The 85,866-nt window shown below is 61.3% G+C and carries 78 protein-coding genes and 3 pseudogenes (1 of these 81 only partly in view); 41 read left to right on the forward strand and 40 right to left on the reverse strand.

Annotated features, from left to right (window positions below; all coding sequences use genetic code 11):
* Both JMY24_RS28015 and JMY24_RS28020 read left to right on the forward strand, forming a co-directional pair.
* On the forward strand, positions 1 to 707 hold the 3' portion of the coding sequence (locus tag JMY24_RS28015; RefSeq protein WP_128597098.1) for a flippase. The gene continues 598 nt to the left of window position 1, outside the view; 707 of the gene's 1,305 nt are visible here — the last part of the coding sequence; its start codon lies beyond the left edge, outside the window; it ends in the stop codon at positions 705 to 707.
* 36 nt (positions 708 to 743) lie between these two features.
* Positions 744 to 1,703 (forward strand): glycosyltransferase family 2 protein, encoded by a 960-nt coding sequence (locus JMY24_RS28020; RefSeq protein ID WP_128597099.1) that lies wholly within the window; start codon positions 744 to 746, stop codon positions 1,701 to 1,703.
* A gap of 137 nt (positions 1,704 to 1,840) precedes the next feature.
* Here JMY24_RS28020 and JMY24_RS28025 read toward each other — a convergent pair whose 3' ends face one another.
* Complete coding sequence (locus JMY24_RS28025; RefSeq protein WP_201703308.1) at positions 1,841 to 2,692, reverse strand: LysR family transcriptional regulator; 852 nt, start codon at positions 2,690 to 2,692, stop codon at positions 1,841 to 1,843.
* A gap of 161 nt (positions 2,693 to 2,853) precedes the next feature.
* On the opposite strand from JMY24_RS28025, the gene JMY24_RS28030 reads away from it, so the two are divergent.
* Both JMY24_RS28030 and JMY24_RS28035 read left to right on the forward strand, forming a co-directional pair.
* Entirely contained in the window at positions 2,854 to 3,711 is an 858-nt protein-coding gene (locus JMY24_RS28030; RefSeq protein ID WP_413231276.1) for a DMT family transporter, read from the forward strand.
* A 226-nt stretch (positions 3,712 to 3,937) separates the two neighbouring features.
* Entirely contained in the window at positions 3,938 to 5,269 is a 1,332-nt protein-coding gene (locus tag JMY24_RS28035; protein ID WP_128597100.1) for an aminotransferase-like domain-containing protein, read from the forward strand.
* Positions 5,270 to 5,344: 75 nt separating this feature from the next.
* On the opposite strand, the gene JMY24_RS28040 is transcribed toward JMY24_RS28035, so the two are convergent.
* Positions 5,345 to 6,103, reverse strand: a complete 759-nt coding sequence (locus tag JMY24_RS28040; protein WP_128597101.1) for a sulfite exporter TauE/SafE family protein — start codon at positions 6,101 to 6,103, stop codon at positions 5,345 to 5,347.
* 340 nt (positions 6,104 to 6,443) lie between these two features.
* Here JMY24_RS28040 and JMY24_RS28045 point away from each other — a divergent pair, with 340 nt between their 5' ends.
* The 4 genes and pseudogenes from JMY24_RS28045 (at position 6,444) to JMY24_RS28060 (ending at position 12,921) form a co-directional block, all read left to right on the forward strand.
* Positions 6,444 to 7,586: an acyltransferase family protein gene (locus JMY24_RS28045; protein ID WP_164853746.1), complete on the forward strand. Its 1,143-nt coding sequence runs from the start codon at positions 6,444 to 6,446 to the stop codon at positions 7,584 to 7,586.
* A 9-nt stretch (positions 7,587 to 7,595) separates the two neighbouring features.
* A pseudogene (locus tag JMY24_RS28050) lies at positions 7,596 to 7,988 on the forward strand (nitrilase-related carbon-nitrogen hydrolase); the annotation flags it as partial.
* 383 nt (positions 7,989 to 8,371) lie between these two features.
* Entirely contained in the window at positions 8,372 to 11,569 is a 3,198-nt protein-coding gene (locus JMY24_RS28055; protein WP_201703311.1) for a BTAD domain-containing putative transcriptional regulator, read from the forward strand.
* Positions 11,570 to 12,021: 452 nt separating this feature from the next.
* Complete coding sequence (locus tag JMY24_RS28060; protein WP_128597104.1) at positions 12,022 to 12,921, forward strand: tetratricopeptide repeat protein; 900 nt, start codon at positions 12,022 to 12,024, stop codon at positions 12,919 to 12,921.
* Between the two features lie 246 nt (positions 12,922 to 13,167).
* On the opposite strand, the gene JMY24_RS28065 is transcribed toward JMY24_RS28060, so the two are convergent.
* On the reverse strand, positions 13,168 to 13,524 hold the full coding sequence (locus JMY24_RS28065; protein ID WP_128597105.1) for a hypothetical protein: 357 nt from the start codon (positions 13,522 to 13,524) through the stop codon (positions 13,168 to 13,170).
* A gap of 458 nt (positions 13,525 to 13,982) precedes the next feature.
* On the opposite strand from JMY24_RS28065, the gene JMY24_RS38540 reads away from it, so the two are divergent.
* Positions 13,983 to 14,177 carry a type 2 periplasmic-binding domain-containing protein gene (locus JMY24_RS38540; RefSeq protein ID WP_236597542.1) on the forward strand — a complete coding sequence of 65 codons (195 nt, stop codon included), beginning with the start codon at positions 13,983 to 13,985 and terminating at the stop codon, positions 14,175 to 14,177.
* A gap of 250 nt (positions 14,178 to 14,427) precedes the next feature.
* Here the strand turns inward: JMY24_RS38540 and JMY24_RS28075 are convergent, their stop codons facing one another.
* A complete protein-coding gene (locus tag JMY24_RS28075; RefSeq protein ID WP_128597106.1) occupies positions 14,428 to 15,540 on the reverse strand; it encodes a hypothetical protein in 1,113 nt (370 codons plus the stop codon).
* Between the two features lie 251 nt (positions 15,541 to 15,791).
* Here JMY24_RS28075 and JMY24_RS28080 point away from each other — a divergent pair, with 251 nt between their 5' ends.
* Positions 15,792 to 16,028 carry a hypothetical protein gene (locus tag JMY24_RS28080; protein ID WP_128597107.1) on the forward strand — a complete coding sequence of 79 codons (237 nt, stop codon included), beginning with the start codon at positions 15,792 to 15,794 and terminating at the stop codon, positions 16,026 to 16,028.
* 6 nt (positions 16,029 to 16,034) lie between these two features.
* On the opposite strand, the gene JMY24_RS28085 is transcribed toward JMY24_RS28080, so the two are convergent.
* From JMY24_RS28085 to JMY24_RS28105, 5 genes are all read right to left on the reverse strand, one after another.
* Positions 16,035 to 16,352: a hypothetical protein gene (locus tag JMY24_RS28085; protein ID WP_128585792.1), complete on the reverse strand. Its 318-nt coding sequence runs from the start codon at positions 16,350 to 16,352 to the stop codon at positions 16,035 to 16,037.
* A gap of 722 nt (positions 16,353 to 17,074) precedes the next feature.
* Positions 17,075 to 18,304, reverse strand: coding sequence for a YncE family protein (locus JMY24_RS28090; protein ID WP_128597109.1), 1,230 nt, complete (start codon positions 18,302 to 18,304; stop codon positions 17,075 to 17,077).
* Between the two features lie 638 nt (positions 18,305 to 18,942).
* On the reverse strand, positions 18,943 to 19,464 hold the full coding sequence (locus JMY24_RS28095; RefSeq protein WP_128597111.1) for a hypothetical protein: 522 nt from the start codon (positions 19,462 to 19,464) through the stop codon (positions 18,943 to 18,945).
* 49 nt (positions 19,465 to 19,513) lie between these two features.
* Positions 19,514 to 20,161 (reverse strand): MFS transporter, encoded by a 648-nt coding sequence (locus JMY24_RS28100; protein ID WP_236597543.1) that lies wholly within the window; start codon positions 20,159 to 20,161, stop codon positions 19,514 to 19,516.
* 179 nt (positions 20,162 to 20,340) lie between these two features.
* Complete coding sequence (locus tag JMY24_RS28105; protein ID WP_128597115.1) at positions 20,341 to 21,195, reverse strand: class I SAM-dependent methyltransferase; 855 nt, start codon at positions 21,193 to 21,195, stop codon at positions 20,341 to 20,343.
* A 131-nt stretch (positions 21,196 to 21,326) separates the two neighbouring features.
* Between JMY24_RS28105 and JMY24_RS28110 the strand changes: the two genes are divergently transcribed.
* Positions 21,327 to 22,265, forward strand: a complete 939-nt coding sequence (locus tag JMY24_RS28110; protein WP_128597117.1) for a LysR family transcriptional regulator — start codon at positions 21,327 to 21,329, stop codon at positions 22,263 to 22,265.
* Positions 22,266 to 22,590: 325 nt separating this feature from the next.
* Here the strand turns inward: JMY24_RS28110 and JMY24_RS28115 are convergent.
* Positions 22,591 to 23,040, reverse strand: a pseudogene (locus JMY24_RS28115) (FUSC family protein); the annotation flags it as partial.
* A gap of 153 nt (positions 23,041 to 23,193) precedes the next feature.
* On the opposite strand from JMY24_RS28115, the gene JMY24_RS28120 reads away from it, so the two are divergent.
* The gene (locus tag JMY24_RS28120) at positions 23,194 to 24,153 is read left to right on the forward strand and encodes a LysR family transcriptional regulator (protein WP_201703312.1); all 960 of its coding nucleotides are present in this window, start codon (positions 23,194 to 23,196) and stop codon (positions 24,151 to 24,153) included.
* Between the two features lie 176 nt (positions 24,154 to 24,329).
* The gene (locus JMY24_RS28125; RefSeq protein ID WP_128598689.1) at positions 24,330 to 24,641 is read left to right on the forward strand and encodes a DUF4148 domain-containing protein; all 312 of its coding nucleotides are present in this window, start codon (positions 24,330 to 24,332) and stop codon (positions 24,639 to 24,641) included.
* Between the two features lie 222 nt (positions 24,642 to 24,863).
* On the opposite strand, the gene JMY24_RS28130 is transcribed toward JMY24_RS28125, so the two are convergent.
* From JMY24_RS28130 to JMY24_RS28140, 3 genes are all read right to left on the reverse strand, one after another.
* Positions 24,864 to 26,066 carry an NHL repeat-containing protein gene (locus JMY24_RS28130; protein WP_201703313.1) on the reverse strand — a complete coding sequence of 401 codons (1,203 nt, stop codon included), beginning with the start codon at positions 26,064 to 26,066 and terminating at the stop codon, positions 24,864 to 24,866.
* A 592-nt stretch (positions 26,067 to 26,658) separates the two neighbouring features.
* The gene (locus JMY24_RS28135; RefSeq protein ID WP_201703314.1) at positions 26,659 to 29,076 is read right to left on the reverse strand and encodes a two-partner secretion domain-containing protein; all 2,418 of its coding nucleotides are present in this window, start codon (positions 29,074 to 29,076) and stop codon (positions 26,659 to 26,661) included.
* Positions 29,077 to 29,279: 203 nt separating this feature from the next.
* Positions 29,280 to 30,164 (reverse strand): LysR family transcriptional regulator, encoded by an 885-nt coding sequence (locus JMY24_RS28140; protein WP_128597472.1) that lies wholly within the window; start codon positions 30,162 to 30,164, stop codon positions 29,280 to 29,282.
* 123 nt (positions 30,165 to 30,287) lie between these two features.
* On the opposite strand from JMY24_RS28140, the gene argC reads away from it, so the two are divergent.
* Positions 30,288 to 31,217: an N-acetyl-gamma-glutamyl-phosphate reductase gene (gene argC / locus JMY24_RS28145; RefSeq protein WP_128597473.1), complete on the forward strand. Its 930-nt coding sequence runs from the start codon at positions 30,288 to 30,290 to the stop codon at positions 31,215 to 31,217.
* A 470-nt stretch (positions 31,218 to 31,687) separates the two neighbouring features.
* Here the strand turns inward: argC and JMY24_RS28150 are convergent, their stop codons facing one another.
* Positions 31,688 to 32,599 carry a LysR family transcriptional regulator gene (locus JMY24_RS28150; protein ID WP_128597474.1) on the reverse strand — a complete coding sequence of 304 codons (912 nt, stop codon included), beginning with the start codon at positions 32,597 to 32,599 and terminating at the stop codon, positions 31,688 to 31,690.
* Between the two features lie 98 nt (positions 32,600 to 32,697).
* Between JMY24_RS28150 and JMY24_RS28155 the strand changes: the two genes are divergently transcribed.
* Entirely contained in the window at positions 32,698 to 33,525 is an 828-nt protein-coding gene (locus tag JMY24_RS28155; protein WP_128597475.1) for an SDR family oxidoreductase, read from the forward strand.
* Positions 33,526 to 33,574: 49 nt separating this feature from the next.
* Here JMY24_RS28155 and JMY24_RS28160 read toward each other — a convergent pair whose 3' ends face one another.
* Positions 33,575 to 34,540, reverse strand: a complete 966-nt coding sequence (locus JMY24_RS28160; protein ID WP_128597476.1) for a LysR family transcriptional regulator — start codon at positions 34,538 to 34,540, stop codon at positions 33,575 to 33,577.
* Between the two features lie 108 nt (positions 34,541 to 34,648).
* Between JMY24_RS28160 and JMY24_RS28165 the strand changes: the two genes are divergently transcribed.
* From JMY24_RS28165 to JMY24_RS28175, 3 genes are all read left to right on the forward strand, one after another.
* The gene (locus tag JMY24_RS28165; protein ID WP_128597478.1) at positions 34,649 to 35,416 is read left to right on the forward strand and encodes an SDR family NAD(P)-dependent oxidoreductase; all 768 of its coding nucleotides are present in this window, start codon (positions 34,649 to 34,651) and stop codon (positions 35,414 to 35,416) included.
* Between the two features lie 30 nt (positions 35,417 to 35,446).
* On the forward strand, positions 35,447 to 36,046 hold the full coding sequence (locus JMY24_RS28170) for an NADPH-dependent F420 reductase (protein ID WP_128597477.1): 600 nt from the start codon (positions 35,447 to 35,449) through the stop codon (positions 36,044 to 36,046).
* A gap of 198 nt (positions 36,047 to 36,244) precedes the next feature.
* Entirely contained in the window at positions 36,245 to 36,661 is a 417-nt protein-coding gene (locus tag JMY24_RS28175; protein ID WP_128597819.1) for a nuclear transport factor 2 family protein, read from the forward strand.
* 292 nt (positions 36,662 to 36,953) lie between these two features.
* Here the strand turns inward: JMY24_RS28175 and JMY24_RS28180 are convergent, their stop codons facing one another.
* Together JMY24_RS28180 and JMY24_RS28185 are read right to left on the reverse strand one after the other, a co-directional pair.
* Entirely contained in the window at positions 36,954 to 37,790 is an 837-nt protein-coding gene (locus tag JMY24_RS28180; RefSeq protein ID WP_236597546.1) for a substrate-binding domain-containing protein, read from the reverse strand.
* Positions 37,791 to 38,509: 719 nt separating this feature from the next.
* Entirely contained in the window at positions 38,510 to 39,430 is a 921-nt protein-coding gene (locus JMY24_RS28185) for a LysR family transcriptional regulator (RefSeq protein WP_128597820.1), read from the reverse strand.
* Positions 39,431 to 39,584: 154 nt separating this feature from the next.
* Between JMY24_RS28185 and JMY24_RS28190 the strand changes: the two genes are divergently transcribed.
* Both JMY24_RS28190 and JMY24_RS28195 read left to right on the forward strand, forming a co-directional pair.
* Complete coding sequence (locus JMY24_RS28190; protein WP_128597821.1) at positions 39,585 to 40,256, forward strand: glutathione S-transferase family protein; 672 nt, start codon at positions 39,585 to 39,587, stop codon at positions 40,254 to 40,256.
* Between the two features lie 88 nt (positions 40,257 to 40,344).
* Positions 40,345 to 41,019 carry an NADPH-dependent F420 reductase gene (locus JMY24_RS28195; RefSeq protein WP_128597822.1) on the forward strand — a complete coding sequence of 225 codons (675 nt, stop codon included), beginning with the start codon at positions 40,345 to 40,347 and terminating at the stop codon, positions 41,017 to 41,019.
* A gap of 220 nt (positions 41,020 to 41,239) precedes the next feature.
* On the opposite strand, the gene JMY24_RS28200 is transcribed toward JMY24_RS28195, so the two are convergent.
* The 4 genes from JMY24_RS28200 to JMY24_RS28215 all read right to left on the reverse strand — a co-directional run bounded on the left by JMY24_RS28200 (position 41,240) and on the right by JMY24_RS28215 (position 43,895).
* Positions 41,240 to 42,253, reverse strand: coding sequence for a hypothetical protein (locus tag JMY24_RS28200; protein WP_236597547.1), 1,014 nt, complete (start codon positions 42,251 to 42,253; stop codon positions 41,240 to 41,242).
* A gap of 16 nt (positions 42,254 to 42,269) precedes the next feature.
* Positions 42,270 to 42,497 carry an RNA-binding protein gene (locus tag JMY24_RS28205; protein WP_128597825.1) on the reverse strand — a complete coding sequence of 76 codons (228 nt, stop codon included), beginning with the start codon at positions 42,495 to 42,497 and terminating at the stop codon, positions 42,270 to 42,272.
* A 148-nt stretch (positions 42,498 to 42,645) separates the two neighbouring features.
* Complete coding sequence (locus JMY24_RS28210; RefSeq protein WP_128585540.1) at positions 42,646 to 42,864, reverse strand: DUF2964 family protein; 219 nt, start codon at positions 42,862 to 42,864, stop codon at positions 42,646 to 42,648.
* Between the two features lie 341 nt (positions 42,865 to 43,205).
* A complete protein-coding gene (locus tag JMY24_RS28215) occupies positions 43,206 to 43,895 on the reverse strand; it encodes a CBS domain-containing protein (protein ID WP_128597826.1) in 690 nt (229 codons plus the stop codon).
* 247 nt (positions 43,896 to 44,142) lie between these two features.
* On the opposite strand from JMY24_RS28215, the gene adhP reads away from it, so the two are divergent.
* Both adhP and JMY24_RS28225 read left to right on the forward strand, forming a co-directional pair.
* Positions 44,143 to 45,168, forward strand: coding sequence for an alcohol dehydrogenase AdhP (adhP, locus tag JMY24_RS28220; protein ID WP_128584964.1), 1,026 nt, complete (start codon positions 44,143 to 44,145; stop codon positions 45,166 to 45,168).
* Between the two features lie 386 nt (positions 45,169 to 45,554).
* Entirely contained in the window at positions 45,555 to 46,586 is a 1,032-nt protein-coding gene (locus JMY24_RS28225) for an Acg family FMN-binding oxidoreductase (protein WP_201703315.1), read from the forward strand.
* A gap of 548 nt (positions 46,587 to 47,134) precedes the next feature.
* On the opposite strand, the gene JMY24_RS28230 is transcribed toward JMY24_RS28225, so the two are convergent.
* Positions 47,135 to 47,488, reverse strand: coding sequence for a hypothetical protein (locus JMY24_RS28230; protein ID WP_128597828.1), 354 nt, complete (start codon positions 47,486 to 47,488; stop codon positions 47,135 to 47,137).
* A 231-nt stretch (positions 47,489 to 47,719) separates the two neighbouring features.
* On the opposite strand from JMY24_RS28230, the gene JMY24_RS28235 reads away from it, so the two are divergent.
* Entirely contained in the window at positions 47,720 to 49,351 is a 1,632-nt protein-coding gene (locus JMY24_RS28235) for an oleate hydratase (protein ID WP_128597827.1), read from the forward strand.
* A 154-nt stretch (positions 49,352 to 49,505) separates the two neighbouring features.
* Here JMY24_RS28235 and JMY24_RS28240 read toward each other — a convergent pair whose 3' ends face one another.
* Complete coding sequence (locus JMY24_RS28240) at positions 49,506 to 50,021, reverse strand: flavodoxin family protein (protein WP_128584960.1); 516 nt, start codon at positions 50,019 to 50,021, stop codon at positions 49,506 to 49,508.
* A gap of 212 nt (positions 50,022 to 50,233) precedes the next feature.
* Between JMY24_RS28240 and JMY24_RS28245 the strand changes: the two genes are divergently transcribed.
* The 7 genes and pseudogenes from JMY24_RS28245 to fnr all read left to right on the forward strand — a co-directional run bounded on the left by JMY24_RS28245 (position 50,234) and on the right by fnr (position 55,322).
* Positions 50,234 to 51,070, forward strand: coding sequence for a universal stress protein (locus tag JMY24_RS28245; RefSeq protein WP_128597829.1), 837 nt, complete (start codon positions 50,234 to 50,236; stop codon positions 51,068 to 51,070).
* Between the two features lie 33 nt (positions 51,071 to 51,103).
* Positions 51,104 to 51,607, forward strand: coding sequence for a universal stress protein (locus JMY24_RS28250; RefSeq protein WP_201703316.1), 504 nt, complete (start codon positions 51,104 to 51,106; stop codon positions 51,605 to 51,607).
* 40 nt (positions 51,608 to 51,647) lie between these two features.
* A pseudogene (locus JMY24_RS28255) lies at positions 51,648 to 51,755 on the forward strand (universal stress protein); the annotation flags it as partial.
* A gap of 228 nt (positions 51,756 to 51,983) precedes the next feature.
* Entirely contained in the window at positions 51,984 to 53,330 is a 1,347-nt protein-coding gene (locus tag JMY24_RS28260) for a PAS domain-containing sensor histidine kinase (protein WP_128597831.1), read from the forward strand.
* Positions 53,327 to 53,977, forward strand: coding sequence for a response regulator (locus JMY24_RS28265; protein ID WP_201703317.1), 651 nt, complete (start codon positions 53,327 to 53,329; stop codon positions 53,975 to 53,977). The genes JMY24_RS28260 and JMY24_RS28265 overlap by 4 nt, the downstream gene beginning before the upstream one ends.
* Positions 53,978 to 54,109: 132 nt before the next feature.
* Positions 54,110 to 54,541: a response regulator gene (locus JMY24_RS28270; RefSeq protein ID WP_128597833.1), complete on the forward strand. Its 432-nt coding sequence runs from the start codon at positions 54,110 to 54,112 to the stop codon at positions 54,539 to 54,541.
* Positions 54,534 to 55,322 carry a fumarate/nitrate reduction transcriptional regulator Fnr gene (gene fnr, locus JMY24_RS28275; protein ID WP_128597834.1) on the forward strand — a complete coding sequence of 263 codons (789 nt, stop codon included), beginning with the start codon at positions 54,534 to 54,536 and terminating at the stop codon, positions 55,320 to 55,322. The genes JMY24_RS28270 and fnr overlap by 8 nt, the downstream gene beginning before the upstream one ends.
* Here fnr and JMY24_RS28280 read toward each other — a convergent pair.
* Positions 55,309 to 56,301, reverse strand: coding sequence for a zinc-dependent alcohol dehydrogenase family protein (locus JMY24_RS28280; protein WP_201703318.1), 993 nt, complete (start codon positions 56,299 to 56,301; stop codon positions 55,309 to 55,311). The two genes, fnr and JMY24_RS28280, sit on opposite strands and share 14 nt — an antisense overlap.
* Positions 56,302 to 56,358: 57 nt before the next feature.
* Positions 56,359 to 56,634, reverse strand: a complete 276-nt coding sequence (locus JMY24_RS28285) for a DUF1488 family protein (protein ID WP_128598228.1) — start codon at positions 56,632 to 56,634, stop codon at positions 56,359 to 56,361.
* A 172-nt stretch (positions 56,635 to 56,806) separates the two neighbouring features.
* Here JMY24_RS28285 and JMY24_RS28290 point away from each other — a divergent pair, with 172 nt between their 5' ends.
* Entirely contained in the window at positions 56,807 to 57,142 is a 336-nt protein-coding gene (locus JMY24_RS28290) for a c-type cytochrome (protein WP_193425410.1), read from the forward strand.
* Between the two features lie 68 nt (positions 57,143 to 57,210).
* On the forward strand, positions 57,211 to 57,585 hold the full coding sequence (locus JMY24_RS28295) for a DUF3564 domain-containing protein (RefSeq protein WP_128598229.1): 375 nt from the start codon (positions 57,211 to 57,213) through the stop codon (positions 57,583 to 57,585).
* 290 nt (positions 57,586 to 57,875) lie between these two features.
* Here the strand turns inward: JMY24_RS28295 and JMY24_RS28300 are convergent, their stop codons facing one another.
* Positions 57,876 to 58,889, reverse strand: coding sequence for a substrate-binding domain-containing protein (locus tag JMY24_RS28300; protein WP_128598230.1), 1,014 nt, complete (start codon positions 58,887 to 58,889; stop codon positions 57,876 to 57,878).
* 171 nt (positions 58,890 to 59,060) lie between these two features.
* On the opposite strand from JMY24_RS28300, the gene JMY24_RS28305 reads away from it, so the two are divergent.
* The 3 genes from JMY24_RS28305 to JMY24_RS28315 all read left to right on the forward strand — a co-directional run bounded on the left by JMY24_RS28305 (position 59,061) and on the right by JMY24_RS28315 (position 62,852).
* Complete coding sequence (locus tag JMY24_RS28305; RefSeq protein WP_236597548.1) at positions 59,061 to 60,638, forward strand: glycoside hydrolase family 68 protein; 1,578 nt, start codon at positions 59,061 to 59,063, stop codon at positions 60,636 to 60,638.
* A gap of 150 nt (positions 60,639 to 60,788) precedes the next feature.
* On the forward strand, positions 60,789 to 61,067 hold the full coding sequence (locus JMY24_RS28310) for a GntR family transcriptional regulator (RefSeq protein ID WP_128598231.1): 279 nt from the start codon (positions 60,789 to 60,791) through the stop codon (positions 61,065 to 61,067).
* Between the two features lie 99 nt (positions 61,068 to 61,166).
* Positions 61,167 to 62,852 (forward strand): glycoside hydrolase family 32 protein, encoded by a 1,686-nt coding sequence (locus JMY24_RS28315; RefSeq protein ID WP_128598232.1) that lies wholly within the window; start codon positions 61,167 to 61,169, stop codon positions 62,850 to 62,852.
* 101 nt (positions 62,853 to 62,953) lie between these two features.
* On the opposite strand, the gene JMY24_RS28320 is transcribed toward JMY24_RS28315, so the two are convergent.
* The 5 genes from JMY24_RS28320 to JMY24_RS28340 all read right to left on the reverse strand — a co-directional run bounded on the left by JMY24_RS28320 (position 62,954) and on the right by JMY24_RS28340 (position 69,336).
* Positions 62,954 to 64,540, reverse strand: coding sequence for an aldehyde dehydrogenase (NADP(+)) (locus tag JMY24_RS28320; RefSeq protein WP_128598233.1), 1,587 nt, complete (start codon positions 64,538 to 64,540; stop codon positions 62,954 to 62,956).
* Between the two features lie 37 nt (positions 64,541 to 64,577).
* Entirely contained in the window at positions 64,578 to 65,366 is a 789-nt protein-coding gene (locus tag JMY24_RS28325) for an SDR family oxidoreductase (RefSeq protein WP_128584947.1), read from the reverse strand.
* A gap of 15 nt (positions 65,367 to 65,381) precedes the next feature.
* Complete coding sequence (locus JMY24_RS28330; RefSeq protein WP_128598234.1) at positions 65,382 to 66,584, reverse strand: alpha-hydroxy acid oxidase; 1,203 nt, start codon at positions 66,582 to 66,584, stop codon at positions 65,382 to 65,384.
* A gap of 51 nt (positions 66,585 to 66,635) precedes the next feature.
* Complete coding sequence (locus JMY24_RS28335) at positions 66,636 to 67,958, reverse strand: MFS transporter (RefSeq protein ID WP_128598235.1); 1,323 nt, start codon at positions 67,956 to 67,958, stop codon at positions 66,636 to 66,638.
* Between the two features lie 238 nt (positions 67,959 to 68,196).
* Entirely contained in the window at positions 68,197 to 69,336 is a 1,140-nt protein-coding gene (locus tag JMY24_RS28340; RefSeq protein WP_128598236.1) for an iron-containing alcohol dehydrogenase, read from the reverse strand.
* Positions 69,337 to 69,516: 180 nt separating this feature from the next.
* Here JMY24_RS28340 and JMY24_RS28345 point away from each other — a divergent pair, with 180 nt between their 5' ends.
* Positions 69,517 to 70,452: a LysR family transcriptional regulator gene (locus tag JMY24_RS28345; RefSeq protein ID WP_128598237.1), complete on the forward strand. Its 936-nt coding sequence runs from the start codon at positions 69,517 to 69,519 to the stop codon at positions 70,450 to 70,452.
* Positions 70,453 to 70,713: 261 nt separating this feature from the next.
* Here the strand turns inward: JMY24_RS28345 and JMY24_RS28350 are convergent, their stop codons facing one another.
* The 3 genes from JMY24_RS28350 to JMY24_RS28360 all read right to left on the reverse strand — a co-directional run bounded on the left by JMY24_RS28350 (position 70,714) and on the right by JMY24_RS28360 (position 74,391).
* Positions 70,714 to 71,778, reverse strand: coding sequence for a lipase family protein (locus JMY24_RS28350; RefSeq protein ID WP_236597549.1), 1,065 nt, complete (start codon positions 71,776 to 71,778; stop codon positions 70,714 to 70,716).
* A gap of 76 nt (positions 71,779 to 71,854) precedes the next feature.
* A complete protein-coding gene (locus tag JMY24_RS28355; protein WP_128598238.1) occupies positions 71,855 to 73,105 on the reverse strand; it encodes an LssY C-terminal domain-containing protein in 1,251 nt (416 codons plus the stop codon).
* Positions 73,102 to 74,391, reverse strand: coding sequence for an LssY C-terminal domain-containing protein (locus JMY24_RS28360; RefSeq protein ID WP_128598239.1), 1,290 nt, complete (start codon positions 74,389 to 74,391; stop codon positions 73,102 to 73,104). The genes JMY24_RS28355 and JMY24_RS28360 overlap by 4 nt, the downstream gene beginning before the upstream one ends.
* A gap of 545 nt (positions 74,392 to 74,936) precedes the next feature.
* Here JMY24_RS28360 and JMY24_RS28365 point away from each other — a divergent pair.
* Positions 74,937 to 75,809 carry an endonuclease/exonuclease/phosphatase family protein gene (locus tag JMY24_RS28365; protein WP_201703321.1) on the forward strand — a complete coding sequence of 291 codons (873 nt, stop codon included), beginning with the start codon at positions 74,937 to 74,939 and terminating at the stop codon, positions 75,807 to 75,809.
* Between the two features lie 285 nt (positions 75,810 to 76,094).
* On the opposite strand, the gene JMY24_RS28370 is transcribed toward JMY24_RS28365, so the two are convergent.
* Positions 76,095 to 76,772 (reverse strand): methyltransferase family protein, encoded by a 678-nt coding sequence (locus JMY24_RS28370; RefSeq protein WP_128598129.1) that lies wholly within the window; start codon positions 76,770 to 76,772, stop codon positions 76,095 to 76,097.
* A gap of 180 nt (positions 76,773 to 76,952) precedes the next feature.
* Entirely contained in the window at positions 76,953 to 77,123 is a 171-nt protein-coding gene (locus tag JMY24_RS39660; RefSeq protein WP_164853825.1) for an autotransporter outer membrane beta-barrel domain-containing protein, read from the reverse strand.
* A gap of 500 nt (positions 77,124 to 77,623) precedes the next feature.
* Between JMY24_RS39660 and JMY24_RS28380 the strand changes: the two genes are divergently transcribed.
* From JMY24_RS28380 to JMY24_RS28390, 3 genes are all read left to right on the forward strand, one after another.
* Positions 77,624 to 78,298, forward strand: a complete 675-nt coding sequence (locus JMY24_RS28380) for a CsgG/HfaB family protein (RefSeq protein ID WP_128598130.1) — start codon at positions 77,624 to 77,626, stop codon at positions 78,296 to 78,298.
* A 68-nt stretch (positions 78,299 to 78,366) separates the two neighbouring features.
* Positions 78,367 to 78,735, forward strand: coding sequence for a DUF4810 domain-containing protein (locus JMY24_RS28385; protein ID WP_128598131.1), 369 nt, complete (start codon positions 78,367 to 78,369; stop codon positions 78,733 to 78,735).
* Between the two features lie 14 nt (positions 78,736 to 78,749).
* Entirely contained in the window at positions 78,750 to 79,415 is a 666-nt protein-coding gene (locus tag JMY24_RS28390; RefSeq protein WP_128587958.1) for a DUF799 domain-containing protein, read from the forward strand.
* A gap of 450 nt (positions 79,416 to 79,865) precedes the next feature.
* On the opposite strand, the gene JMY24_RS28395 is transcribed toward JMY24_RS28390, so the two are convergent.
* Together JMY24_RS28395 and JMY24_RS28400 are read right to left on the reverse strand one after the other, a co-directional pair.
* The gene (locus tag JMY24_RS28395) at positions 79,866 to 80,588 is read right to left on the reverse strand and encodes a TMEM175 family protein (protein WP_236597551.1); all 723 of its coding nucleotides are present in this window, start codon (positions 80,586 to 80,588) and stop codon (positions 79,866 to 79,868) included.
* Between the two features lie 268 nt (positions 80,589 to 80,856).
* A complete protein-coding gene (locus JMY24_RS28400; protein WP_201703323.1) occupies positions 80,857 to 81,402 on the reverse strand; it encodes an SRPBCC family protein in 546 nt (181 codons plus the stop codon).
* Between the two features lie 372 nt (positions 81,403 to 81,774).
* Here JMY24_RS28400 and JMY24_RS28405 point away from each other — a divergent pair, with 372 nt between their 5' ends.
* The gene (locus JMY24_RS28405) at positions 81,775 to 82,974 is read left to right on the forward strand and encodes an alpha/beta fold hydrolase (protein ID WP_236597552.1); all 1,200 of its coding nucleotides are present in this window, start codon (positions 81,775 to 81,777) and stop codon (positions 82,972 to 82,974) included.
* 464 nt (positions 82,975 to 83,438) lie between these two features.
* Here JMY24_RS28405 and JMY24_RS28410 read toward each other — a convergent pair whose 3' ends face one another.
* Both JMY24_RS28410 and JMY24_RS28415 read right to left on the reverse strand, forming a co-directional pair.
* Positions 83,439 to 85,118: an ABC-F family ATP-binding cassette domain-containing protein gene (locus JMY24_RS28410; protein ID WP_128598132.1), complete on the reverse strand. Its 1,680-nt coding sequence runs from the start codon at positions 85,116 to 85,118 to the stop codon at positions 83,439 to 83,441.
* Between the two features lie 519 nt (positions 85,119 to 85,637).
* A partial coding sequence (locus JMY24_RS28415; protein WP_201703325.1) for an FCD domain-containing protein occupies positions 85,638 to 85,866 on the reverse strand: 229 nt, incomplete at its 5' end.

The raw sequence follows: 85,866 nt of genomic DNA on the forward strand, positions 1-85,866 counted from the left end.
TCGGTACCTCCACGAGAAAGATTGTCGAGGCGTTGAAGGACGGGTTTCCACTGTTTCTCTCTTTTGTATTGATCAGCTTTTATGTGAACTTCAATTCCATCCTGCTGAATTACTTTCACGGACCGGAAGTAGTAGGCCAGTTCGCAATGGCGGACAAGATCCGCGTGGCGGCGCAAGCCATGTTCATGGTGATCAGCCAGGCGTTCTATCCGCGCATCAGCCAGTACCATGCGTCCGATCCGCAAGCCGCGCAGCGTCTGATGCGTATGGCAATGATTGCCGTGTTCTCGACCTCGATCAGCCTCTTTATCGGTATCGAGTTGCTCGCGGCGTGGGGCATCGAAACGTGGATTGGACCGCAGTTTCACGCGTCGATTCCTCTGCTGAGACTCGAGGCCGTGTTGCCGCCGATCATCAGCGTGGCAGTCGTATTCGGTGATCTGGGACTGCTCGCGCAAGGACGGGCGCGTTCACTTACCAATGTGTTTGTCGGCGCAACGGTTCTGCATCTTCTCTATGTCGTCCCGCTCACCCGCTACGGCGGCGCCAAGGGGACGATCGTGGCCGTGATCCTGACCGAAGTGGTCGGTGCGGTGGCCTTCGTGTGGCTGTACTTTCGCGGCGCCGCTCCCGCTTCGCGGGGTGCGGGTCTCTTACCGGTGGCGTCGCCAGCAGGCCAGGAGCCACGCGGCGCGGATGCAGGTTGAGTGCGGTTCTGGTTCATCAAACAGTCAAGGTGCCCTATGTCAGCTTTTTCCATCATCGTGCCGGCTTACAACGTGCAGAACTATCTCGACGATGCGCTCGCAAGCATCGCCGGCCAGTCCTTCACGGATTTCGAAACGATCATCGTGGATGACGGCTCCACGGATGGCACCGCCGCGATTGCGCAACGCTATTGCGATAGCGACCCGCGTTTCACCTATGTCTATCAGCCCAACCGCGGGCAATCCGCGGCGCGCAATCTGGGCACCTCGCTCGCGACCGGCACCTATGTGTACTACATGGACAGCGACGACATTATCGACACTGACACGTTGAGCGTGTGCTATCGGGAGTTCAGCAAACCCGGGATCGACGCCGTCATGTTCGAGGCTGCTGTGTTCCCGAACGACGCGCCCATGTACAAGCAGGAAGTGAATGGTTACCGGCGGCCGCTGGGAACCGCGACGTTGTGGTCGGAAGAGTTCGTCGTCGAGTCGTTGCGGCAAGGACGGTATTTCGTATCGCCATGCTGCTTCATTGCGCGGCGTTCGGCGATCGGAAATCTGCGCTTCCTGGAAGGCATCGTGTACGAAGACAATCACTTTTTCGCCGCGTTGCTGCTGCAGCAAAGGCTCAAGCTGGCCGTGCTGAACCAGGCGTTATTCAAAAGACGCCTGCGAATGGATTCGACGATGTTCACGACGAAAACGCTGCACCATTACAACAGCATGTACCGGTTGCTTCACGAGATGTCGGAACTGTCGTTCATTGCGCTCGATCCGCCGGCGCGTGCGAGGATCAAGCAGGAGATCATCGGCAAGACGCTGGGCGACCTGCATTTTGCAAGCGCGCTGGTCGGCCCCGATCTCAAGCTGCGAAGCATGAACGTCGCCGCGACGTGGTACGTCGCCACGCATATCTCGCCGCGTCTCTTTTCCGGGAAGCGTCTGTTGCTTGCGCTCGTGCCGGAGCTATATCGGCTGAAGCCGGAACTTTGATCGCTCGTGGATATGCGAGCGCCGCATTGCCATTACGGCGCATAACCAGGTGCGCCGTAAACTTTTTGATGCCTGTTGTTGGCGATGCGCGGACCGAGAAGCCCTGAAAGAAGTCGTGTCAACTCCGTGTGCCATCGTTAAAGTCTGAATCGTTGCCGTAGCGTCGCTGCGAGTAGTTCCATTGCGTCCGTCGTGCGGTCCCTATCGCCGCGCATCAAAACCACATCATGGTCTTCAATGTGCGGCAGGCCGTCGAGCACCCGCATATCGCCGCTGACCCGTGCACGATCGAGAAGCGTCACGGCCAGACCGGATTCGACACACGCCTTGATCACCTGTGTCGATCCGCTGTCCAGGATCACCCGCCATTTCCGTCCCGCTGACTGCAGTGCGCTCGTCATGGCTGCACGGTAAGGACATGGCTCGGCATAAAGCGCCAAAGGGAGCGGACGGGTGTCATCGATCACAAAGCTGGGGCTGCCGACCCAAACCGGCGTTGTCACGGTCAGTACATCCGCAGACCTGCTTTCCTTTGCTGGCTGAACGACTATCGCCAGATCGAGCTTGCCGCGACCGAGCTGGTCGCGAAGTTTGAAGCTTGGCGCCGTCTTTACTTCGAGAACTACGTTGGGCCAACTGGTTGCGAAGCCCGGCAAGATGTCGCGGATCACATGCGCAGCGTATTCATCCGGTATGCCGAATATGACCCGACCGGCCAGTCTCTTTCCCTTGATTTCTTCTACAACGCGATCGTGCGCCGCAAGCACCTCGCCCGTACTGGACAGAAGCCGCTTGCCGAGTGCCGTCAACGTGACCGACTGATTGTCCCGCTCGAGGAGCCTGCCGCCCGCGATAGCCTCGAGGCGCTGGATGTGAATGCTCACCGCCGCGGGGCTCCTGTTGACCAGCTCGGCCGCCGCGCGGAAGCGTCCTAGCCGCGCGACAGCGTGAAAGGTCCGCAGCAGATCAATGTCGAGAACGGTGCTCATGGTTTAATGTCGTTAAATGACTACGTCAGTATATTTCAATTTTCGAATCGACCTCGGCGGACTAATCTGCATGGATGGCAAGAACATCGACACACAATGCAAGCTTGAAGCCCCATTTGCGCGACGCGGATCGCGTGCCGCTGCCCTTGCTCGAGGCGGGGATGGTCCTGACATGGAGTTCCGGCTTTGTTGGAATGCGGTTTTCGGCGGATTACGCGCCAGTACTTCTGGTGTTGCTATGGCGGTTCATAACGATTTCTGTCTGTCTTTTTCCCTTCGTCGCTCGGGAGATTCGGAGTGCGCCTTGGCCCGTTTTGATTCGGCAGTCGACCATCGGCGTATTCGCGACGGCGGGCTATCTCGCCGGCGTCGCGAGAGGAATCGAGCTCGGGGTTCCGACCGGTCTCGCCGCCCTCATTGCAGACTTGCTACCGGTTGGCGTAGTAGTTATTTCGACCTGCGTCTTCCGTGAGCACAGCCCAAGAAGTGTGTGGGCCGGATTAGCGCTTGGCCTTGCAGGGATGCTCATTGTCTGTCGCGACGCAGTCGCGCTCGGAACAGCGCCGGCATGGGCATACGCACTACCGGTTGCCGGTATGATTTCGCTCGCGGCGGCTACGGTTTGGCAGCAACGATCAACGGCTCGCGCAGGAAGTTTGAGCCCACCGGGCATGCTTTGGCTGCAAAGCGTCGTCTCCTGCCCGATCTTTCTATGGCTGCAGGCATCGCACGGCAATGTCATGCCGATCGCAACCGTGGGGTTTGCTGCCAGCGTCGCGTGGACTGCCATTCTGGCGACGCTTGGCGGATGGGGCCTTTACTGGACGTGTCTACGGCGGTCCTCGTCTGCTCGTGTCACGAGCGTTCTCTTTCTGAGTCCTCCGATCACGCTAATCTGGGCATGGGCGATGTTTGGCGAACCACTCTCATGGCCCATGGCGATCGGAACGGGAATTTCCGGCCTTGGGGTCCTGCTCGTTGTGCGACCCGACCGTGCGAGAGGCAGGCAGGCTGTTTGACGACGGACTTCGGTGAACCGAAGGATTGCGTCCCCCAGTCTTAAGGGAGAGCCGGCCCTTCTAGATATGCACAAGAGACCGGCATGAGAAAAACCCCGCGTCAAAGCCGCTGTCTCGCGTTAGACGATGGCGCGATATTCGCCATCGCCCGGATCAAGAGGTTGTACAGGATCATTGTAGGGCCGATAATCACTACAATTAAATCATTGTCATGGATGCATTGACCATGCCTGAGGCCCGTTATAAGCGGGTGGTTGACCGCCTGGCGGCTGACATCCGCGATGGCCGTCTGCTTCCCGGTACGCGTCTGCCGACGCACCGCGAGCTGGCTGCTCAAGAGGGACTGGCGCTGGTCACCGCGACGCGCGTCTACGCGGAGCTTCACACGATGGGTCTGGTGAGCGGCGAAACTGGCCGCGGCACCTTCGTCAGGGAGCCACTCCCTCGCGGTCAAGGCGTCGATTTGCACGCCTGGAGCGCCGTTACGATCGACCTGAGTTTCAACTATCCCTCTGCGCCGGGTCAGACAGAGCTTCTCCGGGCCGCGTTGCGCCAGCTCGCCGCGGCTGGCGACCTGGAGTCGCTGCTTCGATACCAGCCGCACGGCGGTCGCGAACACGAGCGCGCTACGGCGGCACGCCACCTGGCGAATCGTGGTGTCACGGCAACGGCCGGAACCACGTTGCTCGTGAGCGGCGCGCAACACGGATTGACGACGGCCGCCATGGCACTGCTCGAACCCGGCGACGTGGTGGCAGTGGACGCGCTGACCTACCCCGGGTTCAAGCTGGCCGCCGAGGCCGCTCGACTGGAACTCGCGCCGATCCCGGCCGCAGGGCGTGGCCCCGATCTCGACGCACTGACCGCTCTGTGCAAGCGACGACGCGTACGCGCCGTTTATGCAATGCCGACGCTGCACAACCCTCTTGGCTGGGTAACGAGCGCGAGCCGACGCCGCGAGCTTGTCAGTATCGCTCGACGGCATGGACTGATCCTCATCGAGGACGCCGCCTATGCATATCTCGCAGAAAATGCGCCGCCGACGTTGGCATCGCTTGCTCCGGAGCGGACGATCCATGTCACGAGCTTGTCGAAGAGTGTCGCGACAGGTCTGCGCGTCGGCTTCGTCTGCGCACCACGCGAATGGATTCCCAAACTTGAGCGCGTCATCCGCGCGACGACGTGGAATACTCCCGCAACCATGACGGCCCTCGCCTGCAACTGGATAAACGACGGCACGGTGGCCCGGCTCGAAGACGAGAAGCGGCAGGATGCCACGCTGCGCCAAATCCTCGCCGCAGAAGCACTCGGCAAGCTTAAGACGGTGAGCCATCCGGCTTCCTACTTCATCTGGGTTCCTCTGACGCAGGAAGTTCGGGCTGACGCGGTTGCGATGGCGCTGATGCGCGAGCGCATTTCTGTGTCAACTGCCCTACCGTTCGCGACATCGACCCATGTACCTCATGCCATCCGCCTCGCAATCGGGTCCGTCGATCTGCCCACACTGCGACGATCGCTGGAAACAGTGGCCCGGGTTATTACCGAACTGACCTACTGACCTACTGACCTGCAGGCGCAAGAGCGCAGTCTGTCCACCCGGATTGTCTGGGCTATTGACTTGCATACCGTGGACTCATCGAAGGTAGCCTGATACGCCATCCCACAGCAGCTTGGCCGCCGTGAGTATCAGCAGTCCGTAGCAGGCACGATACATCTGCCGCTGGTCCAACTTTGCGTGCAAGCGCCACCCCAGCCAGACGCCAGAAGGAACGGCAAGCAGGCAGATCGCCATTAACGTCCAGACCGCGGCGGTCGGCCTGGCGAGAGCCAACCATGGTGCCGCCTTGATGATGTTTCCTACCGTGAAGAACAGGCTGGTAGTGCCGCCATAAACCTGTTTGCTAAGGCCAAGCGGTAGCAGGTACATCGCCAGCGGCGGGCCGCCGGAGTGCGCCACCATAGTGGTGATGCCCGACGTGAAGCCAGCGGTGACAGCCTTGGATGACGATCGCGGACGAACCGCGGTTTCTCCGCCGCGTAAGACCCACATGCCGACAAAGATCAAGGTGACTGCTGCCATCGCGATCCCAATCGCGCGGTGGTCCAGCACGCTGAATAACCCATAGCCAACCGCAATACCGATTACCAGCCCGGGCAGCAGCACAAGTAGATCGGGCTTCGACCACGTGGATGGCTTCCAGTAACGGAGGCTGAAGAGATCCGTCGCGATAAACAAAGGGGCAAGCAAGCCTCCCGCCGTCACCGGATCCATCACGAGCGAAAGCAGCGGAATACCGACGATGGCAAAGCCACCACCGAAGGAGCCTTTCATGAAGCAGATGAGAAAGACACCTGCGAAAGCGACGAGGATTGTGGTGGTGTTCAGTTCCATGTTGCCCATTTCCTTTCATCGACCAGGAGCAAGGACAAGCGTAGCCCGATGAATCATGACAATCAAATTATTGTCATGGATACAAATGCCATTTAATACATTAGATGACCAGGCAAACTGCCGAATGTTTGCTTGCGGCCGGCGTATGCCAGACGAGGCCAGACGAATGCGAGAGTCGCATCGCCATACCCTGTCGATCACACTGTCAACTAGTCCCTCCGGTGCGGTCAAAAACCTGCTCCCGTTCCGGAAAGCCAACAGGTGCCGGCGCGCGGCATGAATTCATGCGATCGGTAGGCCATCGGAAGGTCATGCCGATCCAAGCTCAGCCCGTAGTTCATTGCTGCTTGCCCTGTACGTCTCGGGGCGCACCATGCTCGACATGGGAGGGGCTGTGTTCATTCTTTCAACTTTCGCGACCATCAGGGCTACGCATCATCTGCCAAATTATTTTTCTTTCAGCGGAAAGCGCTCGCTGCATGTCGACGTCGCCAAAGGCATCGCGATGCTCGGAATTGTTGCAATTCATAACCCAATGCTGCTTAAGCACGGTGGCGGAGTCTTTGATGCACTACTCGCGTTCGCGTTACCGGTTTTCTTCGTAGCCACCGGAATGTTTATTCGTGAGGACGCGCAATGGCGCGACGTCATTGCGACGCGCTCCAGGTCTCTGCTCCTGCCCTATGCAGCAGTGGTTATAGCGCAGGCTTTGTGGCAAATGCCGCTGTCGATGTCCCGCGCTGCGCAGACTGTCTCTGGGGCGCTGTATGCGTCGGGCGCGACGGTTCCCTGGGTAACGCTATGGTTCCTGCCTCATCTCTGGTTGGTGTCGATCTTGGCGTACGTGGTCACGCGGCTGACGCGACGCGTGGCCTATCGACGCGCGATATGTGGCTTGGCTGCAATTGCATTGATTGCAACAGGAAGCTGGGCGTTGCACCAATTCGATCGACCGGACGCGCCCGCTCAACTTCCGTGGAGCATCGATCTACTGCCTCTTTCGCTCGCGTTCGTGCTGGCCGGCCATGTGTGCCGCCGCTTCCTGCTGACTCTGCGTCCGAACAGCTGGCTAATCCTGTGCGTCGCTGCAGCCTTCGTCTTTGTTCAGGCTCTACCTGGGTCGTCGATGGATCTGAACCTTCGGCGCTATGACAACGCAGGACTCACGACTCTATCCGCCTTGCTTGGCTGTTATCTCGTGTACTCGATAGCGTCGTTGATCGGGGACGTTCCCGGTGTCGGGCGAACGATGAGCGCAATTGGCCGCGCAAGCCTCATCGTATGCATCGTTCACTTTCCGGTTCAACAGCTTCTGCTTCAACACGCCGGACATGCGCCAATGCATCCGACGATGCTCCTGGCCGCGTCCCTATCCGTGGTCTCGGTTGGAATATCGATGCTTGTCAATTACGCGATCCAATGTTCTAGCCGACTCAATTGGCGACGGCATAAGGTGTACGAACGTAGTTTCTCCAACTTCTAATTGATAGATATCCAGATCTACTGTGCACCGACAGCGGACAGCCGCCCCACGTGGGTCTCATCCATGCAGCACATTGCGATGGAAGGCCGTTGTTTCGTTCTCTCTGCGTGCCAGCATCTACGGCGCAGCGATGCCCCGGACAGCTATGCGGCGGTCCAGGGCAATGATCAGAACTCCGTTCTGATGCGCGGCGGCAGTTGCATTGTGGCGCCTCTCGGCACGGTGCTGGCCGGCCCCGTATTCGATGAAGATGCGCTACTCGTTCAGGACCTCGACCTTGGTGACCTGGCTAGAGGCAAATTTGACTTCGATGTTGTCGGCCACTATGCACGCCCGGACGTCTTCCGCCTTCACGTGAACGAGGCGGCAACGCCGCCCGTTCGCTTCGAGCAGACCCCGTAACCGCTTCGCTTACGATTGGCGGCATTCAGCCTGTCCTTGTGACGACCGGCGATCGTCGCCATACGGAGAGCGCATCAAATCCACCGTTGCTGAAAGTGTCTTGACATCTCCCCGAAATCGATTAGAAATCGTATCGATAGGGTCCTGCGATTGTTCCCGGCTTGACGCGGAACGATACGCTGGGCGCCTCTGCTTGAGCCGTCCACCGCAATAGGTAGGGTTGCACTAGTTGCCTCGGACGTGCCGGCTGCACGTGTCTGATTTGAGCGGAAGCGTGGCGGAACGCGACCTTCCGGGGACATTCCGGTACGGCGAGTCGGCCAATAGTGCTGAGTTGGCGCACGAGATCCGGGCTGTCTCGTGGCCGACGCAGGTAAGAGCAAATGGCGAACAGCAAACCGCTACTCGCGAAATTGACACGCCCACGATTGCACCGGACCATTGCCCGGCCGCGCCTTTTCGCTCTGCTCGACGCGCAGCAAGACCACGCGATCACCTGGATCACCGGTCCGCCGGGCGCTGGCAAGACTTCGCTCGTTGCGAGCTATCTGGCCACTCGCCGTTTGCCCGGCATATGGTTCCAGGTCGACGCGGCCGACCGGCACCCGGCGACGTTCTTTTTCTACCTGCGTGAGGCCGCGCTTTCCTGCGTGCACGGCAAGGGCGCAGCGCGTCTGCCGCTGTTCACGCCCGAGTTCGAGGCAGACCCGGTTGGGTTCGCGCAGAACTGGTTCCGGGAGCTCTTCGCCCGGCTGCCCGACAAGGCTGTGCTCGTGCTCGATAACTATCAGGAGGCGGGCGCAGGCACGGTGCTGCACCGGATCGTCGAAAGAGCAGCGCAAGAGCGGCCCGAACGCATCCGGTTGATCATCATCAGCCTGACAGAGCCACCGCCTGAGCTCGTCAGGCTCGTCGCAAATGAGAAGCTTGCGGTCATCGGATGGGAGCAGTTGCGGCTGACCCTCGCCGAAACCGCCGAAATTGCGATGACCAGGCACAGCCTGGACAATGAGTCTCTGCAGCTATTGCAGCGGCAGTCGGACGGATGGGTCGCAGGGCTGATGCTCATGCTCGAGCGCATTGGGCACGCCAGCGTCGCATCGGAGTCATTTGCACCTGAGGCGACTGAGGCCGTCTTCAACTACTTCGCCGGTCTTGTGTTCGACCAGGCGCCCGCGCCGATGCGTGACTTCCTGATGCGGTCAGCGTTTCTCCCCAACATGACCGTGGAGACCGCGAGCAGAATTTCGGGCCGCTCAAACGCGGCAAGCATTCTCGACTTGCTCTATCGCCGACACATGTTCACCGAACGGCGCAGCGGTGCGGAGATCACCTATCAGTACCACGCGCTCTTTCGCGAGTTCCTGCTCTATCGTGCACGGCAGGTGTACAGACCGGCAACCTGCAAAAGGCTCGCCGCACAAGCCGGTCGTGTGCTCGAAGAGCGAGGCCAGATTGAACAGGCGGTGGCGCTCTATTCGCTCGCGAATGAGGGCGAGGCTCTGGTCCGTCTGATTTGCGAACATGCGGACAGTCTATTGAGCCAGGGCAGGCACCGGACCCTTGAAGACTGGATCTGCCTCACGGACGAGAGCGTGCGCAAGCGCGCGCCCTGGCTCACGTACTGGCTCGGCGCTGCTCGCATGCCATTCACTTCTGACAACGCCCGTGCCGCGTTCAAAGACGCTTTCCGGTGTTTCAGGCAGGAGCACGACGTGGTCGGTAGTCTGATGTGCGCCGCGGCGGTGATCGAAACGTTCTTCCTCGAACGGGCGGAGGACCTTCACCCGGCGGACGAATGGATCGACGCGTTCGAGGACGCACTCGAAAAAATCCCGCATGCGCTGCCCCCCTCTCTGGAAGCGCGGCTTGTACCTTGTTTGCAAGGAATCATCTTTCGTCGGCCCGATCATCCGAAGCTGCCTCAATGGGTTGAGCGAGCCTGGCATTTGCTCTCGACGATGTCGGGTATCGAGCAGCGTCTGAGGACGGGTGCGGTACTGCTCATGCATCACGTGTGGCAAGGGGATTTCCCGAAGGCCGCGCTTCTCTTGCGCACGGTCGAGCAATCCCCGGTCGAAGCGGACGTCGCACCGCTCCCATTGATCTGCTGGCGGCTGCAACAGGCTCGCTACCACTGGAGCACCGGCTCTCCGGCCGAGGCTCTCTCGCTTCTTGACGCGGCTCTTGTCATTGCACGCGAAAGCGGCGTGCACGCGATGGACCGCTACATCCATGCGCAACGAGCGTATGCCTGCCTGGCGGGGCGCCAGTTCGATGCAGCGGAGCACAGCCTGAACGTCATGGAGAGTCTGCTTCAGACCGGCGCAGGACCGGACACTGCGCTTTTCAATTTTCTGAAGTCTGGCCGCCATCTGCTCGACGGCGATCTGGACGCAGCAGTGCAATATGGCGAACGCAGCCTGACGGCTGCGCTCGCATGTGGCATGCCAGTCGGCGCTGCGCTGTGTCGGAACGCTCTGGCTCAGTCGTTGATCTGTACCGGGCAGTGCGCGGCGGCGCAGACGCATCTGGACGAGATGTTGAAGATCGCAAAGGACATGCGTAGCCCGCTGTTCGAGCACGCCGGTCTGCTCCTCTCCGCATACTGCCGGCTTCAATCCGGAGACACTCAATCCGCGTTGGATCCTCTTAGACGCGGATTGAGCATTGGCTGCACGCATCAGTTCTGCTTCATCCATCCGTGGGCGCGCCCGGAAGCGATGCAGCGCCTGCTCGCGTTGGCGTTGAAAAACGGCATCGAGTGTGAATATGTGCGCGCGTTCATCAGGCGCGAACGGCTGCTTCCCGAGTCGCCCGACGTCGACCCCTGGCCGTGGGCCATTCGCGTCAACACCTTTGGTGGACTGACCGTGTTCGTCGACGATGAGCCACTGCGCTTCAATGGTAAGCCACAGCGCAAGCCGCTTGAATTGCTTGAGGCCATCATCGCTCATCCGGGCCGACATGCCCCGAAAGTCACACTCATCGATCAGTTGTGGCCCGCCCTCGAAGGGGACTCAGGACAAAACGCATTCGAACTCGCGTTGCATCGACTGCGCAAGCTGGTGGGCCGCGACGATGCCGTCGTCATGCAGGACGGTTGCGTTACTCTCGACGCGAAACAGTTCCGCGTGGATACGTGGAACTTCGCGCGCCTTTGTCAGAAGGTCGAACAAGCCACCTCGCCCAATACCGATGCAACCGGATGGGCGCAGTTGGCCGACGAACTCCTGCTTCTCTATTCGGGCGAGTTTCTGCACGGCGAGGACACTCCGTGGGTCATCGCCGCCCGGGCCCGATTTCAAAGCCAATTCACCCGGGCGATAGCGAGCGTCGGGCTCGAGCTACAGCGCCTTCGCAACTGGCCCGCCTTGACGAGCCTTTCGCGACGGGCCGTCGAGAACGATCCTCTCAACGAGGAATTTCATCGTTCGTTGATCTTCTCGCTGAGTGAGCAAGGCCGTATCGCTGAGGCCCTGGATGCATACCGTCATTGCCGGCAGATACTGTCGGTCACACTCGGCATAGAGCCTTCTGCGTCGACCCAAAACCTGTACCAGTCCGTCCGGACGCGATAGACGCACAGGTTTGCCGCTCCGCCTGAGCGATCAGAAGGCTATTCGAAGGCCGCCCTGACCGATCCTATAGCAATGGCGCGCTATGACAGCGGCGCTACGCAAAAGTCGGGAGATCGGTAATGAAGCCAAACACAAACAGGCTGGCCGCGATGTCCGTCGCGCTCGTCGCGGCAAGCGGAGCCGGTATAGTCAATGCAGGTACAGCGGCAATGTCGGTTGAAGACTCCATCGATGTCACCGCGGGTCGACCGACCGTCGTCAGCACATACCGTGCGCCGCCATCCATCAGGTTACCGTCGAGTGGCGCGAGCGCAACGAACAATCCGGCGTTTGCCCAATGCCTGCCCGACCTTTACTGCGCCCTCGTCCCGGCCTTTGCCTCTGCCTCAACGCACGCACACGACAAAGCCGTCGGTCCCTGACGGTCTGTCGCCGTGGCACTGGGAAACAGCATGTCTTACTACTCAAGTCACTGGATCACCGCAATGTTCCTGATCTGGAACGGGGCACGCATACTCGCCTATCTTCCAACCATAAGGAAAGTGATGACGCGCGACGCTGACGTTCGCAGCTACAGCCTCGTTTCGTGGGGAATCTGGTTTCTAAGTAACCTCACCTTCGCGCTCATGCTTCTTGAAGTCAGCGGAGGCCAACCCAACGAAATGTTCTGGGTTAACGTCGGCAATACCATAATGTGCATGATCGTCTGTGCACTGGTGTTACTGAAGAAGCTAAGGTCACGTTCTCCGCGAATCGTCCATGGCGGGAGTACCTCACTGTCAAAATTAGAGGGCGAGCAGCTCCGTGAACACGGCGACACGCTAATGCGGCTCTGCCAGTATGAAGGAGCGGTCCGCGCGTACGACGCTTTTCTAACTCACGTAGAGGACGATGCCGTCGTTTTCAATGAGGCCATCTGCCTCGAAAAACTCGGGCGCCGTGCTGAAGCACTTCCTCTTTATCAGAAACTCGCACAGAGCAACAAGCTATGTGGACTTATAAAGGGCAGTAATTGCCTCAGCGCACTGGGCGACGATGCTGAAGCCTTGGACTATGCCACCCGGGCGACCCGCCTGGCGCCGGGCGATCCTGCCGTGTGGATTGCATTAGGCAGCGTCTATCTATCATCGGGTGCATGGCAGGATGCCATCGACAGTTTTTCCCATGCACGCAAGCTCGACCCTATCGATCCGACCGCGGCATACAACCTCGCGTTGGCGGCCGTGCGAATCAATGACGCCGGTCTCATCAGCGAGGCATTGCTGGCATGTTCGTCGCCAGCTTCTCTCGACGATTCGCGCAGTCGACTTCTGGGCTCTTCCCCGAGCGCAGTATCTACACTTGTGCACTAGCATACGATTCATGACAAATTCGTCTCGCGACACGAGATCGCGAGAGTGGGCACGGCAGCCAATTGCTAGATACCAACCGCTCAAAGGTTCAAGGTGCGCTCGGCACACATGCAGTGCAGCCGTGCAGTTGCCGCGCACTGGAAAATCCGCTGAATGCGAAGTTCCAGCATTGCTGGTATTTCAACCGGGGCAAAAACGAGCGCGCTCTTTCGCGCTCGACTTAACTGGCATTCTTCCATCCGGCATTTACTCACCCGTCGTCGGATTAGCGGCGTTCGAGGCATCCTCGCCCACGCAACGCTCCAGGGCGCTGATTGCTTCCTCGGCTGCCGCTACTATTTCTGTGCACTCCCCGTAATGTCGAGTGTGCTCCAGGCTTTTGCACCCTCCATACCTTTTGACTTGCGCCAGATCGGTGCGAGCCTTCTTCAGTGCCGCAGCCGGCGATCCGCTGTCCTCAACCAGTTTTGCGATATCGAAGATCGTGCCGGACTGCAGTTCCACATAGGTGGGACAAACCGGTTTCGATTGACCCTCCAGCACTAATCCGCCACAAGCAGCGAAGGCGAGCAATCGTGCGACCCCACCAGTCAACTTGCACATAGCAACCTCCCGCCGCCCCATGCGCCAATGAGGCGACATTCGCACTCCTGGCGTTGAGAGTAAGCAGAATCTGCGAAGCGCCAGGATGCATCACTACATCCCAGAATAGCTGGCTTAGGGCCAGTTTCCAGAGTACTGAGCTGATCGAAATGGAACGACTCGGATCCATAGACGAATTGTTATTGCAGGCATGCCGAGCGTCGCCTGTACCGTCTGCCGCTGGTCCTGGTCGGCTCGCGCAGCTATCTGCAGCGGCGCAAGCTGCCTCAAAGGCCCGAAGACCTCGCCGCATTCCGCTTCGTCACGATACTTGCATCGATCAGCGAGCCAGAGTTGCGGTTCCGGCGTGATGGCGATGAGATTGCAGTGCCACTGGAACACGACGTGTCGACGAACAACGCTGCACTCAACAAGGAACTGGTGTAGGCGGCGCCGGTCTTGGCGCGCTGCCTCTCACGATGATCGGCAAGGATCTGGACGACGGCCGGCTGGTCCGGCTGCTGCCTGGCTTCGAGCTGATAAACGGCGAGGTCGAGCTGAAGCTTGCGTACCGCGACCGGAGCTTGATGACGGCGAAGGTCCGGGCGTTCGTCGACTACGCGACGTCGCATTTTGAAGCGCGCACGCTGCGGGAGTTAAACGCTCTTGGCTAGTTTTCCCGATAGCGGTGGGAACAGACCGGCGCCGGGGCGCCAGCATGAAGCGGCCTCCACGCGCGGGGCAACTCGGCCTGATTGCCTGCCAGGGATGCGGACTGCGGTCGCTGGGCGACGGGCGAGCGCGCCCGCCTCTACCGGCTGGTCGACGTGGTCAACGTGATCGGCTATCGGTCGACTATCGGTCGATGCGAGCGGGAGGTGCTGCGCGCAGCACCTCCCCACGCCGATCGCGCTGTCTCAGTGCTTACACATTTGGCGTCGCGCTTTGCGGGTCCGTCGGCGTGGCGGCATCGGGACTCTGAAGCGGCGGTGCGTAGAGGATCACGTTGGGCAGCCGCGGGTTGGCAGTGTCGGTGCTATCCCGCACGCGCGACTGGATGGTCGTGTTATCCGTCACGCCCCAGAAGTTGTTCGTGAAGTCGAGCGAATGAACCGTGGAAGCGTTGTAAGTGCCGTGAGACTCGATCACAAGGCGATTCCCATTCGGTGAATCCTTCTTGAAGAGAAACGAGTTCCGTTGCGCGATGCCGGAGGGCGCCTGTCCATTGGCCGGGAACGCGTCGATTAGCACGAGCGGGTCGACCATGTTAATGAACAGGTTGTTTTGCACGAAGACCGACGGATCGAAAGCGAAGGCCGCGGAGTCGACGAACGTATTGCCCTTCACGATCGCGGACCTGCTCAAGCGCGGGTAGCCGTTCGTGCCGGCTTCATAAGTCGTCACCCCACTGCGAACGATCGGCGTGACGTTCAGGTGCGTGGCCTGGCTGTTTGTCAGCGAAAACGGTGCGGCGTCGTTGATCTGTACGAACGCGTCCTGCAACACCGTATGCGTGATGCTGACCGTGCCGCCACCCGCGTCTTGCGCCAACGACGTGTTGGCAGCCGTCACGCCCAGCAGTTGGACCGGACCCTGGCTTCCCACATTGAGCGTGCCCGCCACGTTGATGATGCCTTTCGTCGGAATCGTTCCCACACAATCGGCCGTGCAGGGCACTGAGCGGTAAGTCTCCACCACCGTATTGTCGGGGATCGTCAACGTGACGCCCGGCGCGACCCGCACCGTACCGGCGAGCAAATATGGAGAGCCGCTCGCCGGCCACGTGGTGTCCGCGGTGATGACGGTTCCGTCGGGAATGACCGTCTTCGGCTGCACATAGACATATGCCGTGACGAGATTGCCGCTCGCGTCGGTGCAGACTTTTGTAGCGTCCGTCGTGTACGGGCCGTCTGTACATGCTTTGGGACTGGTGGACGAAGGTGCAGACGATGCCGTGGTGGCGTTGCTGCCGCCCCCTCCGCCGCCGCCACAGGCAGCGAGCAAAAGGGCGAAGAGAAAACCTGGATATTTTTTCATGTGGAGGTCCCCGTACCGCGCTTATGTTTTTGAACGTCGCTGGTGCGTACCGCGTCAGCGATTCGTGCGACGGATCTTCACACGCCGCGCCGGCGCGAACTGCGGTCTGGGACACAAAAGATCGCGATTGGCGATGTCGCTGCCTGGCGACCTCGCGCGACCTTCAGGCATTGCGTGTGCTCTCTTTTGCCTGCGGCGCGGTGACGGTCGCTTCGCCCCAGCGAGGGGGTCAACTATCCAGGGAGCTAAACATGCGAGGCATTCAATTGATGCTTGTACTTCTGGCCGCATTGGCCGTTTCCGGTACGGCCAGTGCGCAAGCGGGCGGCAACGGCAACGGCGGATCGGGCGGCGGCAACGCACACGGCGCGGCGACGGCGGCCCCGACTGCCGGAGGAGACAACACGTCCGCGCCGACCAGTACCCACTCGAGCCATCATCGTTCACACAAGCACGGCAAGCATCAGAAGCAGCCAGAATCGCAGTGAGCCAGGCTAATGGAGTATCGCTCCTTCAGGTGCGGCGAGCATACGGGAACCGTCCTCTGCCGCCGCCAGCTCCAGTTTTAGCCGAGCCACGGCCAGCACGCGCAGAACATCCGTGTTGACCATCAGCTCGTCCACCGCCGTCAGCATCAAGTCGGGATAATCGCGGAACTGTGCGAGCCTCGCCAGTTGCCCCTGCATGTCAGCGCAGAGCTGCGTCACTTCGTCTGCAATGCTCTCGGACGAGACCGGCGCCCCCGGGGACATGCAATCCTCGAATCCCTCACTAGCCAAAATTTCCAGAAGGACCGTCTGATATCTGCTCATTGTTGATTTGCCTCGCTGCAAGTGCATCAACTGTAGCTTGGAGTTGCGCAAGCAATTGCCGGAACAGGAGCGCTGAACCCGCCTAATTCACTAACGCATGACAAATCATTTGAAGTAGATGCCACATCAGGTTGGCATTGAATGTCCGATGTGCCCGACAAACGGTCGGATTTTTTGGCCGCCTTCGAACGTCAGCAAAGGCCGACACGCGTGCGCCGAATATCAGTGGGTTTTGGAGTAAATCAGTCGGCCGAACGACCGCTGGCCAGGTAAGGCGAGCGGCAGAAAGTGAGCCGACCAGCGACGCGTACGGTCGCCTGGAGTCGGCCCGCTTCGGCCTGTCGGCACAGCACCCCTTCAGAGGCCGCTTCGAGGGGCGGATTCAACCGGTGGATGAAGCACACTAGAAGCCATTCACGCCGCGTGGTGTGCTTCGACGTGCGCGACATTCAAGCCATGCTTTTTCATCGGGTCATCAATCTTCCCGATGACGTCGGACGTCTACTTTTGATGAACATCGGCTTGCGTCTGAAGCTTTAGAATTTATACCCGTACTTCTTCGAAACGGCGCCATCGGTTCTATTTTCGCGCTCGTCAACCGAGTGCTGATGGGATTGGTCGGGCGGCGAGACGTATCTCCAGGTCGGCACGCCGCCTTTCAGTCTGCTATCACATGGCGCCTGAAGATGTCGCGCAAGTGAAGCCTGAAGCTATGCCGCGCCTCACCTGGCGGCGAACACCGACACCCCGCCATTGACGAACCCGTTTGCCGCGCAACCCGGACACCCCGCCGGCGATGTCGCGGAAGAGTATGGAACGAAAATAAGCCCGGTCGCCGGGTCAATCGCAACTGAATGCGCGTTATTGCCCGTATTGAGGCGGGCGACGACACTGCGGTTGCCGGCGTCGACGATAGTCAACACGGGAGTGCATGGCGACGCGGCCGAGCACGCGCCGTTGGTCGACGCATTGCCAGAAGACGTCCACCGGCTCGCCGCGTTGTAGTAGCGATTGGTGGGCGCATCATATTCGAGCTGATCGCCGCCGCCTGCGTTCAGGGACGCCACGAGCGCACCGTTCGACCGGTTGAAAATCTGCATGAGCAACGGCGCGCCAGTCGTACCTTCCCGGCATCCAACCGCGATATCGCTTCCGGGTCCCAGTGCCAGCCCGGTAGGATCACAATTGCCTTCGGGGTACATCGCGACGCCCGAAAGGGTTGTGTAATTTTGCGTGCCACCGTTGGGTATGGCGCGAATCGACGCCCCCGGCAATTTCACCAGTTCGCCATGAGGATTCGCCGTGCTTCCGTCAACGTTCACATAGAAGTTGTCGCTCGCGACGTCGTACCGGCACGCTTCGAGGCCCGCGGTGGGCTTGCCTGCGAGGTCCGTGAACGTCACCTTGGCGACGACGGTCTGCGTGGACGTGTTGATGAATGTGGCGAACGGGGGCGTCTCTTCCGGGCTGGAGATCATGAAGATGCCATGCGTGGGATCCAGACAACCTTCATCTGCGCGCACGCCCGTCGCGCTAACCGTGATTTTGCTCGTCACGACGCCCGCTGCGGGATCGACTACCTTCACAGAGTTCACGTCGCCCACGTAGATGAAGTTGCCGACAGCCGTCGCGCCGTCCGGACCCGCCTGCGAATTCGGCCCCGGGCCAAGTCCCGTGAACGCGAGTGGCCCGGTTCCCTGGATAGCCTTGACGAAGGTCTTCGACGGTATGTCGATTTGATCCAGAGATGCGTTATTTCTGTCAGTGAAAAAGTATCGGCTACCTGAAACAACGCCGATGTCGAATGAGAAGTTTACGCCTGCCTTAATGTTGGGGACCGCGATATCCGATACGTAATGCGGCACGCTAGGGTTGAGTTGATCCCCGCCACAACCTGCAATCGCGATAGCCGCAGATGCCAACAATGCATTCGTCCACATGTACTTCGGCATCGTACACCTCCCATCATCGTCGTCGGACTAGACCTACCTCAACCGCGCGCCGAAAGAGCTAGACGCTGCTATAGCTTAGGCATTTCTTTACGCAGCTATCCTTATCGTTTTCCCAGGTAGTAGGTGTTGTGCTTCAGATTTCCATAAGATTTGATATCTCGCCCTGCGCATACCCAACGTTCATGCTCGACACTTCGTGCTTCGCACACATCGTCGAATGCCACGAAGTAAAGCGGATCGGAGCCGATGATTGACGCACAGCAGTCGCTCGAATGCCGCTGTCTCGACGATGGTGAGCGGCAGCGTCTGGCCGACTCCTGTCGAGCGGTCAGTGTCGAAAGCGCCCTTCCGTTATAACTACGGCTACAACTACCAGGGAGACGATACGAACCTCTCTTCCGCTCATCGGCCATTGCGGTCAATTGGGCATAGCATCTTCGGTGCCGCTGGACGGTCACCGCGCTCGTGCGCCTGTGAGTCTTCGCTGACGGTCCGTATGGGGCCCGCCCATCACGACGTCAGGCATTCCGCTCGGGCAGCATTACCGATTTGAACGCTGTCGCGCGCAACACGCTCAGGACTGTGCAGAAGCGTCCCACGGTCACGCCGCCTCCTGACAGGAGGCTATGCGTTTAATGTCATGACTTACGGAAAGACACGTGGCTCGGGGCCGCCTTGGGCTCAGGGCGCAGCATCAAAAAGAAGGCGGAAACATGCGTAATCATCAGTAAAGGCACGTAGATAATCGGAATCGCGTACGTAGCGCCCAACTCCCCCGCGCGCGCAGGAAGACCGGACTGGATAGCGTGATAGTAGTCGAGGATGAGGTCGGTCGCCCCCACAAGATTGAAGGCTACGACTAACAACCAGAACAGTGGGCGTACCCGTGCTGTGAGTAGCGCCAGCATCGCCAGAACGCCCGTTGCCAGGTCACCGTATGCGGCGAAGACTGCGAAGCCGGAGGGCAGATTGGGACTGACGACACCCGGCAGAATAAAGACCAGCCCGAAGAAACGGAAGCTGTGCAACGCAGCGATGGCGCGTTGCGCTTCGAATGAGTCCACCGACCTTAGCCTCGGCCAGACATATGCACGGAAGAAAAGCAGCCACGCGACATATCCCAACACGAGTTGTAATTGGAAGAGAAGCTCCGGTGACATGTTGCCTCCTGACAGGTGTTGTCTGGCGCATTGAAAGCCACGATGGAGATCAGGCGGCGCGTCGCCGGATCAGTTGGCGCAGCGACAGCGCGTGCAGCAGGATCGACCCTGGCACCACGAACGCAGGAGTCAGCGCTTCTGGATAACCGCCGGCGCCGATGCTCGGCATGCTCGGAACGATCAACTGGAACGGGCCGGGCGAGGTGATCATCCCCAAGGTAATCGCGACGGCGAAGTCGGCGAGGCCGAAGATGTTCCAGGCGATCGCCGCCTTGCGCCCTCGAGCCGCACCGCTCGCCACCGCGATTGCCACCGGCAACGCGAAGAGGCCGGTCAACACATCGCCAATTCCCGCGGGCAACGCGAACACGCCCGGCAGCAACCCATGCAGCCAGGCAGCGAGCGCCCAGCTGCCGAATACCCGGTAAAGCTGAAGAGCGACAAGCCAGCTCGCCGGCATCGCGTCGAGCACCCGCCCCACCCGCTTCGACAACAGCAGCAGCGGCAGGCCGATCATCAGCGGCATGAAGATCGCCAACGGCAACAACGGCAAGGGTGAGGCACCCGTGCGGAAGGCGCCATTGATCGCCACGCTCCAGGCAACAGCGAACCAAAGCGTGTCCGGGATCATGACCGCGAGCCAGGTCGTACGGCGTTCACCCGGCGTGAGGTCGGTGCTTTCGAGGCCGAGCCACAAACCAACCGCGATCAACGCATGGGCCGTCAACTGATGAGCTGTGGTCGGAACCCCGCTGGTCGGGATAATCGGCTGCCAATAGATCAACACGATCCATAGCGCCACCAACGGGATGAGCCAAAGCAGTCTGCGCCACGCGGGACCTCGCGGGGCGATTGCAACGGGGACGGAGACGGCGGTCATGAGCGGTTCTCCAGGTGATTTGCAGCCTTCGGGGATGCGGCCTCGAACACCGCTGTCAATATGCCGAGTCGACCTTCGAGGAGATTTCGCCCGAGGTTGGCGGCAAGCTGGGCGAAGTCCAGCCCCATCACCACGTCCAGATTGGGCGAGGGCGGCGGCCCTGACGCGCGGAGCTGGGCAAACCATGCCTTTGCGGTCTCGGTGTCGTCTTGCAATGCCAGTGTGTGGAAGCCTGCTTGTTCGATCGCCGCGTGAGTCGCGTCGGCTGTGAGGAGAAAGCTCGTTGCCGGCGTCCGCGCCCAGGGAACGGGATAGTGCGGCTCGCCGCCGTTTGCGACGACGTCGAACGTCGCAAACCTGCCGCGTGGCTTCAGCACGCGTTGGATCTCCCGATAAAGCCGTGTGCGCTCCGCGATGTTCATCGCTACGTGCTGCAGAAATACGGCGTCGAAATGCTCGTCGGCGAACGGAATTTCCAGCGCGCTGGCGGCACGGAACGACACCTGTTCGCTCTGCCCGGTGCGCTGGGTGAGATAGCGTGCGGCATCCACGAACGGCTCGCTGAGGTCGATGCCTGTCACCCGGCAGCCATAGGTTGCAGCCAGAAAACGGGCCGGCCCGCCAATACCCGAACCGACGTCCAGCACCGACATGTCAGCGGTGATTCCGGCCAATCTGGCAAGCTCGCCGGTGGCCGCAAGCCCACGAGTGTGAAACTGGTCGAGGCCGCCCAGTTGCTGGGGTGTGAGCGGCTGATCCTCCGGTCCAAAAACCGAGAGCGCGATCTTCAGCCGCTCCGTCAGTCCGGTCGCACGATAGTGGTCGCGCACGCCATCCAGTGCATCGTTCATTGCAAGGTTCCTCCACGGTCCTGACGGGTTGTCCAGGGCTTGCGAGTCGACATCTGCACGACTCCTTGCCCACAGGCATAGGTGTACCATCGTCTCTCGCGAGCGACTATTCATCACAATGTTGACGGGTTATGAAGCGGATCTTCACAGTCAGGCAGGGCGCGCTTGATGGCGTGGAGGCGTTCCTGTGCGTGGCTCGGCATCGTAGTTTTCGCAGGGCAGCCGCGGAACTCGGCGTGACGCCGTCGGCGATCAGCCAGGCGGTGCGTGTGCTGGAAGAGCGCATTGGCGCCCCGCTCTTCATACGCACCACGCGTAGCGTAGGTCTGACCGAAGCTGGCGAACAATTTCTTTCGCGCGCAAAGCCTGCCTTCGAGGAACTCGTCGCCGCGAGCGACGTTGCGCGTGATCTCGGCCAGCGGCCAACCGGGTTGTTGCGTCTTTCAGTGCCGCGCGCGGTGGTGCCACTCCTGCTGGATCCCCTGATTGCATCGTTCCACCGGGCTTATCCCGAGGTCGAAGTGGAGATCGCCGCAAGCAACGAACTGATCGACCTTGCGACTGAAGGGTTCGATGCCGGTATCCGGCTGGGTCAGTTCGTCGACGCCGACATGGTCGCGGTGCCGTTGACGCCACCGCTTCGTTTCGTCGTAGTCGGCAGCCCGGCGTACCTCGCAGGGCGCAGCCGGCCGGAGCACACAGACGATCTGCGGCAACACGCGTGCTTGCGATGGCGCAAATCCAACGGCGCGCTCGCGCTATGGTCGTTCAACAACGGCGGCAACGCGATCGAAATCGCGGTAAGCGGCCCCTTCATCGCCCATGACTTTCCCACCATGCTCGGTGCCGCAGTGGAAGGTTTAGGCCTTGCCCAGCTACCGGAGCCGATGGTCGCCGAAGGACTGCGAACCGGAAAACTCGTAGAAGTGCTGGAGCGGTTCGCGCCGGTGATACCGGGTGTGTTTCTCTATTATCCGAGCCGCCGGCAGATCATGCCGAAGCTGCGCGCGTTCATCGATCATGTGAAGAGCCGCCCTGCAGGTCAGGGCGAAGTCTCGCGTACAAGATAGCGACCGGCATCATTCGGGCGAAGGCCCCTCCTCTCCGTGGAAAAAATCATGCGCTGGATGTGTACGGCGAAAAGCCACCATCGCGAGCAGCGCAGAAGTCTATACCAGTGGATCTCGGCTCTATACGCCTTGTGAACTCCATCTATAGGACCGAGCTCGACTCGTCCTTATAGCGTTGTTCTCATTAGTAAGCCTACTTCGGTCAATCGAAACGAACAGCATGTTCGTCGCTGTCGGTGCGCATGACTGCGGACAAGTGGAAGCTGGCGATTGCTATCGGTATGGTGCAAGTTCCAGTGTCCTTGCGTACGTCTTTGTCGAGCGAAAGCACGTCGACAGCGAACGCAGTAAAATCCCCATAACGGACTTGCAGCGCTTGCAGCAGTGCAAGACCGGAGCGCTGAGGCACAATCAACGCGCTTACTGCGCGTGAGCAGATGATCCCGACTCCCGCTTCCGCCGCACGCGTCAGTGCCGCGAGGAAAACACCGTCGGGCGTCGCGACATTCGGAATGCCGATCAGCGCTGCCGTGTAACCCGCGAGAACAAAGCCGTACCACCTCACATGCCGATACCGCACCGCCGCCGCGATGCACGCGCTCACCCAGGCGATCATGCCGAGCGCGTGCAGCGCAGGCTGGTGGACGAAAAGCGCGCCGGGCACCACCCCTGCTACTGCCCCCACCGCAGTTCCGAGACATCGGTAGAAACTCTTGACGAGCACCATCCCGCTGAACGGTTGCATGAGCACAAAAACGGTGGTCATGGCGATGCGCTCGCGCAGACACCGGCAGGCAAGGCGCCGCATGTAGGGGCATGCGATGCGGGCATTATGTGGACGTCTTGGGAACCTCTCTTTCAGATCGAACAACAATGAGCCGATCAGTCGAGCGGACAATGCGGCCTTTGCCGTGAAATAGAAGGATCGATGGATACCTTACAAAACATGCGCGTATTCGTGCGCGTAGTGGAGGCCGGCAGCTTCACCGCCGCCGCTCAGTCCTTTAATTCGACGACCGGCGCCATGTCACGCGCGGTGTCCGAACTCGAGGCCCATCTGCGCACGCGCTTGCTGAACCGCTCCACGCGCCGTCTCGCGCTCACTACGGCAGGCGAGCTTTATCTCAAGCGATGTCAACAAATTCTTGCGGACGTCGACACAGCCGAGGAAGAAGCAAGCCGCGCCCACGAGCGCCCGAGCGGTGCGCTCCGTATGCATAGTTTTGCGAGCATTGGCCAGCATTATGTGTTGCCGGCGATCTCACGCTATCGCAAGCTTTATCCGGATGTGACTGTGGAACTGACGTTGTCGCAACGCATGCCCGATCTCTTCGAAGGCAGCGCGGATGTCGCGGTGATTGGAGCGTCGGCGCTACCCAATTCCGACCTCGTGTCGCTTCCGCTTGGGACGACTTTCAGCATACTGTGCGCATCGCCCGGGTATGTCAGTGCGCACGGTGCGCCGCAGCGGCCGGCGGATCTCGCTGATCATGAGTGCCTGATTCTGCATACGCCCGCGTTTGCGCCGCACGAGTGGGTACTCGACGGGCCCAACGGCAGTGAAGCGATGCAGATCGACGGTCCGGTACAGGTCAATATTGCGGAGTCGCTAGTCGTAGCGATCCAGGAAGGGATGGGCATTGGCATGGTGCCGCTTTACGCGGCAATCGCCGGATTGAGGGATGGTACCTTGGTGCGCGTATTGCCGGACTACACGCTGCAGAAGATGAACGTTTATGCGCTGTATCCGTCGCGGAAGTTTATCGACGCAAAGACGAGGACATGGGTCGAGTTTTTGCGCACGCATTTGCCAAAGGTGATTGCCCGCGATGAGGCGTTGCTGGCAGAGATTGGCCGAACCGATAACGGGAGCGATGTGCTGCCGTGAGGCTAGCGTGCGGCGATATCTGCAGAAAGTCCGAAGGTAGGGGTTTACCCAAATCCAAGAACAATCTTCTGCAGACAGACCCCTTAATTTTAAGCGTCTGCTTATCTAGACTGTCATCACTGGTTTACGAACAGGGCTGTTCGTAGCAGGACAAACAAAGTCTGGAGGTAGATCTCATGAAGTCCCTTATTCAAGCTGTTGTCGTTGCCGCCGCCCTTGCAGCTCCGGTCATGTCGTTCGCGCAATCGAGTGGGTCTGTCACGCGTGCACAGGTACGCGCCGAACTGATCCAGTTGGAACAGGCTGGCTATCACGTTGGTGACGGCGACAACGCACACTATCCCGAAGCAATTCAGGCTGCTGAAGCCAAGGTTGCTGCGCAGAACGGCGCGACAAGCGGTTACGGCGGTGAGGTGAAGGGTTCGTCGGAAGCAGGACGCTCGTCAGTGTCGAAGGCGGACTGGGACGCGATGTACAGCCACCCGTAATGCATTGATTTCGGATGTGCGGGGCAGGATGCCAAAAGTATCTGGCCTGAGCATGCAGTCCAGGTACGCAGTACCCCTGCGCACCCGAACTGCGACAGTCGGAGTTGGTGGCGTTGTCCAAAGTAGCCTGCTGGCCAGCAGGCTACTTTCGTCTTTGCCGCATCCGGCGCAGGCGCGCGCGTGTTCATCTGAGCGCGCGATACAGGCCTGGCGCAAGCGGTGTCACCACCACCATGGAAGCAACGCACCGCCATCTTTGCGATCGGTGCGATCACTGGGGCGCCCGGCATCGCGGCCGTCGCGGTCCTCATCGCGTTCTTCGCAGCGGTGCCCCGCTTTCGGCAGGCCGCTTACCTTGCGAATGTACCCGGAGCTCTGCCCAGGTTCGGCAAAGAACAGATCGCCCTGCGGTCCGAACGCGAGCCCCCTGGGACCGCCTATGCCAGTTTGAGTGGCAAGGCCGCCGTCGCCGCCGTAAGAGTCCTGCCCGTTGCCGGCAATGGTCGTGATGATGCCGGTTTGCCTATTCACCTGGCGTACGCGGAAGTGGAAGGTATCGCTGATCGTCAGGTTGCCCGCACAGTCGAACGTGATATGTGTGGGGAAGTTCAGAAACGCGTCGGTCGCCGGAATGCCATCTCCGTTGTAACACGCCGAGCCGCCCGGCTGCGGCGCACAGCCGCCCGCGCCGGCTACTTTGGTGACAGCGCCGGTCCTTGCGTCAAATCGGACGACTTCTGGCGGAACGGGATCGACCACGTACAGGTTGCCGTGCGGGTCGAAGGCCATGGTCACGATGTAGGTGTTGCCCAGGTCGACGACGGTCGAGATAATTCCTGTCCGATGGTCCACGCGCCGGATGCGGCCGACCGCCGAATCGGCAATGTAAAGATCGCCTTCCCGGTTCACGGCGACATCGTTTGCATACATCGTTGCTTGCGTGGCCGGGCCACCGTCACCGCGGTTGGGCACGTCGGGAGTGCCCGGGCCAGCAACCGTGGTAATGACGCCGGTGTCCCGATCGACCCTTCGCACTACATGGGCGAACGGTTCGGCAATGAATACGTTACCTGCCCGGTCGAGCGCAACCCCTGTCGGATTGTCGAGCATGGCCTGCGTCGCAGGGCCGCCGTCGCCGCTATAGCCTGCTTGCCCGGTGCCGGCAATGATAGTCACCGTTCCGGTTTCGCGATCGATGCGCCGAACAACGCGATATGTCGGTTCGGCGGTATATATGTTTCCCCATCGGTCCGCCGCGATGGCTTCGGCCTGGATTCCGGGCGCGCCTACGCCGCCGAGACCGGGGCCGGCGAAAGTGCTGATGATCTGCGCTGCGGCGGGCTGCACTACCGCGATCAGCGCTAGTGCGTAAAGGACCTGCAACATGACAGCGATGCGCGGACAGACCTGTGTTCCGTGCGACATACATCCTCCTCTTCGGTGTCACCGAATGGTCACGACAATTCAAGGAAAAGTCGTTGTCGCGGAACGCAGGATGTTGTGACCAGGGAAAGCAAGCCCGAAAGCCTCCAAACCGCCCAACACTTCATCTTAGTAATGCGTTTCGAAAAGCAAATAAATGTTCGGGCTCATCCCTTCAGGACGGACCCAATTTGCCGTGCTGTTGGGAAACGGAAATAGCTGGGCTCGGGCAAGCTCGGCTAGAGTCGAACGCACGGAACACGCTGGATTGCGCCGCCGAGGTACGTTCTTATGGCCAGCTAGTTTGAGCATTGACGTTTCGTTGACTAAAAGTGCTGAACCATCAGGCTTCACACCTATGCCATCGCGCTGCCTGATGCCGCGACGGGCGGCACGCGGACCCACTGCGGACGTAGAACCTGCACAACCTTGACGGCAGTTTCCGAGGTCCAACGGCCATTCGATTGGTCACATCGGAGAGCGGATGCTGGGCGAAAACAGACGCAGGACTCGCCTGCTCGCCGGCCAGCTCCGTGGATGGAGGCAATCGCTCGCTTGTCCCGCCACCAGGCGGGCGATCACTGGCAGCTAGCGCTCAATGGCCCGGTTGCCAGCGCAGGACCGGATGACTCGCGCCGGCCGGCACGACCCATGCGCCGGTCGGCCCGAAGTCCCAGCCGACGAAGCTGGCCGAATCGCTCATCTGCGCGGTAGTGAGACCGTTGGATGCCGGCAGTTGCGGGCCGGTCCCGGCGCTTACGCTGCGGGTCGTCGTCTGTTTGTCCCAGTAGACGTTGGTGGCGATCCCCGCGTTGGGGTCCGGCTGGTTAAACGCCGCGATGCCGCCGAAACTGGTGACCGTATCCGGCGGCGGGCAGCAATAACCTTGCACCAGCCCGGCCGCGAATGACTGCTCGATTGTGCCGGAGTTCGAATAGACGAGGCCGCCGGTGCTCAGATTGCCATACGAGGTGCCCGTTGCATACGATTGCGAAATCGTACCGGCGTTGAAGCCGGCCAGCGCTCCGGCCACGCCGTGATAGCCCGCACTCGCTTCGCCGGTTGCATAGGATTGCAGAATGGTCCCTTCATTGAGGCCGACCAGCCCGCCGAGTACACCGGCCGACCCGACGGACGCGCTGCTCCACGAGCGCTCGATAAGGCCGTCGTTACGTCCCACCAGGCCGCCGAGCAACGCACCTTCGAACGCGCCAGAGCCTCGGCCGCCGGTAGTGTAGGCGTAGGTAATCAAACCCTGATTCTCGCCGGCCAGAATGCCAAGCGGGATCCCGGCCGGGAAATAGAAATTGGTTGCGAGCCGGGAGTTGGTCATGCCGACATTCCGCACGACACCGGTCGGCCCGATCGCGCCGAACAGTCCCGTCGCCGGCTGCTCGGTCGAGTTCTGATCAAACTGGGTGAATCTGTCGATCACGTGGCCCATCCCGTCGAACTGACCGGAAAACGGCGTGCTCGCATTGCCGAGCGAAGAGAAAGCGAAAGACGTACCGGTCGAACTGGCGTCGAGGTCTTTGCCGAGCGCATACGCGCCGCCGAGATCGAGCGCGACGTTCTGTAAATCGCCGAGCGAATTGACCAGCTTGTAGCCGGTCACCTGGGCAATGAGACCGCTATACGGAGCTGCTGCCCACGCGCTGTTCGCCACGATCGTGCCGGGACTGTAGCTGCCGTTCATGTCGTAGAGCGCGCTGACGATGCCGGTACTTTTCGACCAATCGATGGTTCCATCGCTGATCACGCTGCCGCCGTTGTCGATGCCTGATGCGTCGCCGCGCAAGGTCAGATTGCCCGCGCCGTTGTTGGCGATGGTCGTACCCGGCGTCACTGTGACGTGGCGATACGCCGCGAGCGTGAGCGAAGCCGGACCGGACCAGCGCAGGCTCGACGCGACACCCAGGTCGCCCGTTGCGCCGTTGGCGCCCGTCGTGGTGACATTGACCGAGGTGCCGTCGTTCAGGCTGCGGCGCAACGCGTGCGCGGCGACATCGTCGATCGTGAAAACGGGCGTCGAGAGATTCCATTGGCCTGCATCGACCACCGCGTGCTTGCCGAGCGTCAGTTGTGCCGCTTGCGTATCGACCGTTCCGCCGCTGCCGTCCGCGTTGCTTGCGGCGATCTTGCCGACCTGCTCGACACGGCCGCTGTCGGCGACCAGCCACACATGGCCGTCGCGGCTGGCCGTGCCCGTCGCGCGGATACGCTTGCCGCTACCGGCGAGCGCATACACATTGCCGTCGGCGGCCTGCAGGCTGACCTGCGCGGCGGTTATCCGTCCCTTGTTGACGACCGTGCCCTGACTGCCCGTCTGCACGAACACCTGCCTGCTGCTGGCCGAGTCCTGCAGCAGCACCTGCTCGCCCGCGGCCAGTTCCGCCGTACCATTGGGCGCCGCCGCCGTCCCGGCGTTGATGACGGCGTGTCGCGCAATCAGGAACACATCGCCGCCGCTCGAACTGATCCTGCCCAGGTTGATCACACTTGCATCGGAGTCGCCCGAGAGTGTGAGCGCGCTGCTGCCGGTCATGAATGCACTGTTGCAGACATCGAGGGTAGACGCGACAAAGCGGCCACCCGTACTGATCACACCCGACGGGCCCACGACGATACCTTGCGGATTGATCACATAGAGACTTCCCGTTGCACTGAGCCTGCCGAAAATGGCCGAGGGCGAGCCACCCGTTACCCGGTTCAGGGTCGCGCCGGCGCCATTGTCAAACATCACGCTGTTATTCCGGCCGACCGAGAAGCTGTTCCACTCAATCACACCGCGCGTCGATCCCGGTTGGGTGATTAACAGCCCGTTGCCCTGGCCGGCTATCGTGCCCGCGCCGGCGACGTAACGGCCGCCTTGCGGGAGGCTGCCCGCCGCGAACGCCACGGGCGTCAGGGAGAGTCCAGTCAGCGAAATGCCGATGGCGAGCCATATGTGTCCGCGTGACTGCTGTCGACGCATTGTGCGTCGCGCGGGCCGAAGTAGTTCTGGACGTGACATACAGCCCCCTTTTCCGCGTGCGTGCGGAATGGCTGCCGACGACTCGCAGAGCCTGCCGGAAACGGGCGAGTCACCACGTCTGAAGAATAGCAGCCGGCGTTGCGGATGCATGCCGATATCTCAACGTTTTGCGCCTACCTGTACGGGCTTTTGTGCCACCTGTAGTCCCGGCGCGAGCGAACCGAAACGGCATCTGGCAACGCCTACGCTAAGCGCAGATCCCACAAGACATCGAGTACGTGTTGAGTAGCACGCTCAACATGCCCTGCACGGTGTGCAATGCCTAGTCGACGCCACAGCGCCGGGCGCAGCGGACGCATGACGACGCGCCTGTCGGGTAATGGCGTGGTGGCCTCATGGGGCAAAAGCGCCGCGCCGTAACCTGCCGCGACCAGACTCTTGATCGCGTCGTTGTAGTTGAGCTGAATGCGCGGCACAGGATGATGCCCCGCGGTAGCAAACCACTCCGCCGTCAGGCGCGAAAGACGCGTAGTCGCGTCATTGAGAATGAGAGGCTGAGCGGCGAGCCATTCAGGCGTTACACGGGCTGGGCACCGCCAATGCGCCGGCACAAAGGCCATTACAGGGTCGCGGCGCCAAGGCTTTATCACGAGTCCAGCCACGGAGGGCTGAGGGAGCGCGACCAGCCCGACATCCAGCGCTCCATCCGCCAATCGGGTCAGCGTTTCATGCGACGTGAGCACCGCAAGCTGAATATCGATTGCGGGATTGCGCTGGCGCAGCACCTCGAGCGCTTGCGGCAACAAGTACGCGATCACGCCGGTCGACGCACCGAGCCGCACGCGCCCTTCGAGCCCCTGCACCTGGCGTTGAATATCGTCCAACGCCTGCTCCGCATCGGCCAGCAGTCGACGCGCGCGCTCCACCAGCACCTCTCCTATCGCCGATGGCCTTACCTGCCCGCGTTTGCGTGACAGAAGTGGCGCCCCAATGCGGTCTTCGAGCTCAGCGATATGGAGGCTGACCGTCGGAGGCGCAAGATTCAACGCGCGCGCGGCATCGGCAAATGAGCCACGCTCGGCAATCGCGATGAGAGTGCGCAAGCGGTCAAGGCTGATCTCTCGCATGTCGGCTCCAGGTTCAGTAAAACTGAATGTTCAGGTTATGAAATTCAACTTTTCCTATTCTAGCGGTTCATGGAACATTGGGAGCTCCTTCTACCCGTTACAACCACCCGGAGTATTCCGCGTATGAGCGCTCCCATTGTTTTCATCGATGGCGACCAAGGCACCACCGGACTGCAAATCCACGAACGGCTGCGCAATCGGACCGACATCACGCTGTTCACGCTTGCCGCCTCAGAACGCAAAGATGCGCGCCGTCGCGCAGAAACGATCAACGCCTGCGACATCGCCATTCTGTGTTTGCCTGATGCCGCCGCACGAGAGGCAGTGGACGCCATCGTTAATCCTGCCGTCAGAGTCATCGACGCAAGTTCGGCCCACCGCACACAGCCGGGCTGGACATACGGCTTTCCGGAAATGACGCAGGGACAAGCTGAGCGGATCGCGAGCGCCCATCGGGTGACCAATCCCGGCTGCTACCCGACTGGGGCAATTGGCCTGCTACGTCCCCTGTTGCAGGCTGGGCTCATACCTGGCAACTACCCCATCGCCATTCATGCGGTGTCCGGCTACTCCGGACGCGGTCGTGCCGGCGTGAAGGAACACGAGGGGAAAGATGCCGTCAACGCGCCTTCATTCCAGGTATATGGTCTGGGACTCGCGCACAAGCACACCCCGGAAATCCAGACGCACGCGGGACTCGCGCAGCGGCCGATCTTCGTCCCGGCGTATGGGGCGTTTCGTCAGGGCATTGTGCTGACGGTGCCGCTTGAGTTGCGGCTGCTCGCGCCCGACGTGGACGGCGCCACGTTACACGCATGCCTCGCACGCCACTATGCGGACGCAGCCCACGTGCATGTCTTGCCGCCGCATGAAGCCGGTGTCTTGACGCACCTGGATCCGCAAGCGCTAAACGGTACGAACGACATGCGCTTAAGCGTATTTCCTAACATGGAGCACGGGCATGTCCTGCTGTCCGCGGTTTTCGACAATCTTGGCAAAGGCGCATCCGGCGCTGCGGTTCAGAACCTGAACCTGATGCTCACGCAGCAATAGTGGCCGATGGTTTGAGCTAACGTTCCGCCGCACCTGCATGCCAACAGTTGTCGCCGATCTCGCCGTCAGCTTCGAATCTCCGATACTGGCCGTGCTGGGAAGCGAGCAGTAATCCGGCACCGTACTGATGAGCCGGCGTCGGCTCTGATCTAAAGCCAGAGGTGCCGTTGTCATGAAAAGCGACTTTCGATCATTCGCACGTCACCGGCCGCAATGACAGGTCACACTGGAGCAAGGCCAATGGGCAATTGCGCCTTGTAACTGCCGTTGGGCGAATTGCCCAGGAAACAGACCTCTCTATGCATTATCGCCTCCGGTAAGCTGGCCTTATTTCAGCGGATTTTCTCCAGTTTTGTGAATTACCTGGTCTGGCTGCAGAGAGCGACATGAGCTCTCTGCGCTTGTCGAAGCATGTCGTCCATGGTGCCTCGTCCGTTAAACCGGCGAGAAGATTTTCGTCTCGCCGAGGTTCATTCATATGACCGCGGCGTTGGCTTCCGCTCTCGCAACATGTCGATCAAGGCGCGCAAGCCCGCCGGAATGTGTCGACTGCCGGGAAAGTAGAGGAACAGGCCGGGTATAGCCGGGCACCATTCACCCAGCACCACCGATAGCCGCCTGCGCGCCAGCGCCGCGCACGCATACGGCTCGGGAACATACGCAATGCCAAGTCCGTCGATGGCTGCCTCGACCATCAGCGTGTTGCTATCGAGCGTGAGCGCGCCGGGTGGATCGACGACGCACTCCTGCCCGTGCCGCGCAAATTCCCAGCGATAGCGTTTTCCGCTAGGGAGACGCTGCCTGATGCATCGATGCGCGTGCAGATCCTCCGGTGATTCCGGCCGCCCGAATTTGCGCAGATAACGCGGCGACGCCACCGTGACGAAGCGCATGTCCTCGCTCACGCGTACGGCGATCATGTCCTTGTGCACGGCCTCGCCCAGTCGCACGCCCGCATCGAATCCTTCAGCGACGATATCGGAGAGCCGCCCGTCCGCCACCAGATCCAGTTCCATAAGCGGATATTTCGCGAGAAACGGCGGCACTACGGTGCGCAGCAGATGACGGATCGCACCTTCACTGCCGTTGATGCGCAGCGAGCCGCGCACTTCACCCTCTGAGCGCGAAACGTCGTCGAGCGCATCATTGAGCTCGCTCAACGCGGGACGCAGACGCGCGAGCAGGCGTTCGCCGGCATCGGTGAGCGACACGCTTCGCGTTGTCCGGTGCAGCAAACGCACGCCGAGATCGGCTTCGAGACCGCGCATGGCATGACTCAGCGCCGAACGCGATACGCCGAGTTCGCCCGCTGCCTGAGCGAAACTACGTCGCGCGGCGACAGCCATGAAAGCTTGGAGATCGGCTAAAGTGGGTTTGCCCATTGTTGAATTTTTTCACCTCGTCATGCAGATTGATGGTGATTCTCACACGTATCTTATCGTTCTAGCATAGCGTTTTCAGCGTCGAACGGAGATTCGCAATGAGCAAGAACTGGCTGATTACAGGCGCGTCTAGCGGACTGGGGCGCGGACTCGTGCAACGTGCTCTCGCTCGGGGCGACAGAGTGGTTGCGACACTGCGCAAACCCGGCGCACTCGACGATCTGCTCGCGTCGCACCCCAACAGGCTGCGTATCGTCGAATGCGACGTGACGGATCTGGACGCCATGCGCCGTGCCGTCGCGCAGGCTTTCGACGCATTCGGGCGAATCGATATCGTCGTGAGCAATGCGGGTTACGGCCTCTTCGGCGCAGCGGAAGAACTCAATGATGCGCAGATCGACCGTCAGATCGCGACCAACCTGACCGGCTCGATGCATCTCATCCGCGCCGTCGTTCCGCGTCTGCGCGAGCAAGGCGGCGGGCGCATCGTGCAGGTCTCGTCGGAAGGCGGGCAGATCGCGTATCCGAGCTTCGGCGCGTATCACGCGACCAAGTGGGGCATCGAAGGTTTCGTGGAGGCTGTGGCGCAGGAAGTCGCGCCGTTCGGCATCGATTTCGTGATCGTGGAGCCAGGTCCGACGCGCACGAATTTCGGCACGGGCCTGGATCTGGCTGCGGCGCTGCCGTGTTATGCCGATACGCCCGCTGGTGATATACGCCGCGCGCTCGACGGCGGCCACTTCGAATTTGCGGATGCCGCGAAGACCGTCGAGGCGATGCTTGCCACCATCGACGAGGCCGATCCGCCGCAGCGTCTCGTGCTCGGCAAGTCCGCCTACGAGCACACTCGCGACGCATTGACGAGGCGCCTCGCAAGCGTCGAGGCGCAGAAGGCGATCGCATTGTCTGTGATGGAAGACGCGTAACAGAGCAGCCCCGCAATATCTGCTCCTTCGAGATATTCCGGATGCCTGCTTACGCGTGGCGGGCCTTCGGCAATCTTTTGCCTTTGCGTGAGACGGAGCGCTGGCCGGCATCCTTCGAGAAGCGATGACGGTCGCCAAGGAGCTCGACCAGCCGTGTCTCGCATTCCGAAATCGAGTATCCGCGCCGCTGCGAGATCATGAAGGTAAGCGGACGCATGTGCCATGCGCGCCGTTGGAGTTCGACAAGTGCTCCATTCGCGATGTCGTCCGCAACCAGATGAAGCGGCATGTGTCCCCAGCACAAGCTTCCCCTCAGCAGATCGTGCTTCGCGCCGAGGTCATTCACCAGCCACTGGCGTTCGCTGGCGACCCCCTGCTGGGTCTTTTCCGCATCGGGTTGATTGTCGGTAACGACGAGCTGGATGTGCCGGCCAAATTCCTCTCGCGGGATGGACCCCGTGATTGCGGCCAGCGGATGCGATGGCGCACAGACGGTCACCATTCGCGCTTCGCACAAATGCTGCCTTTCAATGGTACCGGGGCTCAGCTCCGGCACGTCCGTGATCGTCACCGCCAATGCGCACGTGCCTTCGAGAACCAGACGCTCGCCGCCCTGCATGGTCGTCATGCGCAGATTGATTGCAACCGTTGGAAAGTCCGCCTGCACGGTGCGCAGGCATTCGATCAGGTGCGCTCGCGGGAAATAGGTATCGACGGCAATCGACACTTGCGGGACGCCGGCTTCAGCAATCGAAACCGCGCGCATCTTCATTTCCTCGGTGCGCGAGATTACCCCGCGAGCATCCGGCAGGAGGCTGCGGCCCGCGGCCGTCAGTGTCGCTCTGTGAGTGTTGCGCTCGAACAGCACCACATCAAAGGCACTCTCGAGCGCGCTGATCGCGTGACTGATCGCCGACTGTGCACGTCTCAACTCCCGTGCGGCTCCTGAAAAGCTCCCCTCGTCACAGACGGCGACGAAAGCCCGGAGTTGATTGATCGTGACGTTGTCGAGCATGGATATCTAAAAAGTAGATGGACTTGATAGATATTTAGTCAATTGTCTTCATGAGTCAAGAGCCGGAGAATGGTCTTCTTCATGAACACATCCACGGAAGGAAATCAGATGGGACAATCTCTTAAAGGAAAAACCGCCCTCGTTACGGGCGCATCGCGAGGCATTGGCCGCGCTATCGCCGAACGTCTTGCAAAGGATGGCGCGACGGTCGCGCTGACATACAACGCCAGCAGATCCGGCGCAGACGAGGCGGTCGTGGCCATCCAACAAGCTGGAGGCACTGCGTTCGCGATCCACGCGGACCTCGTTGATGCGGCGGCCGTCCCGGCCCTGTTCGAGAAACTCGACGACGAGTTCACCAAGCGCAACGGAAGCAGAGCCCTCGACATTCTGGTCAACAACGCCGGCAACTCCGGCTGGCTCAGCTTCAAGGACGCGACGCCGGAAAGTTGGGACACCTTAATGGCGGTCTATGCCCGCGCGCCCTTCTTCATTGTTCAAGCCGCTCTGGACCGTCTCGCCGATGGCGGACGCATCATCAACATTTCTTCCGCTGCCTCCACCAAGCCCGTGACAGCTGCGCCCGTCTACTCGATGGCCAAAGCGGCCATCAACAACCTGACGCATGCGCTCGCAGCCGAGCTGGGGCCGCGCGGAATTACCGCGAACGCCGTAGCGCCGGGCTACACGCGAACGGACGCGAACGCCGCCTTCCGGGAGAATCCCGAACTCGTAAAGGCGGCCGAGGCCACAATCGCGCTGGGACGCTTTGGCGAGCCTTCGGAAATCGCCGCCGTCGTGGCGTTCCTCGCTTCCGATGAAGGCCACTGGGTGACCGGCCAGACAATCGAGGCAAGCGGCGGCTACAAGCTCTGACCGCGCCGGAATACCCAAGGAGGAAGATATATGAGCTATGCAATTATCGGCTTCGGCAAAATCGGTCACGCTCTTGCCCGGGCGTTTGCCCGAAGTGGCATCGATGTATCCGTTGCAACCACGCGCGACCCGGAAAGCTTCGCCTCCGATGCGGCGTCGATCGGACCCACGATCATCCCCCGGACACTGGCGGACGCCGTCATGGCAGACACGATATTTCTGGCGGTCCGTTTTGAGTCGCACCCGGATGTCGCCAAGGCGCTTCCCTCCTGGAAGGGAAAGACCATCGTCGATGTGACCAATGCCTACGGCGTGCCCCCTGAGGCGCTGGGAGAACTGCCTTCTTCCAAGGCCGTCGCGCGAGCCTTCCCGGGCAGTCGGCTGGTTAAGGGCTTTAATCATTTGCCTGCAGCCGTCCTTGACCAGGACCCGGCCGTAAATGGTGGAAGGAGAGTCGTGTTCCTCGCGAGCGACGATAGCGGCGCCGCAGCCGAGGTTGGCACGCTTGCGGGAAAGCTCGGTTTCTCGCCGATCTCCCTCGGCGGGCTTTCGGAAGGAGGGCTGCTAGTCCAGGCGCGCGGAAATAGCTGGGGTCAACTGATCTTTAAGGACCTCGTCACTTTCGGCTGATGAATCGTGACGCAAACTTGATGCATTCCTGCCTCGTGGGCAAAGGGCTGACACAGTTCGACTGAAACGGGGGCGACGCCGGCAGTCGGCGGGTCGGCCGGTCGGCCGCGCCCCCACGGCAGGTCCGGATGTGCAGCGGACCGCCGCCGGACTCCCCGCCCGCGTGCATGTGTGATGTATTGGAACTGGAGAATTTCGATGAGCATTGAAGAGAATGTCCAGATCGTGAAAGCCTTCTTTGCAGCAATCGGCCGCGGCGATAAGCAACGTCTGCTGGAGTTGTCTGCCGAAGATATCGAGTGGATCATTCCGGGCGACAACTGGCCGCTGGCTGGTACGCGCCGGGGGCACGCAGGATTGACGGATCTGCTTCAGACGCAATCAGAAACGGTGGAAACTTCGTTGACGCAGCCCAGTGAATTCGTCGCGCAGGGAGACCGGGTTATGGTCATCGGGTTCGCCAAGGGAAGAATCATAGCCACGGACCGAACGTTCGAGGACGACTGGGTCTTTGCCATTACCGTTCAGAACGGCAAAGTGTCGAAGATCAGGGAATATATCGACACACAAGCATTGGCGCGGGCCTCCGGGGCTGAGAAGAGCGCCAAGGGCTGACCAACCGGGGCCACCAAAACGTTGCGCAATGTTGATTGACGACATTGGGCAGCGGTGACAACCTTACCGAAGCGCGAGCTCGTTCCAACGATCTCCACTGCTAACAGTCGGCCGTTGTAGCCGCGCGGCTTCAAGTCGCGATCACTGCCCTGAGCGGAGCGGCGTTTTAGTGAAGCGACCGTGAGGCGGCGTTGGTCTGAAATGACTGAGTGGCGGACGATATGAATATTGGCCGTTCCCGGGAGATCCCGCCGTCACCTGGCTCGACGGCGTGGAGGGCTCACAGCCACACTCAGTTCGAAGTCTTCGGCGTTAGCGGTTCGAGGCCGGTCCCCTCAATCGCGGGGGCCGCGTCCGGCGATGACAGAAAACGGATCAGGGCCGCTGCGCCCGCTGGATTTTTGGCGTTGGTGGAGATGCCCCCGGAATACACCGTGTACCTTTGGACCTCCGCGGGCAAATTGCCGACCACCGTTACGCCGTCCACCGGCAACAGTTCGACGATCTGCTGAAATCCGATCTCCGCCTCGCCGTTCGCGACCACATTGGCGACCCGCTCGGACGGGATCATGCGGCTCCTGTTCGCCACCTGCTGCTGGATACCGAGACGCCGGAATAGTTCGCTGCCGATATAGACTCCATTGGCGTCGTCCGGATAGACGATCGACTTCGCGGCGAGCAGCGTACGCCGCAGTGCGTCAACCGAGCTGATATCCGGCTTCGGCGCCCCCTCGCGAGCCGCGATGCCAATTGCAGAGCGTGCGAAGTCCACCTTGCTGCCAGACACGACCTTGCCGGCGTTGACCTGATCGTCGAGTGCATGGCCGACCACGATCAGCACGTCTGCCCATTCGCCGCGCGCGAGTCGCACAGGGATGGCATTCGCGGCCGTGCCCACCGCAGGCCCCCAGACAGTGACCAGCGTCTCGCCGGCCGCCTGCTCGAATTGTGGACCCAGTGCGCGATAGGCTGACGCAAACGCGCCGGAAATCATCACCTTGACTTCGTCTGCCGAGGCCGCGACGCTGCCCAACAATGCGCCCGTGACGCAGAATACGAGTACGTGAACCCTCAGCTTGCGGCAAATCACGGCCCGCTCCATGTCGATCGGATGACCAAGCCCAGACATGCATCAAGTCTGGACGCCACTGAAGATGTCCGCCAGCAGCGGGGCATCGCGCGCAGCGCCGATGCCCCGCCAATTCGAAGTCCCTCGAGGCCGCCGTTTGCGCAATAGCCGCCGCGCACAAGCATCGCTCTGTGCGACGGGCTTTGTCGACGTCGCCTTCGGCGCCTTTAAGCGGTACGACGGTTACTTCGAATGGACAGCGTCAAGCATGGCGCACGGGCGGAACTCATAGTTGACGTTATCCGCGCCATATTAGCCCGTTAGCGCTATGGGCAACTTTGCTTCGGCCGAGTGACAGCGCTCAGATATTGCCTGGCACGATGGTCAGCACGCGGCCCACAGCCGCCCTTCAATCCTTCGCAGTCTGATCGGCTGCTCACAGCGTGTATCTGCGCGATGGCCGTCTCGTCGCTCGACCTGAGTTGCACTTTACGTTTAGATCTGAGTGAGGAGTCAGCGCAAGAGGTATCGTCAATCGGCCCGGCTAACAGACCTCCTTACAGCGCTATGCACTGCGGCGCCCCTACCCTATTCGGCAAACCGATCGGGGCCAGGCATTGCCGCACGGCAGCACGGAACCTCTCTGCAGGTCTTCTCGGCGCATGCCTTGATGTTGTGCGCAACGGGGTGGTCGCCAATGGCCGACTGGACTAACGACCAGGGCCTCTTCAGCGTCTCCCTGTGCAGTGCGAAGCCGGAGCCGTCCGCTGCATGACGGGCTAGCCGTTGCCTATCCTAAGTTCCGGCTCCTCGGCGCAAATCGCAGCGAGGAAATCGACGAATTGCCGCACTCGGGAGGGCATGCGCCGTCCGGCAACAGTAACAGCGTTGATCGGAAAGGGCGGCGGCGCATGCTGGTCCAAAATTCGTACGACCTCGCCGGAGGCCAGCACATCCGTGAACAACCAACTCGCGTGGTGGGCGATGCCGAGGCCCGCGATGACCGCGCCGCGGACATGCTCGGCGTCGTTCGTGCGGAACGCTCCCGCTCCGTCGACCGTGACCTGCTGGCCGTCTACATTGAAACCCCACCCGATGATGTCTCCCTGGTAGACATAGCTAATACGCTGGTGAGTGCGTAGTTCATCTAACGTTTGCGGCGTACCGTGTTCGGCAAGATAGCCGGTGGAGGCGAGCGTTATCATCCGCATGTCGCCGACGCGCCGGGCGACGAGTGCTGAATCCGAAAGCCGGCCGATGCGGATCGCGACGTCTATCCCCTCCTCGATCAGGTCGACTGGCCGCCCAGAGACTTCCATCTCGATCGCGACGTCGGGGAAACGTTTCCTGAATTCCGACAGGCGCGGAATAACGAACATCCGCCCGAAGGCTGGCGAGAGGGTCACGCGGACCAGCCCTGAGGGGGCCGACTGCCCTTCAAGGACTCTCTCTTCGACGGAGTCGAGATCCTGAAGGATTTGAACGATGGCCTCGTAATAGTCCTGTCCTGCGGGCGTCACGGCAAGGGCGCGGGAATTTCTCGCCAGGAGTTGCGTCCCGAGCCGCGCTTCAAGTGCAGCGAGCTGTTTGCTAACCGTCGGCTGGCTGACGTTCAGGTCCCTCGCTGCCTGCGAAAAGCTTCCGCTTTCGACGACGCGCACGAACATCCGCATTGCTTCTAATTTATCCACCACTTTCATTCCGCAGAAGAACAGGAGACGTAACGGTTTTCAGGTCGATCAATTCCAATCAAGAATAGATTCTATTCTAAACCCCTCAGTTCCATTCTCGCGGGGAATGTCAGTATAGTCATTCGACGGCCCAGTTACGGGTGCCCAACTGAAAGGAAGAGTTATGGCAATCAAGATTTATGGCGATGCGGGCTCAGGCAGCCTGCGTCGCGTGACCACCGCTGCAAAGATCATGGGCATTGAATTCGAACGCGTCAAAGTTGACCTGTTCAAAGGCGAGAGCCAGACCGACGAGTTCAAATCGCGCCTCAATCCCCACGGTCTGACTCCGGTTCTGAAGGATGGAGACACCATCCTCTATGAGGCCTCAGCAATCAATCTGTACCTTGCCGACAAGGTGAATTCTCCATTGGTCGGCACCACGCAGGAGGAGCGCTTCCAGGTCCTTCAGTGGATGTTCTGGTCGGGCGAGCAGTGGCGCACGTTCACCACCACCATCTTCGATGAACGCGTGGGAAAGACGGTCATGGGTGTTCCAAGGAACGAGTCCCTCATCAAGTTCGCCGAGGGTAAGATCCGCGCCGCAGCAAAGGTACTCGACCAGCATCTTGAAGGCCGCGCGTTTATGGTTGGCAATACGTTGACCTTTGCTGATATCGACATTGCGGCGCCCTTCTCCCAGGTCGATCGTGCGAAGTTTCCGTTCAAGGAATTTCCGCACCTTATCGCCTGGCACGACAATCTTCTGCAGTCGTTCCCCGCATGGGCGGAGACGAAGGCTGAGGTCGACAACCGTATGGAAACCTTCCTGGCGAGCGTCGGCGTGAAACTATAATTGTTGGTTATCCTGACGGCCAGCGAGGGTATGAAGATGGTGCGCGCGGGCCGAAACCGCCTCTGTCAACAGCATGGGAACCGATATCATGAATATTGGAATCATAGGGACCGGGCTCATCGGCGGCACGCTGACGCGCCGGTTGTCGAAGTTGGGCCACAAAGTTTTCATTGCCAACTCGCGTGGTCCGGAATCGCTTGCGGAGTTGGCCGCCGAGACCGGCGCCACAGCGGTAACCGTCGATGAGGCGGCCCGCAGCGGTGAGATCGTTTTCGTCACCATACCGGAATCGAACATTCCCGATCTGCCGAAGAACCTCTTCGACGGTGTCAGCCCCGATGTCATCGTCGTAGATACCGGAAACTACTATCCGCGAGAGCGCGACGGCCGCATCGATGCGATCGAAGACGGCATGGCTGAAAGCCGTTGGGTGGCAAACCAGCTTGGACGGCCCGTGCTGAAGGCCATTAACACCTTGTACTGGCGCACTCTTCTTGATGAGGGCAAACCGGCAGGCGCGCCCGGCCGCATTGCACTGCCGGTCGCCGGTGACGATGAGGCGCACAAAGCAAAGGTCATCCGGCTCCTCGACCAACTCGGATTTGATGGTATCGATGCCGGCCGGCTTGACGAGTCCTGGCGGCAACAGCCTGCCACACCAGTGTACGCCGCTAACCTCGATGCAGAAGGCGTCCGCAGGGCACTTTCCATAGCGAGCCCCGAGCGAAAGCCCGATTTTCGCGCAGCACCGAAGATCGATTGACAGAGCGCGGCCGAGGCAAACGTGCCCAAGGCAGCGATTGATTGTCTCCAGCCTGCACTATCCGGCGACGCTTCGTGACCGTTGTAAACCGCTGGCAGGGAAGCATACGAGAGAGACGGCAGATCGGCGCGTCGTCATTCTTGCGGGTGCCGTCCTGCATGTGAGGGCGTGGTGCTGCCGACAGCACAACGGCCCATAAGCCCGCGCCGCCACCGCCACGTCACAGCGCCCGCATCGCCGCATCGAAATTCAATCCGGCTGGCAGCAAGTCGCCCCGACTACAGTGCACAAGCGCGAATGCACGCGTGCGGGGCGGATCGCCCGGCAGGTGTGCGACGTCGAATTCGATCCGATGACTACGGGGCGTCTCTTTGTCTTGCACCACGTTCATATGGTCGATCGACACCTGTTTTTTCGTCACATACAGGTGAGACGGTGGATCGGACAGGACTGCGCAGACACGATCAACTTCCAGTTCGAGCAGGTCCGTCGGCACCCGCAGCGCCGCAAGCCGGCTGGCGTTTTCCTTGATACTCGCCTCCACGCGGGCCAATTCACCAGCATCGTCCGACGGCTCGAGCTCGACGATTGCCCTGACTCCGCTCCCGCTGCGCTGCAGCAGGGCAAGACGTTCCTCCAGCAGCTCCCGGCCTTTTTCCACCAGTTTGCGACGATCCGTGGCAAGCATCTCCAGTCCCGCGAGCGCAAGTTGATCGATGAGCCGTCTGCCGATTTCTTCGCGAAGTGTTTCCTCCGTGTTCCCGCACATCCTCGTGAGATGGTCGCTGAAGCACAGCGTGGTCTGCGCAACGTCGTTGCGCATTGTCTCGCCCTCGAGCGCCACGCCGAGCACGTGGCGCATCGTTAATGCCATGCCCAGAACGGCATAGGCATGCTCCGAACCGGGATGCTGATCGAAGTGCGCGCGCAATTCCACAGAGCGGCTTAATGCGCGAGGAATATCAGAGGGGGTCGCAAAGAATGCGCGGATGCAGGGATCCGACGACCAGGCCTTTGCATTCGCCTCGTGCGGCGCGGGCAATGACCTGACAAGGTTGTCGACATAATCGGCTGCAATCGTCACCGCACTGGCAAGGCGCTCGCCGTAGCGCTCTGCCAGCCGTAACCGCGGATTGATCGCCAGAACACGCTCGGCCGCTGCGTCGATCCGCTCGCGTCGCTGCCGTCCGCTCTCTTCCACGCCCGGCCGAAACAACCTGTCAAAGAGGCTCATATGCTCTGCCGATCATTCACCGGAACCGAAGGTACGATCCGTCAAGATCTTGCGATCCGCGGCAGAACATGTCGTGCATACGAGGCTTGAGGCGGCGCAGCAATTCAGCACCGACGCCGTTCAAGGTGTGCACCACTGAGGACCGAACGTCGTCGCCCGGGAAATGCTTGATGCTGTCGAACTGCGGGAAGCGGTACTCGATGAGAACCGCGTTGTTACCCTCATCCGCCGCATCCGGGTCCACGTTTCCACCACATAGATCTGCCATGATCTGAGGCCGCAAAACACAGAGAAGGCGACAACATGACTTCTTTCGATCCGGGATCGGGTTGGGAGAACGCACAAACACAAGCCGACTGAAAGTGCTGACATGTGTTCACTGCGCAGTGCCGTTACCGCGGAGCCTCCTTCTTCTTTTCAGACAAACCCGGGAGCGAAATCAGGTTGGAAGCGACAACCGTGATCGCAACACCAATCAGAATTGCAAGTGCGCCATAACGAAACTCCGGGCTACGGTCATAAAGCAATCCGACAATGACGAAGTAGAGTCCGCCAAGCCAGATGGCGACTCCTACCAACGCGAACACAACGCGTCTGTCCGATTTGTTCATCGCGATCTCCAAGATGGGGCCGCCGCCGTATTTCATACTAGTGCATCAGCCTTCGAAATGAAATTCGTCGGGTGAGCTCATCACAACAACGGGGCCGAATCGGGCACCGTTCGGACCGGTGCCTGCGCCGGTGTGGACACTTTCACGCCGATGTCCTGCTGGAAGGCCTCGACTACATCCCCCACCGGGACCTCCCGGCCTCGCGACTCGCTTACAGCAGCAAGCAGCACGACATCGCGTTGCGCTGCGGCAATGTGATCGGTCGCACGACGACCATACAATGCGTTGAGTCATGATGCCTCCGATCATGTTTGCCGAACGGCCGGCTTGCCCGCAGCCTGCTAGATGCCCGGAATCATCTGATACGGCTCGGTATGGTCCTCCACACCCTTGACGCCTGGTATGTTCTGCGCCGCCACGCGAACGGCATTGATCGCCTCCGCCGACTGGAAGACGCCCCACAGGTGCACAACGCCATCGGTGACCACCATATTGCGACCAGCAAAGCCCCATTTGCGCCCCGCCAGTTCGCCCATCAGGACGGCGCGGATTTCGGCGTCCGAGAGCGTGGCGTCCGACACCGGTTCATCTGGCACGCTCGCGAGCGCCTGCACGAGATTGGCACGGCTAACGATGCCGACCACCCGCCCCGCTTCGGTCACGGGCACGCGTTTGATGTGCCGTGCCTCGAGAATGCCGGCAACTTCGCCAAGCGGCGTGTCGGGCCGCACGGTCACCACCTCGGTGGTCATTACGTCGCTTACCCTGGTCGCGTGGGTCTTGACGTAATCGCGCGCCTCGTGATTCGCAGACCAGAAATCGAGCCACGACGCGCGCTTGCGCTCGTCGGTTCCGATCTCGCAGCGGCGAAGCAGATCACCTTCGCTGATCATGCCGGCAAGGCTGCCGTCCGTATCCAGCACCGGCGCACCGCTAATGCCGTTGTCGACAAAAATCTTGGCAACCTGACGAATGGTCATGTCGGGCGTAACCGAAATGACTGTGGTGGTCATGACATCGGATGCACGCATGGGAAGCCTCCTGGAAAATAAACCGTTGAATTGAGGGGCAGACGACGCACATGTGAATCCCTGAACGCCGACACGCCTCTGCGCGATTTCAGATTAGGCCTGCCCGACGCCCTTCCGTTTGACGTGGATCATCCCGGCGAGGCTTGCGTGCATCAGCGCCTGTTCACGGTTGAATGACTCAGGTCAATTTCGTTGGGTGAATGAAGCCGATACTGGACGCCACGCAACCATCGTGAGGAGAAAGGTCATGGCCCAACTTATGAAAGCCGCTATCGTCCACGAATTCGGTGCGCCTCTGCGCATCGAGGAAGTCCCCGTCCCGAAACCTGGGCGCGGACAGATTCTGGTCAACGTGAAGGCGTCGGGCGTCTGTCATACAGACCTGCACGCCGCTGACGGCGACTGGCCGGTCAAGCCGGCACTGCCGTTCATTCCGGGCCATGAAGGCGTCGGGTACGTCGCGGCCGTCGGTGATGGCGTCACCCATGTCAAGGAAGGCGATCGCGTCGGCGTGCCATGGCTCTACACGGCGTGCGGTCACTGCGAGCATTGCCTGGGCGGTTGGGAAACGCTGTGCCACCAGCAACAGAACACGGGCTACTCCGTCAACGGTGCTTACGCCGAGTACGTGCTGGCCGATCCGAACTACGTCGGGCATCTGCCTGCGTCCGTCGCGTTCGAAGACATCGCGCCCATTCTGTGTGCCGGCGTGACCGTGTACAAAGGCATTCGCGTGACCGACACGCGGCCGGGCCAATGGATCACGATCTCCGGAATCGGCGGGCTTGGCCACGTTGCGGTTCAATATGCGATTGCGATGGGCCTGCGCGTTGCGGCCGTCGACATCGCGGACGACAAACTGGCTCTCGCCCGCGAACTCGGCGCGGAGCTGACGTTCAATGCGCTCGAGTGCGACCCTGCAGCCGCTATCCAGAAGGAAATTGGGGGGACGCACGGCGTGCTCGTGACCGCCGTCTCACGCAGCGCTTTCGCACAGGCGCTCGGCATGGTGCGCCGTGGCGGCACCGTGGCGCTGAATGGCTTGCCGCCGGGCGATTTTCCTCTGCCGATCTTTTCCACGGTGCTCAACGGCATCACGGTGCGCGGCTCGATTGTCGGCACTCGAAAGGACTTGCAGGAATCGCTCGACTTCGCCGCGCAAGGTCGCGTGCGCGCGCGGATTCACCTCGACCGGCTGGAAAACATCAATCACGTTTTCGCGGAGTTGAAGAGCGGTAAGGTAGATGGCCGCATCGTGCTGAAGCTCGACTGAGCGGCGCAACTGAGCGCAATGTGGGCGGGCCGGAGAAGAGATCACTCCGGCCGACCTGGACACTGGCCAGCGTGGACGGAAAGCGCATTCGACATCTTGAGCCGGACCCGGTCCATCCCTTCGCTGAGACCCGCCAGTATCGCTTCGCGCTCCGTGGGAAAAATACTGCTGTGCATGAACTCGTGTTCGTCACATCGAAGAAAGTTATCACTGGCGGTGCGTGGTGCCGACCTACCTTCAAGCGGTGGAATTGAGCGCGGTCGCGGACGAGGTCGCTGCGGCCTCTCGCATGACACTCGCTGGTTGCACGCCCGCTGATCCAGATCAATCCGCGTAGGGGCGGAGCTGACACAGTGGCAATATGGATTCGTGCAGGAGACCACGAGATGAGCGAACTTCCACAGACGGACGCATGGTCCGTCGACGAACATCAACTGGACATCACCGCGAGCACCGGCGAAAAGCTGCGGTTCGCGCTGCGCTATGCAGTGCTGGCGCCGTCCAATCACAACACGCAGCCGTGGCATTTCATCATGGATGGCGACAGCGTGACGCTCTGCGCCGACCGGCTGCGGGCATTGCCGGTCGTCGATCCGTTCGATCGCGAGCTGATCATCGGTTGCGGCGCGGCGCTCTTCAACCTACGCGTGGCGCTCAGCCACTTCGGGCTCGCTTACGCTATCACGCTGTTTCCGTCGGGCCTGGATCCGGATGCGCTGGCGCATGTACAGATCGTCCCGGATGGCCGTTGTGACGCGGCACTTGCGCCGCTGCTCCCCGCCATTCTCAAGCGCGTCACGACTCGCGAAATTTTTAGGGACGAGCCGCTCCCGCTGGGTGCACTTCAACAGCTCGTCGACGCCGCCGAGGCGGAGGGTGCTGACGCCGTCTGTGTTTCGAGCGCACCGATGCGCGAAAAGCTTGCCGAACTCGTCGCGGAGGCCGATCGCATCCAGTTCGACGACCCGCGCTTTCGTCGCGAACTGGCGAGCTGGATTCACCCGCGACGCCGCGAGGACGGCATGCCCGCACTGTCGGACCGCATAACCGCGGTTCTCGATCTCGCCGCGCCGCTGCTTGCCTCAGTCATTCGCACGTTCGATCTGGGTGGGGGTCTTGCGGCTGCTCATCATGCGCTCGTTGAGGGGTCGCCGCTTCTCATCTGCCTCGCTACGTCGACGGACGACGCAGCTGCGTGGCTCTCAGCCGGCCAGGCGCTCGAGCGGCTGCTGCTGGTCGCCGCAAATGCCGGCATCACGGCGTCCTATCTGAATCAGCCGACCGAGCTGAGCGCGCTGCGAGAGCGGCTGCGCACCACGCTAATGATGGACGCGGTGCCGCAACTGCTGTTGCGCGTCGGCCGTGGCCGTCCGGCAGCCCATTCGCCGCGCCGGCCGCTTCTCGAGGTGGTGTCCTGAAGGACCAACGCCTGTCCGATGAGGCTGCTATGGAGCATTTTTTCAGACTTGGCACTACCACGCCCAGTTCGACGGGTGCACCTAATTACGGCGACGTAAGCCGGCAGCGACTCTTCGATCAATGTCAGGGCGAGATCGCTGTCGGCTCCCACGATCTGTGCGGCTAGCGAGCGATTGTGCATGCGCTCTGTGGTGGTTCTGACGAGGTGCATCACCGCATCGACCAAGCCCCATGCCACGTTGCAGCCGAGTGCCGCCGCCGTCGCAGCCCGCGCTTGTTCATGTCCGCCCGCAGACACTGGTTGACGTGGGTCAGGCGAAACAGATTCATGTTTCGGCGACGTAAGTGAATGAAGTGACCACTGCGATGAATTGCATTAAAAGCGCGGACGTTATCACTGGCTTTCAAGATGACCTGAATCAAACGATTTGTCACGCGATCGCCTGGAGTAATCGTCAACGCCTGACGAAGTACCGGTGCCCATGACGAGATGTCCGTTGGCATGCCGTTATGAAGCACTCACGCCTCGGGGAACTGACATCGCAAATCAAGCGCGAGCGACACGGCGCCCCAGAAACCGCTCAGCGGCGTCGAAAGCCGCTCGCACCGCTTCATCTGCATCGGAGCTTTGCCGATGCTCGATGGGAACGAGTTCTCCGGTGCGCAGCACGAGGTCGAGGCGCGCGTCGAACAGGCGTTGGTCCGGAACGTTGTCGGACATGTCAGGGCGCGCGCCCGGTACGTCATACCCTGCATGTCTGCGGATGGCCTCCAGCGCCAGATGGCATCCGGAAATGCATCTGCCGAACCGCTCGAGACGCACCAGTTGCGCGGCCGCCTCAGACTCGATTTGGGCAGACCCCGCAAATCCGAGGTAGACGATCTGCATATCGATTCCCATACCGCCTCCGCGCGAACTGTACTTTCTGTCGACCGTTGCGGCAGCGAAAGCCACGTGGATCAGCGAGTCGATGAGACGATCATGGGCGCGTATCCATACCCGACGATTGACCTGCGTCAACGAGCTCACGGGGCCGCGCCACCGTGCGCCCCGTTGATCCAGCGCAACGCGCGTCCCCTCGTCGCGGGTATGGTCTAAACGTTCACGGCCATTACATCGCGGGACCATCAAATGAATAAATTCGACTATGCCGACGTGAGTGCGCTCACGCATCAGCCTCGCGACGAAGCGATTGATTTCGGCCATTTCTATCTTGTCGGCGGCGGCATTGCGTCGCTTGCGGCCGCGGCGTTTCTGATCCGCGACGCCGATGTGCCCGGCTGCCGCATCACGATTCTTGAAGCACTCGGCAAGGCGGGCGGCAGCCTCGACGGCGCGGGCACGCCGCAGGACGGTTACATCGTGCGCGGCGGCCGCATGCTGGAAAGCAAGTATCTGTGCACGTACGATCTGTTCGACTCGATCCCCACGCTCGACGGCCGCAGCAGCGTGACGAAGGAAATCTTCGACTGGAACGAGACGATCCGCACTTCATCGAAAGCCCGGCTCGTGCGCAACGGCCGACGCGAAGACGCACCCGCCTATGGGCTCGCCGAAACGCATCTGCTCACGCTTGGCCGTCTTTCGCTCGAACCGGAAGCACTGCTCGGCGATAGCCGCATATCGGAGCACTTCCAGCCGGATTTCTTCGAGACCAACTTCTGGATCATGTGGTGCACCACGTTCGCCTTTCAGCCCTGGCACAGCGCTGCCGAGTTCCGCCGCTACCTGCTGCGCTTCGCGCATATGACGCCGGGCTTCAACCAGTTGCACGGCATCATGCGCACGGTCTACAACCAGTACGACTCGATGGTGCGGCCGCTGCGCAAATGGCTAGACGAACGCGGCGTGGAATTTCGCACTGACACGCGAGTGGTCGATCTACGGTATGACGAAAGCGGGGAGCTGAACCGCGTTGCCGGCATCGTCTGCGAACGTGGTAACGGTCGCACGCAAATTCCCGTTGGCGAGCAGGACAAGGTCATCGTCACGCTCGGTTCCATGACGGCAGGGTCGAGCCTCGGCGGCACCAATCGCGCGGCGGTGTTCGATCACGACGACAGCAGCGGCGCATGGGCGCTCTGGAAGACCATCGCGGCCGGACGCAGCGAATTCGGTCATCCTTCGGTATTTGCCGATCACGTCGACGAGTCCCGGTGGCTCTCCTTTACCGCGACGCTGCATGACCCTACGCTGTTCCGCCTGATCCGCGATCTGACCGGCAACGTGCCCGGCGAAGGCGGTCTGATTACGTTCCCGCAGTCGAACTGGCTCGCGTCAATCGTGCTGCCGCATCAGCCGCATTTCATCGGTCAGCCGAAGAACGTCGAAGTGTTCTGGGGCTACGGGCTCTTCGTCGATCGGCCTGGCAACTTCGTCGCCAGGCCGATGGTCGAATGCACGGGTCGCGAAATCATGACGGAGCTTCTCGGCCATTTGCATATCGAGACGCAGGCTCAGCGCATTCTCGACGACGCCACCTGCATCCCGTGCCTGATGCCATTCGTCACGAGTCAGTTCCTGCCACGCAAGCGCGGCGACCGGCCGCAAGTCGTGCCCGAGGGATGGGCGAACCTTGCGTTCATCGGGCAGTTTTGCGAGTTGCCGAACGACGTCGTGTTCACCGTCGAATATTCGGTTCGCTCCGCTCAGACCGCTGTCTACACACTGCTTGGCTTAAACCGGGCCGCTCCGGCTGTGTATAAAGGTCAGCACGATCCGCGCGTGGTGTACGGCGCGGCTTCCGCGCTGCGCAACCACTAACGCAACGATGTTGGTGCACTGGGCGCCGAGTCCATGACGCTCGACGCAGCACGCGCCTGCTTAAAGGGAACGCCGTGGAACTCGACGCAACACCGCTGAAAAGTATTCGCGACACTGCTCTTGCAGATCTTCGTGCGCTAGACAAGCCGGCGAATCAGCAAGTCCACTCCAGCGCCTTGTAATGCGCGAGATGACGTTCCAATCCGCCGACGAACAATTCGAGCGACGCCGTCGCCACGCCGCGCTGCACCTCGGCAGCCCGCACCTTGCATTGCGCGACCGGCGCCTTGCCCGCGAGCGCGCGCATTTCGTCGAAAGCGGCTTCGGCGCCGAGGCCGCCCAGGGTGCAGAAGAACCCGACGTGGCGGAACTTCGCGCGGTTCTGCAGCAGGTACGCGCGGACCGGCGCCGACACCGCGCCCGCCCAGACCGGCGTGCCCACGAGCACGAGGTCGTACCGTGACGGATCGAGCCCCGCTGGGACGATCTCGGCCGGCCGCTTGCGCCATGAGTCGACAACACAGCGCAGATATCCCAACGCTCCGCGCCGCTCGCTGAAATCGCAGATTTCCTCGACGTCGGCGGACAGAGCGCCTGCAAGGGTGGTAGCAAGCATGCGCGTGGTACCGGTACGCGAGAAAAAGACGATAAGAACGCGTGGCTCGGACATGGGCTCGCTCCTTTGATAGAAAACGCACTGGCGCGCACTCGTGCGCCATGCATGTCCCGAGCATAGATGGCGACGCACGGCTGCACATGACCCAGGTCAAACCGCGCCGCGCCTGTGCCGCCGTTGATCTGCATCAACGGGACAGGCGCCATCGTTCCTAGACTCAAGCTCACCTGTCCTTGCGTCATGTTCATTCTCCCGGAGCGACCGCCATGAGCTACAAGACCATCGTTGTTCACCTCGACACGAGCCCGAACGCCCATCCGCGGCTTGAAACCGCACTGTCTCTCGCAAAACAGTTCGGCGCGCATCTGACCGGCGTATTCGCGGTGTTCTCGCCCGACCCGCGGTCCTTGTATGTGATGGCCGGTACCGCCGAGTACTACCGCGAGCATGCGGAGCGACGAGCGGAACGGCGCGCGGCACTCGAGCGGCTGTTCCATGCGGAACTTCGGCGTGCCGAAGTAGAAGGCGAATGGATCGCCGTCGACGAGTCCACGAGCTTTGCCGTGCCGCGACTTGGCCGCTGCGCCGATCTGATCGTGGCCGGCCAGGACAATCCAGGCGACGCCGAATCGTATGTCGGCGACCTCTTTCCGGAGAACCTGATTCTTTCGAGCGGCCGTCCGGTGCTGCTCGTGCCGTATGCGCGCAGCGAACGGACGACGGGGAGCCGGATCCTGGTGGCGTGGGACGGCAGCCGGGAAGCCGCGCGCGCCGTGCATGACGCGCTGCCGTTCATGCGCGCGGCAAAAAACACCACGATTCTCACCGTCAACGGCATGCAGGAAGGCGGGAGCACACGGATTCCCGGCGCGGATATCGCCACCGTGGTCGCGCGGCATGGCGTGCATGTCGAATTGGTCGACATTGAAACAGGAGCGGATGGCTCGGTCGGCGAGGTGCTGCTCTCGCAGGTGGCCGACGGAGGTGCTGACCTGCTGGTGATGGGCGGATACGGTCATGCACGCTGGCGCGAACTTGTGATGGGCGGCGCGACGCGCACGATTCTCAGGTCGATGACCGTGCCGGTGCTGATGTCGCACTGAGCGACGCGCCTCTTATTCCAAGGAGTGGTCGTCATGTACAAAAAAATTCTGGTTGCCGTCGACGGCAGCGAAACTTCGTCGCGTGCGCTCGCCGCCGCCGTGGACCTGGCGCGCGAGTCGGGCGCGAGGCTGCAGCCGCTTTTCGTAGTGGACGTGCCGCTGCTGACCTACGACATGCCCGGCTGCGATCCCTCGTATGTGCGCAATGCGCTCGTCGAGGAAGGCAAGCATGTGCTCGCCGACGCGGCCGCACTGATGGCCGCGTCGGGCGTCGAAGGACCGCCACGCCTTGTCGAAACCGAGGTCGCCGGCGACGACATCGCGCATCGCATCGAACTCGCCGCACAGGAGTTCGACGCGGACGTCGTCGTGATGGGCACGCATGGCCGGCGCGGGGTGCAGCGGCTGATGCTCGGCAGCGTCGCCGAGCGCTTCCTGCGCATTGCCACCTCGCCCGTATTGCTGATTTCCGCTCGCTGCGCGCCGTCCGCCAGCGCTGCCATGATCACGGGCGACACGGTCAAGGAGCCGTCATGAACTGCGAATCCCTGCTCACACGCCCGGACGACACCGCACACACGCGCTTCGTCTGGTGATGGGCGCCTACGGTCACACGCGTGCACAGGAACGCGTCCTCGGCGGCGTCACGCGCACCATGTTTCAGTCGATGACCACACCAGTATGAATGTCGCATCGAGCTGTAACCATCCGCTGGCGCTGGCGGCTCGGCACTGGCATGAATCGGTCGTTTCGCGGACAATGAGCGCAACTATCGGCTTTGCCCGCAGGAGTCCACGGTCCACGTCGACTGCGGCTCCGCTCTCAACCGAAGCGCCTGCCTGTAGCGCCGCCGTGGCGGCGACGTCTTGCAGCGCAACAGGTCCTTGTTTGCAATCGTTCCAAAGAGGCGCGCATGCCCGTCAGCGGTAAGACGCCCACGCCGCACACTGCGGTGGCGCACGAGCGGTTGAGCTGGTTTGCGGCACGGCCCGCACTCGCGGCAGCCGCCGCCTTCGTCACCGCACTGGCAGTGATGCTGGCCGCGCGGCGCTGGTTCGATCCGGTGCTGCTCATCTGCGTCGCTGCGGCGTTGCTCGTCGCAACCAGCGCATTCATACTCGTGCGCGCGCGCCGGGAAGCCTTCAGCGCGCACAGCGAGGCAAGCGCCGCGATCAGTCAGTCCGGCGTGAACGAAGCGCGCATGATGGCGATCATCCGTTCGTCGATGGAAGCGATCATCTCCATTGACGAACAACAGCGCGTCGTGCTCTTCAACCCAATGGCCGAACAGGTTTTCGGCTGCTCGGCAATGGATGCGATCGGCGCACCGCTTGAACGCTTCATCCCCGAGCGGTTTCGCGCGGCGCACGCCCGGCATGTCGAACAGTTCGGCGTGACGGGCGTGTCCGATAGGCAGATGGGCCGGCAACGCGTGCTCTCGGGCTTGCGCGCAAACGGCGAAGAATTCCCGATCGAGGCCTCCATCTCGCAGATTCGCGACGGCGGCGCGAGGCTTTACACCGTGATGCTGCGTGATGTCACCGAACGCGTCAGAGCCGAGGAGGCGCAGCAACGGGCGCGCGAGGAACTGCGTGAACTGTCCGCGAACCTGCAGAAGATCCGCGAAGAGGAAAAGACGCGCATCGCACGCGAACTGCACGACGACCTCGGTCAGCAACTGACTGCTCTGAAAATGGACATCTCATCGGTCGAAGAAGCGCTGGACGGGTCCGCAAGTGAGCTGGTGCGCGACCATTTGCAGGGCATGCGCCGTCTGATCGACGTGACCGTGGCGTCGGTTCGCCGAATTGCCGCCGATCTGCGGCCGGTAATGCTCGACGACCTCGGACTGATCCCCGCAGTCGAATGGCTCGCGAACGACTTCACGAACCGCTATGGCATCGACGTCGAGCGCGACATCGAAACCGGCGACGCACGCTTCAGCCCTGCAGGCGCGACCGCGCTCTTCCGGATCGTGCAGGAAGCGCTGACGAACGTTGCGCGCCACGCCGACGCCACGCGCGTCACACTCAGCCTGCGCGCCGGCGACGAGGGCATCGTGCTGCGCATCGCCGACAACGGCCAGGGCGTGCGTCGTGACGGCGAACCGGCGGGCAAGTCGTTTGGTCTGCTCGGCATTCGCGAACGCGCCCACATGCTCGGAGGCGCCGTCGACATTCATTCCGCACAAGGCAACGGTTTTGCATTGAGCGTCATCATTCCAGCGGAGGCGGTGCAGATGCAGGAGTTGCAATCATGACCCGGGTCTTGCTCGCCGACGATCATGCACTCGTGCGCGACGGTCTGCGTCATATTCTCAAGGGCGCAAGCGGCTTCGAAGTGGTGGGCGAAGCAAGCGACAGTGCGAGCACCGTCGCGCTGATTCGCGCATGCGCCTCCGATGTGCTGGTGCTCGACCTGTCGATGCCGGGCCGCAACGGCGTCGAACTGATCAAACAGATCAAGGACGAAAAGCCGGCGCTGCGTATCCTCGTGCTGACCATGCACGCCGAGCAGCAATACGCGGTGCGCGCGTTCAAGGCCGGCGCGTCCGGCTATCTGACGAAGGAAAGCGCGAGCGCCGAGCTTGTGGCGGCGGTGACAAAGGTGGCCGCGGGCGGCGTCTACGTGAGCCTTGCGATGGCCGAGCGGTTCGCGCAGAGCTTGAACCAGCCAATCGACCTGATGCCGCATCAGCGCCTGTCCGATCGCGAATTCGACGTCCTCAAGCGCATTGCCGCCGGTCAGACCATCACGGAGATCGCGGCGGAGCTGTGCGTCAGCGCCAAGACCGTCAGCACCTACAAGACGCGCATTCTCGAAAAAATGCAGATGCCGCACGACGCCGCGCTGGTGCGCTATGCAATGCGTCACAAACTGGTCAGCGACGAAGAGGACGATATCTGACCGCCTTCGCAGCCCCGCTCGCGGGCTACGACGCCTGATGTAGGAAAAGCCCTACAGCCCTTCTTCCCTGCCTACTCCAAGTTCGCTGCGCGCCGATTTTATTTTGAGATGGCGCCGCCGATACTTCGAGGCATGAACTCAAGCCTCAACCACCCCGCCCTGCGTGTTTTTCTCGTCGACGATGCATTCCCGGTACGGCGCCGTATGGCCGCGCTGCTCGGCGCACTCGACGGCGTGGAAATCGTCGGTGAAGCCGAGGAGCCCGGTGCCGCCGTCGCGGGCATCGAGGCCGGCGCAGCCGATCTCGTGGTGACGGAGTTGCATCTGAACGGCGGGAGCGGCATGGAGTTGCTGGCCCTGCTCGCGCAACGCATGCCGCACGTCATCGCGATGGTGTTGACGAACCGTTCCGGCGCCTGGTTCCGGCGCGCGTGCCTGACGAGCGGCGCGCAGTACTTTTTCGACAAGACTCGCGAATTCGAACTTGCGCGAAGCACGATCCGGCGGATCGCCAGTGAACATCATGCACGCGCCCCTCTTCAATCAGGAGCAAATCATGTCTGACGTTGCCGTTGATCCGGTCAGCTCTCGCACATTCGTCGCGCTGCAAGTTGCACCGACGCCGGCACAGGGAGCCGCCACCGACCGCGCGCCGCGCAAGGACGGGACGCGCTGCTCGTCGTGCTCGATGCGCCCGATGTGCATGCCGCAAGGCCTCACGCCCGAGGAATTGCAGGGAATCGAAGCGCTCATCTGCACGTCGCGGACCATCAGGCAGGGTGAGACGATCTTCCGCGCGAACGATCCGTTTCAGAGCATCTATGCGGTGCGCGCGGGGTCGTTCAAGACCGTCGTCATGCACCGCGACGGCCGCGAGCAAGTGACGGGCTTTCATCTCGCCGGCGATTCGCTCGGGCTCGACGGCGTGTGCTCCGGTCACCATAGCTGCGATGCGGTAGCGCTCGAGGACAGCAAGGTCTGCATCATTCCGTTTCATCTGCTTGAGACGATGTGCCGCGAAGTGAAAGCCGTTCAGCAGCACGTGCACCGCATGATGGGCAGCGAGATCGTGCGCGAATCGTCGCAGATGATGCTGCTCGGCACGATGTCGGCGGAACAACGCGTGGCCACGTTCCTGCTGAATCTGTCGGAGCGCCTCAGAAAGCGTGGTTATTCGCCGGCGGAATTCCACCTGCGTATGACGCGCGAGGAAATTGGCAGCTATCTGGGGATCAAACTCGAAACGGTGAGCCGGATGCTGTCCCGGTTCCAGCGCGACGGGTTACTTGACGCGCACGGCAAGGACATCCGGATCCTCGATCACGACGGCCTCACTCGGATTTGATGGCGAGCACTGCTGCGCCCGTGAGACGGCCATCACGCAGATCGGCGAGCGCGCGATTGGCATCCTCCAACGCATAAGTCGTGGTTTCGAGCGTGAGCCGCGTCTCGCCCGCGATGCGCATGAAAGCGAGCCCATCGTCGCGGGTCAGATTCGCGACTGACACCAGGCGCCGTTCGCCCCACAGAAACGAATAGGGAAACGACGGAATATCACTCATGTGAATTCCTCCGCAAACCACCACGCCGCCTTTCACGACTGCTTGCAAAGCCTGTGGAACGAGCGCGCCGACCGGGGCGAACAGCAAGGCCGCGTCCAGCTCGTCGGGCGGCGCCTCGTCGCTGGCGCCAGCCCACGCCGCGCCCAGCCGTAACGCGAGTTGCTGCGCCGCCTGATCGTCGGGCCGTGTGAATGCGTACACCGTGCGCTGTTGATGACGCGCCACCTGCGCGACGATATGCGCCGCGGCACCGAAACCGTAAATGCCGATACGCCGCGCGTCGCCCGCCATATTCAAGGTGCGATAGCCGATAAGACCTGCGCATAGCAACGGTGCCGCCTCGACATCGGAGTACTGTGCTGGCAGATGAAAGCAGTACCGGCTGTCGGCCACAGTGCGTTCGGCGTAACCGCCGTCGATCGTATAACCGGTGAAGCGGGCCTCATCGCAGAGATTCTCCCGAGCCGACAGGCAGTACCGGCAAACCCTGCACGTATGACCGACCCACGGCACGCCCACGCGATCGCCGACGGCGAACCCTCTGACGCCCGCGCCCAGTTCCGCTACCGTCCCGACGATTTCATGGCCAGGAATAACAGGCCGTTTAGGACGATCAAGCTCGCGATCGACCAGGTGAAGGTCGGTGCGGCACACGCCGCACGCGTGAACATCGATCAGCATCTGGCCATCGCCGGGCGCAGGGTCCGGCACGTCGTCTTCACGTAGGATCGGCGAGTCACCGTCGAAAACCATCGCGCGCATAGGAATTCCCCTTGTACTTCACCAACCCTTGTTCGCCCTGGAAAGCCCCCGTGGGCTTCAGTCGCAAAAGCGAAAGTAACCGCTGTGCATGAGCACCGGCTTTGCGCCGATCTCGTTGAGCAGGTTCCTCGCGGCGTGTTCGATGCGACGCCAATTCAGTTCGAACGCGGCGAGCAGATCTTCTTCGCGCAGTGAAGCGGCTCCGAAGTGATCCTCCAGCGCCTCGGCGGAAATTGCGCACTGCACGCGAGTGCCATCCACTTCCGCGGGAAACACGACGACGAAATCGCGCGCGCAGTACTCAGGGCGCTCCTTGGGAAAATGAATCTTCATGACATCCGCCTGCTTGTAGGGCGTGTGCGGTCTGTGCGCCGCGCGCCTGTCATTAGCATAGGATCTATCCGCGGCCGGTCAAATTCGCGCGCCGTGCTCCGGTTGATCGAGGTCAATGGCAGCGCAACGCCCCACCGTAGACTGAACTCATTCAGTCGCACAGGAGCACGCCATGAGCGCCTTACCCCGCAGCTGCCGTCTGGCATGTGCCGCGTTCGTGCTGTTTGCCGCCGCCGCGCAGGCCGAGCCCGAGCCGGCCGCGCTGGTGGATCAGCATCACTGCATGTTCTGCCACACACGCGACGCGCCGTTCCTCGCGCCGTCGTTCGAACAGATCGCCGCTCGCTACCGCGATGTGCCCAACGCGCAGTTCATGCTTGAGCACAAGCTGCGGCTGGGAGGTAAGGCCCATTGGGGAGACATGGCGATGCCGCTGCCGGCCGACCGCGGCGGGCCAATATCGGCGAAAGATGCACACACGCTGGTGCAATGGGTACTCAGCCAATGATCGCCCTGAAGAAAACCGCGCCTCCCCTAGTCAGGGTTAGTTGACGGCAGTTACGTTCGGAGATTGTCATGCGCCTTACAGTTCATCTCGACACATTTGGTCGTGTCCATCCGATGGCTTTTGCCATTCTCTGGCTCGACAAGGACACGCGGCAATGGTCGCGCGAGGGTCATCTCGGGCTGGAACTGCCGGAATGGGGTTCTTTGCACATGGATTGCGGCAATACGCTCGTGTGCGGCCCCAACGATGCAACACCTGTATGCGTTCTCGAAGGGCTGGATCTCAACGGTTGCGACGGTCCCTTTGAAGGCGAGACCGGTCGCGCCCAATGGTGCGCGAAGCGCGGTCGCACGCTGATGTCTGGGCACTGGCATGTCCAATGTATCGATCACGAGCAGACAGCGCCCGAGCATGGTCTCTTCGCTGGCGGCGACGACGTTTGAATCGCTGAGCCGACCGATATCCCGCCCCTCCAATACATCAATCTGGACAACGAGGACCTGCTTTATCGCCAGCTTCCCGTGATCAATTCGTGCGAACTTGAATTGGACGTTGATACGCTCGACAGGCTCGTGCGAAGTGACACTACCCACTGCCAGTCCGGCTTCTTGACATGACGTCGAATCCGCCTATCGCACTGTATTTCGCTTGCGAGGGAAACTTCCAAAGAACGAAGGCGGCGTTTATGCGCCCGCGTTGGAATCGGCGGAACTCTGGCCGCGCTAGCGCGCGCTCAGACAGGCGGTCCATCGGTATCGCCGGGCTCCACGCTCGGCTGCACGAGCCGATGCGTGCAACTCGTGCGGTCGTTGATCGCATCCATCACGAGTTCCGCGATGATGTGCCCCGTCGAGTGCCCCGTACGCTGCACAACGGCCGTGACAGTGTGAGGAAACGCCACATCCGGCGGCACGCCGTCGTACACGATCAGCGAGACCTCGGTGCCGATTTTCGTGCCGCTCTCTACAAGCGCGCGGTACGCGCCCGTTCCTGCGATGTTGTTATCGACCAGCACGGCGGTGGGCGGCTGCGCGCGGCTCAGCAATGCGCGCATCGCCTCGTAGCCGCCGGTCCTGTCGAATGACGTATCAACCAGCAAAGAAGCGTCCGGCGCGATGCCGGCATCGCGCAACGCAGCCAGGAAACCCTCGCGACGCTGCGCTGCAAAGCTCATCGACAGCGGCGCGCTGACCATTGCGATGCGCCGATGACCGAGCCCGATCAGACGTTCGGTGGCCGCGCGCGCGCCCGCCTCGTTATCGAAATCGAACCATCGATAAGGCTGCGAGCTATTCGTGCGCCCGTAGGCGACGAAAGGCAACGCGTGGTCCTGCAGGAAACGTATGCGCGGATCGTCGACGAGCGTTCGCGCGACGACGAGCGCATCCACCAGCTTGCTGCCGACGAGCCGACGATATGAATCCAGTTCGGCGCCCGGTCGCGCCGACACGATGATCACATCGAGTCCCTTCTCCGCCAGCGCCTCCGTCATGCCTGCAACGACTTCGCCAAAGCGCGGGTCGCCGAGATCGCCCGCGCCGAACGGATAGACAATGCCGACCGCCTCTGCGCGTCCGGTGGCAAGCCGGCGCGCGGTCGGGTCCGCATGGTAGCCGAGCGCCGCCGCGGCCGCTTTCACCCTGTCGCGGGTTGCTTCATTCACGTCGTCGTAGCCATTGAGCGCACGGCTCACCGTCGTCCTGGAAAGGCCGAGCGAGTCCGACAGCGTCTTCAAATTTACCTTCACCTTTCACCTTGCAAAGCTAAGGGCACCGCGTCCGCGCGGACGTGCCTCGACACCACGATTGTATCTTGTCACATAACTTTCTTTGCCTTCCAAACCGGTTTTGTTTATTATCCAAACCGGTTTGGACGTAACGCGACAGCAATCTTTACCCACTTTTCTGGATGCGGCCACATGAAATTGCTCCCCCTTTTCCCGCCCCCCATGCGTCCTCGGCTGCGAGCTGGCGTCATCGCGAGTTCCCTGCTCGCTGCGAGCGCCACGCCCGTCTTGGCCCAGTCGGTCGCAGGTTTTCCTGCCCCGACTCCGCACTCGCAGCAGGCTTACGACCCCGAAAGCACTTTCACCATGCGCTGGACCCGTGCGGACGTCCGCCAGATCAAGGCGCAGTCGCACACAGCGACGGCCGCGGACAAGAACTCACTGCCCGCCTCGCTGACGATGCCGGACATTGCATCGAACTTCCCGCTGATCAACCCGAACGTGTGGGTATGGGATACCTGGCCGCTGTCCGACGTTCGCGCGAACAATCTGAGCTTCAAGGGCTGGGAAGTGATCTTCTCGCTGACGGCCGATCCGCATGCGGGCTATTCGTTCGACGATCGCCATGTGCATGCGCGGATCGGTTTCTTCTATCGCAAGGCGGGCATTCCGGCCTCGCAGCGCCCGGCCGACGGCGGCTGGACTTACGGCGGCCATCTGTTTCCGGACGGTTCCAGCGTCAGGGTGTTCGGCACCGCGCCGATGACGCAGAACGCGGAGTGGTCGGGCTCGGCGCGTCTGACGAACGGCAATAACGTGAGCCTGTACTACACGGCGCTGTCGTTCAATCGCACCGCCGAGGGCGGCCAGGACATCACGCCGCCCATCGCGATCATCTCGCGCACGGACGGCCACATTCATGCCGACGACAAACACGTGTGGTTCGACGGCTTCGACAAGCACGATGCTTTGCTCGAACCCGACGGCAAGCTGTATCAGTCACGCGATCAGAACGGCTACTACTCGTTCCGCGATCCGTTCGTGTTCGTCGATCCTGCACATCCCGGCAAGACCTTCATGGTGTTCGAAGGCAACACGGCGGGTCCGCGCGGCGCGCGCACGTGTACCGAAGCCGATCTGGGCTATGCGCCCGGCGAGCCGTACCGCGAAGACCTGAACGCCGTGATGAACTCGGGCGCCACGTATCAGAAGGCGAACGTGGGTCTTGCTGTCGCAACGAACGAAAACCTCACGCAGTGGAAGTTCCTGCCGCCAATCCTGTCGGCCAACTGCGTGAACGATCAGACCGAGCGGCCGCAGATCTACATCAAGGACGGCAAGTACTATCTGTTCACGATCAGTCACCGCCCGACCTATGCAGCGGGCGTCGACGGGCCGGACGGCGTCTATGGTTTCGTCGGCGACGGCATTCGCAGCGACTTCCTTCCGCTGAACAAGGGCAGCGGTCTCGTGCTCGGCAATCCGACCGACTTCGACCAGCCGATCGGCGCGCCGTATGCGCTCGACCCGAACCAGAACCCGCGCGCGTTCCAGTCGTACTCGCACTATGTGATGCCCGGCGGCCTCGTCGAATCGTTCATCGACGCGATAGGTCCGCGACGCGGCGGCACGCTCGCGCCCACTGTGAAGCTGAACATCGCGGGCCCGTCCACGTCCGTCGACAGGACATATGGCAACGGCGGGCTCGGTGGCTATGGCGACATTCCGGCCAACCTGGACGCCGGCCGCGGCCAGTCCGGCGATCACTAACTGAAGACCGCACACGGTCAGCAGCGCGAGGACGACCATTGCAAAGCGCTGCAGCCGCACGACAAATGGACGGAAGCCTGGCGCGGACAGCTGATCTGTCACGCCCGGCTACCGGTCCACTGTGCGGCAACCGGCACGAGGATTGTGACCATGAACCGCTGCTGGATTCCAGACTTGCATCGATATCAAGGCCCGGCTTACCGCGCAGTCGTCGCGGCAGTCGAGGCCGACATCGCAACGGGCCGGCTCAGGCCCGGCGACCGCCTGCCGTCGCAGCGCGTGCTCGCGGATTTCCTCGGCCTGAATGTGAACACCGTGAATCGTGCGATGCGCGAGACGGCGCGTCGCGGGCTCACAGTCGCCAACACGCGCAAGGGCACCGTCGTGCTCGGTTTGGAATGTGACCGGGCCGTTGTCAGTGCTGCTTGAGGCGGCGCTTACGCCCCGTGCCTTCGCGCAGTTCCTTAGCAGCACATGTGCGGCTCTCACCTCACACGAGGATGGGGCCACCACTCGTCAAGACATTACATGCACGCGCTCCAACGATTTTCCGACTTCACTCCGCGCTTGCGGCCTGCATGGCTGTTTGCCTTGCTGAGCGCATCTATCACGGCGTGTGTCGCGCCATGCGTCGCCTTGGCATCGCCGTCATCTTCGGACGGCATCGAGAACGGCACCGTGCAATGGCGGTCTGCGCTCCACTACACGCCGCAGCGCAACTGGATGAACGATCCTAACGGGCTCGTATACCACAACGGCCTCTATCATCTTTTCTACCAGTACAACCCTGGCGGAATCGCGTGGGGCAACATGTCGTGGGGGCACGCGACCAGCCGCGATCTGCTCCACTGGCGGGAACAACCTGTTGCAATGCATGCCAATGCGAAAGAGGAAATCTTCTCGGGGTCGATCGTCGTCGATGCGCGCAACTCGTCCGGCCTCGGCCCGCCTCACTCGACGCCGCTCGTTGCGCTTTACACGAGCGTCTACAAGGAAGGTTCCGGACATGCACCGGGTGTCCAGGCCCAATCGCTTGCCTATAGCCTCGATGACGGCACCACATGGCAGCAGTACAAGCGCAACCCCGTGCTCACGCTCGAACCGGAATCGAAGCAGTTTCGCGACCCGAAGGTTTCCTGGTACGCACCCGGATCTTATTGGCTGATGACCGCGGTTGTCGCCGACGCGCATGTCGTGAAGATGTACCGTTCCGATAACCTCATCGACTGGACGTTTCTCAGCGACTTCTCGCTTCGCGACATTCCGCACCGCGAAGCGTTGTGGGAAATGCCGGACCTGTTTCCTCTTCCGCTCGACGGCGATAGCAGCAAACAGAAGTGGGTGATGATCGTCAACGTTAACCCGTGGTCGATTGCGGGCGGCTCGGGGGCGATGTATTTCGTCGGCAAATTCGACGGCAAGACGTTCACGCCGGAGCATATTCCGCCGATGGGTTCGGACCCATCCCGCTATCTATGGCTCGACCACGGCGCGGACTATTATGCGGCGGGCACGTTCGCGGGCGCGCCTGGCGGAGCGCCGGTCACGATCGGCTGGATGAGCAACTGGGACTACGCGGACCGCATACCGACCACGCCGTGGAAGGGCGCAATGGCATTGCCGCGCAAGCTCGCGCTCAAGACGGTCGACGGCACGCCGAAGCTGACCTTCGAGCCCGTCGGGCAATACGCGGCGCTCGTACGCGCGAGCCCCACGACGAAAATCGGCGAACTCAGCGTCAGCTCGGGCACTCAAGCCCTCCCGCCGTCGACACGCGGCGTCGTGCAGGACATCGAGTTGACGATCGACCCGCAGTCAGCCGGGCGCATGGGACTCATCGTGCGCCGATCGGCGGATGGAAAGACGGGCACGCGAATCGTTTACGACGCACGCCGTCAGACGTTGACGCTCGATCGGGCGGACTCCGGCGTGACCGGTTTTTCGCCTGCGTTCAGCAAGCGGCACATCGTCAACCTGCCTCTCACGGGCGGTGCATTGCGGCTCAGGGTCGTGATAGACAGAGACTCAGTGGAGGTCTTTGCACATGACGGCGCGACCGTCATCACCGATCTTGTCTTTCCGGCACTCGAGGACGACCGTGTCGCTGTTTTCGCCGACAACGGCACGGCGACTTTCCGTGACATCGCGATCACCAACCTTTCTGGCGAGGACTATACGGAGCAGGCAGACAGTCGCGCCATAACTTCGAAATAATCGCACGTAGTGGTGTGCGATCGTTCCCGTCCGGTCCTGCACCACGACCGCCGATCAAGTTAAAGCAAAGGGCCGCGAAGCCTAAGCAGCGAGTCACACGCTCACTTTTGCGCGAGTGCGATCTTGCCGTCGATACGCCGGTTGATCTTCAGCGGATTGGACGATTTCAATGCCCCCGGCAACAGCGAATCAGGCATGTCCTGATAACTGACCGGTCGCAGGAACCGCTCGATAGCGAGACTGCCGACCGAGCTGGAACGCCCGTCTGCTGTCGACGGGTACGGTCCGCCGTGAACCATCGCATGTCCGACCTCGACCCCTGTGCCAAAGCCGTTGATCAGTATCCGGCCCGTGCGGCGTTCGAGCGCGGGCAAGAATGCACGGACATCCTCATAGTCTTCTTCGTCGATATGCAGCGCTGATGTCAGTTGCCCTTCGAGGGACTCAACCAGTTTCAACATCGACGCCAGATCCGGGCATCGCACGATCAGCGACGATGATCCGAAGATCTCTTCCTGCAACTCCGCGAATGCCAGGAACGCTTGCGCTGTGGTGGAAAAGAGGACGCCTTGACCTTGATTCGGTGAGCTTGCCGCGCCTCCTCGTGCCTCCGTTTTCACGTGCGGGTGTGCGGCCATATTGGATACCGCCTTGTCGAAGGCGCTTTGAATGCCGGGCGTCAACATGGTCGCGGCCGGTACATCGCCAAGCGCAGCCGATGCGCTGCGAATGAAGTCATCGAGCGCGGGGCCGTCCACTGCGAGAATCAATCCCGGGTTCGTGCAAAACTGTCCCGCACCCAACGTCAAAGACTGCACGAACGCACGGGCAATAGCGTCGCCGCGACTCTCGAGCGCATGCGGAAAGATCAAGACGGGATTGATGCTGCTCATCTCCGCATAGACGGGGATCGGTTCGGACCGGGAGGCTCCGATGGAGATCAGTTCTGTTCCCGCATGCCGCGATCCTGTAAAGCCGACCGCCTTGATGCGAGGATCGCGCACGAGCCCTTGCCCGATCTCGCGACCGCTGCCGAAGAGCAGCGAGAACGTACCTTCCGGCATGCCGCAGTCCTTGACGGCTTTCCGAACGGCCATGCCGACGAGTTCCGACGTGCCGGGATGCGCAGAATGCGCCTTGACGATAACGGGGCAACCCGCAGCGAGCGCCGACGCCGTGTCGCCGCCCGCGACTGAAAACGCGAGCGGAAAATTACTCGCACCGAACACGGCCACCGGTCCGAGCCCGATATACCGCATACGCAGATCCACGCGAGGCAGCGGCTTCCTCTCGGGCTGCGCGGGGTCGATGCGCGCATCGAGGAAATCTCCTTCACGAACAACACCGGCAAACATGTTCAACTGTCCAACCGTGCGTGCACGCTCGCCCTCGATTCGTGCACGCGGCAAGCCAGACTCGCGCACGCAGCGTTCGATCAACGTATCGCCGAGTTCCAGAATGTTGCTCGCGATCGCCTCCAGAAATTGCGCGCGCGATTCGAGGCTCGTTTCCCGATAGATATCGAACGCTGTCCATGCAAGCGCGCAAGCGGCGTCGAGATCTTGCGCGGTCGCGCCGCCAAAGGGAGGCTCCATGCGTTCACCGGTTGACGCGTCGATTGCATAGGTCGCGCCATTGCTGCCGCGCACAGTCGTTTGGCCGATCAGAAGATTGCCTGCGATGTTCATGTCGTTTCCTTAAAAAATAATGCGGACTGTCGCGCGTTCAAAACGTGCCGGGATATGCACCGCCGTCCAGCAGGATGTTCTGTCCCGTCAGATAGCCTGCCTTTGCGCTGCAGAGAAACGCGCAAAACGCACCGAACTCGTCGGCTGTGCCGAAGCGGCCCGCGGGGATCGCCTGACGCTTGGCCTCCAGGGCGACGTCGTAGCTCTTGCCTTGTGCCTTCGCAGCGGCATCTGTGGATTGCCGCAGCCGGTCCGTCTCGAAGAGTCCCGGCAACATGTTGTTGACCGTCACATTGCGCTCTGCAATGCGCTTCTGTCGCGCTACGCCGGCAATGAAACCGGTAAGGCCTGAGCGAGCGCCATTTGAAAGTCCGAGAACGTCGATCGGGGCCTTGACGGCGCCAGACGTAATATTCACGATACGGCCGAAACCTCGCTCAGTCATCCCGTCGATCGTCGCCTTGATGAGTTCGATCGCCGTGAGCATGTTTGCATCTAGCGCCGCGATCCAGTCTTCACGCGACCACGTACGAAAATCGCCCGGCGGCGGCCCGCCCGCATTGTTCACGAGGATGTCGAAATGCGGCGCGGCGGCGAGTGCCTGTGCGCGCCCTTCACTCGTTGTGATATCACCCGCCACCGCAATGATTTGCGCGTCGGGATTGGCTTGCCGCAATTCCTGCGCGGTCGCATCCAGGGCGTCGCGGCCGCGAGCCGTGATAACCACATTCACACCCTCCGAGGCGAGCGCCGTCGCGCATCCTTTGCCCAGCCCCTTACTTGCCGCACAGACAAGCGCCCAACGGCCTTTGATATCCAGATCCATTCGTTTGCTCCCTAATCAGTTCGTTGCCGAGATAGCGTGTTCGAACGATTCATGCGCGCGCCACGCCGCATAACCGCTCGAATTGCGCTGAAAAAGATTGTGGCGTCCGATCTCGCTAATCTGCCGGACACCGGACAACGCCATCGTCACGTCCAGTTCGCTTTGCAGGATCTGCAACATACGTTCGACGCCCGCCTCCCCCATCGCACCCAGCGCGTACATGAAGGCACGGCCGACCATCGTGCCTTTTGCGCCCAGCGCCAGCGCCTTCATGACGTCCTGGCCGCTGCGAATGCCGCCGTCCATCCAGACTTCGACCTCCTGGCCCACCGCATCTACAACAGCCGGCAGAGCGTCGACGGTCGACGGCGCGCCGTCCAGTTGTCGACCGCCGTGATTGCTCACGACAATCGCATCGACACCAAGCGACGCCGCAATGCGCGCATCCTCTGCGCTGATGATGCCTTTGAGAATCAGCTTGCCGCCCCACAAGCACTTGATTTCCGCGATGTCGTCCCAGGTAAGCGTTGGATCGAATTGCGATGCGACCCATTTGCTGATCGCAATCACATCGTTGCCGCCTTTGATATGGCCAGCGAGATTGCCGAACGTCTTCGCGCCGGAAAGCGCGCGCAACATCCATCCCGGCTTCGACGCAAAGTCGACAACGTTGCTCATGGTGAGACGCGGCGGAACCGTCATGCCGTTCTTCAGGTCTTTATGTCGCTGGCCGTTGATCTGAAGGTCGAGCGTAACGACGAGTGCCGAACAGCCTGCCGCTTTCGCGCGTTCGATCAACGACGCATTGAAGCCACGGTCGCGCATCACGTATAGCTGGAACCAGAATGGCGCCGACGTACTGCGCGCGACCTCTTCGATCGAACAGATGCTGACCGTGGACAGCGTGAACGGCACGCCGAAACGCTCTGCCGCCCGCGCACCAAGCACTTCTCCGTTGGCCCACTGCATGCCGGCGAGTCCCGTCGGCGCGATCGCGACAGGCATTGCCACGGGTTGGCCGATCATGGTGCTTGCGGTACTCCGTCCCGCAACGTTGACGGCAACCCGCTGTTGCAGCTTCAGGTTCTGAAACGCGTCGCTGTTCTCGCGATAGGTCGACTCCGAATACGAGCCGCTGTCGACATAGTCGTAAAACGCTTTGGGCACCCGCTTCTTTGCGAGAACCCGCAAATCTTCAACACAGGTAATGAGCGGCATTTGCTTCTCGAATACAGGATAGCGATTGATGAACGCTGAACGAAACCCGCGTCATTCGACAGTGTGAGCCGGCGACAGCGACGTGGCCGCAGACTCGGGCGCGGGTTCCAGAACGACAATCGGGCGACGCACCATGATCAGATAGGCCAACGCGGAAAGCAGCGCGACGACCGCACTCACAATCAGTGCGTTGACGAAAGAATGCGTACGATCCACCACGACGCCCGTGATGACAGGCGCGGCTGAACCCGCGAGAAACCCGCCGAAGTTCTGGATACCGCCCAACGACGCGACCACATGCCTCGGCGCCGCGATGCTGACGAGCGACCACGCGCCCCCTGAAGCCAGGTTGATGAAGAACATGGCGAGCGAGATATAAACAATGGCGAGCCACGCGGACGGGGTCAACGCCGCAGGCACCGTGAACAGCGCCGCGCCCACCAAGCCGACGATGATGGGCCATTTTCGGCTCGTAATAGGCGTCATTCCGCGGCGAAACAGTTTGTCGGCGATATAGCCGCTGCTGAGCATGCCAAGCGTGCCGACGAAATAGGGAATCGAGACGACCCAGCCCGTGCGAGCCACACTCATCCCGCGCTCATGTTCGAGATAGGCAGGCAACCAGGTCAGATACAGCCACACCATGTAGATGACGCCCATGAAGCCGAACAGCATGCCCCACGTCGTACCCTGGGTAAACAGATTGCGCCACTGTGCCGCATTCAACGGCTTCGCAGTCGATTGCTCCGTGATGTCCTGGTCCAGATAGGCATCCTCTTCGCGCGAAAGTGAAACCTCGTTGCGATTGCGATAAGCGACATACCAGCCGAGCGCGACCAACATCCCCAGCACGCCCGTCGCGATGAACATGTTGCGCCACCCGAGCGCCAGCATCAGGCCTGTGAGGATAGGCGGCGCCAGCGCCGGGCCGATCGTGCTCGATGCGACGAAGATGCCTGTGGGCGTTCCGCGATCTCGCACGGCGAACCACTCCCCGATCACTTTTGCGCCAGCGGGAAACTGTGGCGCCTCGCCGATACCAAGGGCCACTCGTGCGATGAAAAACTGCTGGATATTGCCGACAAAACCGGCACACAGTTGGGCGACCGACCAGGCCAGCATGCCCGCGCCGAGCATCAGCCGTGCACCGACCCGGTCAAGCAACACACCGACCGGCAACTGGCAAAACGCATAGGCCAACGAAAACGCGGAAAGCAGGAGGCCCATTTGAGATGCCGTGAGTCCCATCTCTCCTCGAATCATGCTGTTCGCTACAGAGAGCGCGCTTCGATCCAGGTAATTGATGCAACCCGCAAGGGTCAGGAAGAGTATCGAGATGCGTTGAATCCGACGAAGCTTCTTGCTTGCCTGCATGATGCGTGTCTCCATTCATTATTCATATGTTGTCGACTGCACGGCATACCGGATGCCTGACCTGGCCCTGCATCGACGGGCTGTCCAGCGCGCACGAGGCCAGCGTCTGCTGGCGCATCGTGGCTATCTGATGAACGTGTTCACGAGCACTCGCGCGGTTGGGCTGTGCCGAAAAGCGATGACGGTATCGCCAGTGAGAGCGCTTGCGAGACGCCTGTTCACTCGTAGACAGCTCGCGTCACATGGACGCTTCCAGCATGGCGCGATAGTCATCCTCGGATGCGATCCGAGGGTTGGTCTTGTGGCTGTGATCCTTGAGCGCGCCCTTGATGATGTCCGGGAACATCTCGCGAGTGACATCCAGTTCCGCGAGGCCGGTCGGCAGTCCAAGGCGCTTTGTCATCGAGTTCAATGCCGGGCCGACGTCGGAACCCTGACCGAGGCCCATCGCCGCAGCGATCCGGTCCAGCTTGTTTTCCTCTCGCATTGAAACCGACTCCTTATTGAAGTCGATGACAGCCGGCAAAAAGATCGCGTTGAGCGTCCCGTGATGCAGACGCGGATTGAGACCGCCGAGAGAATGGCTCAAGCTGTGCACACATCCCAGACCCTTCTGGAAAGCCAGTGCGCCTTGCATCGACGCACTCATCATGTTCATGCGGGCTACCCTGTCGTCGGGATGACGCGTCGCGCGTTCGATGTGTTGCCATGCCCGCCACAAGCCGTCGAGCGCGATGCCGTCGGCGGGCGGATTGAACGCCGGTGACATAAAGGTTTCGAGGCAATGCGCGATCGCGTCCATACCCGTGGCGGCTGTCATTCCCGCCGGCAGTCCCATGGTCAATTCCGGGTCGCAGATCGCCGTCCTCGGCACCACGAAGGGCGAGATGATGCCGACCTTGCGTCCGTCGTCGAGGATAAGGATTGCGCCGCGGCCCACTTCGCTACCCGTTCCCGCTGTGGTGGGCACGGCGATGACGGGTGCCGTCTTCGCCGTGATGCGTGCCGCACCGCCTTCGATCACGGCGAAGCTGCGCAGCGGACCATCATGCGTCGCGCAGACTGCAACACCCTTGGCGAGATCGATGGCCGAGCCGCCGCCAACCGCGACGATGCCGTCGCAATTGCCGTGTAGATAGGCCGTGACTGCCTCGCGTACCGCAGCTTCGTTCGGGTTCGGCGGTGTACCGTCATAGACGGTGACAGGAGCCTCACTTCCTAACGCCTTCAAGGCCGTATCGACAATACCTGCCGCCTTGATGCCTTTGTCCGTCACAATCAGAGGACGACGAATGCCGATGCGTTCACATTCGTCTTTCAGCAACCGGATGGAACCGAACTCGAACTGAATGTGCGTGATGTAGTTGATGAGAGACATGGAAATGAGCTTCCGTTATAGTGGCAAACACTTGCAACGGCGTGGCTCCGCTCGTGCCGAACTGCGGATCGCCTCCTGCAAAACCTTTATTTCTAATTTTTGTTCGGTTCAGTATAAATAGGCTGGCGTCTCGCGGGAATTGACAACATCTGATACTGATATAACTTTTAGTCAACTCTGATGACGCCCACGCTCAATTCCATCGTTTCACGGCTCCATCTCAAGCAACTGCGGCTTCTGATTGCGCTGGACGACCACAGATCGCTGCTGAAAGCGGCGAAGCAAGTGGCACTGACCCAGCCAGGCGCGAGCAAGGCACTCCAGGAAATCGAGACCACCTTCGGCACCACCCTCTTCAACCGCACGAACCGAGGGCTCGTTCCGAACGAGATCGGTCACTGTGTCATCCGATACGCGCGCCTCATCCATACCGATCTCTCGCATCTGCGCGAGGAGATCGTCGGCATAATGAGGGGCCACGGAGGCCGCGTCGCGGTTGGCTCCATCATGGGCGCGGTGCCGCTCGTCACGGAGGCGATCTCCTCACTGGTGGAACGGCATCCGGAAATGTCCGTCGAGATCGTTGAAGATACGAGCGCGACCCTGCTGAGCATGATCGATGCTGGCAGACTCGATCTGGCTATCTGCCGCACGACGATCAGTCAGACTCCGCACTTATACGACAGCATCGATCTTCAGGAAGAAACATTGGCTGTCGTCGCTAACGTTCAGCATCCGCTCGCCCGCGCGAAGAAACTGACACTGCGCGACCTGTCGGGATATCGTTGGGTGGTGTACCGGGCAAACATGCCGATGCGACTGTTACTGGAGCGCGAGTTTCGCGACGCCCGGATCCGCTTCCCAGTCCATCTGCTGGAGACGACCTCGATTCTGGCCACGCTCACGCTGCTGCAACTCAATCCCTCGTTCGTTGCACTGGTATCGATCGACGTCGCCCGGTTTTTCGCCGGTCAAGGCATGACGCGAAGTCTTCCGCTCGTGTTTGCTTCGCAGAGTGAACCGTATGAACTCGTTACCCGGAGAGGTGCACCCGTCTCGGCTGGCGCGCGCCTGTTGATTGACGAACTGATCGGCGCGCGTGCCGGGAAAGCGTAAGCGGCCCCACTTCGGGAGCAAGCGGTTGGTCGCTGGTCAATTCGTGCAGCGATGAGAGAAGGCGGGGTTCCGTCGCATATGCTGCCATGGTTGAAAGGACGTATTGCACCGATGCTTGCCCTGTCATGCGCGGCCCGGTTGTCAGTCAGCCGGGCGCCACGACACCACAGACGACGCATTGCTGCTACAGCCTGACACACTTCGAGGACTGGCCGTGGTCGAAGCCTGCCTCGTAACGCACATTCGTGTTTGCGCATGGCTTCACCGGGTGGGCCCTGCAAGATCCTCTTCGACGAAGCGCATGATGGCCTCCGCCAGCGCCTCTCGTGGGTAGGCATTCTCTGTCACGAAGAGCGCCCCGATCGTCGGATGCGTTCGCGCAACCGGTACCGCCAGCGCCCAATGATCCGCATTCACGTAGGCGAGAAGCGTGCTTCCGGGCACAACCTGATCGTAGAAGATGACCTGACTGTCGTTTCGCGAATCGACGCGCGAGAGCTTGTTGTAGCTCGATTTCAGGATGGACGAGATGCGTTCCGGCTGGGGGAATGTCACGACTGAGTAGTAGCGTAGTTCGCCCGGAAGCGGGTGCTGAGCGAGCCACGCCTTGCGGGTCGCCGGTCTCAGACTCTGCACAGCGCCGCCATCGCCCGATGTGCAGGTCGCGCCCGGAACAAACCGCAGCAGGTCGGCCTGGTACTGCTCGGCGTCGTTGGCAAGCGGCGAACCGCCAATCGCGCCAGCTGCACTCACCACAGCCGCCACCCGGATTCGGATTTCCCGATAGGCGACCAGCGCTTCGAGGATGTCGGGAGCCCCCTTTGAATAGCCAACCAATACGAGACGCGGCGCGCCCTCCGGGGCGGGCATGGCCATGAGCGCATCGCGAATCTGCCGTGCGTTATTGGCAGAACTCGACAGCGCATCCACGTCGAGCAGCGTTGCATCGAAGCCAGACTGCCGCAGGTGCGTCACGACGGTGTTCGGCGTATCCAGCCACGGCTGGAAGCAGTCATAGCCGACGCCATGCACGACTACCGCGACGAGGTGCCGTCGGGACTGACCCAGTTCAACGGGCTTGCCGGTACCGGTGGGTTCGGTGCCCACGCGGGTCAGTGCGTCCTCACAGGGCCGGTAATCAGGTAGCCCTGGACCACGAGCCTCAAGGACCGCGCAATAGATTTCCCGGAAGCGCCCCCGCTTATCCACTACCCCGGCCTGGGATGTGGGCACAAGAACCATCGGCGGCGTATCGGTCGAGTACGGGACGAGCGGCTTCGTGGCACATGCGCCGAGCAGAACACACGTCGTGATCGTCGCCAGCATGACGCAGATCCGACGCCACGCGTGGGTGGCGGCAACCTGCCGTTCCGATAACGAGAGCGACGGTGTCCGTCTCGGGTCACTGGTGCGCATCGCGGGTTGCTCCAGGCTGAAGGGTGCTACGTTCTTCCAGATAAGGCACCCAGTCGAGGAAATTCACATCCGACAGGCTCCGCGGCCGCGTCGCGAAGAACACGACCGCGCGCAGTCCGTCCGTGTAGTAGGTCGCGCCGTCGAGCGTAGTCCGGGGATGGGTCGGCGACGCCGCGCCAACACCGTTCACAAATCCGAGCTTGTCGAGACCACTCGAGTACATCATGTCCTGGATCAGATAGTTTCGTGCCTCGTCGACGTTCTCGTGCAGGGTGAGGTGTGTCTCGCCGCGTGGCGCAAAACGGCCGCCGACAGGGCGACCGACCTGCGCCACGTAGACCAGTTGTCCCTGAAACCGGATTGGGGCGAGCCATCCGCGTACCCAGGTCGCGGGCGCACCCGCCTGCGCCTGCTTGCGCATCACGAAGTCCGGCTCCCGCCCGAAGACCCGCTGCGCCCGGTCGGATTCGCGCGCGTCACGCCGATAGTTGCGCCGCACCAGCGCCGCGCCTATATCGGTGAGCTGGCCGATGCCAACGGCGTTCAGGGGATCGGCCTGAACCGTCCCGCTCGCGTCGGTGGCGCAGCATGGCAGTCGGTCGAGTGCGGCGCGCAGCGACGCGAGGTCCTCGTAGTCCGTCACCGCGGTTTCGGGAAACGGGAACGGGATCTGCGCGAGACCCGGATCCGTCGTGCCGCCCGGCACCCGCAGAAAGAGCGAGAACGGGATCAGCGTCTGGCTTCCAAACAGATCGATATTGACGAGCTTGATGCCCTGATCGGGGTTGGTGAACAGGATGCCCGACCGTGTCTCGCCCGGCGGGATTGGGTTGCTGAATCCAAGCTTGCTGAAATAGTCGTCGATGCTCGTATTCGTTGCTCCGCCAAGCAGCGTATGCACGGACCAGGCGACTTCGTGAGGCGAAAAGTAGTCCGGGTCCGTACCCGAGCGCAACAGCCACAATGCTTGCGACGTCCCGTTCTGCACCTCGATCCATAGAGGCTGCACTCCGGTCGTGTTGATGTCGGCGCCATACATCCGCTTGCTGTCTTCACTGCCGAGCACGGTTGCGCTCACGCGCGCGTTGTGACTCGTGGCACTGACCGCACGTTCACGTGCCGGCCCATCGCCGGCCTCAGACGGGCCGTGCCATGTCGCACATCCAGCCAGCGTTAGCGCGATGCATAGCGCGCCTGCACGTACCCGTGCACGATGCATGGCCGGCGAAATGTTCATGGCCCCGCTCCGGGTGTAACGTGCATGACCTTGTACGGAGTGACCCACGGGAAGACTTTGATTTCCGACAGCGATGTCGGCGTGCGGTCAAATACCAGCACGACACGATAGCCATCGGTGTAATAGGGATCGGTCGTCAGGTTCTTGCGCGGAGCGCCTTCCTGAGCTGCACCGACTCCCGTCACGAGACCGATCTTCACGAGATTCTGCGAATAAGTCATGTCTTCGGTCAGCGCGGTGCGCGCCTCGTCCACGTCTGGGTCGATCTTGTGCGTGGTAAACGTTGACGAGTGCAAGGTCAGACGGATACCGATATCGCGGCTGATCTGTCCCACCCAGACGGGTTTATCGTGATAGCGCATGCTGCTGAGCCAGAGCCGCAGATGATTGCGCTGGTGGATGTCGCCTCGTGCCTTTTGCAGCGCAAGATCTTGTGCGTGTCCAAACAGGTAAAGGTCGCTCACTGGCGCGTTGACATAGGGTTCGCCAGACAAGGCGGCGCTTACCATCTGCTGGATTGCTCCCGACCACTTCTGCTCCGTGAGACTCCAGCCCCGGCGGACAAGAGCTGGAAAGGCGTCGTCGAGGCCGCCGACAATCACGAGGTTGAGCGGGTCGCCACTCTTCGAACCGTCCTCATTGGTCGCGCAGCATGGCAGGGCTTCGAGCGCGGCGCGGAAATTCGCGTCATCCGTGTAGTTCTCGGTGGCCTCTTGCGGATCGGCAGCGCGTTTGAATGCCTGACTCCGCTTGTAGTCGGCTTCAAACCCGGGCACGGCGACGAATATCGAAAACGTGCGGGCGCGTTGCCTCGCGACGAGGTCCACCTGCACCAGCTTCGCACCTTCGTTGAGGTTGGTCAGCACAAACCCCGCGACGGTCTCTCCGGGGCGGACGGGATTATGAAAGGCGAGAGCACGAAACCGGCGATCGAGCTCGATCTGCTGATCGCGTGAAGTAGCGCCGGCAAACGCCTCGGCCGCTTCCGACGCGGGAAAGAAGTTCGGGTCCAGGCCCGGCGACAGGAGAAAGTAGCTGCGGTCCTCGCGATTCTGGACCTCGATCCAGACCGGCTGAATCTTCTTGTTGGCAAGCGGGACGCCATAAAGCATCGCGCTTTCTGCCGGCGACAGCACGGCAGTCGAAACTTCCAGACCGCCCTCGGTGCGTGTCACGGCGCGGTTCTGATATCCGGGTACGGAAACCATTGACCGGGTCGCGGCGCATCCCGCCAGCACGCAACCGACCAGGCAGACAGCCAGCACCTGCATCACGATGCGGTTCATCAAGACACCTTTTCACCGGGATCCCGGGATGCGGCCGCATCCGGGCGACGACCGCGCGCCTGCTGGTACCAGAGGCAAGCAGGCCGTTCGTATCACACTCTCGGACATGCACGAGATGTACCGCCCAGTTTAGTTGATTGGGGCCGCACCAGTCATGGTTCGCAAAACGTCAAGCGAGCCTCGTTGACAGATGAAACGCCGGTCACCTGCGAACCATGAAAGTCGGATATTCGTGCGAAGGAGACGCATGAGTGTCCGGCGATGCGAACGAATGAAAATTGCATCTGGCCGGACAACGACCAAGGTCCGACCTCTAGCCGGCTCTGCTTGTGCTCAAACCTCAGTCTGGAATGCACGTCAGTATCGGCCGGGCCGATTTGACGGCTGGAATGGCGTCACGTGCAGCGTCGCAGGGAATAACCTAACCTCTATGAAGCGCGCGCTCACAACCAGACAAACAGTTTGTCGTTTCCTGGACATTCACGGCTTATCCGTTGGACGTCGCGGCGATAGACTGGGAATCATGGCTTCTGAAGGGGAACGTCATGCGTCTCGTCGACTGGAACATCCAGTGGGGACGCGGTGTGGACGGCCGCGTCGACCTCGCCCGCATTGTGCGCGAGGCAGGAGCGCTGTGCGATTTCGACATCCTGTGCCTTCAGGAAGTCACGCGCGGCTTTCATGAGGGCCAGGCGCAAGGCGGATTGGCAGGCGGCCCCTCTGCCGATCAGTTCGCCGAACTCGCCGCGCTGCTGCCTGGCGCGACTGTGGTCGATGCGATCGGTTCCGATCTTCCGCCCATCGGGGCCGCACGACAGCGGCGTCAGTTCGGCAATGCAATCGTGAGCCGACTGCCTGTCAAGCAGGTGCTGCGTCATTCGCTCCCGTGGCCGGCCGACCCCGCCAAGCCGTCGATGCTGCGTGTCGCTCTCGAAGCGGTGATCGAAACCGATATTGGCCCGCTGCGCGTCTTCAGCACTCATCTTGAGTTCTACTCCGAAGCGCAACGGCTGGCGCAAGTGACGAGGCTGCACGAATTGCATCGGGAAGCGTGCGACCATGCCCGCCGCCCCGCAAAAGCGGAAAAACTGGACAGTCCGTTCGCCGACACTGCACGTCCGATGACTGCCATCGTGTGCGGTGATTTCAACAGCGCTTTCGAAAGTTCTGCTTATTGCAGGATGCTGGAGCCGATTCCCGGCGCGCCCGCCTTCGCCGACGCGTGGGCCTGCGCGCACCCCGGTGCCCGGCGGGCCGCGACAGTCGGTCTATATGATCACGAGCAATGGCGCGACGGACCGTTCGCATGCGATTTTGTTTTTGTCACCGAGGATTTGAAGCCGCGCATCGTGGGTTGTGACGTGGACCAGAATAGCCGCTCGTCCGATCATCAGCCGCTGTGGCTCGAATTGCGCTGATCCACGATCACGGATATGGGCAAGTCATGGCTACCGCGACCAGGGCAACAAGCGCCGAACCCCGCGGCAACCTCTCTGCAAGACGCGCGCCGGGCCTCTCGTATGCAGCCTGATGACCGCTTTGCCGGAGGCGCGAGAGGGCCATACGTCTTTGGCAGGCTACGCAGGCGCTGGCTGGAGCGCAAACACGCGCCAGCTAGCGGCGTTCAGCGTCCGGACATTGTCAATAGACCTCGTGGTCTACACCCCCAGGAACACTGATTCCTCGTAATGGGTCGCCCATTCCTACCAGACATGCGGGATGAGACGATAGCGCACACGGCTTGCGTATTCGTTGTAGCCGTAAAGGTCGCGGCGCAAGATCTTTTCCTCATCAAGAAGCCTCCAGAAAAGCACCGGCAGAATTAGCGGGACGAGACAGATCGTGAGCCAGGAGCCGAGTGCTAGCGGCATGCCGATGAAAAGCCCGAGCGCGCCAGCGTACATCGGATGACGAACATACGCGTAGGGGCCCGTGTCGATCACTTTGTGATCATCCGCAACACTAACGTTGGCGGCTGCATAACTGTTGACCTTCAGTACCCAGAAAATAAAGAGGAATGACAATACGATCACCATTTCCCCTACAAAGGACAGGTAAGCAGGTACAGGTGAAAGTCCGACGCGATAGTCGAGTGGAGGTAGGGTGAGGAAAACAAAAAAGGCCAGGATGATGAGCGACACGATGATCTTCTGCGACCATTCTTTCTCATGCTGTGGTCCGGCTTTCATGCGGCGCTCGAGAAGCGGCCTGTCGTAGAGGGCAAGATAGACGGTGAAGCCAATGGTCGAAACGGAAAAGATTGCGATAAAGAGCCATCCTTGCCAGTAGCGCCACGTACCCGCAGGCAAGAAAATGAAGGCGACGAATACAGCCATTCCCACTACCCCTTGGGCGATGGCTTTCTTGTAGAGCGGATCCATGACATGAATCGTATGCCCGCCGCTTCACCGCTGCAATGCGCGGCCGCACGAGCGGTCGCCGTCTCAAATGTCGCCTGTTCCAGTCGGCATCATGGACGATCGTCTCTGATCACGGTCTGGCGACCTCCGCAGGCCCCGACGGTTTCCGGAACCTGCCATTGAGCACCAACGAAGGCGTTATTATCTGAACCGATACCCCGCCTGTCCAAACACATTGCGGCGATACTCACCACCCCAGCTATGCTCGTACTTCACATTCACGTACACCTCGGAGTTCTTACCGAAGCTACCGGTGATCCCAAACCCAATGTCGTACCAAGTCTTATCCAGCCCATTGTCGAACGACGTCAAGCACAGTGTAACGGACTAAAGTTTCTTCAAAAGCTGCCGATAAGGCGTCTTAGTCATTAAATGCAAACCAAAAACAAGCGGTTCCCCGACCGCACCGAAAAAGGCCTGCGCGTGCGTCCGTATGCCGGGAATGAGAGCCATGCAACGCCCAACGAATGTGCGCGAGTACAGCGCACACACTGAGCGCATTTCGATGCTCGTAATACCCACTCGTGGCAAGCAGCAACGTTTGTCAATCCACTCGCGGCGGTCCATGTAGCCGTGCACGACGTTGCTAATCCTCGTTCGCCACGGCTTCGCGTTTTTATTGCGCCCCAGCCGGCCACTGCGAGTCGTCGAACGCCGTTCAGCCCGCAGTACTCAAGCGTCGACGCCTTCATACCGGAACGGGCTCGCCGCGCGCCCAAACCTTGTCCACCAGTTAGATGCCCGTAGCTACCGCGCCTTTGCCCGGCACAAACCTTCGAGCCTTATAACAGTTCCATCCAGCAGGAGATGCAATGAATTCGACCAGAAAGTACGGCGCCGTACTCGCCGCCGCCATCGTCGCATTGAGCGGTTGCGCAACGGAGTCGTCGCGCTCGCTTCCGATCGCGCCCGCCGCCAGCGTGCAGAGACCGGCTGTCGGCAAGGCGGTTCAGATCGCGGTCGGCAAGTTCGACAACCGCTCGATCTATATGCGGGGCATCTTCTCGGACGGCATCGACCGTTTGGGTGGCCAGTCCAGAACCATCCTGATCACATCGCTCCAGCAAAGCGGACGCTTCAACGTACTCGATCGCGACAACCTCTACGAAATCCGTCAAGAAGCGGAGTTCACGAAGAAGGCTCAAACCATCAAGGGCGCGAACTATGTCATCACGGGCGACATAACCGAATTCGGCCGCAAGGAAGTCGGCGATCACCAGTTTTTCGGCATCCTCGGTAGCGGCAGGAATCAGGTGGCGTACGCGAAGGTGAGCCTCAACGTGGTCGATACAACGACGTCCGAAGTCGTGGCATCGAGTCAGGGTGCGGGCGAGTTCAGCCTATCCAACCGGGAAATCATCGGCTTCGGCGGCACAGCCGGCTACGACTCCACGCTGAACGGCAAGGTGCTCGATCTGGCGATCCAGGAAGCGGTCAACCATCTGGCCGATCAGGTCGACGCAGGCGCACTTAAAGCTGCACGCTAAGACAGGGCGCCCGACTGAATCCGATCACTCGCGCTTCACCAGAATAATTCACGCTAACGGGGTTTCAGATGAAATACACCGGCCAGATTCGGGGAATCTGCTTGTCAGTCACAGCAGCGGCGCTGCTCCTTTCGGGGTGCGCAAACACCAGCACGCCCCCGCTCTATCAATGGACCGGCTATCAGCCGGCGGTCTACGACTATCTGAAGGGCGAAAGGGCCCCGCAGGAACAGATCGATGCACTAGAAAAAGCGGTCCAGCAGATTCGCGCGAAGGGCAACACGCCGCCGCCTGGCTTTCATGCGCAGTTGGGCATGCTGTACGCGACTGCCGGCAACGACGGTCAGGCCATGCAGGAATTCGATGCTGAGAAACAGCTGTTTCCGGAGTCGTCGACCTATATGGATTTCCTGATGAAAAAGCCGAAACAACAATAAGCGAGCGAGCCGACATGTCCAAGTTCCTTTCTCTCAAGCTCTGGTTTGCCCTGTCCACCGTCGCGCTGCTCGCGGCGTGCGCGCAACCCGTTAAGCACGCCGATTACACGGCCTTCAAGAACGCGCGTCCGCGCTCGATCCTCGTTCTGCCGCCTGACAACACCACGACCGATGTGCAGGCCTCGAACAGCATGTTGTCGCAGATGACCATGCCTCTCGCCGAAGCCGGCTACTATGTTGTGCCAGTCGCCGTAATGGAAGAGACATTCAAGCAGAACGGCCTGACAACAGCCGGTGATATCCAGCAGACGTCACCCGCCAAGCTGCGCGAAATTTTCGGCGCCGATGCGGTGCTGTATTCGAAGATCACGCAATACGGCACGTCGTACAGAGTACTGGACAGCGTAACGGCGGTCTCGGCATCGGCAAAGCTCGTCGACCTGAAATCGGGCGATGTGCTCTGGCAAGGCAACGCGACTGCCAACAGTAATGAAGGCAACAACAGTGGCGGCGGCGGCCTGATCGGCATGCTGGTAGTGGCGGCGATCAAGCAGATCTCGAACTCGCTGACCGACAAGAGCCACGACATCGCCGGCGTTACGAGTTATCGTCTGCTGCATGCGGGACCGCCGGGCGGTCTGCTCTATGGCCCGCGATCGCCGAAGTACGGCACGGACTGACTCCAGGAAGCACGGATGGCTTTCGCGATGAAGGCTTGCGAGGCGGTCCTGTACGAATGCAGTCCTCCGCGAAGGCCTTCGACGAACGACCGCTGCAGAGTTGAACGAAGGCCCGCTTGGGACCCGAAGCGGCCTGTCGATGCTGGCGAAAGCGGACGTTTAACGTTTGACATGAGCGGCGATCAAGAGGCAGCCAAGCTGGCCTCTTAGCGTCCGCTTGATGGAATGGTTAGGCGTCATAGGGGCCGGTCTAAGAAGCCGCCCATGCTCGTATAAATAAGCGCCGTCCACATTGGCATCTGCCGCATCGCTCCACGATGTGCGAGGTTCTCGGCTCGGTTGCGGCCACTGGTGCAGAAGTAGATGAAGACCAGGAAAATCCTGAAGTGCTGTTCACCGGCCGTTCTCGTCGTCTTCGCCTACTGTTTTCGGATTCACCTCGCGCAATTGCTACTTGTTCAATTTCTCAGCCTCGCTCGGCTCCTCTCTGGGCTTGTAGCGCGGCGTGGGCTGTGGCAGCAGAAAGAAGGCGACGCACAGCAGTGCAATGGCCACTCCGATGCGCGACGCCGCGATCACGACGGGAATTGCAGCGATCTGGAGCAGCGTCGCAACGCCGTAGCGGCGCGTCATCTGCTGGAGGAAATCGGGCGCGAGCCGTTCGTCCATCAGCCGGCGTCCTGGCATTGCATAGAACCACTTCGCCATCCAGGTGCAGGCGATCAGGGCAAGACCGGCAACCAGGGTCACTGACGCGACGGGCTCGAAGCCCGTGCCGAGGTGGAAGCACCAGACGCGGATTGGATAAGGAATGACGACGATCGCCAGCAGGAACAGGAGGTTGATCACGCCGAACCAGTGATCACTCTTAGCATAAATGCGACCCGAATAATGGTGTTGCAGCCAGTACGCCCCGATCACGACGTAGCAGAGAACGAGCGCGAGAAATTCGCGCCACTGCTCCGCCATGGCGCTTGCCAGGTCGCTGTAGCCAGGCGCGCCTTCGGGAGATCCGGGGACCTTGATCTCGACGATCAGCAGGGTCAGCGCGATTGCGAAAACCGCGTCGCTGAATCCCTCGAAGCGGTCAAGTCCGCGCTCTGCACCATGCGTTTCCGCGTCGGTAGATTGGTTACGCCTATTACGTAGCATCATGTGAGTCCTTTCGCGCACGCCGGAGCCGCTCCTCCCGGCACACCACGCACAATCCTCGTTGGACCATCTGAATTACATCCTGCCATGGGAAAGTTGCAAAAGAAGCATCGAATTGTCCGCGACCAAGTATGACCGCTTTTCGCCGCGCGCTGACTCTGACCCGGTTCCGCATATGGCACCCTCTTGCGCTGCGATTGCCCTCACGAATCGCCGCTAGCAGACTTGTACCCAAGGATCCTGCCTGGTCATGAAAACGCCCAGTCACAACGCCAGCCGAGCGACGTTGCTAATGCTGCGGTGACGCTTCCACAAGGCTCTTAAGTCGCAAGACGGCCGTATCCGATTCAGATTGAATCCGCGCGCGCAATACGAACCAATTCAATGTTGCGAACCACAATGACGGCGCGCGATAAGTGAATTCACGTTCAAAACGGGTTCCGCTCACGGTCGATGTCAGCGAATAGGTGACGGTGCCGGCCGGTCTGCTGCCAATCTTTCCTGCTATCACCCACTTGCTCGGACGCACACATGCCGTAACTGTCCACACGACGCGGCCACGCCTCCCCGCCACCCTGAAGTCCTCCGTTACCTGCTCGCCCGCATCGAGAGAATGGTCCACCGAACCGCTGACCGCGAGCGATGACGGATGCCAGAGTGGCCACTGAGCCGGCGTCGTGACATAGTCGAACACGACCGTGGGAGGGCGTTGTATCGACGCCACCGTAACGATGCGCGTGTCAAACCCGAATTCCTGCGGCAACGGGACAAAGAGTACCGCGATGGCGACGAGCACCGCCAATATTGCGGTGACGAACCGCGTACGGGTTTTCATAGCGCCTTGTACTCTCCGCTGCCACAGGCGAAGCTATTTTACGGCCGGAACGGAAGGGGCGGAGATCGTCGGCACCCGGACCCATTGCCGACGTCGCACCTCCCGAGAGTCAAGGGCGGGAACCGGAGCAATGCGGCCATTCGGGACGCGTTTCCGCACACGGAAAGGGAGATCCGGTCACGCACGATCATTGGCACCACAAAGCGCCAGCTGCCGTACCTGCGCCGCTCGGACACGACGTCATCTGGGGTCGCTGGAACGGAGCAACAACTTGAGCGGATACCCCGCTCGACCTGCTGGAGCGCTGGTGGCTCGCTGGCCAGCACGTGAATCGACCGGTGCCGCCCGCCTCTGCCAGCATGCGGTCGAGGCATGATCGTTGCGGAAAGCGGAGGCGTGTCTGACCGCGCAAATTGTGCAGACGAGAGCATCGAGCACTCGCACGCTGCACAGCGGGGTCAATCTGTTCACGAAGCGAACAGCTCCACCCCGCGATCACCAATTGGAGAAGTCATGGGCCGCACCTTTAACCAGGTTCCTGCACCTACCGGAACAATCGCGGCTCTCGCGGCCACCGCAACCGCCGCCGCCGTCGGGGCGCTATGGGTTTGGCATAGCGCCCGCAAGGCCGAACGCGATCACCCGCCAGCCGGAAGTTTTGTCGAAGTGGACGGAGTACCGATTCATTACCTGGACAAGGGCGAAGGGCCCACCGTCGTCCTCCTGCATGGGAACGCCGTGCTGCTGCAAGACTTCGTCGCCAGCGGATTGATCGACCGGTTGGCTGAGCGCCACCGCGTGATCGCGTTTGACCGCCCCGGCTTCGGATTCAGCGGCCGGCCACGCGACCGGTTGTGGACTGCGCAGGTCCAGGCAGAGGTGATACAGAAGGCGCTCACGCAGATTGGTGCAAAGCAACCGGTTGTGCTCGGACATTCCTGGGGTACTTTGGTTGCACTGAACATGGCGATCCGTAAATCCGCAGACGTGCGCGGCCTCGTGCTGATTTCCGGCTACTACTATCCAACCGCCCGCGCAGATGTCGCGCTAGCTGCGCCGGCAGCGCTTCCCATCCTCGGCGACGTCTTGCGGTACACAGTTTCGCCGCTGAGCGGCCGCCTGTTGTTCAAGCGCATGGTGCAAGCAATGTTCGCCCCGGCGCCCATCGCGGATGGCTTCTTCGAATCGGTGCCTCGCGAACTGGTGCTACGTCCAGAGCAAATCAAAGCCGAAGCCGAGGATGCCGCGTTCATGATCCCTGCCGCAGCGCAGTTAAGCGCCCGTTATTCTTCCAATCTCGAGATGCCGGTCAGCATTTTTGCGGGAGCGGATGACAAGGTCGTTGATCCCGAGGCGAACTCAGTCCGACTGCATCGGGCGATCCCTCATAGCACGCTTTGCGTAGCGCCCGGAGCGGGCCACATGGTGCATTACGCGATTCCCGCTGAAATCGTCGATGCGATTGATCGCATGGACGCAGGCCAGGACGTGGAACTCAGCGCTAACGCCGCCGCCGTCGGCGAGACGTCGGACACAGCCGAAATGTCGCCCCTCACACCGGCGCAGGGATAGTTTGCAAGCCGGCGGCTGAAGAAATGATTGGGAGACCGGTAACCCTACCTCCGCTGCCGGCAACGCGAATACGAGCAACCACTGCTCCAAGGTAACGATCGTGATCGTCAATGAAATCGCGATTGTCCTATCGCAGGCACTCATGGCGATCGCCCCACGAAGCGAGCGACACCCCCAGGTCGTCGCCTCGAATGAAATGCAACTGCTTTAACAGTACGCATGGACATATCAGCAGCTGAACGTTTCCACGACTCTTTCGCTGATACTCGACGATAAGCTTTACGAGGTCCTGGCGTTTACCGGCGGTTGATTGAACCAGTCATCGCGGCAAACGAGCCATGCACGACGAACCTCTACCCGGCCAAGGGACAGGAAGCACGAGAACGTCCGCTCGAGAACTTGCAATCGTCCCTCGCGCGACCCTCCCGGCCCGCTGCAACGCGCGCCACGCGCCAGGAGGTAACTCAGGCGATGACCTTCTGCTCTGCGGCAGCCTGCTCCCGCATGCGACGGGCTTCGTCGCGCAGGAACTGCTGGTAATCGTCCAGATCGCCGTCGAAGGGCTCGACGCCGCCCCCGGTGACCAGCCAGAACTCATCACATACTGCGCGCAGCAGGGCCCGGTCGTGACTGACCAGCATCACCGTGCCCTCGAATTCGTTGAGCGCCATGGCTAGCGCTTCGCGTGTGGCCAGGTCGAGGTGGTTGGTAGGCTCGTCGAGCAGCAGCAGGTTCGGGCGCTGCCACACGATCATGCACAACACGAGCCGCGCCTTTTCGCCGCCGCTCATCGTGCTAACCGCCTGATGGACCGTGTCGCCACTGAAGTTGAAAGTGCCGAGGAAGGTGCGAAGCGATTGTTCGGTTCCACTCTGGCCGGGGGCGCGCATGTGAGCCGGCGTGTCCCTGGCAAGTCGGATCATGTGTTCCATCGGCGTGTCGAGCGGGCGCAGCACGTCGAGCTCCTGCTGTGCGAAGTAGCCGATGTTCAGGCCTTTGCCTTCGCTGATTTCGCCGGCAACCGGCGCCAGCGCGTGCGCCACCGTCTTCACCAGCGTGGACTTGCCCTGGCCGTTGGCACCGAGAATGCCGATCCGCTGCCCGGCCAGCACGGAACGGCTGATGCCCCGCACGATGACCGTGGGCTGTGTTCCCGGCAGTGCGCCGGTCGGCGCGGGGTAGCCGAAGCTCGTGTCCAGCATCGACAACAGCGGGTTCGGGACATTGAGCGGCTCCTTGAACTCGAAAGTGAACTCCGCATCGGCAAGTACCGGTGCGATCTTCTCCATGCGTTCGAGCGCCTTGACCCGGCTCTGCGCCTGTTTCGCCTTCGAGGCTTTGGCCTTGAAGCGGTCGATGAATTTCTGCAGATGGGCGATCTTGTCCGCTTGCCGGGCGACCGCGGCCTGCTGCAGCACGAGCTGCTCGGCGCGCATCTCTTCAAACTTGCTGTAGTTGCCGCCATAACGCACGAGCTTGGTGTTGTCGACGTGTACCGTCACCTGCGTCACCGCGTCGAGGAATTCGCGATCGTGGCTGATCACTACCAAGGTTCCTTGATAGCGTTTGAGCCAGGCTTCCAGCCAGACCAGCGCGTCGAGGTCGAGGTGGTTGGTCGGCTCGTCGAGCAGCAGCAGGTCGGACGGGCACATGAGCGCGCGCGCCAGTTGCAGTCGCATGCGCCAGCCGCCGGAGAAGCTGTTGACCGGCTGGCTAAGCTGCGCAGCACTGAAGCCAAGGCCCAGGATCAGCGCCTGGGCACGTGCGGGGGCATCGTGTGCACCGGCGTCGTGCAGCGCCATATAGGCGTGGGCCATGCGCATGCCGTCGTCGCTGGCTTCAGCGGTGGCTGCTTCGGCCTGCGCGGCCAGCAGTACGGTGTCACCCTCGATTACGAAGTCGGTCGCGCTCTGCCCGGTCTCCGGCATCTCCTGCGCGACCTGGCCCATCCTCCACGCAGCGGGAATCGAAAACTCGCCGCTGTCTTCGTGCAGCGTGCCGTTGAGAAGGCCAAAGAAGGACGATTTACCGGCGCCATTGCGGCCAACTAGACCAATCTTTTCGCCGGGGGCGAAGGTGACGGATGCGCGGTCGAGTACGACATTAACGCCGCGGCGCAGCGTGAGATTACGGACGGAAATCATAAGGAGCTACTTCGGAGAGGATTGGCATGATAGCCGACCGGACGTGCGGGCTGTGTCTTTTCGGATGCGCACATTGAACTGCGCAATGTCGACCTGCGGGATTATCGAGGCAAGAAAATCGCTTGCAGGATTGCCCCGCTTACCGCAGCAGATGCTGCGCGCAACACGGCGATCTGCACGCCTTATGAGCCGCTTCGCACTGGCACGCGCTATACCGTGCATGCGCTCGGGCACGTCACCCAACTGGGCAAGGTCGCGCCCTTTGATCTCACCTGGGCCTTCACCACGCGCGACAATGCCATGTTGGCGCCCTCAGTCCTCGTACAATCCCGAAACTGAATGGCCGTCTGCCAACCTATAAGAGCGCGAGATGAGGCCCTCGGGGCGACCTATTAGCCACCCCAAGCCCATCGGGACAACGCCCCTGGTCAAGGGCCTGGAATGAGCGCATGCCGCTCACTTGACGTCGGCCCCCGGATGCCCCCGACGCACGAGACCCGACCCATCGTGGTTGTTCCGCTACTTGCTGAGCGTTCGATACAACTCGTTGGCCCGCGTGAGATGCGCCCGCATCGCTTCGGAAGCCGCGTCGCCGTCGCGCTTCGCGATAGCATCGACAATGCGCTGATGCTCCGCGAGCGTCAGCTCCTCGGCGCCCGGCGCACGCACGAGCGGCCGGTAGTACTCGCCGGCCCAACGAAACAGCGATTCGACGATGGAAGGGAATATCGGATTGCCGCTGATCTTT

The sequence above is a fragment of the Paraburkholderia kirstenboschensis genome, assembly GCF_904848585.1.
GTDB classification, from domain to species: domain Bacteria; phylum Pseudomonadota; class Gammaproteobacteria; order Burkholderiales; family Burkholderiaceae; genus Paraburkholderia; species Paraburkholderia kirstenboschensis.

Bases quoted from the DNA above. Each gene is read 5' to 3' on its own strand.
- JMY24_RS28020 (WP_128597099.1), top strand. From the start codon at position 744: ATGTCAGCTTTTTCCATCATCGTGCCGGCTTACAACGTGCAGAACTAT.
- JMY24_RS28025 (WP_201703308.1), bottom strand. From the start codon at position 2,692: ATGAGCACCGTTCTCGACATTGATCTGCTGCGGACCTTTCACGCTGTC.
- JMY24_RS28030 (WP_413231276.1), top strand. From the start codon at position 2,854: ATGGTCCTGACATGGAGTTCCGGCTTTGTTGGAATGCGGTTTTCGGCG.
- JMY24_RS28035 (WP_128597100.1), top strand. From the start codon at position 3,938: ATGCCTGAGGCCCGTTATAAGCGGGTGGTTGACCGCCTGGCGGCTGAC.
- JMY24_RS28040 (WP_128597101.1), bottom strand. From the start codon at position 6,103: ATGGAACTGAACACCACCACAATCCTCGTCGCTTTCGCAGGTGTCTTT.
- JMY24_RS28055 (WP_201703311.1), top strand. From the start codon at position 8,372: ATGGCGAACAGCAAACCGCTACTCGCGAAATTGACACGCCCACGATTG.
- JMY24_RS28060 (WP_128597104.1), top strand. From the start codon at position 12,022: ATGTCTTACTACTCAAGTCACTGGATCACCGCAATGTTCCTGATCTGG.
- JMY24_RS28065 (WP_128597105.1), bottom strand. From the start codon at position 13,524: ATGTGCAAGTTGACTGGTGGGGTCGCACGATTGCTCGCCTTCGCTGCT.
- JMY24_RS38540 (WP_236597542.1), top strand. From the start codon at position 13,983: ATGATCGGCAAGGATCTGGACGACGGCCGGCTGGTCCGGCTGCTGCCT.
- JMY24_RS28075 (WP_128597106.1), bottom strand. From the start codon at position 15,540: ATGAAAAAATATCCAGGTTTTCTCTTCGCCCTTTTGCTCGCTGCCTGT.
- JMY24_RS28080 (WP_128597107.1), top strand. From the start codon at position 15,792: ATGCGAGGCATTCAATTGATGCTTGTACTTCTGGCCGCATTGGCCGTT.
- JMY24_RS28085 (WP_128585792.1), bottom strand. From the start codon at position 16,352: ATGAGCAGATATCAGACGGTCCTTCTGGAAATTTTGGCTAGTGAGGGA.
- JMY24_RS28090 (WP_128597109.1), bottom strand. From the start codon at position 18,304: ATGCCGAAGTACATGTGGACGAATGCATTGTTGGCATCTGCGGCTATC.
- JMY24_RS28095 (WP_128597111.1), bottom strand. From the start codon at position 19,464: ATGTCACCGGAGCTTCTCTTCCAATTACAACTCGTGTTGGGATATGTC.
- JMY24_RS28105 (WP_128597115.1), bottom strand. From the start codon at position 21,195: ATGAACGATGCACTGGATGGCGTGCGCGACCACTATCGTGCGACCGGA.
- JMY24_RS28110 (WP_128597117.1), top strand. From the start codon at position 21,327: ATGAAGCGGATCTTCACAGTCAGGCAGGGCGCGCTTGATGGCGTGGAG.
- JMY24_RS28120 (WP_201703312.1), top strand. From the start codon at position 23,194: ATGGATACCTTACAAAACATGCGCGTATTCGTGCGCGTAGTGGAGGCC.
- JMY24_RS28125 (WP_128598689.1), top strand. From the start codon at position 24,330: ATGAAGTCCCTTATTCAAGCTGTTGTCGTTGCCGCCGCCCTTGCAGCT.
- JMY24_RS28130 (WP_201703313.1), bottom strand. From the start codon at position 26,066: ATGTCGCACGGAACACAGGTCTGTCCGCGCATCGCTGTCATGTTGCAG.
- JMY24_RS28135 (WP_201703314.1), bottom strand. From the start codon at position 29,076: ATGTCACGTCCAGAACTACTTCGGCCCGCGCGACGCACAATGCGTCGA.
- JMY24_RS28140 (WP_128597472.1), bottom strand. From the start codon at position 30,164: ATGCGAGAGATCAGCCTTGACCGCTTGCGCACTCTCATCGCGATTGCC.
- argC (WP_128597473.1), top strand. From the start codon at position 30,288: ATGAGCGCTCCCATTGTTTTCATCGATGGCGACCAAGGCACCACCGGA.
- JMY24_RS28150 (WP_128597474.1), bottom strand. From the start codon at position 32,599: ATGGGCAAACCCACTTTAGCCGATCTCCAAGCTTTCATGGCTGTCGCC.
- JMY24_RS28155 (WP_128597475.1), top strand. From the start codon at position 32,698: ATGAGCAAGAACTGGCTGATTACAGGCGCGTCTAGCGGACTGGGGCGC.
- JMY24_RS28160 (WP_128597476.1), bottom strand. From the start codon at position 34,540: ATGCTCGACAACGTCACGATCAATCAACTCCGGGCTTTCGTCGCCGTC.
- JMY24_RS28165 (WP_128597478.1), top strand. From the start codon at position 34,649: ATGGGACAATCTCTTAAAGGAAAAACCGCCCTCGTTACGGGCGCATCG.
- JMY24_RS28170 (WP_128597477.1), top strand. From the start codon at position 35,447: ATGAGCTATGCAATTATCGGCTTCGGCAAAATCGGTCACGCTCTTGCC.
- JMY24_RS28175 (WP_128597819.1), top strand. From the start codon at position 36,245: ATGAGCATTGAAGAGAATGTCCAGATCGTGAAAGCCTTCTTTGCAGCA.
- JMY24_RS28180 (WP_236597546.1), bottom strand. From the start codon at position 37,790: ATGTCTGGGCTTGGTCATCCGATCGACATGGAGCGGGCCGTGATTTGC.
- JMY24_RS28185 (WP_128597820.1), bottom strand. From the start codon at position 39,430: ATGAAAGTGGTGGATAAATTAGAAGCAATGCGGATGTTCGTGCGCGTC.
- JMY24_RS28190 (WP_128597821.1), top strand. From the start codon at position 39,585: ATGGCAATCAAGATTTATGGCGATGCGGGCTCAGGCAGCCTGCGTCGC.
- JMY24_RS28195 (WP_128597822.1), top strand. From the start codon at position 40,345: ATGAATATTGGAATCATAGGGACCGGGCTCATCGGCGGCACGCTGACG.
- JMY24_RS28200 (WP_236597547.1), bottom strand. From the start codon at position 42,253: ATGAGCCTCTTTGACAGGTTGTTTCGGCCGGGCGTGGAAGAGAGCGGA.
- JMY24_RS28210 (WP_128585540.1), bottom strand. From the start codon at position 42,864: ATGAACAAATCGGACAGACGCGTTGTGTTCGCGTTGGTAGGAGTCGCC.
- JMY24_RS28215 (WP_128597826.1), bottom strand. From the start codon at position 43,895: ATGCGTGCATCCGATGTCATGACCACCACAGTCATTTCGGTTACGCCC.
- adhP (WP_128584964.1), top strand. From the start codon at position 44,143: ATGGCCCAACTTATGAAAGCCGCTATCGTCCACGAATTCGGTGCGCCT.
- JMY24_RS28225 (WP_201703315.1), top strand. From the start codon at position 45,555: ATGAGCGAACTTCCACAGACGGACGCATGGTCCGTCGACGAACATCAA.
- JMY24_RS28230 (WP_128597828.1), bottom strand. From the start codon at position 47,488: ATGGGAATCGATATGCAGATCGTCTACCTCGGATTTGCGGGGTCTGCC.
- JMY24_RS28235 (WP_128597827.1), top strand. From the start codon at position 47,720: ATGAATAAATTCGACTATGCCGACGTGAGTGCGCTCACGCATCAGCCT.
- JMY24_RS28240 (WP_128584960.1), bottom strand. From the start codon at position 50,021: ATGTCCGAGCCACGCGTTCTTATCGTCTTTTTCTCGCGTACCGGTACC.
- JMY24_RS28245 (WP_128597829.1), top strand. From the start codon at position 50,234: ATGAGCTACAAGACCATCGTTGTTCACCTCGACACGAGCCCGAACGCC.
- JMY24_RS28250 (WP_201703316.1), top strand. From the start codon at position 51,104: ATGTACAAAAAAATTCTGGTTGCCGTCGACGGCAGCGAAACTTCGTCG.
- JMY24_RS28260 (WP_128597831.1), top strand. From the start codon at position 51,984: ATGCCCGTCAGCGGTAAGACGCCCACGCCGCACACTGCGGTGGCGCAC.
- JMY24_RS28265 (WP_201703317.1), top strand. From the start codon at position 53,327: ATGACCCGGGTCTTGCTCGCCGACGATCATGCACTCGTGCGCGACGGT.
- JMY24_RS28270 (WP_128597833.1), top strand. From the start codon at position 54,110: ATGAACTCAAGCCTCAACCACCCCGCCCTGCGTGTTTTTCTCGTCGAC.
- fnr (WP_128597834.1), top strand. From the start codon at position 54,534: ATGTCTGACGTTGCCGTTGATCCGGTCAGCTCTCGCACATTCGTCGCG.
- JMY24_RS28280 (WP_201703318.1), bottom strand. From the start codon at position 56,301: ATGCGCGCGATGGTTTTCGACGGTGACTCGCCGATCCTACGTGAAGAC.
- JMY24_RS28285 (WP_128598228.1), bottom strand. From the start codon at position 56,634: ATGAAGATTCATTTTCCCAAGGAGCGCCCTGAGTACTGCGCGCGCGAT.
- JMY24_RS28290 (WP_193425410.1), top strand. From the start codon at position 56,807: ATGAGCGCCTTACCCCGCAGCTGCCGTCTGGCATGTGCCGCGTTCGTG.
- JMY24_RS28295 (WP_128598229.1), top strand. From the start codon at position 57,211: ATGCGCCTTACAGTTCATCTCGACACATTTGGTCGTGTCCATCCGATG.
- JMY24_RS28305 (WP_236597548.1), top strand. From the start codon at position 59,061: ATGAAATTGCTCCCCCTTTTCCCGCCCCCCATGCGTCCTCGGCTGCGA.
- JMY24_RS28310 (WP_128598231.1), top strand. From the start codon at position 60,789: ATGAACCGCTGCTGGATTCCAGACTTGCATCGATATCAAGGCCCGGCT.
- JMY24_RS28315 (WP_128598232.1), top strand. From the start codon at position 61,167: ATGCACGCGCTCCAACGATTTTCCGACTTCACTCCGCGCTTGCGGCCT.
- JMY24_RS28320 (WP_128598233.1), bottom strand. From the start codon at position 64,540: ATGAACATCGCAGGCAATCTTCTGATCGGCCAAACGACTGTGCGCGGC.
- JMY24_RS28325 (WP_128584947.1), bottom strand. From the start codon at position 65,366: ATGGATCTGGATATCAAAGGCCGTTGGGCGCTTGTCTGTGCGGCAAGT.
- JMY24_RS28330 (WP_128598234.1), bottom strand. From the start codon at position 66,584: ATGCCGCTCATTACCTGTGTTGAAGATTTGCGGGTTCTCGCAAAGAAG.
- JMY24_RS28335 (WP_128598235.1), bottom strand. From the start codon at position 67,958: ATGCAGGCAAGCAAGAAGCTTCGTCGGATTCAACGCATCTCGATACTC.
- JMY24_RS28340 (WP_128598236.1), bottom strand. From the start codon at position 69,336: ATGTCTCTCATCAACTACATCACGCACATTCAGTTCGAGTTCGGTTCC.
- JMY24_RS28345 (WP_128598237.1), top strand. From the start codon at position 69,517: ATGACGCCCACGCTCAATTCCATCGTTTCACGGCTCCATCTCAAGCAA.
- JMY24_RS28350 (WP_236597549.1), bottom strand. From the start codon at position 71,778: ATGCTGGCGACGATCACGACGTGTGTTCTGCTCGGCGCATGTGCCACG.
- JMY24_RS28355 (WP_128598238.1), bottom strand. From the start codon at position 73,105: ATGAACATTTCGCCGGCCATGCATCGTGCACGGGTACGTGCAGGCGCG.
- JMY24_RS28360 (WP_128598239.1), bottom strand. From the start codon at position 74,391: ATGAACCGCATCGTGATGCAGGTGCTGGCTGTCTGCCTGGTCGGTTGC.
- JMY24_RS28365 (WP_201703321.1), top strand. From the start codon at position 74,937: ATGCGTCTCGTCGACTGGAACATCCAGTGGGGACGCGGTGTGGACGGC.
- JMY24_RS28370 (WP_128598129.1), bottom strand. From the start codon at position 76,772: ATGGATCCGCTCTACAAGAAAGCCATCGCCCAAGGGGTAGTGGGAATG.
- JMY24_RS28380 (WP_128598130.1), top strand. From the start codon at position 77,624: ATGAATTCGACCAGAAAGTACGGCGCCGTACTCGCCGCCGCCATCGTC.
- JMY24_RS28385 (WP_128598131.1), top strand. From the start codon at position 78,367: ATGAAATACACCGGCCAGATTCGGGGAATCTGCTTGTCAGTCACAGCA.
- JMY24_RS28390 (WP_128587958.1), top strand. From the start codon at position 78,750: ATGTCCAAGTTCCTTTCTCTCAAGCTCTGGTTTGCCCTGTCCACCGTC.
- JMY24_RS28400 (WP_201703323.1), bottom strand. From the start codon at position 81,402: ATGAAAACCCGTACGCGGTTCGTCACCGCAATATTGGCGGTGCTCGTC.
- JMY24_RS28405 (WP_236597552.1), top strand. From the start codon at position 81,775: ATGATCGTTGCGGAAAGCGGAGGCGTGTCTGACCGCGCAAATTGTGCA.
- JMY24_RS28410 (WP_128598132.1), bottom strand. From the start codon at position 85,118: ATGATTTCCGTCCGTAATCTCACGCTGCGCCGCGGCGTTAATGTCGTA.